This window comes from Diplocloster modestus, assembly GCF_019042245.1.
Taxonomy (GTDB): domain Bacteria; phylum Bacillota; class Clostridia; order Lachnospirales; family Lachnospiraceae; genus Diplocloster; species Diplocloster modestus.
Genome location: NZ_JAHQCX010000001.1, coordinates 402,033 through 489,458 on the forward strand (window position 1 = coordinate 402,033; position 87,426 = coordinate 489,458).

General features: G+C 49.8%; 77 protein-coding genes and 1 other annotated feature (1 of these 78 cut by a window edge). Of the genes, 49 read left to right on the top strand and 28 right to left on the bottom strand.

The genetic code is table 11. From position 1 onward, the window contains the following. On the top strand, window positions 1-759 hold the 3' portion of the coding sequence (locus KTH90_RS01865) for an NUDIX domain-containing protein (RefSeq protein WP_158352725.1). Its footprint begins 312 nt before the window's first position; 759 of the gene's 1,071 nt are visible here — the last part of the coding sequence; the start codon falls outside the window, past its left edge; the stop codon is at window positions 757-759. Window positions 760-806: 47 nt separating this feature from the next. On the opposite strand, the gene KTH90_RS01870 is transcribed toward KTH90_RS01865, so the two are convergent. From KTH90_RS01870 to KTH90_RS01915, 10 genes are all read right to left on the bottom strand, one after another. Further along, on the bottom strand, window positions 807-1,673 hold the full coding sequence (locus KTH90_RS01870) for a transporter substrate-binding domain-containing protein (protein ID WP_158352766.1): 867 nt from the start codon (window positions 1,671-1,673) through the stop codon (window positions 807-809). A gap of 162 nt (window positions 1,674-1,835) precedes the next feature. Continuing rightward, window positions 1,836-2,627, bottom strand: coding sequence for a tryptophan synthase subunit alpha (trpA, locus tag KTH90_RS01875; protein ID WP_158352724.1), 792 nt, complete (start codon window positions 2,625-2,627; stop codon window positions 1,836-1,838). Further along, a complete protein-coding gene (gene trpB / locus KTH90_RS01880) occupies window positions 2,620-3,804 on the bottom strand; it encodes a tryptophan synthase subunit beta (protein WP_158352723.1) in 1,185 nt (394 codons plus the stop codon). The genes trpA and trpB overlap by 8 nt, the downstream gene beginning before the upstream one ends. Window positions 3,805-3,881: 77 nt before the next feature. After that, complete coding sequence (locus tag KTH90_RS01885; protein WP_330655787.1) at window positions 3,882-4,499, bottom strand: phosphoribosylanthranilate isomerase; 618 nt, start codon at window positions 4,497-4,499, stop codon at window positions 3,882-3,884. Beyond that, window positions 4,492-5,286: an indole-3-glycerol phosphate synthase TrpC gene (gene trpC, locus KTH90_RS01890; RefSeq protein ID WP_238726169.1), complete on the bottom strand. Its 795-nt coding sequence runs from the start codon at window positions 5,284-5,286 to the stop codon at window positions 4,492-4,494. The genes KTH90_RS01885 and trpC overlap by 8 nt, the downstream gene beginning before the upstream one ends. A gap of 69 nt (window positions 5,287-5,355) precedes the next feature. Then, window positions 5,356-6,366, bottom strand: coding sequence for an anthranilate phosphoribosyltransferase (gene trpD, locus KTH90_RS01895; protein WP_158352722.1), 1,011 nt, complete (start codon window positions 6,364-6,366; stop codon window positions 5,356-5,358). A gap of 143 nt (window positions 6,367-6,509) precedes the next feature. Then, the gene (locus tag KTH90_RS01900) at window positions 6,510-7,100 is read right to left on the bottom strand and encodes an anthranilate synthase component II (RefSeq protein ID WP_158352721.1); all 591 of its coding nucleotides are present in this window, start codon (window positions 7,098-7,100) and stop codon (window positions 6,510-6,512) included. Further along, window positions 7,084-8,568: an anthranilate synthase component I gene (trpE, locus tag KTH90_RS01905; protein WP_330655788.1), complete on the bottom strand. Its 1,485-nt coding sequence runs from the start codon at window positions 8,566-8,568 to the stop codon at window positions 7,084-7,086. Before trpE ends, KTH90_RS01900 begins: the two co-directional genes overlap by 17 nt. Window positions 8,569-8,668: 100 nt before the next feature. Beyond that, window positions 8,669-8,920 (bottom strand) — a binding site (T-box leader). A 668-nt stretch (window positions 8,921-9,588) separates the two neighbouring features. After that, the gene (locus tag KTH90_RS01910) at window positions 9,589-10,623 is read right to left on the bottom strand and encodes an ArsR family transcriptional regulator (protein WP_238726170.1); all 1,035 of its coding nucleotides are present in this window, start codon (window positions 10,621-10,623) and stop codon (window positions 9,589-9,591) included. Between the two features lie 42 nt (window positions 10,624-10,665). Further along, on the bottom strand, window positions 10,666-11,229 hold the full coding sequence (locus KTH90_RS01915; RefSeq protein ID WP_238726171.1) for a hypothetical protein: 564 nt from the start codon (window positions 11,227-11,229) through the stop codon (window positions 10,666-10,668). 314 nt (window positions 11,230-11,543) lie between these two features. Between KTH90_RS01915 and KTH90_RS01920 the strand changes: the two genes are divergently transcribed. Then, window positions 11,544-11,963, top strand: a complete 420-nt coding sequence (locus KTH90_RS01920; protein WP_158352717.1) for a YjdF family protein — start codon at window positions 11,544-11,546, stop codon at window positions 11,961-11,963. 58 nt (window positions 11,964-12,021) lie between these two features. On the opposite strand, the gene KTH90_RS01925 is transcribed toward KTH90_RS01920, so the two are convergent. Continuing rightward, window positions 12,022-13,215 carry an amidohydrolase gene (locus KTH90_RS01925; protein ID WP_238726172.1) on the bottom strand — a complete coding sequence of 398 codons (1,194 nt, stop codon included), beginning with the start codon at window positions 13,213-13,215 and terminating at the stop codon, window positions 12,022-12,024. A 162-nt stretch (window positions 13,216-13,377) separates the two neighbouring features. On the opposite strand from KTH90_RS01925, the gene KTH90_RS01930 reads away from it, so the two are divergent. Next, window positions 13,378-14,034 carry an amino acid ABC transporter permease gene (locus KTH90_RS01930; protein ID WP_238726173.1) on the top strand — a complete coding sequence of 219 codons (657 nt, stop codon included), beginning with the start codon at window positions 13,378-13,380 and terminating at the stop codon, window positions 14,032-14,034. Further along, window positions 14,024-14,755 (top strand): amino acid ABC transporter ATP-binding protein, encoded by a 732-nt coding sequence (locus tag KTH90_RS01935; RefSeq protein WP_238726174.1) that lies wholly within the window; start codon window positions 14,024-14,026, stop codon window positions 14,753-14,755. The genes KTH90_RS01930 and KTH90_RS01935 overlap by 11 nt, the downstream gene beginning before the upstream one ends. Window positions 14,756-14,771: 16 nt before the next feature. On the opposite strand, the gene KTH90_RS01940 is transcribed toward KTH90_RS01935, so the two are convergent. Beyond that, the gene (locus KTH90_RS01940; protein WP_238726175.1) at window positions 14,772-15,569 is read right to left on the bottom strand and encodes a MerR family transcriptional regulator; all 798 of its coding nucleotides are present in this window, start codon (window positions 15,567-15,569) and stop codon (window positions 14,772-14,774) included. A 132-nt stretch (window positions 15,570-15,701) separates the two neighbouring features. Here KTH90_RS01940 and KTH90_RS01945 point away from each other — a divergent pair, with 132 nt between their 5' ends. Next, window positions 15,702-16,355: a GNAT family N-acetyltransferase gene (locus KTH90_RS01945; RefSeq protein ID WP_158352712.1), complete on the top strand. Its 654-nt coding sequence runs from the start codon at window positions 15,702-15,704 to the stop codon at window positions 16,353-16,355. A gap of 50 nt (window positions 16,356-16,405) precedes the next feature. On the opposite strand, the gene KTH90_RS01950 is transcribed toward KTH90_RS01945, so the two are convergent. Then, a complete protein-coding gene (locus KTH90_RS01950) occupies window positions 16,406-17,194 on the bottom strand; it encodes an AraC family transcriptional regulator (RefSeq protein ID WP_158352711.1) in 789 nt (262 codons plus the stop codon). 216 nt (window positions 17,195-17,410) lie between these two features. Between KTH90_RS01950 and KTH90_RS01955 the strand changes: the two genes are divergently transcribed. From KTH90_RS01955 to KTH90_RS01990, 8 genes are all read left to right on the top strand, one after another. Further along, window positions 17,411-18,397, top strand: a complete 987-nt coding sequence (locus KTH90_RS01955; protein WP_238726176.1) for an ROK family protein — start codon at window positions 17,411-17,413, stop codon at window positions 18,395-18,397. Window positions 18,398-18,435: 38 nt separating this feature from the next. Beyond that, window positions 18,436-19,005 (top strand): VOC family protein, encoded by a 570-nt coding sequence (locus KTH90_RS01960; protein WP_158352709.1) that lies wholly within the window; start codon window positions 18,436-18,438, stop codon window positions 19,003-19,005. Window positions 19,006-19,008: 3 nt separating this feature from the next. Next, window positions 19,009-19,692, top strand: coding sequence for a VOC family protein (locus tag KTH90_RS01965; protein ID WP_158352708.1), 684 nt, complete (start codon window positions 19,009-19,011; stop codon window positions 19,690-19,692). 42 nt (window positions 19,693-19,734) lie between these two features. Next, a complete protein-coding gene (locus KTH90_RS01970) occupies window positions 19,735-21,150 on the top strand; it encodes a 6-phospho-beta-glucosidase (RefSeq protein ID WP_158352707.1) in 1,416 nt (471 codons plus the stop codon). 15 nt (window positions 21,151-21,165) lie between these two features. Beyond that, complete coding sequence (locus tag KTH90_RS01975; RefSeq protein WP_238726177.1) at window positions 21,166-22,680, top strand: sugar ABC transporter ATP-binding protein; 1,515 nt, start codon at window positions 21,166-21,168, stop codon at window positions 22,678-22,680. Window positions 22,681-22,694: 14 nt separating this feature from the next. Beyond that, entirely contained in the window at window positions 22,695-23,657 is a 963-nt protein-coding gene (locus KTH90_RS01980; protein WP_158352706.1) for an ABC transporter permease, read from the top strand. A gap of 33 nt (window positions 23,658-23,690) precedes the next feature. Continuing rightward, window positions 23,691-24,869, top strand: a complete 1,179-nt coding sequence (locus tag KTH90_RS01985; protein ID WP_158352705.1) for a sugar ABC transporter substrate-binding protein — start codon at window positions 23,691-23,693, stop codon at window positions 24,867-24,869. Between the two features lie 81 nt (window positions 24,870-24,950). Beyond that, window positions 24,951-25,928: an ABC transporter permease gene (locus KTH90_RS01990; protein ID WP_158352704.1), complete on the top strand. Its 978-nt coding sequence runs from the start codon at window positions 24,951-24,953 to the stop codon at window positions 25,926-25,928. Between the two features lie 149 nt (window positions 25,929-26,077). On the opposite strand, the gene KTH90_RS01995 is transcribed toward KTH90_RS01990, so the two are convergent. The 3 genes from KTH90_RS01995 to KTH90_RS02005 are packed head-to-tail and all read right to left on the bottom strand — an operon-like array spanning window position 26,078 to window position 28,006. Continuing rightward, window positions 26,078-26,524 (bottom strand): aspartate carbamoyltransferase regulatory subunit, encoded by a 447-nt coding sequence (locus KTH90_RS01995; protein WP_158342543.1) that lies wholly within the window; start codon window positions 26,522-26,524, stop codon window positions 26,078-26,080. Window positions 26,525-26,528: 4 nt separating this feature from the next. Beyond that, complete coding sequence (gene pyrB, locus KTH90_RS02000) at window positions 26,529-27,458, bottom strand: aspartate carbamoyltransferase (protein WP_238726178.1); 930 nt, start codon at window positions 27,456-27,458, stop codon at window positions 26,529-26,531. After that, window positions 27,455-28,006: a nitroreductase family protein gene (locus tag KTH90_RS02005; RefSeq protein ID WP_238726179.1), complete on the bottom strand. Its 552-nt coding sequence runs from the start codon at window positions 28,004-28,006 to the stop codon at window positions 27,455-27,457. The genes pyrB and KTH90_RS02005 overlap by 4 nt, the downstream gene beginning before the upstream one ends. Before the next feature lie 90 nt (window positions 28,007-28,096). Here KTH90_RS02005 and KTH90_RS02010 point away from each other — a divergent pair, with 90 nt between their 5' ends. The 6 genes from KTH90_RS02010 (at window position 28,097) to KTH90_RS02035 (ending at window position 31,774) form a co-directional block, all read left to right on the top strand. Then, the gene (locus tag KTH90_RS02010) at window positions 28,097-28,441 is read left to right on the top strand and encodes a hypothetical protein (RefSeq protein ID WP_158352701.1); all 345 of its coding nucleotides are present in this window, start codon (window positions 28,097-28,099) and stop codon (window positions 28,439-28,441) included. A gap of 3 nt (window positions 28,442-28,444) precedes the next feature. Continuing rightward, window positions 28,445-28,597 carry a hypothetical protein gene (locus tag KTH90_RS02015; RefSeq protein ID WP_238726180.1) on the top strand — a complete coding sequence of 51 codons (153 nt, stop codon included), beginning with the start codon at window positions 28,445-28,447 and terminating at the stop codon, window positions 28,595-28,597. Between the two features lie 3 nt (window positions 28,598-28,600). Further along, on the top strand, window positions 28,601-29,260 hold the full coding sequence (locus KTH90_RS02020) for an ABC transporter permease (protein WP_330655791.1): 660 nt from the start codon (window positions 28,601-28,603) through the stop codon (window positions 29,258-29,260). A 42-nt stretch (window positions 29,261-29,302) separates the two neighbouring features. Continuing rightward, entirely contained in the window at window positions 29,303-30,148 is an 846-nt protein-coding gene (locus KTH90_RS02025; protein ID WP_238726182.1) for an ABC transporter permease, read from the top strand. Window positions 30,149-30,250: 102 nt separating this feature from the next. Continuing rightward, window positions 30,251-31,306, top strand: coding sequence for a rhamnose ABC transporter substrate-binding protein (gene rhaS, locus KTH90_RS02030; protein WP_158352700.1), 1,056 nt, complete (start codon window positions 30,251-30,253; stop codon window positions 31,304-31,306). Window positions 31,307-31,399: 93 nt separating this feature from the next. Beyond that, complete coding sequence (locus tag KTH90_RS02035; protein ID WP_158352699.1) at window positions 31,400-31,774, top strand: PH domain-containing protein; 375 nt, start codon at window positions 31,400-31,402, stop codon at window positions 31,772-31,774. Between the two features lie 60 nt (window positions 31,775-31,834). On the opposite strand, the gene KTH90_RS02040 is transcribed toward KTH90_RS02035, so the two are convergent. Further along, window positions 31,835-32,227, bottom strand: a complete 393-nt coding sequence (locus KTH90_RS02040; protein ID WP_158342539.1) for a putative ABC transporter permease — start codon at window positions 32,225-32,227, stop codon at window positions 31,835-31,837. A gap of 60 nt (window positions 32,228-32,287) precedes the next feature. Between KTH90_RS02040 and KTH90_RS02045 the strand changes: the two genes are divergently transcribed. The 7 genes from KTH90_RS02045 (at window position 32,288) to KTH90_RS02075 (ending at window position 38,950) form a co-directional block, all read left to right on the top strand. Further along, window positions 32,288-33,589: a bifunctional folylpolyglutamate synthase/dihydrofolate synthase gene (locus tag KTH90_RS02045; RefSeq protein WP_158352698.1), complete on the top strand. Its 1,302-nt coding sequence runs from the start codon at window positions 32,288-32,290 to the stop codon at window positions 33,587-33,589. Then, complete coding sequence (folE, locus tag KTH90_RS02050; protein ID WP_158352697.1) at window positions 33,582-34,136, top strand: GTP cyclohydrolase I FolE; 555 nt, start codon at window positions 33,582-33,584, stop codon at window positions 34,134-34,136. The genes KTH90_RS02045 and folE overlap by 8 nt, the downstream gene beginning before the upstream one ends. Window positions 34,137-34,202: 66 nt before the next feature. Beyond that, window positions 34,203-34,694, top strand: a complete 492-nt coding sequence (locus tag KTH90_RS02055; RefSeq protein ID WP_238726183.1) for an HD domain-containing protein — start codon at window positions 34,203-34,205, stop codon at window positions 34,692-34,694. Window positions 34,695-34,728: 34 nt separating this feature from the next. Continuing rightward, window positions 34,729-35,547 carry a dihydropteroate synthase gene (folP, locus tag KTH90_RS02060; protein ID WP_158352762.1) on the top strand — a complete coding sequence of 273 codons (819 nt, stop codon included), beginning with the start codon at window positions 34,729-34,731 and terminating at the stop codon, window positions 35,545-35,547. A gap of 129 nt (window positions 35,548-35,676) precedes the next feature. Further along, window positions 35,677-36,495 carry a 2-amino-4-hydroxy-6-hydroxymethyldihydropteridine diphosphokinase gene (gene folK / locus KTH90_RS02065; RefSeq protein ID WP_158352696.1) on the top strand — a complete coding sequence of 273 codons (819 nt, stop codon included), beginning with the start codon at window positions 35,677-35,679 and terminating at the stop codon, window positions 36,493-36,495. Beyond that, window positions 36,488-37,618 (top strand): prephenate dehydratase, encoded by a 1,131-nt coding sequence (pheA, locus tag KTH90_RS02070; RefSeq protein ID WP_158352695.1) that lies wholly within the window; start codon window positions 36,488-36,490, stop codon window positions 37,616-37,618. Before folK ends, pheA begins: the two co-directional genes overlap by 8 nt. A 30-nt stretch (window positions 37,619-37,648) precedes the next feature. Continuing rightward, on the top strand, window positions 37,649-38,950 hold the full coding sequence (locus KTH90_RS02075) for an ATP-binding protein (RefSeq protein WP_158342533.1): 1,302 nt from the start codon (window positions 37,649-37,651) through the stop codon (window positions 38,948-38,950). 161 nt (window positions 38,951-39,111) lie between these two features. Here KTH90_RS02075 and KTH90_RS02080 read toward each other — a convergent pair whose 3' ends face one another. Beyond that, window positions 39,112-40,410 (bottom strand): hemolysin family protein, encoded by a 1,299-nt coding sequence (locus KTH90_RS02080; protein ID WP_158352694.1) that lies wholly within the window; start codon window positions 40,408-40,410, stop codon window positions 39,112-39,114. Between the two features lie 545 nt (window positions 40,411-40,955). Here KTH90_RS02080 and yicI point away from each other — a divergent pair. The 8 genes from yicI (at window position 40,956) to KTH90_RS02120 (ending at window position 53,542) form a co-directional block, all read left to right on the top strand. Then, a complete protein-coding gene (gene yicI, locus KTH90_RS02085; protein ID WP_158352693.1) occupies window positions 40,956-43,289 on the top strand; it encodes an alpha-xylosidase in 2,334 nt (777 codons plus the stop codon). Between the two features lie 81 nt (window positions 43,290-43,370). Next, window positions 43,371-44,261, top strand: coding sequence for a carbohydrate ABC transporter permease (locus tag KTH90_RS02090; protein ID WP_158352692.1), 891 nt, complete (start codon window positions 43,371-43,373; stop codon window positions 44,259-44,261). Then, window positions 44,251-45,087 carry a carbohydrate ABC transporter permease gene (locus KTH90_RS02095; RefSeq protein ID WP_158342529.1) on the top strand — a complete coding sequence of 279 codons (837 nt, stop codon included), beginning with the start codon at window positions 44,251-44,253 and terminating at the stop codon, window positions 45,085-45,087. The genes KTH90_RS02090 and KTH90_RS02095 overlap by 11 nt, the downstream gene beginning before the upstream one ends. Before the next feature lie 106 nt (window positions 45,088-45,193). After that, window positions 45,194-46,528 carry an ABC transporter substrate-binding protein gene (locus KTH90_RS02100; protein ID WP_158352691.1) on the top strand — a complete coding sequence of 445 codons (1,335 nt, stop codon included), beginning with the start codon at window positions 45,194-45,196 and terminating at the stop codon, window positions 46,526-46,528. Then, a complete protein-coding gene (locus tag KTH90_RS02105; RefSeq protein ID WP_238726184.1) occupies window positions 46,476-49,022 on the top strand; it encodes a GH116 family glycosyl-hydrolase in 2,547 nt (848 codons plus the stop codon). Before KTH90_RS02100 ends, KTH90_RS02105 begins: the two co-directional genes overlap by 53 nt. Before the next feature lie 230 nt (window positions 49,023-49,252). Further along, window positions 49,253-51,019, top strand: coding sequence for a sensor histidine kinase (locus tag KTH90_RS02110; RefSeq protein WP_238726185.1), 1,767 nt, complete (start codon window positions 49,253-49,255; stop codon window positions 51,017-51,019). Then, complete coding sequence (locus tag KTH90_RS02115; protein WP_238726186.1) at window positions 50,997-52,589, top strand: response regulator transcription factor; 1,593 nt, start codon at window positions 50,997-50,999, stop codon at window positions 52,587-52,589. The genes KTH90_RS02110 and KTH90_RS02115 overlap by 23 nt, the downstream gene beginning before the upstream one ends. Further along, on the top strand, window positions 52,586-53,542 hold the full coding sequence (locus KTH90_RS02120; protein WP_238726187.1) for a nucleoside hydrolase: 957 nt from the start codon (window positions 52,586-52,588) through the stop codon (window positions 53,540-53,542). Before KTH90_RS02115 ends, KTH90_RS02120 begins: the two co-directional genes overlap by 4 nt. Here KTH90_RS02120 and KTH90_RS02125 read toward each other — a convergent pair. Further along, window positions 53,487-54,851: an MATE family efflux transporter gene (locus KTH90_RS02125; protein ID WP_158352686.1), complete on the bottom strand. Its 1,365-nt coding sequence runs from the start codon at window positions 54,849-54,851 to the stop codon at window positions 53,487-53,489. The genes KTH90_RS02120 and KTH90_RS02125 overlap by 56 nt on opposite strands. A gap of 296 nt (window positions 54,852-55,147) precedes the next feature. Between KTH90_RS02125 and KTH90_RS02130 the strand changes: the two genes are divergently transcribed. The 3 genes from KTH90_RS02130 (at window position 55,148) to KTH90_RS02140 (ending at window position 58,169) form a co-directional block, all read left to right on the top strand. Next, window positions 55,148-55,606: an Lrp/AsnC family transcriptional regulator gene (locus KTH90_RS02130; protein WP_158352685.1), complete on the top strand. Its 459-nt coding sequence runs from the start codon at window positions 55,148-55,150 to the stop codon at window positions 55,604-55,606. Window positions 55,607-55,828: 222 nt separating this feature from the next. Next, a complete protein-coding gene (locus KTH90_RS02135; protein WP_330655215.1) occupies window positions 55,829-57,253 on the top strand; it encodes an NAD(P)/FAD-dependent oxidoreductase in 1,425 nt (474 codons plus the stop codon). After that, complete coding sequence (locus KTH90_RS02140) at window positions 57,237-58,169, top strand: peptidyl-prolyl cis-trans isomerase (protein WP_238726188.1); 933 nt, start codon at window positions 57,237-57,239, stop codon at window positions 58,167-58,169. The genes KTH90_RS02135 and KTH90_RS02140 overlap by 17 nt, the downstream gene beginning before the upstream one ends. A gap of 133 nt (window positions 58,170-58,302) precedes the next feature. Here KTH90_RS02140 and htpG read toward each other — a convergent pair whose 3' ends face one another. Next, window positions 58,303-60,435 carry a molecular chaperone HtpG gene (gene htpG, locus KTH90_RS02145; RefSeq protein WP_158352683.1) on the bottom strand — a complete coding sequence of 711 codons (2,133 nt, stop codon included), beginning with the start codon at window positions 60,433-60,435 and terminating at the stop codon, window positions 58,303-58,305. A 248-nt stretch (window positions 60,436-60,683) separates the two neighbouring features. Between htpG and KTH90_RS02150 the strand changes: the two genes are divergently transcribed. The 5 genes from KTH90_RS02150 to KTH90_RS02170 are packed head-to-tail and all read left to right on the top strand — an operon-like array spanning window position 60,684 to window position 65,197. After that, window positions 60,684-61,220: an RNA polymerase sigma factor gene (locus tag KTH90_RS02150; protein ID WP_158352682.1), complete on the top strand. Its 537-nt coding sequence runs from the start codon at window positions 60,684-60,686 to the stop codon at window positions 61,218-61,220. Beyond that, a complete protein-coding gene (locus tag KTH90_RS02155; RefSeq protein ID WP_158352681.1) occupies window positions 61,213-61,974 on the top strand; it encodes a hypothetical protein in 762 nt (253 codons plus the stop codon). The genes KTH90_RS02150 and KTH90_RS02155 overlap by 8 nt, the downstream gene beginning before the upstream one ends. After that, window positions 61,961-62,812, top strand: coding sequence for an ABC transporter ATP-binding protein (locus KTH90_RS02160; RefSeq protein ID WP_158352680.1), 852 nt, complete (start codon window positions 61,961-61,963; stop codon window positions 62,810-62,812). The genes KTH90_RS02155 and KTH90_RS02160 overlap by 14 nt, the downstream gene beginning before the upstream one ends. Beyond that, window positions 62,809-63,969, top strand: a complete 1,161-nt coding sequence (locus tag KTH90_RS02165; protein ID WP_158352679.1) for a hypothetical protein — start codon at window positions 62,809-62,811, stop codon at window positions 63,967-63,969. Before KTH90_RS02160 ends, KTH90_RS02165 begins: the two co-directional genes overlap by 4 nt. Window position 63,970: 1 nt before the next feature. Then, complete coding sequence (locus KTH90_RS02170) at window positions 63,971-65,197, top strand: hypothetical protein (RefSeq protein ID WP_158352678.1); 1,227 nt, start codon at window positions 63,971-63,973, stop codon at window positions 65,195-65,197. 30 nt (window positions 65,198-65,227) lie between these two features. On the opposite strand, the gene KTH90_RS02175 is transcribed toward KTH90_RS02170, so the two are convergent. The 6 genes from KTH90_RS02175 to KTH90_RS02200 form a co-directional block, all read right to left on the bottom strand. Then, window positions 65,228-65,731: a DUF5721 family protein gene (locus tag KTH90_RS02175; protein WP_158352677.1), complete on the bottom strand. Its 504-nt coding sequence runs from the start codon at window positions 65,729-65,731 to the stop codon at window positions 65,228-65,230. 112 nt (window positions 65,732-65,843) lie between these two features. After that, window positions 65,844-68,018 carry a M56 family metallopeptidase gene (locus KTH90_RS02180; RefSeq protein WP_158352676.1) on the bottom strand — a complete coding sequence of 725 codons (2,175 nt, stop codon included), beginning with the start codon at window positions 68,016-68,018 and terminating at the stop codon, window positions 65,844-65,846. Between the two features lie 2 nt (window positions 68,019-68,020). Beyond that, window positions 68,021-68,356, bottom strand: a complete 336-nt coding sequence (locus tag KTH90_RS02185) for a BlaI/MecI/CopY family transcriptional regulator (protein ID WP_158352675.1) — start codon at window positions 68,354-68,356, stop codon at window positions 68,021-68,023. Between the two features lie 33 nt (window positions 68,357-68,389). After that, window positions 68,390-68,920, bottom strand: a complete 531-nt coding sequence (locus KTH90_RS02190; protein ID WP_158352674.1) for a M50 family metallopeptidase — start codon at window positions 68,918-68,920, stop codon at window positions 68,390-68,392. A gap of 119 nt (window positions 68,921-69,039) precedes the next feature. Further along, window positions 69,040-69,435: an HI0074 family nucleotidyltransferase substrate-binding subunit gene (locus KTH90_RS02195; RefSeq protein ID WP_238726189.1), complete on the bottom strand. Its 396-nt coding sequence runs from the start codon at window positions 69,433-69,435 to the stop codon at window positions 69,040-69,042. After that, entirely contained in the window at window positions 69,422-69,724 is a 303-nt protein-coding gene (locus KTH90_RS02200) for a nucleotidyltransferase family protein (RefSeq protein ID WP_158352672.1), read from the bottom strand. Before KTH90_RS02200 ends, KTH90_RS02195 begins: the two co-directional genes overlap by 14 nt. Before the next feature lie 292 nt (window positions 69,725-70,016). On the opposite strand from KTH90_RS02200, the gene KTH90_RS02205 reads away from it, so the two are divergent. Then, window positions 70,017-70,313, top strand: a complete 297-nt coding sequence (locus KTH90_RS02205) for a hypothetical protein (protein WP_158342508.1) — start codon at window positions 70,017-70,019, stop codon at window positions 70,311-70,313. Between the two features lie 33 nt (window positions 70,314-70,346). Beyond that, window positions 70,347-71,642, top strand: a complete 1,296-nt coding sequence (locus KTH90_RS02210) for a M18 family aminopeptidase (protein WP_158352671.1) — start codon at window positions 70,347-70,349, stop codon at window positions 71,640-71,642. A gap of 231 nt (window positions 71,643-71,873) precedes the next feature. Here KTH90_RS02210 and KTH90_RS02215 read toward each other — a convergent pair whose 3' ends face one another. Both KTH90_RS02215 and KTH90_RS02220 read right to left on the bottom strand, forming a co-directional pair. After that, entirely contained in the window at window positions 71,874-72,539 is a 666-nt protein-coding gene (locus KTH90_RS02215; protein ID WP_158352670.1) for a phosphatase PAP2 family protein, read from the bottom strand. 17 nt (window positions 72,540-72,556) lie between these two features. Next, entirely contained in the window at window positions 72,557-73,480 is a 924-nt protein-coding gene (locus KTH90_RS02220; RefSeq protein WP_158352669.1) for a diacylglycerol/lipid kinase family protein, read from the bottom strand. A gap of 279 nt (window positions 73,481-73,759) precedes the next feature. On the opposite strand from KTH90_RS02220, the gene KTH90_RS02225 reads away from it, so the two are divergent. The 5 genes from KTH90_RS02225 (at window position 73,760) to KTH90_RS02245 (ending at window position 87,294) form a co-directional block, all read left to right on the top strand. Beyond that, a complete protein-coding gene (locus KTH90_RS02225; protein WP_158352668.1) occupies window positions 73,760-75,439 on the top strand; it encodes a hypothetical protein in 1,680 nt (559 codons plus the stop codon). Window positions 75,440-75,564: 125 nt separating this feature from the next. Beyond that, complete coding sequence (gene gltB, locus KTH90_RS02230; RefSeq protein ID WP_158352667.1) at window positions 75,565-80,121, top strand: glutamate synthase large subunit; 4,557 nt, start codon at window positions 75,565-75,567, stop codon at window positions 80,119-80,121. An 11-nt stretch (window positions 80,122-80,132) separates the two neighbouring features. After that, complete coding sequence (locus tag KTH90_RS02235; RefSeq protein ID WP_158352666.1) at window positions 80,133-81,656, top strand: glutamate synthase subunit beta; 1,524 nt, start codon at window positions 80,133-80,135, stop codon at window positions 81,654-81,656. A 164-nt stretch (window positions 81,657-81,820) separates the two neighbouring features. Further along, on the top strand, window positions 81,821-82,879 hold the full coding sequence (gene ispG / locus KTH90_RS02240; RefSeq protein ID WP_158352665.1) for a flavodoxin-dependent (E)-4-hydroxy-3-methylbut-2-enyl-diphosphate synthase: 1,059 nt from the start codon (window positions 81,821-81,823) through the stop codon (window positions 82,877-82,879). Then, entirely contained in the window at window positions 82,879-87,294 is a 4,416-nt protein-coding gene (locus tag KTH90_RS02245) for a PolC-type DNA polymerase III (protein WP_158352664.1), read from the top strand. The genes ispG and KTH90_RS02245 overlap by 1 nt, the downstream gene beginning before the upstream one ends. The last annotated feature ends 132 nt before the right edge of the window (window positions 87,295-87,426 follow it).

The following is an 87,426-nucleotide window of genomic DNA, read 5'->3' on the forward strand; positions in this document are numbered from 1 at the left end:
GAATGGGTGCCAAAACGGGATGTGGAGCAGCTGAATCTCTGGGAAGGGGATCATATTTTCCTGAATCTGATTCGGGAGGGGCATCCGTTCTTTTCATTGAAGCTAAGGTATGAGCGCAATGTGCTGAAAGAAGCCATTCTGGACGGACAGGCCATGGAACTGATCGATATTCGTAATCCGGATGGTACAATTACGGGAAGAGTAAGAGAGCGCACTTTGATCCACCGGGATGGGGATTTGCACGGAACATCCCATGTTTGGATTTACAGAAAGCATGCAGATCGAAGTCATGCAGGCCAGAATCACGCAGGCAAGAGTCATGCAGAGCTGAGCTTTGACCTGCTGCTGCAGAAACGGGCGCGCGGAAAAGACGCGTTTCCGGGCTGCTATGACATCTCTTCAGCCGGCCATATTCCGGCGGGAGATGATTATGCCTCGTCAGCAGTGCGGGAACTTGGTGAGGAGCTGGGGATTTATGCAGATACAATTGATCTGCATTTTCTGGGAATGTATGAGTCCAGGGTCGAGCGGGAATTCTATGGCAGGCCGTTCCGGAATCATGAAATCAGTGCGGTGTATCTGCTGGAAAAAAGCTTGGAACCGGATCAGCTCTCGCTGCAGGAAGAGGAAGTGGAGCGGGTGGTATGGATGAATATAAAGGATATACGGCAGGGGATAGAAGAGAAAACATTGGAACACTGTATCTTTACAGACGAGCTGGATATGCTGGAGAAGTATCTGGCCTCTTCAGGCAGCTGAGCATATAGGATAGAGGGTAGCCAAAATGTAAAGCTTAGACCAGTTATCTATTCTACAATATAGCGGTCCAGGATTTCCTGATAGATCCCATTTTCCTTCAGATTCCGGAGCCCTTGATTAAAGTAATTCAGCAGCTCTTCGTTCTGTCCTTTTTTTACCGCAAACCCATAGGAGTTTCCGGCCTGTTTCTCACCGACCATCTGAATTTTCATTCCCTGGCTGATGGCGTAACCGATGACCGGATAATCCTCAAAGCAGGCAGCCGAGCTGCCGGCCAGGACATCCTGGTACATACTTGCAGAGTCATCAAACACAGTTATCGTGAATCCGTAGGTATCCGCGATGGATTCCGCGTAGGCAGCGCCTTCCGTTCCATTTTTTACCGCCACAGTCTGGCCTTGCAGTTTTTCATAAGAATCCACGGATGAATCCTTAGCTGTGGCCATGACGATACCGGAGTCAAAATACGGATCGGAAAAATCAAATTTAGCCTGTCTGTCCGGTGTGATACTCATACCTGCGATCACACCGTCTGCCTGTCCGGCCTCCAGGGCGGTCACTGCTGCGTCAAACCCCAGGCTCTGCAGTTCAAAGGTAAATCCCTGATCCTCAGAGATCGCATTAAGAAGCTCTATATCGATACCGGTAAAATTCCCATCCACATCTTCAAATTCAAAAGGGGAGAAGGTAGTGTCAGTGGCAATCCGGAAAGATTTAGATTTGCTGGGAGATTCACCAGCAGATGCACTGGCAGGTCCACCGGAATCAGCATTTTCCGCGGCATCCGCATTATTTCCGGAAGGAATCTTTTCTGTGGCAGGGGGAGTCCCCTGATCTGTAATCTGATCTGATGCGCAGGCTGCCAGTGTCAGAGCAGTCAGGCAGGCGGCTGCCAGTAAAATAATTTTTTTCATCATAAGCTTTTACCTCCATATAAGAAAAGAGAACAAGGGCAGGATGCCCATGTTCTCTTTTGTGATTGATACTAATAGAAAATACGCAATTTCCATCAGTTATATTGTCGTATCGTTCGTTCTTTCATGCGGGTTAAGCTTATCACAGCAGGCAGCTCTGCGTCAACTTGTAAAATCATCCAGCCGCATCACAGCTTCTTTCATAGACCGCACATACGCACGTACGGCCTCAACGCAATCCTTTCCGTATTTAGCCACCAGTTTTACAATCGCACTTCCAACGATGGCCCCATCTGAAACCTCAGCCATCTTTGCCGCCTGTTCCGGCGTCGATATCCCGAAGCCCACAGCACAGGGAGTATCGGTAACAGACTTCACCAGCCGCACCATAGCGCCGATATCCGTCCGGATCTCCGAGCGCACACCGGTAACCCCCAGTGAGGACACACAGTAGATAAACCCTTTTGCCTCCTTTGCGATCATGGTGATCCGTTCATTGGAAGTAGGAGCGATCAGTGGAACCAGATCCACCCCAAATTCCGCACATAGTGGGGCCACCTCTTCCTTTTCCTCATACGGCAGATCCGGGATAATCACCCCGTCGATCCCGGCCTCCCGGCATTGGCTGAAAAACCGCTCTTTTCCATAGGTATAGATGGGGTTCATATAGGTCAAAAACACCAGCGGGATCTGTGTCCGCCGCCGTACCCTGGCTGCCATCTCAAAGAGCCTGTCCGTAGTACAGCCGGCTGCCAGCGCCCGTGCGTTGGCCTCCTGGATCACGATACCTTCCGCGGTCGGATCGGAGAAAGGAATTCCGATTTCGATCAAGTCCGCCCCGGCCTGATCCATGGCACAGATCAGCTCTTCCGTGGTTTCCAGATTCGGATCTCCTCCGGTGATAAATGCGATGAATGCTTTTTTGTTCTGAAATGCCTGTGATATTCTACTCATAGATCTGCACCCCCCTGTATCTGGCGATTGCCGCGACATCCTTATCCCCCCGTCCGGACAGATTGACGACAATAATCTGTTCCGGTTTCATGGCCGGTGCCAGTTTTCTGGCATATGCCACCGCATGGGCACTTTCCACCGCAGGGATGATCCCCTCGGTTCTCGAAAGATATTCGAACGCCTGCACCGCTTCCTCATCAGTGACCGGTACATACTCTGCCCGTCCGGTCTCATGCAGCATCGCGTGCTCCGGACCGATGCCGGGATAGTCCAACCCGGCCGAGATGGAATAGACCGGAGCGATCTGTCCATACTCATCCTGACAGAAGATGGATTTCATCCCATGGAAGATGCCCTTGGTCCCCTTAGCGATGGTGGCGGCGTGCTGGTCTGTATCCACACCCAGACCCGCGGCCTCACAACCGATGAGCCTAACGGATGTCTCGGGAATGAACTCATAGAATGCGCCCATGGCGTTGCTGCCGCCTCCCACACACGCCAGTACGGCGTCGGGCAGCCGGCCTTCCCGTTCCAGCAGCTGCTGCCGGATCTCCCTGCCGATGACCGACTGGAAGTCCCGAACGATCATGGGAAAGGGATGAGGCCCCATCACGGAACCTAAGACATAGAGTGTATCATCCACCCTTCTGGTCCATTCCCGCATGGTCTCATTGACCGCATCCTTTAACGTCTGTGTGCCGCTGGTTACCGCGTGCACCTTCGCACCGAGAAGTTCCATCCGGTAGACATTTAACACCTGCCGGTCCGTATCCTCCTTGCCCATGAAGATCTCACAGTCCATGCCCATCAGGGCAGCGGCGGTGGCAGTAGCCACTCCATGCTGGCCGGCTCCGGTCTCCGCGATCACACGGGTTTTTCCCATTTTTTTAGCCAGAAGCACCTGCCCTAACACATTGTTGATCTTATGAGATCCGGTATGGTTTAAATCCTCCCGTTTCAGATAGATTCGCGCGCCGCCCAGATCTTTCGTCATCTTTTCAGCATAATACAAAAGTGAGGGCCGGCCGGCATAGTTTTTCAACAGGTCATCCAGTTCCTGATTAAATTCCGGATCATTTTTGTAGTGCTCATAAGCCGTTTCCAGTTCAATTACCGCATTCATCAGCGTTTCTGGAATATATTGTCCGCCGTAATCACCATATCTTCCCTTTTTCATTTGCTATCTCCATTCTACCGTCAGTGCAGACGGTTTAAAGTCTTTATTCCCTATTTTCATCTCACCCGGCATTCTGCTCAGGTACTCTGTCTGACTGCCGCCAGGAACCGGCTGATCTTATCGAAATCTTTACAGCCGTCCGTTTCCACCCCGCTGCTCACATCTACGCCAAAGGGCCTGCACCGGCTTAGGATATCACATACATTCTGCTCATCCAGCCCACCGGCCAGAAAGTAGGGTTTTTGCAGCTGTTCCGGAATCAGGGAAGGGTCAAACTGCTTACCGCTGCCGCCGTATTGCCCTTCCACGAAAGTATCCAGAAGAAGATAATCGCAGGGCAGTTGTTCCGCTTCCAGGATCTGGTCTTTATTCTGAACCCGGACTGCCCGGATAATTGGAGCCGATGTCTTTTCTTTAAGCCTGCTTATATAAGAGGCATCTTCATCCCCGTGAAGCTGCACGATATCGATGATCCTCTGCCTGCAGAGTGCGGCTACCGTTTCTAAAGGCTCATTGACAAAGACACCTACCGCCTGGATCTGTGGGGCCAGTCTGACCCGCATCCGGATCGCCAGCAGAAGGCTGATCTGCCGTTTGCCGGGGGCGAATACGAATCCGGCGTAATCCGGTTTTAATTGATTTACATAACCGATATCATCTGGTGTGCGCAGTCCGCAGATTTTCACTTTAGTCATAAGCATTCCCCCGAAGCGTGTGTAACATCTTCTGTTTGTCAGGACTTCGCATCAGGGTTTCCCCGATCAGTACCGCGTGGACTCCGGCATCCCTTAAAGCCTGCACGTCGTCAGCGGTACGAATCCCGCTCTCCGCCACAAAGATAATGGATTCCGGGACCAGAGTCCGCAGCTTCCTGCTGTTTTGGATATCCACGTCAAAGGTCTTCAGATTCCGGTTGTTGACTCCGATGATGCGGGCGCCGGCATCAGCTGCGGTTTCAATTTCCTGTTCGTCATGGGCTTCCACCAGAGCGGACAGGCCTAATTGCTGACAGATATCCAGGTATTCCTTAAGAACCGGCTGTTCCAGAAGGGAACAGATCAGCAGTACCGCAGAGGCTCCCAGGAGTTTGGACTGGTAGATCTGGTACGGATCAATGGTAAAATCCTTTCTGAGAACAGGTATCTTGACCGCGTTTACGATTTCTTCCAGATATTCATCTTTTCCCAAAAAGAACTGGGGCTCCGTCAATACGGAGACGGCTGCCGCCCCTGCCTGCTCATATTCCCGGGCTATCTGAACATAAGGGAAATCTTCTGCGATGATCCCTTTTGACGGGGAAGCTTTTTTTACCTCACAGATAAAGTTGATATCCCACTGCCTTAAGGCCTGTTCAAATGGAAAGCAGTGGTGCTGCGCCTTCGCTGTCCGAATGGCAGCCTCCTCCAGCTCTTTCGGTGGTATTTGCTTTTTCTGCTGCGTCACCCGCAGGGCTGTTGCTTCTGCGATTGTATCTAATATCATGCCTGTATTCTCCTGCTTCTTATTCTGAATTTGATTGCCATCCGGGCGATTTGATTGCCATCCGGGCGCTTAGATGGTATTGGATAACTCCACGAAACGATTGAGCTGTTCCAGCGCTTTTCCGCTGTCTATGATATCGGCAGCCATGGCTACCGCCTGGTCCATGGTGACATCATTCTGTGTCATATAAATGCAGGCGGCTGAGTTTAACAGTACGGCATCCCTTTTCGGTCCCTTTTCCCCGCTTAGAATATTGCGGGCGATCCGGGCGTTCTCCTGAGGGTTGCCGCCGACCATATCCTGTTTCTCACACATGGTAAAACCGTATTGCTCAGGCTTTATCATATAACATTTTACCACGCCGTCCCTCAGCTCACAACAGGTAGTCGGCGCGCTCAATGAAATTTCATCCAGACCGTCCTGGCCGTATACCACCATGGCCCGTTTGACACCCAGTTTCAGCAGTACCTGGGCTAACGGCTCCACCAGGGATTCCTCATAGACACCCAGAAGTTCGAAGTTCGCGCCAGCCGGATTGGCCAGGGGACCCAGGATGTTAAATACGGTGCGGATGCCCAGCTCTTTGCGGACCGGCGCTACGAAACGCATAGCCGAGTGGTATTTCTGGGCAAACATAAAGCACAGGTTGATTTCTTTTAAAATTTCAGCGCTTTGGGCCGGACTGATCTCAATATTCACCCCCAGCGCTTCCAGCACGTCAGCGGCGCCGCATTTACTGGATACGCTGCGGTTCCCATGCTTGGCGACCGGAATGCCGGCGGCGGATACCACCAGGGAGGAGACGGTGGAAATGTTAAAGGTATTGGCTTCGTCTCCGCCGGTTCCCACAATCTCCAATACATCCATATCGTGGAGCAGGCGGGTACAGTGCTTGCGCATTCCGGCCGCGCAGGCGGTAATCTCGTCGATGGTTTCCCCTTTCATGCGCAGAGCGGTCAGGAACGCGCCCATATGGATCTGGGAAGCTTCCCCATCCATGATTTCGTCCATCACCTGTTCCGCCATTTCATAGGATAAATCTTCATTGTTTACCAGTTTGTAGATTGCTTCTTTGATCATTTTTTCTTCCTCCGATTTTTATTATTTTCTACGTACACCATTAGTGATTTAGTTTTACGCAGTGATTATTCAGTAATTTTTCAGTATAAAACTCGGTATTCATCTCAGAGATTATAGTATTTAACTCAGAGATTACATCGCTTTTAACTCAGCAATGATTCCGCATGCAAGTTTAGAAAATTTTTCATAATAGAGGCTCCGTCCGGCGTAAGGACAGATTCCGGATGAAATTGCAGGCCGTAGACGGGGTATTCCCTGTGACAGACTGCCATAATATCCTGCTCCTGGGTCCGGGCGATGATCTGAAGCTCTTCCGGAAGGGTGTCCGGATCCGCGACCAGAGAGTGGTACCGGGCCACCCGGATTTCTTCCGGAAGACCCGAGAACAACGGATTCTGTGTGTCGATCCGGATCACGCTCTGCTTTCCATGCATCAGTTTGGGGGCATAGGTGATACGTGCGCCCAGCGCTTCGCAGATCCCCTGATGACCCAGACAGACACCCAGTATGGGAATCCTGCCTTTTAATCTGCGCACGGTTTCCTCGCAGATACCGGCGTCCTTCGGCCTCCCGGGGCCGGGGGACAGAAGAATGTGGGAGGGGGCTGCGTTTTGTATTTCCTCTACCGTCCACGCATCGTTCCGGATCACCCGGATTTCCTCAGTTATCAGACTTCCCACCAGCTGAACCAGGTTATAAGAAAAGCTGTCATAGTTATCAATGAGCAAAATCATATTCCGTCACCTCCCCGGCCCTTCGAAGAGCCTCCATCACAGCCTGGGCCTTATTGGCACATTCCTCATACTCCAGCTGCGGAACACTGTCCGCCACGATACCGGCCCCGGCCTGCACATACACTTTACCGTCTTTTTTTACCGCGGTCCGGATCGCGATGCATACATCCAGGTTGCCGGAAAAATCTATGTATCCAATGGCGCCGCCGTAGATCCCTCTGGCCTCAGGCTCCAGTTCATCGATGATTTCACAGGCCCGGAATTTTGGCGCACCGGAGAGGGTCCCGGCCGGAAGGAGGGCTTCTATGGTATCACATCCATCCATCCTCTCATCCAGCGTGCCGCTGACCACCGATGCGATATGCATGACCCTGGAGAAACGGTGTATCTTCATGTAATCCTCCACATGGACACTTCCGAATGCAGCTACCTTTCCTACGTCATTTCGGGCCAGATCCACCAGCATATTGTGCTCAGAACGTTCTTTTTCATCGGCCAACAGTTCTCTTTCCAGCCGTTCATCCTCCTCCCTGGTCCTGCCTCTGGGTCTGGTACCTGCCACAGGGAAGGTGGTGAGTTTGTTATCTACCAGTTTGATCAGAGTTTCCGGAGAGGCACCTGCGATCTGCAGGGAACCGCTCTGTATAAAATACATATAGGGGGATGGATTCGTAGTGCGCAGCACCCGGTACATATTCAGCAGGCTTCCCCTGTAATCCGCCGTGAATTTTCTGGAGATCACACCCTGAAAGATATCTCCCTCCCGAATGTAATGCTTCGTCTTTTCCACCATTTGCAGATAGTCATTCCGGGATGTATTGCAGATGAACCGGGGGATGTCAGGCTCCGGTTCTTTTGGTTTTTCCGCCGGCATGGGACCGCAGATCATGTGAATCAGCTGATCGATCTCCAGCGCAGCCCTGCGGTACCCCTGTTCCTGATCTTTTAGCTTTGCATTGACGATTACACAGATCTTCTGGCGGAGATGATCAAAGGCGATCACTTTATCAAACAGCATCAGATCCAGATCCTGAAATCCGCTGTCCTTGATCTTGAGTTTGGGTTCCGCATAGGCGATCATCTCATAAGAGAAATAACCCACGAAGCCCCCGGTAAAAGTCGGCAGGCCTTCGATGCGGGGCGCCCGGTATCCGGACAATAGTTCCCGCAGGATTTCCATGGGTCGGCCCGTTTTCCTCCGTTCGGTTTCCCCGCTTTTGATCCGGGTTTCGCCGCTCTTGCAGGTGATATGCATCAGCGGCTGGTAACCCAGAAAGGAGTACCGCCCCCATTGTTCCCCGCCCTCCACGCTTTCCAACAGGAAAAAGTTCTGATCCAGCATAGAAAGCTTTTTCAGCAGATTGATGGGAGTAATGACATCTGCATAGATTTCCCTGCACAGCGGCACCAGGTCATATTCTGTCTGAAAAGTTTTGGTTTCTTCATAGGTGAGATTCATTTTATCCATAGATCATTCACTCCTTTACCATGGGTGATCCCCATTCCATCTCATAAAAAAACAAATGTTACTATTTATACCAATAAAAAAAGCCTCCATCCCTCTAAAAGAAAGGGACAAAAGCTGCGCTTCTGCGATACCACCCTGATTGATGTCTTTTTGTGACACCCGCTCTGTTACATACTATCATATGCACCCCGTTGATAACGGATGGGGAACCCGTCCAAAGCTACTCGCGCCACCGCTTTCGCTTAAGCCCTCCCAGGCCCATTCGAATCTCTTCCGGCATACCGCGTTCTCAGCCCCTGCGGTTCTCTGGAATGCCTTTCCAAGTTCTACTCTTCCCGGTCAATGGTTTTTTACTCTAATTGCTTAAAGTATACGGACCTGCGTAGTATTTGTCAATCTTTTTTTAACTTTTCCTTTTATACTGTTTATTATGGGGCCGGGCCTGACGGAACCAGGAGGCGGGAACGTCCCTTAAGCCGGCTTCCCTTTCCCCGGGCGCCGCTGCAATTCGGATCCCTGAAAAAGCAACCTCATAAACAGCTGCGGGAGCCTCTGAAAACAGTGAGGATGTCGGCGTGTGAGCCTCCATCCTCACTTGAGTCTCCCTCCGCTATTCGGCCATGCTTTTTCAGGGATCTGAATTGCAGCGGCGCCCGGGGAAAGGGAAGCCAGGCTCAAGGGACGCTCCCGCCTCCTGGTTCCGTCAGGCCCTGCTTTAAAACAGGCGGAGGGTAACGCGAAATACTATTTTGGTTTTGTGATTTTGTCACTTTTCCAGTAATTTATTGACAGCATCAATTCCGGACCTTATTATGGATAGAATGGGAAAATTATAACTGTAATAAAACTTTGAAAAAGTAAGGATTGGGGAGGTAAGGATTGAGGAAGTCAGCATTGGATAAATAAAGGTTTGGAAAGTTAGTATTGGGAATGAACGCTTTAGGAAGATGGGTTCGATACAATAAAATCCATCTGCATATAGAGAGTTTATGCAGATGGATAAACAGTGAAAAATCAAAATCAGGATAACAACATATGCTCCAGTATAGACAGGAACCGGGCAATGTTTTCTTTTTCCAGACAGTAATATACTTTCCCCTCCTTTTTTTCAACCGTCACAAACCCACAGGTGAGCAGGGCATTCATGTGATGGGAGGTGGTGGAGGGCGACAGTCCGAGGGCCTCCGCCAATTCCAGATTATACATACTGGTATTTTTCAGAATACACAGGATATCCAGCTTACTCTTATCGCTTAAAGATTTTGCCTGTCGAATGACGGTTTCACTGGAATATTTGCCGGAGGCATCCTCTGACCTGAGGGTTTCAAGCAGGATTCCCTGGTAACCATGGGTATACAGGACTAACAGAACCATGGGGGCTGCAAGTGAGATATAGATGATGGGAGTGTCTGCGCAGGTTCCGGCAATCTTTAAAAATGGGGGGTCTTCGTATACGGCGGTGCGTTTCAAGAGTTTTTCCAGAGGTTTTTTGACAGCGGCTATGGCCCTGTCATACGCATCTGTGTTAGCCCTGACGGTGTCAAAAAGGCAGGTGATCCAGTAATCAGGCTTTCTTAAAAGCTCTAGTGTGTGCCATTTCTCTTCGGTCTTGATATCTGCGGAATCCAGAAATTGCAGAATCGCTAGTTCGTCCGGTAATCGGGGCAGATCTTTTTCATCCGGAAGATGAGGATGATCCTGGGGATCCTCTATGAGATACGCCAGACATCCCCGCAGCCGGCTACAGTCTATTTCAGCGGGATGATCATAGTAATAACGGTTTTCTATGGCCATGGCGATCAGAAGATGAAAGGAATCATCGGAAACCTGTTCAAAAAAGAAAGAATCTTGTGGCCCGTCTGTCTTATATTTTTTAAATGTATCTACGTAAGTCTCCAATATTTTCATATGAGCCTGGAAAAACTCATCCCCTTTGAGTCCATACTCATCCAGTGATTTGATGGTCTCTTCTTTCCAGTCGGGATTATGACACAGATATAACAAACCCAGTATTTCAAAAAGAGGGTCCAGCTCATTTTTCAGTATGATGTCCATAGAATTCCTCCGTTCACTATTTCTCACCTTTTGGCATCCCACTCATGTATGCCCTTCAAAATCTTTCTCCACAGTAAGCGCACGGATCGTTCCTGTCTGGCTGTTGATGGAGAAGGTATAATTTACATCCCCCACACGATAATGGAGGTTCGAATCCTCTACCAGATCCGGCTTGCCGAACAGCCTGATCATTTCATCGTGATCCAGCTCAAACAGATTCACATCATTTATCGTTATATCCACGGGCTCGTGCTCCGGATTCTGTTTGTCAGAACCTTCCAGCTGTATGGTGATTCCGTAGATCTCACAATCTTCAATTGGACATTTTTCCTCTGTGTGATTGATGAGAGTGGCGGTACCATAAGAAATATCCCCCTTCCCGATGGGAAGCAGGTTCACATACTGCATTCCACCCAATTCCGGGACACGCCTGCAGACCGGGGAATCGATCAGTTCCACATGGTCTTTTAGTTCACGCATGGTGATCCGGCCCGGTATAAAGGTTGTGCCGCCGATCTTGATTACCGGCGGTTTGGGGCTGCTGCAACCGTACACAAATACTGTAGCCAGCACCAGGAGTGCCGCTACACACACACGTTTTATCATATGCAATTCCTCCTCATAAATCTTCCCTGCTTTTATCTTAGTCAAAAATTTGCTCCGTGTAAATATATTTGTGCAATTCATTGAAAAAAATGCATCCAATATTTGAGGCAGATTTGAGCCAAAAAAAGTGATGAAACGAGCCAATGGTAGAATAATAAGTATCCATATGTTACAATTTAACTGCGAAGATAAAAACACAGTCCCGGTAGGTAGTCCGGGCGCAGCGGAAGAGATCAGTGAGACCGCTGTCAGTAACCTTCCTCCTTAGGTCGTCCGTTCTTTGCGATTCAAAATTTATGTAAGGAGGAGTCGTGATGGACAAAACGGAAACCAGATTCACGGTGTTTTTCGAGGACCCGTTCTGGGTAGCGTTATATGAGCGGATCAGCAGCGGCAGATATGAGGTGTGTAAGATCACCTTTGGGGCGGAACCAAAAGATTATGAGGTATACGCGTTTCTGCTCCAGAACTTTAGAAGCCTGCGGTTCAGCCCATCCCTGCCGTCGGACGGTTTTAAGCAGATGCCCCGGAATCCCAAACGGGTGAAGCGCACGATCTCAAAAGAGCAAAGATCGGCAGGTACCGGCACCAAAGCCCAGCAGGCGCTGGCTCTTATGAGAGAGCAAAATAAGCTGGAACGCAGGGCGGTAACACGCAGCCGGAAAGAGGAGGAAAAAGACCGCCGTTTTGAAGAGCATCGCACAAAGCAGAAAGAAAAACATAAAGGGCATTGAAAGAATGCCTGATGAAGAAACGGGGTATGCCCGATTCCAAAAGCCGGGCCTGAGTGATTCAGGTTACCGGCTTTTGAGCTGCTGGGAGATCTTCCGGATTGTCTTTTTGGTAAACGATTCTGCCGTTGATCAGGGTGTACAGGCAGGAGGTAAACACTTCCAGGGGATTGCCGTCAAAGATGGCGATATCGGCGTCCTTTCCAGGCTCCAGGCTGCCCATGCGGTCCTCCACACCACAGATTCTGGCCGCGTTGATCGTAATGGCTTTTAATCCTTCCTCCATGGGAAGGCCTTTTTTTACGGCAAGACCCGCGCAGAGGGGAAGGTACTGGATCAGGGAGACGGGATGGTCGGTGGTGATGGCCGTCAGCACACCATGCTCCTGAAGGCAGCCGATGGTTTTAAAGTCCATATATTGTACCTCGATCTTGGAGCGGGTAGTAAGCTCCGGGCCCACGATGGCAGGAAAGCCGGATTCTTTTATTTCCTCAGCGATCAGGTGGCCTTCTGTGCAGTGATCCAGAGTAAGGTCCAGATCAAATTCCTCTGCGATGCGGATCGCGGTCAGAATATCATCTACCCGGTGAACATGGGCTTTCAGCGGTATCTCCTTTCGCAGTACCGGAAGCCAGCACTCCATACGGAAGTTTTCCTTCTCAAGATCACCGTCCTCTTTTTCGTGCTGATATTGGCGGGCATTGAATAGTTCCTCCCTGAGAAGTCCGGCGATCGCCATACGGGTGGAGGGGATCTGGCTCATATCACCGTAGCAGACTTTCGGATTCTCTCCAAAGGCTATTTTCATAGCCGAGGGACTTTTGACGACCAGATCATCTATTCTGCGGCTGCCCTTGGTTTTCATGACCAAAAATTGGCCGCCAACCACATTGGCGCTCCCGGGACCGACCTGTACCGCGGTGATGCCGGCTGCTGCGGTGTCGTCAAAAGCCGCATCCATCGGATTGACAGCGTCAATGGCCCTCAGCCATGGAGTAACCGGGGTGGTGGCCTCGTTGCAGTCATCGCCCTCAGCGCCTTTTTTTTCTTCTATAATGCCGATATGGCAGTGAGCCTCTATCATGCCGGGCATTACGATCGCGCCGGCCGCGTCAATAACCGCAAGATCCGGATTATCGGGAGGCTCGATCCACTTAGCGATTTCTTTAATTTTTCCATTCTCGATCAGAACACATCCGCAATCGTAATTTTTACCTGCCATTGTCCAGATATTTCCATTTTGTATCAACAGCATAGATTTTTCCTCGCTTTCTATCCATCAGCTTTATTATTACTGCAGTAAGGGAATTTATGCATGAGCGCGCCGGGATAGCAATTCTTGTATCATTTCCGGTAAAAATGAGAAGAATTGTATCAAAAGCCTTTATATTTACGAAGAGAGGAAAGGGAACAAGAAATGACGATTCTGGAATTGATTACGGAAAATTACGCCCGGCTGCTGGAAGGAATGGGGCGGACCCTGCTGCTTACCTTCTGGTCCCTGATCCTGGCGACGGTGCTGGGACTTATCTTTGGGATGATGAAGGTGGCAAGAGGAAAGGTATGGCATATTCTGTCCTCTGTCTACGTTGATGTAATTCGGGGAATTCCTGTTTTAGTGCTGGCGTTCTTCGTATATTTCGGTATACCCCAGGGATTCGGAGTGAATATCTCCATCTTTCAGGCCAGCCTGATCGTTCTGAGCCTGAACGCAGGAGCTTATATGGCGGAGATCGTCCGGGGAGGAATCCAGTCGGTGGACCAAGGACAGATGGAGGCCGCCAGGAGTCTGGGGCTGCCATACGGCAGGGCTATGCGCAAAGTGGTACTCCCCCAGGCCATCCGCACCATGATCCCGTCTATTATCAATCAATTCATTATCACGCTGAAGGACACGTCGATCCTGTCTGTCATCGGCTATGCGGACCTGATTAAAGTAGCCAAGGCGATTATCGCACGGAATTTTGAAGCTTTCCGCATGTGGCTGATTGTGGCGCTCATGTACCTGATCGTCATTACGGTTCTGTCAAAGATCGCGAAAGCCATAGAGAGGAGGATGACCTATGCAAAATAAAGTATCGGTGAAAGGACTGGTCAAGTCTTTCGGGGATCTGGAAGTGTTAAAGGGCATGGACGTGGAGATCGAAGAGGGGGAAGTGGTGTGCCTGATCGGCCCGTCCGGTTCAGGAAAATCCACTTTCTTAAGATGTCTGAACCGGCTGGAACAGATAACGGCCGGGACGGTAGTCATCGACGGCTTCCCCATCACAGATCCGCAGACGGATATCAATACGGTACGGGAAAATATCGGGATGGTTTTTCAGCATTTTAACCTGTTTCCCCATAAGACTGTATTGGAAAATATCATGCTGGCGCCTGTGGAGCTCAGAAGGAAAACCAAAGAGGAAGCAGAAATGAGGGGCGCGCAGCTTCTGGAAATGGTAGGCTTGGCGGATAAAGCCGATGTCTATCCTGCACAGCTCTCCGGCGGACAGAAACAGAGGGTCGCCATCGCCCGGGCCCTGGCCATGGATCCGGATATCATGCTGTTTGACGAGCCCACCAGTGCCCTGGACCCGGAAATGGTGGGAGAGGTGCTTCAGGTGATGAAACAACTGGCAGCCGACGGTATGACCATGGTGGTGGTCACCCATGAGATGGGCTTTGCCAGAGAAGTATCCGACCGGGTGATCTTCATGGATGGCGGATATATCGTGGAAGAAGGTTCGCCGGAACAGATTTTCGAACATCCGCAGAATCCCAGGACCATAGATTTCCTGAACAAGATATTATAAGCGTGAATGTCCAATCTTACCCACAGAGGATTGAGATCTGAGTGATATATTCCCCCATGTCGCGCAGCACCATTTCATTCATGCCTTCTTCATAAGAATAACCTTTTAATTGGATTCCCTCCCGAAGGGAATACTGCTCCATTCGTATATAGGTATCCGGTATCCTGTCCCATTCTCCGATACAGAACGCGCGGAGATATTTTCCGGCTGGTTTCCGATGACAGTCCACCTTGGGAGAAGAGCCGGGTAACCGGACAAAGAAATAATCGTCTGTCTCAAATTCATGAGCCAGTATCTTTCGGACAGATAACATGGTTCCGCAGCCATTTCCAAATATCCGGCCCGGCAGTTCCTTCACTTGTTCCATCATAGTCAACGTTTCCGATTCCCCGGGGATACAGGGATCGATCAGCAGGAGTTCCTCAGGACAGTCCACGATGGTTATTGCCTCCAAATCGCAATCTCTGCAGTAGGCCAGCTGGTCTTTGCGCTGCGTCAGCAGATTCCTTATTTCCTGCAATTTCCGTATTGTGTCGTCGATATCAGTTATCTTTGTACTGAGGATATGGTCCAGCAGTTCCGGTGAGCTCTGGGAACGGTAACGGAGGATTTCTTCAATCGACATACCCAGGTCACGGAAAGTCAGAATCATTTCCAACTCCGGGCTCTGATGGTAAGTATAATAGCGGTAATGATTATCTCCTTTATAAGCCGGAGAAAACAGGCCGATCTGATCATAATAGTGGAGGGTCCGTTTGTTAATGTGATGGAGCCGGGCAAACTGTCCGACGGTAAATAGATTTTGGGTGAACATGGTATTTCCCCTCTTTTTTAGCCTTATAATCAAGAATTAGCTCTTACATTTTTTTATAGTGGCACTTGACTTTACAGTTACTGTATAGATTACCATACCTATCAGAGTAAGAAAAGTCAAGGAGGAAATAAAATGGATCTTAATCAAAACATAAAAAACAACATGCATAACAAAGTCACATACAGGCCGATTCAAAAATCTGATTACCCGGTACTGGCCGATCTGATCAGCAATACCTGGGGATACAAAAAGTTCAGTTCTCCCCGAACCGCTTTCCGTATGGGGATGCTATATCTGAGGGGATGCCTGGCGGATCAGACCTATTCCTGTGTCGCCGAGAAGCGCGGCACTCCGGTAGGACTTATCCTGGGCCGTGGTAAAAAGCCGGGAATTAAGACTCTGCATCACCGCCTGGCTCAGCTGCCATGGATTCTGGCTCTTCTGCTGTCCAGAGAAGGACGTTCTATTGCAAGAATGTTTGGGGGATTTTCGGATATAGACAGCAACCTTCTGATAGACAGCGGAAAGCAATTTGACGGTGAACTGACCCTGTTCGTAATCCGCAGCGATCAGAGAGGAGCGGGGATCGGTAATAAACTGTTCGGGAATTTTATGAATTATCTGAAATCACAATGCGTTAAAAATTTCTATTTATTTACTGACACCACCTGTAATTACGGTTTCTATGAACACAAGGGCTTGTCACGGATCGGGGAAAAAAGTGTGAAAGTACCGATTCAGCCCGATAAAGAAATGCAGTTCTTTTTATACGAGTACAGCGCATAGTAACTGCGGATAGAAAATTGTCCAATTATGCGGAAACCGTCGCGTCTGGTTTACCGATCCGCGGGCTTATCAGATGAATTCTTTCCGGTTTTATCCCCGGCGTTGAAGCCGGAGCGGAAAAACCGTTTCCGGTACTCGTTAGGGGTAAAGCCGTAGATATTGCGAAACAGCTTGGTAAAATAACTCTGAGAGCTGAAAGCCAGGATGGATGAGATCTCAGCGCAGCTGGTGTCGGAATATAAAAGCATGTTCTTGGCCGCCTGCATCCGCCGGCCTGCGATGTAATCCGATATAGTCTGACCGGTTTCGCGTTTAAACAGGCCGGACAGATAATTGGGATGAAGATTCACATGCTCGGCCAGCAGCACCACGGTTATCTTTTCGTGCAGATGATAATAGATATAATCCATGCATTGAATCACAGGCTTGGAAAATACGCTTTTTTTCCTTAGCAGATTCATGGAGTTGGTAAAATAAGTGAGCATATCCCGGTACAATATTACGATGCTTTTCACATCCTCACAGGAATCCATGCGCTGGATATACAGATCACTGGCCGTGTAGGCTTCCTCCTCATCCATGCCGCCCTCGATGGAAAACCGTGTGGTCAGTGTGGTAGAGGCCACAAACATATATTTATAATTCCGAATAGGATCATCGGAGAGATGCCCGGGCAGGTCGGAGGTGAACATCCTGACGCTGCTCTCGATCTCCTCCATATTCCCGGATTTTACCCGGTCATAAAGAATCAGTTCTTCATCATATCTGTGATGTCTGGTATTATTTTCCCGTCTCAAAAAATCCTGATAATAAAGCTTCTGTTTATCTACATATGGCATATCTCATTCCTCGTCTATTGTAATATTTGCACAAAAAAATCCCTAAAATTTGTCTGGTTCGTCAAATAAACAATCATGTGAGAATTATAACATAAATATGAGTAAAATGATATATAAGTTTGGAGCTTTTTGTTAGTCTGTATCCAAGTTAAGAAAAAGCGTTTCGTTCAGGCAGAAAATGATAACTGTTGGAATGGGAACGGGGAGTGAATGATGATGAAATGTTTGGCTTGTGATTTTGGCGGAAGCTCAGTAAAATATGCACTGGTAGACGACCAGGCACAGATGGAAGAATCCGGGAAGCTTCCGGCGCCGTTAGACTCTGCGGAACAATACGTGGACACCGTGGGCCGGCTGTATGATGAGTACCGGAACAGGATAGAAGGCATCGCCATCAGTATGCCTGGTTATATTAACCCGGAAAACGGCTACCTGTCAGACGCGGGTGCGTATATGCAGTTATATGGAAACAGCATTATAGATCTGCTTAAGAACCGGTGTCCCATTCCCATTGCCGTGGAAAATGATGGAAAGTGTGCTGCGCTGGCGGAAGCGTGGAAGGGCTCTTTGGCAGGATGCAAAAATGCAGTAGCCCTGGTGCTGGGCTCCGGTATAGCCGGAGGGATTATCAAGGACGGGAAGATACACAGCGGCCGGGACTTTGCGGCCGGGGAGCTGTCGTACCTGATTACGGATCCCACTAAGCATAACGAGCTGGGGTGCGCATATATGTCCGCCGCCATGCACGGTCTCACCTACCGTGTGTGCAAGGCTAAGAATATCGACTTGGCAGTCCAGGACGCGGCGTCCATATTGAAATGGCTGGATGAGAATATACGGATGCCTTATGTAGAGCCTGATAGAGAATTGAAGAAGATCAAGGCCGACGGCATCAGCATATTTCAGTGGCTGTCGGAGGGGGATACCGATATATTGAGCATATACCGCAATTTTATCAGAACCCTGGCTCAGGTAGTACACAGCGTTCAACTCTGTTTTGCTCCGGAGAAGATCTCCATTGGCGGAGGCTTAAGCCTGCAGAAGAGGATTTTCAGGGATCTGGAGGATGAGCTCCAAAGCTACTATCAGGGAATGCGCTTAGGCAGGCAGCTGCATGCTACAATTGTGAAGAGCCGGTACCTGAACGAATGCAACCTTGTCGGAGCTATGTATAACTATCTGCTTCATTTTGGTTACTCTTAAATTTACATATAAAATATTTAAAAGAGAGGATGAACACAATGGAAAAAGGAAAAATCACTTACCCTAATCCCGGCCGGCGGCCCAAAAAGTTCACAGCTAAGAGCCTGCATGGCAGAACCAGACTGTATGTCATTACCTACAAGGATCTGCGTCGGTTCCAGAACTTCTATATCAATGTATTTGGCTGGGACATGATCGAGATGCCGGTAGCTGCCAGCGGCGTTCCTGCCGGTGACGAGCATCCGTCGCTGCTCATGGCCACCGGGCCCGCGCAGTATGATTATGAGGGCTGCACCCCGGGGCACATGAATATGTTTGTACACTGGGCTCCCGGAGAGATTGAGAAACCCGGTCCCTTCATGGAGATCCATATGGACAGACCCCTGGAGGAAACCATCCAGAAGATCATCGATCACGGCGGCAAGCTGATTCTGGATAAAACAAAATCTGCACTGGCCAAGCCTCTGGACGATAGCAAGCAGAGCTGGGAAATCCATGCGGTCATAGAGGATCCGGCAGGTAATTATCTGTATCTGTGGAAATGCCCGTCCTCCCGTACCTGGGATGAGTTGGAGGCGGAGTACGATATTGAGGATGAGGAGGAATAAGCTATGAAGAAAATATATACCTGTTTTGCATGCGGTTTTCCCATTGCGTTTGAGGAAACAGAGGTTCCCGCACATTGCCCCGGCTGCGGCGCGCCCAGAAGCCAGTTCCTGGAGGAACCCTGGTGCGGCAGCATAGAGAAGAGAAGAATCCATGTAGATCCGCCGGAAGTGGACCCGAACCGGGATCCTTTCGATATCTCCTTCCATCCGGCCAAGGACTTCGCTCCCCAGAAGGGAGACGGCCGTAACAGAAGATGGGTGATGGGATATGAGGAAGGACAGGCAGATGAGATGCGTTCCTTCTACACCGACCTCTTTGGCTGGGATATCATCGATACGGAAGAATCGGACCCGGAGAATCCTGCCATGTACTGCGCTACCGGCCCAGGCACGCCGGACTGGGAGCCCCGGGTGGCCTCCTTTGGCTATGGCTTCCTGAAGCCAAACAAGAAGGACAGCGAGATCACGCCCGCTCCTAGCTTTATCGTGGAAGTGAAAGATATTGAGGATACCCTGAAGAAGGTAAAGGAGTTCGGCGGCAAGGTGCTGCGGGAGCGGTATACGGAAGAAGGAAACGATTATGCAGTTGTCCAGGATACAGAAGGAAACCAGATGTATATCTGGGAGCAGAAGGATCTGGTGCCTGAGTATTGCACCAATCCGGTGATCAGAACCGGCGCTCAATAAAAGCTTGGATCTGTCAGGGATTGGCCTAAGATGAGGTGAAATATGTTAAGAGATGATTTTATGTGGGGAGGCGCCCTGGCAGCCCATCAGTTTGAAGGAGGTCTGCATGGGACTTCTAAGGGCTTAAGTGTGGCGGATGTGATGACATCCGGCGCTGCGGACCGCCCCAGAAGGATTACAGAAGGCGTGCTGGAAGGGGAATACTATCCAAACCACGAGGGTGTGGATTTTTACCATCATTATAAGGAAGATATTGCGCTGTTTGCCCAGATGGGGTTCCGGTCTTTCCGCACTTCAATCGCATGGAGCAGGATCTTTCCGAACGGCGATGAGGAGGTGCCCAACGAGGAAGGACTGGACTTCTACGACCGTGTGTTTGACGAACTGTTGAAATACGGTATAGAGCCGGTGGTAACCCTGTCTCATTTTGAAATGCCTTACCACCTGGCGAAGGAGTACGGAGGATTTACGAACCGTAAGACGATAGACTGCTTCCTGCGGTTCGCCGAGGCCTGCTTTTGCAGATACCGGGGAAAGGTTACCTACTGGCTCACTTTCAACGAGATCAATAACCAGATGAACTATAAGGCGGATATATTCGGCTGGGTCAGCGCCGGAGCACACTATCTGAGGTATGAGGATCCGGAGCTTGCCATGTACCAGAGTGTGCATTATCAATTAGTGGCCAGCGCTTTGGCAGTAAAATTAGGACATGAGATTGATCCGAACTATAAGATCGGAAATATGATCGCCATGACGCCGTTATATCCGCTGAACTGCAAGCCGGATAATCAGCTTCTCACGATAAAGAGGATGCACGAAAAATGGCTGTTCTGTGACGTGCAGTGCCGTGGGCATTACCCTGCTTATGCGGAAAAGCTGTTTGCGCACAAAGGCTTCCATTTGGATATTACGCCAGAGGACAGACAGGCGCTTGCGGCAGGGACTGTAGATTATATAGGGTTTTCCTACTATATGTCCAATACGGTGGATATAGATGCGGCAGAGCAGGAGGGGGCCATGCTCTCGTCTGTAAAAAATCCTTACGTTCCCACAACGGACTGGGGGTGGACCATTGACGCCAAGGGGCTGCGTTACGCGTTAAACTTGCTCTATGAGCGTTATGAAAAGCCGCTGTTCATCGTAGAGAACGGCCTGGGGGCGGAGGATGTAAAGGAACCGGATGGTTCCTGCCATGACTTTTACCGTATTGAATACCTGAAGGCGCATATTCAGCAGATGAAGACGGCTGTGGAGGAAGACGGCGTAGATGTCATGGGCTATACGCCCTGGGGATGTCTGGACTGTGTTTCCTTTACAACCGGCGAGATGAAGAAGCGTTACGGATTCATCTATGTAGACCGGGATGATGATGGAAATGGAACCATGGAGAGAAGCAGGAAGGATTCCTTCTACTGGTATCAGCAGGTAATCGCTTCCAATGGAGAGAACCTATAGTATGGGAAAGAAGGTGTGAATACAGTGGAGGGAAAGGTAGTCCTGAAGGTAGAAGGGCTGAACAAATCCTTCGGCCCGACAAAAGCGGTGGTGGACATGCATCTGGAAATCCATCCCGGCGAGATTCACGGACTGATCGGAGAAAACGGAAGCGGCAAATCAACAGTCACTTCCATGATCGCAGGCTGCCTGAAGCCGGACAGCGGCGTCATGATCATGAATGGGAAGAGGCATGAACCGAAAAGTATGCTGGAGGGCCGTGCCAGCGGTATCTGTATGCTGCTTCAGGAAAAGGGGACGATCAATCATCTGACTATCTCAGAAAATATATATTTGGGTGAGGAGAACCAATTCAGCAAAGGCGGCATTGTCAACCGCCGCAGGATGAACCAGGCAGCCAGAAAAGTGCTAGAGAGCATTGATCTGGGGCATGTGGAGCCATCCCATCTGATTGATGAATTGAGCTTCGAGGACCGGAAACTGGTGGAGGCCGGTATGGCCATGAAAGAGGATCCCAAGATTCTCATTGTGGATGAAACGACCACGGCATTGTCTCAAAAAGGGCGGGAGGTACTTTACCGCATCATGAGTCAGATGAAGGAGAAAGAAAAATCCGTGATCTTTATTTCCCATGACCTGGATGAATTAAAGCAGGTGTGTGACCGGGTGACGGTTATGCGCGACGGTGCCTATATCACGACCCTGTCGGGTGAGGAGATCACTGTGGACGCCATGCGGCATCATATGATAGGCAGGGATTTCAGCGATGGTTATTACCGCGTGGATTATGAGGACAATTATGACCATGACACGGTGATGCTGGAAGTGGATCACGTGAACCTGGGCAAAGCGCTCAAGGATGTGTCCCTCCAGCTTCACAAGGGCGAAATACTGGGCATCGGCGGCCTGACCGACTGCGGTATGCATGACCTGTGCAAGGTGATATACGGGCTGGTAAAGCCGGATTCCGGCGAAGTCAGACTCCCTCAAAAAGAGATTACGATACGAAATTCTACGCAGGCAGCGGAGAACGGCATGGGATACGTGCCTAAGGACCGGGAACTGGAGGGTCTGATGATGGCCGCCAGCATCAGGGATAACATTAACCTGATGTCCATGGACAAGGTGAAGAAGGGATTCCTGATCACTTCCGGCTCGACCCGGAAGCTGGCGGAGGAACAGGTGGATATGCTCCGCATTAAGATTGGGGGTCTGGAGCTACCTGTGTCCAGCTTAAGCGGCGGTAATAAGCAGAAGGTTTCTATCGCTAAATGCATGGCCAATGATGTGCAGATCTTTATCATGGATTGTCCCACCAGAGGCATTGACATCGGAGTCAAGGCAGCCATTTATTGTTTGCTGGAACAGTTTAAGGCACAGGGCAGAGCCATTCTTATGATATCCGAGGAACTGCCGGAGCTGCTGGGGATGGCGGACAATCTGTTAATTATGAAAGACGGCGAAATCACGGCACACATTCGGCGAAGCCCCGAAGTATCGGAGCATGATGTCATCGTCAAGATGATATAAGGGAGGTAGAGGTGATGAAGGAAAAGAAAGAAACAAAGAATAAATGGATTACCAAGGATTTGGTGAGAACCTATCTTCCCATATTGGCACTGGTATTCGTGGTTGCGCTGTTTGCCGCCTTAAGCGGGGGAACAACCCTGAAAATGACTAATATTAAGCAGATTATGCTTCAGTCCTGCACCTATATTGTGGCGGGCCTGGGAATTATATTTACCATGTCGCTGGGAAATATGGATATGTCCCTGGATGGAATTGTATGTCTGGGGGGCTGTCTGGGTCTGTTGGCGGCAGAGAGCCTGGGATCCTGGGTGGTAATCCCCGTGATATTTTTGGTTACGATTCTCTGCGAGATGGCGATCGGAAGCCTGAATATACTGCTGGGAATCAATAGTGTGATCGTGTCCTTTGCCGTATCCTTCTTTGGAAAGGGTGTGGCGGGATATATTATCGGCAGCCGAACGAAGAGCTTAAGCCTGCCGGGATCCTTAAGCTTTTTGTATAACCGGTCCCTTTATTTTGCAGTGACTATTGTGGCGATTATTGTGCTGTCCATACTGTTCCATTACACGAAGCTTGGAAAACGGGCCATGGCTATAGGATCAAACGCCAGCGCGGCAAAAGCGTCTGGTATTCACGTGGTGAAGTATAAGCTGCTGGCTTACCTGGTGGCAGGCGTTATGATGGGACTGGCGGTAACGCTGGTGGTGCTGCGGGCAGGATCTGCGGGAGCGACCTCCGGGTCCGGATTCCATGTGACGGTGCTGCTTATGATGGTTATCGGTGGAGCTTCCCTGACAGGCGGTACGAAAGAGAAGGTTTACAGTGTAGTAGTAGGCGTATTATTATTTTTGTGCCTGGAGAACGGACTGACAGTTCTGGGCGTGGATCCGAATATGATCGGCTTGATCGAAGGAATCATCTTTCTGGGGTCGGTGACCTTAACCTTCGACAGAGACGGTGTGCCATATATTTTATAAAATTATAAGTGAGAGAAAAAGGAGAAGAAGATTATGAAATCAAAAGGTGTGAAGAAGATGCTGGCGCTTGTATTGGCATTGTCAATGTCCATGGCGCTGCTGGCCGGCTGTGGAAATAACAAAGACAGCGAGGCGGCTGACAGCCAGACGAAGGACGGCGGCGCGGGGACTGTTTCGGAAAGCGGGAGCGGGGAAGAGGATTCGAAAGCTGCTGACAGTGATATCAGCATTGGTGTGGTTATCTGGTCTACGGATGACGGCCTGGGAGCGGACTCCAAGACTGCCCTGGACGCAGTGGCTGAGGATCTGAATGTAAGCCTGGTTTACCGGACCGGCAGCTATGACGCGGAGTCTCAGACAACGGACTATGAGAATCTGCTGGCGGCCGGCGTCGATGGTATCTTGTGCTGTGTAATCAATGACACCTCTACGGATGACTTGTTAAAGATATGTGAGGAAGCAGGAATTCCTATGCAGATTTTCTTCCGTAATATTATGGATGAGGATGCGTACAATTACTGCATGGCCAGTGACCTGTTTGCCGGATATATCTGTGAAGATGAGGGCGGCGCGGGCGTAGATATGGTAGACGAGCTGCTGGCTTCGGGCTGCACCACCTTCGGGCTGCTGAACCGCGAGGCTGGCAATGGCGTTATCGACCGCCGGCAGGCAGGCGTAATGGAATATCTGGATGAAAAAGGACTGACCTACTATGTATCCACCAGCAGCAATACCGCAACTGCTACCGATATGGTGGACGCTACCGACCAGCTGCTGGCTGCGCATTCCGATATTAACGGACTCATCTGTTCCTCTGGTTCTAACGGAGCGATCGACGCTATTATAACAGATCTCCAGGGCTCCGATATCAAGATTACCTCCTTTGACACACCTGTGGATATCCCTGGTTCCTTCGAAGCCGGTAACCTGGTAATGCTGACCACCGGCGCTCAGATTGACCCGGTATATGCGCTGATCAACTTGTACTGTAAGATTACCGGTAAGGCCAAGTCAGATACGCCTGCTGAGTACGGTTCCAATTATATCTACATGAAGTCTGCAGAGGATGCGGCAACCTATGAGCAGTATTTCAGCGAATTTAATACCTACACGGCAGAAGAGGTGCAGGGTTTAGTAGAGATGGATCTGGATTCCTTCGTAGCGGAGATGGGAAATTACAGCCTGGAAATGGTAGCGGAGAAGATGAAATAGGTATCTGCCCTGCAGTTGTAATTAGCAATACCAGCTGGGACTGCGTCAGCGCTGCGGTACCGGCCAGAGGAGAAGATTGGTATGAGTAAAAAAATCGCCTATAAGGCAAAAAATATTTTGATAGCAGTGGCAATCCCGCTAATTTTATATATTGTTTTGCTGTTGGCAGCGCCGCAGGCCATGGGAGACACACAGATCTTTGGAATTCTGCGTCAGGCCATGCTGCCCGCGATTCTGGCATGGGGTGTTGCATTTGCCTGTAAGCTGGGACTGTGGCATTTTGCGGCAGGGGCAAATGTGATTACGGGGATTATACTGGGTGCGGGAATCGCAAACCGGCTGGGAGGCGGTAATGCGCTGATAGCGATCAGCATTATCCTCATGTGTACTCTGATAGGACTCCTTTGCGGCCTTATCTATGTGTGGATAAAAGTCCCTTCAATCATTTCAACGGTGGGATGCATGCTGATTCTGGAGAGCGTGTCTGCACTGGCCTGGGGCGGCGGAGGCGTCAGCGTAGATAAGTCCTACGGTATATTTAACGGAAACGTGGTAGTGATTGCATGTACGGTAATTTGCTGCCTGATCGCATATTTCGTCTATTCCAGAACCAAGTACGGATTCAACTTGAAGGCTGTGGCCAGCGATATTAAAGTGGCGGAGCAGCAGGGTATCGACGTAAGGAAGGTGAAAGTGATATCCTTTGTTCTGGTCGGCCTGTTCAGCGGATTCTACGGTGTGCTGACCCTGGGCAGATCCTTTGTTCAGAATCCGACCACAAACATGGGAAGTATGGATATGGTATTCAACGCTATAATGTGCTTCTTCGTGGCGGCCGCTATCGAGAAGAGAATCAACCTGATTGCTGGCGTATTTATCGGCGCTGTGACCGTACAGCTTATAAAGTTCGGTATTGTAGCTATAGGCATTTCAGGTCAGTTCAACAACGCGGCAGTGGCAATCGCCCTGTTGGTATTCTGTGCCATCAGCAGCGAGAGCGGGCCCATGCTGAAGCTCCGGTCGAAGCTGCGGGTGTCCTTTGACAGAAGCCGGGCTTAAAATAAGTATGCTATAACCGAATAAAAGAGAAACCCTGAATGCGGAAGTTACGCCGGCGCAGGGGTTTCTCTTTCAATTTAAGCTCTGTTCATAATTTTGGGCTTTTGTAATCCGTTTTTTATTCCTCGGCTGTCCGCTCTTACGTCAGCTTACAGCCATTTCTTTTCCTGTCTCTTATCATATTTCTCTTCGCAGTATTTACAGCGGTAGACTTCTTTTTCCGGGTCTGTCAATACAAAGACCTGATCCAGTTCCTGTTCGATCGAGGAAATACAGCGGGGATTGTTGCACTTTATCACATTGCGGATCTCAGAGGGCATCTCCAGCGCTTTTTTGGCCACGATCTCACTGTCCTTGATGATGTTGACCGTGATATTGTGATCGATAAAGCCCAGGATATCCAGATCCAGCATATCGATGGGGCATTCCACCTTGATGATATCTTTCTTTCCCATCAGTTCGCTGCGGGCGTTCTTGATGATCGCCACACAGCAGTCCAGTTTGTCCAGATGCAGATAATGATAAATGGCCATGCTCTTTCCGGCCTGAATATGATCCAGTACGAAGCCTTCCTGTATACGTCCTACATTTAACATCAGTTTATTCTCCTTCCTCTACGTGGATGTCCAAAAGGGTCAGAATCAACGCCATTCTGGCGTAAACGCCGTACTGCACCTGCTTAAAATACGCAGCACGGGGATCATCATCCACTTCCACGGCTATCTCATTGACTCTGGGAAGGGGATGCAGGACCAGCATGTCCTCTCTGGCCAGGGCCATTTTTGCTTTGTCCAGGATGTAGAAATCTTTTAAGCGGACATAGTCTTCTTCATTGAAGAAACGTTCCTTCTGGACTCTGGTCATATAGAGGAGATCCAGTTCCGGCATGGCGTCTTCCAGACGTTCCACCTCTTTGTATTCGATATGGTTATTATTTAACACATCCTCCCGGATATAACTGGGAATCCGCAGCTCGTCGGGAGAGATGAAGACAAATTTTACATTTTCATAGCGGACCAGGGCATTGATCAGGGAATGAACGGTACGGCCGAATTTCAGATCGCCGCAAAGGCCGATGGTCAGGCTGCCTAACCGCCCCTTCAGGGAACGGATCGTATGCAGGTCGGTCAGCGTCTGAGTCGGATGCTGATGGCCGCCGTCACCGGCGTTAATCACCGGGATGGAAGATTTCGTGGCGGCTACCATGGGGGCACCTTCTTTTGGGTGACGCATGGCGCAGATATCCGCGTAGCAGGAGATCATGCGGATCGTATCGGATACGCTCTCTCCTTTGGCGGCGGAACTGGAACTGGCGGATGCGAAACCGATGACGTTACCGCCCAGATTCAGCATAGCTGTCTCGAAACTTAAACGGGTTCTGGTGCTGGGTTCGTAGAACAGGGTTGCGATTTTTTTACCGTCGCAGGCGTGGGCATATTTGGCCGGGTGCTTTTCAATGTCTGTGGCCAGATCTAACAGCTGATCTAATTCTTCCACTGAAAAATCCAAAGGGCTCATTAAGTGTCTCATTTGTTTTCCTCCTGTAGATATGTGAGTAATTGTTCTGTAGATTTTCGTCTGGGCGCATCCGTGGCATCGTCTGGGTAACCGACCGCAATCAGAGCCGCCAATTCCTGCGTATCCGGCAGGTGCAGCAGCCGGCTGATTCCCTCTATGTCAAACACGCCCATTATGACACTGCCAAGGCCTGCTTCGTGAGCGGCCAGACAGAATGTCTGGGCGGCGATTCCGGCATCGAACATCTGCCATTCCCCGTTTTTGGGCGTAGAAAAAGAACCGTCTCTTTCAAAACCGCTGCGGTTTTTCAAAAAGGTAAGCGCAATTAATAAAGGCGCGGAAGAAACAGTTTTGGAATTGAAAGCGGGTAAGTGGTCAGAAGCGATTGTCTGAAGAACCGACGAATCATCGATGGCGATGTATCGGGCGATTTGAGTGTTTTTCCAAGAGGGTGCGTAGGATGCGATAGAAATAATATGTTCCAACAGAGAATGTTCGATTTTATCTGGTTTAAATTGCCTTATGCTTCGTCTGGTACGAATACAGTCGAACGTGTTCATGTGATCCTCCTTGTAACATTTCTTTATATCATATACTAAATGTTTCGGAATTTCAACACAATTCTGACGGAAGTTTTTTCGGACGGTTTTGTGAAGTTTCGGAAGGCCGGGGACTTGGGACAAATCCGCCATAGGGAGGCCCGGACAGCGTCCCGGGCCGTGAGAAAGATACACAGGCCGGCTTCCCGGGAGCGCAGCCGGGCCAATAAACTTTTCCGGGAACTGAATATCAAAGCAACCGGGATTGATGACCTGGCGGACCAGGGGTTCGGAATTCTCCTGGTTTCTTCCGAGATGCAGGAAGTACTGTCCCTGTGTGACCGGATTCTCGTAATGAAAGAGGGGAGGATCCGGGGAGAATTAAGCGGACAAGAGGCGACTCAGGAAAAGATATTGGCATTGGCAATGGCGAGTGCGGCGGAAGGAAGTGAGTAGATCATGAAAAAAAGTAATCGAAACCCGGCGCTTTTCCGTGAAATGGGGATGATCGGAGCGATTCTGCTGCTGTGCCTGTTCGTGCAGATAAGAAATTCCAACTTCTTTACATGGGAAAATGTAGATGACGTGCTGACCAATACGGCTATATTGTGAATTTTGTCCGTAGGGATGATGATGGTGATTATCACCCGCGGAATTGACTTGTCCCTGGGATCAACACTGGCATTGGCGGGTATGGTAACGACAAAGGTGATGATTGTGTATCCCGGCCTTCCGATCCCGCTGGCTTTTTTGATGGGCATTGGGATTGGTACCCTATGCGGTTTTATTGTAGGCGCGATGGTGTCATGGGGAAGCGTTCCGCCGATTATCGCTTCGATGGGAATGATGAACGCCTACCGCGGGATCACTTTTTTGGTCAGTGACGGCCAATGGGTCAGTGCGCATCAGATGACCAATCCGTTTAAGGCGATTGCGACGGGACGGTTCCTGGGAATCAACAATCTGGTATTGATTGCGGTGCTTATCTTTATTGCCGCGTATGTGTTTTTGCAGCACACGAACCCGGGGAGACGAGTCTATGCAGTCGGGAGCAATCCGGAGGCGGCGGATGTAAGCGGGATACCGGTCAAAAAAATATTGTGCATGGTCTATATGATCATGGGAGCCCTTTCCGGGCTGTGCGGTATCCTCTGGGTATCCAAATATGCGTCCGCCCAGGGAAATACAGCCGCGGGTTACGAGATGAGCGTCATTGCCGCTTGTGTGCTCGGCGGTGATCATATTAATGGCGATTATCCTGAATGTATTGATTAAGCGCCGGATGGATTTCATGAATGCGAAAAGGAGGAAGATCTGATGAAAATCAAGCCTGGAAATTTGAAGCTTAAAAAATTTTTCCTTCAGTGGGAATGGATGCTGATTCTTATTTTCCTCATCATTAATATTGTCAATGCGTCAATCTCCGAATACTATCTGAATCTGTCTGCGCTGGTGGGGATAACGCAATCTTTTTTGGACAAGGCGTTTATTGTACTTCCCATGACCTTCGTATTATTATTGGGAGAAATCGATATCTCTCCGGCATCCACAGTCGCATTGTCCTCTGTGATTATGGCGGTATCCTATAATTATCTGGGAGTCCCCATGGGTGTGGCTGTTCTCATCTGCCTTGGGGCAGGGCTTTTGTGCGGAATGTTCAACGGGCTGGTCCTGGTCAAGTTTCCGGAACTCCCTCCCATGATTGTCACCCTGGCGACGCAGCTGCTGTACCGCGGAATTGCGCTGCTGATCCTGGAAGATCAGGCCTGCGGCGGATTCCCGGATTGGTTTCTGGAGCTGGGCTGGGGAGAGATCGCCGGAATTCCGCTGGTGCTGTTCCTGTTTGTCCTCTGCGCGGTGATTTTTACCCTGCTGCTTCATAAGACGAACTTTGGAAGATATGTCTACGCCATCGATGGACAGCACCAGGCCGAACGTGGCTACCGGATACGAGCTGGATGTCATAGCGATGGTGGTGTTAGGAGGAGTCAGCAGCCTGGGCGGAAAGGGCAGAATGGGGGGGCCGCTGATCGCTATTTTTATCATCGGGTTCCTGCGCTATGGGTTAGGGCTTATCAACCTGCAGTCGGAAGTGATCTTAATCGTGATAGGATGTCTGCTGGCAATCTCGGTATTGATTCCGAACATACACACAAGGCGTAGCAAAAAGCCGTCCCACACGGATGGAAGCCGGTAAATGAAAAAATACTTATGAAAATGTGATAGAACCTGGGAAAATAACCGGATCATACAAGGAGGATAAGTATGAGAAAGATAAGAAGATGGCTGGCTATATTAGTAACGGTAACTTTAAGTATGGGAATGCTCTATGGATGCGGTTCCGCTAAGGATACCCCGGCACAGGGGGAGAGTGATGCAGCGGGCGGTAAGAATATGAAATTCGCCATGATCAGCCGGATCACAGGAAATCCTTATGAGGAAAAACAGCTGAGCGGTTTCGCTGATGCAATCGAAGAACTGGGTTATGAAGCAATCACGAAAGCACCGGAAGCGCCTACGGCGGAAGCCCAGATCCAGATGATCGAAGACCTGATCAACCAGAAGGTGGACGGCATTGCCGTGGTGTGCAATGACCCGGAAGCGCTTTCCCCGGTCCTGAAAAAAGCCATAAAGAAAGGAATCAAAGTGATCTCCATCGATGGTCCGGCTCCCGTGGATGCCAGAATGATACATGTAAACCAGGCGGACTCTGAAGGAGTCGGCAGGATGCTGGTAAAAGCGGTGTCGGAGATGATGGAAGGGGAAGGACAGTTTGCCATATTAAGCGCCACCGCCCAGTCAGCCGAACAAAACGTGTGGATCGATTGGATGAAGGAAGAGTTAAAGGACCCCAAATACGATAAGATCGAGCTGGTGAAAACAGTATACGGCGATGACCTGCGCGATAAGAGTATCTCCGAGATGGAAGGCCTGCTCAAAAGTTATCCGGATCTGAAAGCAGTCGTGGCTCCCACTACGGTGGGAATGGCAGCCTGCGGTAAAGTAATTACGGATAAAGACCTAATCGGAAAAATAAAACTGACCGGGCTGGGTCTTCCCAGTGAGATGGCAGAATACATTACCAACGGCGCATGTCCCTACATGTATCTGTGGAATCCCATCGACAACGGCTACCTGGCGGGACAGACCGCTTATGCTCTGGCAGCAGGCCAGATTACGGGAGCTGAGGGGGATACGTTTACGGCTGGCAGGCTGGGCGAGAAATCTGTAATTACCATAGGAGACGGGACAGAGGTAACCTTGGGAGAACCCTTCGAATTCAATCCTGAGAATATCGAAGAGTGGAAGGATGTCTATTAAGGGATAGCTATTAAATATCATTAGTATTGCATTCATATTTCCTTTTGCGTATAATGTAGATAGTTTGACAAAGTGAAAAGCGGAGGAATGTGTATGGAATATAAGGAGAGGAAACGTGTGTTGTTTTTCGGACTGCCGTGGACCTTTACCAAATATATGGTGACGGAAGATCTGATTACGATCGACGAAGGTATCCTGAAAAAAGTGGAAAATGACTGCTATATGTATAAGATCCAGGATGTTACGCTGAACAATAGCCTTCTGGAGCGGATCTTTGGGCTGGGAACCGTCGTCTGTCATACCGGTGACACGACGCATCCGAAGCTGGAGCTTGTGCATATTAAGAACGCCAGGGAGATCAAGGATTATATACTGGTGGCTTCTGAGCAGGCGCGGATGAAGCGCAGGACGATGAACATGCTGGATATCGGAGCCGGAGATGAGTTCGATCTGCCCGACGACAGATAGCGGATGGATCAGCAGGCCGGACAGTTAAAGAAAAGATTACAACAAGGACGTGAAAGTCTCTCAGGATTTCACGTCCTTGCATAATACCTTCTCGTATAAAAGACCGGTTAAAAACCAGAGGGGCAGATAGTCCAGACGGACCAGCCCTTTATAATTGAGCTTTGCCTTGCTGTAATCCCAGGGACAGAGGTTGTATTTTTTCAGGAAGCTTCCGGTGAAAAACTCTGTCAGATAGATGCATACGGTGTAGATCATACCCCGCAGCCAGATGCTTTTGCTGCGGATACGCCGGTAGACGGGAGCCAGCAAAGCGGCGCTGCCGTAGATGGGGAACATCCAGATGGAGGTCTTGCCCATCAATTTTAATTCACGGCGGCGGAAGGAATTGAACGCCGTCCAGAAGATTTCCATGCACCAGCCAATGGTGCCGCATAAGATAAATTTGTGTTTCATAAACAATAGTATGAACACAGGAAATGAGAATTATTCGGAAATTAAAAGAAGGACCAGAAAATGGATTATAATGAGACCAGAAAATATATACAGAAGATAAGTTCTTATGGCAGTGTGCTGGGACTTGAGAGTATCCGGGAGCTGCTTAGAAGGCTGGGGAATCCGCAGGACCAGCTTAAATTTATTCATATTGCGGGTACCAACGGCAAGGGTTCCACGCTTGCTTTTTTATCTACGATACTCCTGGAAAGCGGTTATCGGGTCGGTAGATATCTGTCGCCGACTGTTTTTTGTTATGAGGAAAGGTTCCAGGTGGATGGAGCGCAGATATCGGAGGAGGAACTGGCCGCTTGTATGACGGTTGCGGCAGATGCGGCGGCAGAGATGGTTTTGGACGGCTGGGATCATCCGACGGTATTTGAAGTGGAGACCGCAGTTGCTTTTCTCTATTTTCTGCGGAAGAAATGCGACATTGTGGTGCTGGAAACCGGTATGGGCGGGAGCACGGACGCCACGAACATCGTGACTACCACGCAGTTAGCGGTGATCACTTCCATCAGTATGGATCACGCCCAGTGGCTTGGAAATACCCTGGAGGAGATCGCGCGCAAGAAAGCCGGAATTATGAAAAAGGGGATACCGGTTGTCTCAGCGGATCAGCCGGCCGGCGTGCTGGAGGTATTACAGGAAGAAGCCGGGAAACGAAACTGCCCGTTTACGAGAGTGGATATGCCATCTGTGAAAATTGCGTACAGCAGTTATCATATACAGACGTTTCAATATAAGAAATATAAGGAGCTTAACATTTTTCTGCCGGGATTATATCAGATTCCGAATGCGGCGCTGGCTGTGGAGGTGGTAGAGGTGCTCAGACAGCTGGGCTGGCGGATTACGGACAGGCAGTTGAAAGAGGGGCTTATGAATACCAGGTGGCCGGGACGGTTTACCGTGCTGTCAGAGAATCCGGTTATGATCATGGATGGGGCGCATAATCCGGATGCGGTCCTTATTTTAAAAAAATCCCTGCAATACTATTTTACAAATGCAAAATTTATTTATATAATGGGAGTGTTTGCAGATAAAGAATATGATAAAATGGCTGAAATCATCGCTCCCATGGCGGACAGAATCTTTACGGTGACGCCTCCGGATTCGGCGAGAGGCCTGCCGGCGGAAGAGCTGGCGCAGGCGGTACGAAGATATCAGCCGCGGACAGAAGCGGCGGGAAGCCTTGAGGAGGCTGTGGAACTGAGTATAAAAGCGGCGGGAGAGAGCGATGTGATCGCAGCGTTTGGTTCCCTGTCCTATCTTGGGGAACTGGCCGGTATTGTGAAGCGCAGGAAGGAAGAGATCCATGATTGATAAAGAAAAAGTAGAGGCGGCCGTACGCCTTTTGTTGGAAGGGATCGGGGAAGACATCCACCGGGAAGGCCTGGTGGAAACGCCGGCCAGAATAGCCCGGATGTATGAGGAAATCTACGGGGGAATGGATGAGGATGCGGCTTTGCATTTGTCCAAGACCTTTCAGGTGGACAGCCACGAGATGGTTCTGGAAAAAGATATCACATTCTACTCCACCTGTGAGCATCATCTGATGCCGTTCTACGGAAAGGCGCATGTGGCTTACATTCCGGACGGCCGGGTCCTGGGACTTAGCAAGCTGGCCAGAACGGTGGAGACGTTTGCCAGACGCCTGCAGATCCAGGAACAGCTGACCGTGCAGATCGCGGATGCTTTGATGGAACATCTGGCTCCCAGAGGCGTGATGGTAATGATGGAGGCGGAGCACATGTGCATGACTATGCGGGGGATCAAGAAGCCCGGCAGCCGTACGGTATCCATCGCAACCAGGGGTGTTTTTGAGGGGGATATGCAGCTTCAGAATACATTTTTCCAGATGATCAGGTAGCGGTGGGATACGAAGGCCGTGCAGTTGGCAGGATGTACGCCCACGTTTGGAGGACAAATGCGGTATATGGAAGAGATGAAGCGGGTCAACCGGATTCTGGCGCATCCGCGATTTCAGATATATAAGGAAGAGATCAAGAAATGGGAAGAGGAGAGGCCTTATTGCGGCCATGATGTCAGCCATTTGCTGGATGTGGCAAGGATCGCATGCATACTGTCGTTGGAGGAAGAATGTGAGGTAAGTAAGGAATTTATCTACACGGCTGCCCTCCTGCATGATATCGGCAGGCCGGAACAGTATGCCCATGGAACCCCACACCAACAGGCCAGCGTCAAAATCGCAGCCGGGATTCTTAAGGACTGTGGATATGATGAGGAAGAGAACGCCGCGGTTCTGTCGGCTGTCGGGAATCACCGGGACGCGGCCCGGGCGTCGCAGACACCGCTTGACTGGCTGATTTACCGAGCCGATAAGTTATCCAGAGGCTGCTATGTCTGTGAGGTGGAAGAGATCTGCGACTGGGCTGCCGCGAAAAAGAATCAGGTTCTTACCTATTAAAAGGGCAGCTGGACTGAAAGGAAGGACAAAGATGATGAAAATCGGAAACCGTGAATTTGATACAAAAAATGAGACTTATATCATGGGGATTTTGAATGTTACTCCGGATTCCTTTTCGGATGGAGGAAAATATAATTCGCTGGATGCAGCGCTGGTTCATGCGGAGCAGATGATTCAGGACGGTGCAGACATCCTGGATATAGGCGGAGAGTCCACCCGGCCCGGCTATGTAATGGGACTGCCGGAGGAGGAAGAAATGAAGCGGGTGATCCCGGTTATCCGGGCGGTCAGGGAGCGTTTTGATGTACCGATATCCGTGGACACCCATAAGAGCAGAGTAGCGCAGGCCGCTATAGAGGCAGGAGCTGATCTGATTAACGATATCTGGGGCCTTAAATATGACGATAAGATGGCGGATGTGATTGCTGAAAGCGGCGCTTCCTGCTGTCTGATGCACAACCGGAAAGAAGCGGTCTACGATCATTTTCTGGAAGAAATGTGTGAGGATCTGCGACAGACCCTGAAGATCGCGGCCCGGGCGGGAATATCGGAGCGGCAGATTATCCTGGACCCGGGAGTGGGATTCGGCAAGACCTATGAGCAGAATCTGGAAGTGATCCATCATCTGGAAATCCTGCATACGCTTAGCTGCCCGATCCTTCTTGGCACTTCCCGCAAATCCGTTATCGGCCTGACCTTGGACCTGCCGGTGGATCAGCGGATCGAAGGAACGCTGGTCACTACGGTGATGGCGGTTATGAAGGGCTGCGCGTTTATCCGGGTGCATGATATCAAAGAAAATAAAAGGGCGGTGCAGATGGCCAGAGCTATACTGGCACAGGAGGCCTGTTGAGATAGGACAACACATGGTAACAGATGGGGACATGTCCAAACTGAAACGGACATGTCCCAAACTGGAATGGACATGTCCTAAACCGAAATGGACATGTCCCCAACCGTGGGGTAGAGGAGGTAATGTACCTTGGACAAAATTCATATCCATAATCTGGAGATATTCTGCAATCACGGAGTATATCCGGAAGAGAATACGCTGGGACAGAAATTTCTCGTATCGGCGTCTCTTTACACAGATACCAGGCAGGCCGGTCTCACAGACGATTTGAAGAAGTCGATCCATTACGGGGAAGTCTGCCACATGATAAAGAAATTTATGAAAGAGCACACCTTTAAGCTGATCGAATCGGCTGCGGAACAGCTGGCGGCTTATCTGCTGATCCATACGGCGAACCTACAGAAGATCCGGCTGGAAGTCAAGAAGCCGTGGGCTCCCATTGGCCTGCCGTTAGAGACGGTTTCCGTGGAGATCGAGCGGGCATGGCATACGGCCTATATTGCTCTTGGTTCCAATATGGGGGATCGGGAAGGGTATCTGCGACAGGCGGTTACCTCTTTAGATGAAACCACCGGCTGTCAGGTAGAACGTGTATCGGAGTTTGTGGTAACGGCTCCTTACGGAGGTGTGGAGCAGGAAGATTTCCTGAACGGATGTCTTCTCCTTAAGACGTTGCTGCCGCCGGTAGAGCTGCTGCACAGGCTTCAGGAGCTTGAGCAGGCGGCGGGGCGCGAGCGCCTCGTGCACTGGGGGCCCAGGACACTGGATCTGGATCTGTTGTTCTATGATGATGAGATATGGGATACGCAGGAGCTGACGATCCCCCACCCGGATATGCAGAACCGGGATTTTGTATTGGCGCCGCTGGAGCAGATCGCTCCGTTGAAACGGCATCCGCTGTTAAATAAGACGATACGGCAGTTAAAGGGAGAATTGAGCGATGGATGATTTATTAGAGTTAAGACAGGGAATTGATGAGATCGACCGGCAGATCGTAGAGCTGTTTGAGAAGCGGATGGAGATCAGCAGCCGGGTTGCCGGTTATAAGATTCAGACTGGCAAGAAGATTCTGGACAAAGGACGGGAAGAGGAAAAGATCCGCGCGTTAAAACAGATGACGGATGACGATTTCAACCGGCATGGCATCGAAGAGCTGTTCAAACAGATCATGTCCATGAGCCGTAAGCTGCAGTACAGGCTGTTGGCAGAGAAGGGCGTGACCGGCCGCTTAGCGTTTACCCAGGTGGAAAACATGGGATTTGACCATGCGCGGGTGGTATTCCAGGGAACGGACGGAGCGTACAGCCAGCGGGCCATGGAAACCTTCTTTGGCGAAGGAGTCAGCAGTTTTCACGTGGATACCTGGCGGGACGCCATGGTGGCGATCCAGGAGGGAATGGCGGATTTTGCAGTTTTGCCGATCGAGAATTCCACGGCCGGTATCGTAAGCGAGGTATATGATCTGCTGGTAGAATTTGATAATTATATTGTGGGGGAGCAGATTATCCGAATCGAAAATGCATTGATGGGACTTAAGGGAGCCGAACTTGCCGATATCCGCACCGTTTATTCCCATCCCCAGGCGCTGATGCAGTCGTCCAGATTCCTGGCGGAGCACCGTGACTGGCAGATCATGAGTATCCGCAATACGGCAGTGGCTGCCAAGAAGGTTGTGGATGAGCAGGATAAGACCCAGGCTGCCATAGCCGGAAAGCATGCGGCAAAATATTATGGGCTTCATATTTTAAAGGACAGCTTGAATGATGATAAATCCAACTCTACCCGGTTCATTGTGGTTACCAACCAGAAAATCTACCGAAAGGAAGCGAAGAAGGTCAGCATCTGCTTTGAGCTGCCTCACGAGAGCGGAAGCCTGTTTAATATTCTTTCCCACTTTATCTATAACAATCTAAACATGACTAAGATCGAATCCCGGCCGCTGGAGGGAAGAAACTGGGAATACCGGTTCTTCGTGGACTTCGAAGGAAACCTGTCGGGGAGTTCTGAGAAAAATGCGCTGCGGGGAATCGCCGAAGAGGCGATCAATATGCGGATTCTGGGTAATTATTAAGCCGCAGTAAATGCGGCACTGGAGGAAACTATGAGATATGATGAATTGATTTTGTATAGAAATCTGGAGCACGGGGAGATCCTGGAGCAGATGTCGGAGATTATGGAAAACGTCCGCCTGGAGTTTAAGGAGGACGGAATCCGGAAGGAGCTGCGTACTAAGCTGTACTGCTGTATGAACGGCCTGGTAGAATTGGCGGGGAAATATGGTTTCCAGGGAAATCTGTGGCACAACTACCTGGCGCTGCTGCTGGTGAACAACGAAAACGCATTCAGCACAGCCAGTGAAATCATTGGTTCCATCGAGGGAAGCATCAATGAAGTGGCGCGGCATGACTTTGCGATTTTCAAAGAATATTTTGATTATCCTCTGATGGATCTGGCAGATTCCCTTGGAGTAGATACGCTGAGTGTATTTTTAAACTATCATGTGGAAAATGAAAACAGCAAAATGTACAACCAAAGAATCCGCGAACGCATCTGTGAATTAGGGGTAAAGCTTGCAGAAGCGCAGGATGACAATGATTTCCTGCATATTATGACCTCTTTTTATCAAGACTTTGGAGTCGGCAAATTGGGTTTACATAAAGCATTTCGCGTGATTCATCACAGCGAAGGTGCTGAAATCGTCCCGATCACAAAAATAGCCCATGTCCATCTGGACGACCTGGTTGGATATGAACTGGCTAAAAAGAAGCTGATCGACAATACCGAAGCCTTTGTGGAAGGCCGCCGTGCCAACAACTGTCTGCTCTTCGGCGACGCCGGCACCGGAAAGTCCTCCAGTATCAAAGCGATTCTGAACCAGTACTACGACAAAGGCCTGCGAATGATCGAGATCTACAAGCATCAGTTCCAGGACCTGAACGATGTCATCGCCCAGGTCAAAGACCGGAACTACAAATTCATCATCTATATGGACGATCTCTCCTTCGAAGAATTTGAGATTGAATACAAATACCTGAAGGCGGTGATCGAAGGCGGCCTGGAGCGAAAGCCCGACAATATCCTCATCTACGCTACCTCCAACCGCCGTCATCTGGTCCGGGAAGAGTTCGCCGACAAGCAGGGCAGGCGGGATGACCTGCATGCCTCCGACACCGTGCAGGAGAAGCTCTCCCTGGTGGCCCGGTTCGGAGTACAGATCTTCTTCTGCGGACCCAGTCAGAAAGAATACATGGGTATCGTGTCCGAGCTGGCAAAGCGTAATAAAATACTCATGTCCGAGGACGAACTCCATCTGAAAGCCAACCAATGGGCCCTCAATCACGGCGGTCCGTCCGGACGTACCGCCCAACAATTTATAGATTATCTGCTGGGCACCGAAAACTAAACAAAATGATCAAAAGGGGACATGTCTATTACAGTTTGGGACATGTCCATTCCGGTTTGGGACATGTCCATTTCAATTTGGACATGGCCCCCCATGGCCCCATGGTATCTTCCGAAAGTAACAGAACCGGCTCGGCTTTAGTACAGATTCCCGGAGCCCTTTTATTCAGATTTCAGCCGGACCAGCGTTCGTTCGATCCGGTGATTGATCACTTCTTCAACCTGGATTGAGAGCCTGCAGTAGTCACAGGTGAAAGTCTCTCCATTATCCGGAATCCTGCCGATAGTACCGCAGATAAATCCACTGAAGGTGTCATACTTTTCTGTTGGAAGAGAGATTTTAAGCTCTTCCGCCACCTCATCCAGTTCCGCAGAACCGCGGATCGCCCATTCATTATCCCTGAGCTTAACGATTTCTTCCACGGGCGGCTCGTCATCGCTCTCGTTTAAATCTCCCACTAATACTTCCATTAAATCATGCAGTGTAACGATACCGGTTAGCCCCCCATATTCATCAATGGCAACTGCGAAGTATACCCCCGATTTCTGCATATTCTGAAACAGAGTACTGGCCTTCATGCCTTCTGGAATGAAATACGGTTCATCCATTGCGTGTTCCACGAGATAGTTTTTGGATTTATCCGGGGAACGGAAATAATCCCGCGCGTCCAGGATGCCGATGATATTATCCGGATTATCCTGACAAACCGGATAATAGGTATGTCTGTTGGTGTAAATGACCTGTTCCCACTCCTCAATGGAATCTTCCATACTGAGAAGAACGATGTCCACCCGGTGCGTACAGAGCTGTTCCACGGAGATATCATCAAATTCAAACACGTTTTGGATCATTTCGGTTTCCCGTGAATCAATGGTACCCTGCTCATTTCCCGCGGCCAGCATCATACGGATCTCTTCCTCGGAAACCTTTTCCTCTTCTTCCTCGGGATTCATGCGCATCAGCCGAAGGATCGCATTGGTGGAGACCGTCAATAAAAATACCAGCGGCGCAAAGAGCTTGGATACAAAGTACAGCATACCGGACATGCCAAGCGCCATGGATTCGGCCTTTTTCATAGCGATTCGTTTTGGCACCAGTTCTCCGAACACCAGGCTGAAATAAGCCAGGATCAGCGTGATCAGAAAGACGGAGATGGAATTCAGGATATTTTCCGGGATAGGGACGCCGGCGTTTATCATAATATCAACCAAGGGACCAGCAAAGTTGTCTGCGGCGTAGGCGCTGCCTAAGAGGCCGGCCAATGTAATCGCGACCTGTATGGTGGCCAGAAAACGGGCGGGCTGCTCGGTAAGCGACCACAGCTTGGCGGCGCGTTTATCCCCGTCGGCGGTTAATTTTTTGAGTTTTGTGTCATTCATGGAGATTACGGCGATCTCCGCGCTTGCAAATGTAGCGTTTAAGAAAATTAAAACAATCTGTAAAAGTATGGGTCCAACCATAATAAGATTCCTCCTGAATCAAAAAGTCATTGGTCTCTAAAAGTAAGCTGCGAATTTGCCCGAAGGGCATGTATTAATGGGATATAGAAAACCACAAAAAGGTATAGTCTGCCGCGGATTCCCTTTCGGGCAGACTATACCTTATCTATTTTTGGCTCTGCATAGAAAAAATGGTCCCTATGTTCGGCTGCAGTATCTCCGTCACTGCTGTCGTCCATGTGCGAAATCACATCCTTACCTGATAATAAACTGGTTTATAAATTAACATATCACCTACCGGCTGTCAATCATTATTAGGAAAAATTAACGAATTCTTAATAACCTCTTTTCCGGAATCTAAACGGATACCCAATATTAGGAAAGGAGACGGAACGGTCTTGGGATATTATTGTAGTTTTATGGATAGCGGCTGCCGTCCAAAACTGTAAAATAAGGATTACGGATAAGAAAAAAGGCAGCAGACAGGAGAACGGGAAAAGTAATGACAGGAAAAGGAAACAACTATCAAAACCAAATAACCCGAAGAAGGTAAGAGGAGGAAGCGTATGAAATTCACGGAAGGATACTGGGAAAAAAATGAGCGGGCTCATATGATATATGCAGCCCAAGCATTTCAGATTGAAGAAATTCCATTCGGCATTAAAATTACAGCTCCCACGAAAAGAATCGAAAGTAGGGCGGATGCCCTGGATACGCCGGTAATTACGACGCTGATCACCAGTGCTGGAGAGAATATCCTCTCTGTTTGCAGTTATCACTATCAAGGTTACCAGAGAAAAGATCCGCGTTTCCCAAAATGCTTAAAATCCATACAGACAAAGGTCGAAGATTTTGAAAAGGAAACCGTTCTTACTTCCGGACGTTTCCGGGTGCACGTTGATAAAAAAGAATGGAATCTAAGCTTTGAGGCAGACGGGCGTCATTTGACTTCCTGCGGGTACCATGGCTTGGGTTATGCTCAATATGACAGAGAGCCAGCTACGATGTTTCCGGAGCAAGAGTATATGAAGGCGGAATACCGACCTTATATGACGGCCAGCCTGTCGTTGAATCCAGGAGCATGTGTTTACGGTCTGGGTGAACGATTTACTGCTTTTGTGAAAAATGGTCAAGTGGTAGACTGCTGGAATGAAGATGGCGGAACCTCGTCTCAGATCGCTTACAAAAACATCCCGTTTTATATGACAAATCAGGGATATGGTGTTTTTGCAGACCATGCAGACCCGGTTTCCTTTGAGGTGGCCAGTGAAAAAGTGGAGGAGGTGGGATTTTCCGTTCCGGGTGAGGAGATCCGTTATTATCTGATCTGCGGAAAAGATATGAAGGAGATCCTGGAAGGTTATACTGGGATAACCGGGCGAGCCGCATTGCCTCCGGCCTGGTCCTTTGGTCTATGGCTGAGCACCTCTTTTACCACTAACTATGATGAAGAAACCGCGAATTCCTTCTTAAAGGGGATGAAAGACTGCGGTGTTCCAGTTCGGGTATTTCATTTTGACTGTTATTGGATGCGCGCTTTGCACTGGTGTGATTTTGTATGGGATCCAGAGACATTTCCGGATGTACCGGCCATGCTGAAACGTTATAAAAATCAGGGACTGAAGATCTGTGTGTGGATCAATCCCTATGTGGCACAGGGAACAAAATTGTTCCAGGAAGGGATGGAGCGGGGATATTTTCTACAGCGAGCGGATGGCCGGGGAGTCAAACAGTTGGACAATTGGCAGCCGGGTATGGGGCTGGTGGACTTTACCAATCCGGATGCAGCAGCCTGGTATGCGGATCAATTAAAAGGATTACTGCAGCTGGGAGTGGACTGCTTTAAGACAGATTTTGGAGAGAGAATCCCCATCGATGTCCGCTATGCAGACGGCTCCGACCCGATGGCGATGCATAATTACTATACCTATCTCTATAACCGGTGTGTCTATAAACTGCTGGTAAAAGAAAAAGGGGAGCAGGAGGCTGTACTATTTGCCCGAAGTGCCACAGCCGGCTGCCAGCAATTCCCGGTACACTGGGGCGGAGACTGCTGTGCAACCTACGCATCGATGGCTGAAACCCTGCGGGGCGGGCTTTCCTTTATGATGTCCGGGTTTTCTTTTTGGAGTCATGATATGGGTGGATTTGAGATGACATCCTCCCCTGATCTGTACAAACGCTGGGTTCAGTTTGGACTGTTGTCCACTCACAGCCGGCTGCATGGCTCAAAGAGCTATCGTGTCCCATGGCTGTATGATCAAGAGGCTTGTGAGGTGTGCAGGGAGTTTACACAGCTAAAATACTCTTTGATGCCTTATCTCTATGATTGCGCTGCATATGCGCATGAGACGGGAATCCCGGTAATGCGCCCGATGGTTTTGGAATTTGAGGAGGATCCGGCCACTGCATATCTGGATATGCAGTACATGCTTGGTAATAAGCTGCTGGTAGCGCCTATATTCCGGGAGAACCAGCAGGCGCTCTATTATCTGCCGGAAGGGACATGGACACACCTGCTGTCGAACGAGCGCAAAAATGGCGGCCGTTGGTATCAGGAAACCTATGATTTTCATTCTCTGCCTCTGTATGTTCGGCCGAATTCCATCCTGCCTATCGGCGGCCGTATAGACCGACCGGATTATTCATATCTGGAAGGACTGAGTCTGCACTTTTATCAGATCGAAAATGAGAAGAGCGCATGTTGCAGGATTACGGATACAGACGGCAAGTCCGTATTTTTTGTACAGGCGGTATATCATGCGGGATGCCTGAAAATAACGATGTCGGAGCTTTTAAAGGATCTGCGTCTGATAATCCATGGAATTGCAGGGCCAAAGGAGCAGATCTGCCTGGTGCCAGAGGAGAAGGAAGTAACCGTAAGGTGTACATTTTTGTAGTTTTGTGGATATGGATCGTATTTTCAAACGATTATAATAAGGATAGAAAAGATAAAAATCTGGAAAGAGAAGTGATCTGATATGCGGAAACGGAAAAAAAGGACGAGACTTTTACTGGCCGTTGGGTTTATGCTGCCTGGCTATGCATTCATTCTGTTTGGGTTTCTTATCCCAGGCGCCTGGAATATTGTACTATCTTTTCAGGAGTGGGATGGCTTTAATGAAAAAAAGTTTGTGCTTTTTCAAAACTACGTCAAAGCATTTCACGACAGTCTTTTTCTTAAGAGCATCTCAAATTCTGTAATAATTGCAGTGGTTACCATGATTGGGGCCGTGATATTGGGTCTTCTGCTGGCAATGATGCTTTACTGGTTGGGAAAGAGAGAGGGAGCTTTATATCGGTTGATTATATTTATGCCGGCTATGATCCCGGTATCGATTATCGGTTTACTGTTCACCTTTATCTACAATTCAGATATGGGCCTTCTGAATCAGTTACTGCGTCTGATCGGACTGACCGGCCTTACCAATGCCTGGCTGGAAAATTCTGCCACAGTTCTGCCCTGTGTGATCGCTGTGGGAATCTGGAGACTTTTGGGAATGCCGATGATGCTGTGCTTTGTGGCATTGCAGGCGGTACCGCCCACATTGCTGGAGGCCGGAAGAATTGATGGAGCCTCTTACAGACAGCAGATGATTCATATCCTTCTGCCGTTAATCAGACCGACCATCGCGCTGTCCATGGTATTTGTACTGCTAAACGCCTTCAAGACCTATGACCTGGTCTATGTACTGACCAAGGGAGGCCCGGCTAACGCCTCGATGACGGTTCCGATCTATATGCAGAAAACCGCATTCACTTACAGCAAATTCAGCTATTCCTCCACCATGGGAGTATTGACGGCGATAATTATCATCGTAATTGTGCTGCTTACGCAAAGGATAATGAAAGGGGAGACCTATGAATTTTAAAAAATTGAACCACACCAATCTGGTCTGCAGAGGTGTGGCGCTGTTATCCGTTCTCATTACACTGTATCCAATTGTTTTTGTCGGTCTTACATCGCTTAAGGCCACGTCCGAATTCTACAATAATATCTGGGGGATTCCCAGGGAATTTAAATGGTCGAACTACTACAGCGCCTGGGTAACCAGCAGAATCGGTCGATATTTTAAAGCCAGTGTGATCGTAGTGGGGATATCGGTAGTAGCTGTTCTTATTTTTAGCGCGCTGGCAGGCTATGCACTCTCCAGGTTAAAGGTTCGTTATGTGAGCGCTGCAGCCATCGGAATTATCGTAATTACGCAGCTAATGCCGTTAGAATCCGTTATTATGCCCCTGTATCTCATCATGAGCCGCCTGAGGCTGCTGAACGGATATGTGACGCTGATTTTGCCCTATATAGGCTGGGGAATGCCACTGACGATTCTGATTTATAAGAACTACTTTGATACAATTCCGCAGGAACTGATGGAAGCGGCCAGGATCGACGGCTGTTCTGAATTACAGTGTTTTTGCCGTATTGCGGTGCCGGTTATGAAGCCGGCTACAGCAACCAACGCGATCTTTAATTTTGTGGGGCTTTGGGGGGAACTTTTATGGGCATCGGTTTCCACGGCAACTTCTCAGTTTGGAACTCTGCCGGTGGGGATTATTAGCTTTAAACAACAGTTTTCAACAGACTGGGGGCCGATGTCTGCGGCGATCTGTATCGTTATTTTGCCGCTGATTCTGATCTTTAGTTTCCTGCAGAAGTATTTTGTACAGGGCTTATCAAATGGTGCGTTAAAAGGGTGATCCTGTTCCCGGAAAAATGGGGATTTATATAAAAGATATACAGCAAAACTAATGCTGCCGGACACAGGAAACGGCAGCGCCAGAAGGGATTGAAAGGAGAAAGGTTATGGGAAAAAAGTTATTGGCAGTATTACTATCGGTGGTTATGACTCTGGGGATGATGACAGGGTGCGGCAGCGGGACACAGGAGAACAGCGGGAACGACAGTGAGTCAGGTAATCAGCAAGGGAGCCAAACGGAGGAAAATGGGAAAGAAGCAACAGGAAAGGAAGAATCCGGGAAAAAGACGAAGGTGGTCTGTTATGTGGTAAATACTGCTACAACTTCACAAGAACCTATCTGGAATTCCATAAAGGAAAAACTGTCCGACCGATATGAGATTGAATTGCTGGAGGTTGATACTGAAAATCTGGATACAGTGATTAAGACCGGAATCGCATCCGGAGAACCGGCGGATATTTATTTCAAACAGGGACAATATCTGAAACCCTATGTGGATGCAGGACAAGCGTTGGATCTCACGCCGTATCTTACGGAAAATAACGGTGAATGGCTGAATTCCCTGGACCAGAGCCTGGTGGATGTGGGAAAATATGATGGAAAATACTATTCGGTGCCTATGACAGGCGTCTATGCTAATTTTTATTACAATGCCGATCTACTGAAAGAAGCGGGAATCGAGATTCCTTCGGAGTGGACCTGGGATCAGTTCATGGAAACCTGCGCCCAGATTGATGAGAAGACCGAGGCCTATCCCTATGCCATCTGCGGCCTGTGCAACGATTTTATGGCCAGAAATGCGTTGTTGAGTAAATCCAATGACGCAGGGACTATGGAGGCATGGGGGAATGCAGAAGTGGCTGTGACCGACCCGCTTCTTCAGGAATGCCTGGAACAGACTAAGGAGTTGTATGACAAGGGCTACTGGTATCCTAAGGACGGCGCCATGATTACCACCAGGGATGAAGTGATCGCTGCATTCCATCAGGGAAAAGTGGCAATCATCGGGGATGTAAACGCGGTATCCGGTATGGTAGCGGAAGGCTGTGATTTTAATGTCGGAATTGCCGCGTGGCCGAAAGCCGGAAAGGAAAATATCAGTCTGGGCGGAGCTGATGCGTATTTTATTCCCTCGAATGCACAGCATCCGGACGCTGCTATTGAAATTTTGAAGGAATTTACAAGTGAAGAGATGCAGCAGATTCACGCAGACTATGGTTTTGCCCCGGTTAACGTTAATGTTACCTCTGAAGATCCGCTGGTACAGCAGTTTGCGGACCTGAAAACCAGGATTTATGGATCGGAGCTGATGTATATTTCCACGGAAATGACAGCATTCTGGCAGGATGTTTTGATTGAGGATTACTGTCTGGAGACAAATGGCCTGGATGAATTACTCAACCAGATGGAGAAAATGCGCCAGGAAGCAGTGCAGAAATAACGGGAGAGAGATGACGATGGAAGAAAAGGAACGCTTATATCCGTTGACGGATCTATATGCGGATAACACACAAAAAACCTACGGGCGGGAGGCAGAGTCCTGCGCTTTCCTGCTTGGAGGGATCGGCACGGGAAATATATCGGTCGGTGCCAGAGGGGAGCTTAAGAGTTGGCAGATCTTCAACCAGCCAGCGGTGGAAAATATAAACCCTTATACATTCTTTGCCATTCGTACGCAGGAGGAAGACGGTACAATTACAGCCAAGGTCCTGGAATCCGAATATACGCCGCCTTTTGCAAAACCACAGGGATTTCTGCGGTGCGAAACTGCCGGATGGCCCAGATTGAGCGATTCCAGACTATCCTCCAGGTATCCTTTTGTGCAGGTGGAGTTTCAGGATAAAGATCTGCCGGTCCAGGTTAGCTTGGAAGCTTATACTCCTTTTATACCGCTGAATGCGGATGACTCCGGTATTCCCGGCGCCTGCCTTCGGTATCGGGTGAAAAATCCAACGAACCGACCCGTTACGGTATCGGTAGCGGGTTCCCTAAATAATGCGGTGGGATTTACCGGTTATGATATGTTTGATATTATGACATTTCAGGGTGAACGTCGGAATGAGAAGAGGGAAAGCGGAAGGTTAAAAGGCGTGTTCATGCGGGGAGATAAGTTGCCGGACAACCTGCTTTCCAACGGAACGATGGCACTTGCAGTCACAGATGAGAAGGCTACGGTCCGGCCATACTGGCTGCTGGGACAGTGGACGGACGGTGCGGAGGACTTTTGGGAGGATTTTACATCGGATGGAGAGCTGGATGAGTCCTCTTCGGTAGAGGCAAGAGGATGCCGGATGGCGGAATTATTTGATTATACATATCTGCACTTCTTTTTCCGGGTGGGAGCAGTATGCAGCAAACGGGTGGTGAAACCTGGCGGAGAAGAGTTATTTGAGTTCATGATTACCTGGAGTTTTCCCAATAGGGTAAAGGGATGGCCTGATTCGATAGGGGCACTTGAAGCTGTTAAAAATGGCGAATACGAGACGATCCGTAACTATTATGCAGCCCGTTTTCCGGATGCGTGGAGTGCGGCGGAGTATCTGGATCAGCAGAAAGAGCGACTTGAAGCGGGATCCAGGATGTTTTCCAATGCTTTTTATCAGACCACACTGCCTGGATATGTACTGGAAGCGGCTGCGGATAACATAACGGTGTTAAGAAGCCCCACCTGCTTTCGGATCGAGAACGGTGATTTCCTGGGTTGGGAAGGGGTGGATCGGACTGCTGGCTGTGGTTCCGGAACCTGCACCCATGTATGGAATTACGCGCAGACTGTGGCTTTCTTATTCCCCGAACTGGAGCGCTCCATGCGCAGAATCGAATTTTTGAAGGAGACCCGGGAAAATGGACATATGGCTTACCGGACCTACCGGGGCTTGGGTCTCGAACAGTGGGATATGCTTCCATCAGCCGATGGCCAGTTGGGAACGGTTGTGCGTTTCTACCGGGAATGGAAGTTAAGTGGTGACGATGAATTCTTGAGGGAAAGCTGGGAAAAAATAGTAAGCTGTATGGAATTCGCGGAGAACACATGGGATCAGGACCAGGACGGCGTATTGGAACAGGCACAGCATGTCACCTATGATACGGAGCTTTATGGAATCACCAGTATGGTAAGCACGATCTATTTGGCCGCACTGAAAGCGTCTGCTGAAATGGCCGGCTATCTGAAGGATGAGAAGCGGGCAGAAAAGTTCAGAGACAGGTTCGAAGCCGGCAGCAAAAAACTGGATGAGATCAGCTTTAACGGAGAATATTATATACAGATTCTTGACCGCCTGGAGAATTACCGTTACCAATATGGGGAAGGCTGTCTGTCGGACCAGTTGCTAGGACAATTTATGGCACACTGCGCCGGATTAGGGTATGTACTCCCGAAGGAACATGTAAAAAAAGCATCGGAATCTATCTTCAAGTATAATTTTATCCGTCATGCGCGGGATTATGTTCACGGTGAGCGGGCGTTTATCCTGAACGATGAGTCCGGGCTTACTCCGTGTACCTGGCCAAAAGGCGGTAAACCCAGATTTCCCTTTACCTACTACGGAGAGGTCTGGACCGGAATTGAATATGAGGCGGCCACGCTTTTACTGTATTCGGGGCTGATCGATGAGGGCCTTACCGTGGTAAAGGCAGTCAGAGACCGACATGATGGATATAGACGGAATCCGTGGTCCGAGGTGGAATCTGGCAATTATTATACGCGTTCCATGGCAAGTTACGGTGTCCTGCTGGCGTTAACCGGATTTGCGTTTGATCACAGGACGGGCACAATCTCCTTTAAGCCGCAGATCAACGGAGATGATTTCAGCAGTTTCTGGTGTAACGGAAAGGCCTGGGGAATCTACCATCAGAAAAAGGATGCACAGACGGGAGAACTGCATAAGGAAATGGAAGTGCTGTACGGACAGGGAGACGATATTCGGGTTATATAGATTTTGCCTTATAGGAAATACCTGGAGGGAGGGGATGGTATCCATGCAGATGCCATCCCCAGATGTATTTCTCTTCGGATTAGTTGAGATGGGAAAATATGGAATATCTGCAGAGGCCGACTTTAAAAGTCTGAGCCATGTTATAATGACGGTAGACATTATAACAGCGGATTAGCCAGTACAACGGGGGAATGTGCGTGAGAAAATCTATTGGTCAAAGATTCAGGGATATGTCGATAATAAAAAAGTTCCGGCTCAGTGTTCTGATAATTATCGTCGTCCCTATGATCCTTATCTTTTCCGTTATATTCTACCGGTCTTACTCGGAGTTAAAGAGTAAAATGATCGAGAATTCTAGAATATCTATGAAACAGGCGGAGCGCAGCATAAAAAGTATTGTAGAAGAAACACAGTATCTCTCCTTATCCATGCTAATTGACGACAATATCCAGAAACTGTGCAAACAATATACACTAAAAAACAGTACAATGGATTCGGCCAAACGACAGCTATATGTTTCCATGCAAGATGCAGTAAATTCCAAATCCTACATCGATTCTATCAGTATTAGTTATAATAGCGAGGTGCTGTTCCAGTATGGTAATAAGGTGGAGAAGGAAGACGGGATGTTCGAAAAACAGGCCATGGAAATTGGAGGACGGGCATTCTGGACCCGGGCATACCGCCTGCAGTACCGGGAAAAGACTGCAGACCCCCATTATGTCATATCCTATATACGCGCATTTATGGATGTCTCCAGGTTCAATCAGCCGATTGGACTACAGAGGATCAGTATCAACGAGAAAGAATTAAGCCAGACTTACGCATCGTTAGCTCCGGATGATCAGTCAGAAGCTTTCCTGGTAGGTCCGGATGGCTGTATACTCTCTGCGCTGAATGAAACGTTGATCGGGCGGGACCTTAGGGCGGCTTTCCCCGGATTTGAACAGGTACTCAATGACGATAACGGATATTTTGGAACTAAGGTCAACCAGGTAGGAGTGCTGGTGATCTATCAGGATGTGGAAGGGACAGACTGGAAACTGGTGCAGGCGGTGCCGCGGAGAACACTTCTGAATTCTTCTGGTTCTCTGTTTTTGTTCATGCTTTTGGCACTGCTGCTGCTGATCATCTTCAGCGTGATTTTTTCCGCTATCCAGAACCATACCATCATTCATCCGATTTATAGACTTTCGAAGGAACTATCCCAGGTTAAGGACGGCAATTTTGACATACAGGTTAACAGTAACTGCCGGGACGAGATCGGCTGTCTCACGGAAGCATTTGAAGAGATGCTGAAACGTACGAAAGAGCTGATTAACCGGGTTTATCTAAGCCGGATTCAGGAAAAGGAATCGGCCTTTAAGGCGTTGGAGGCGCAGATCAACCCCCATTTTCTCTATAATGTACTGGATTCTATTCATTGGGCTGCGATAAAACAGAAGGACTGGGAGGTCAGCGACCGGATCGAAGCGCTCTCGGAGCTGTTTCGGCATGTACTGAACAAAGGCGATTCCATTACAACGATGCGAGCGGAAGTCAATTATCTTCAAAATTATTTGTTTCTGCAAAAAAACAAATTCGCCGGGAAAATCTGCGTATGTATCGATGTAGAGGAAGAGCTGATGGAGTGCCAAACCTTGAAGCTGATCTTGCAGCCTCTGGTGGAGAATGCGATCCAGCATGGACTGGCGGAGAAAGACGGAACAGGGAACATCAGTGTCTGGATCGAACGTAAAGACGGGAGCCTCTTTCTGCATGTGGAGGATGACGGTTGCGGTGCTGATGAAGATGCTGTCCGCAGTATGATCTATGCTGAGCAGGAAACGGGAGGGGCCTTTGCCCTGAAGAATATCCACGACCGGGTGCGGATGCGGTACGGAGAGCCATATGGACTCACTTTTGAGAGCCTGGAGCAGGTAGGGACTGTCGTAACTGTTAGAATTCCTGAATTGCGGGAAGGAGCGGATGAAAATGAAACTGATGATTGTGGATGATGAACCGGATATCCGGGAGGGGATCCAGGATGGAATTGAGTGGGAAGAACTGGGAATCCATAAAACACTGACAGCCGCTGATGCTTTTGAAGCACAAAGGATCTATAAAAGAGAACAGCCGGAGATTGTCATTACTGATATCAGTATGCCGCGCATGTCCGGAATCGACCTGATCGGGAAGCTGAAGGAGTGGAATCCTCATGTCCGATGTATCCTGCTGAGCGGATATTCAGAATTTGAATATGCGAAAAAGGCCATCCGCCTGGGCGTGACCGCTTATGAATTAAAACCGATCAAGGTCGCCCGTTTAAAAGAATTGATCACACAGCTGATGGGTGAAATTGAGGCCGAATCCAGCAAAGAAAGTGCGCTTAAACTTAATGTTTATACAGACGGACAGTATTTTATCAAAAGATTGGTGAAATCAAAGGGTGTTGTCGGAAGAGATGAATATGCTGACGGGATGAAGGATCTCGGATTAAATGATGAGGATCGGGTCCAGTGTCTGTATTTGCAGACCGACCGGTATTTTCACGAACAGGAACTGCCTTTTGATAATAAAGGACATATGGAGAAATTCATGGGTATCTGTGGTAAATGGTTTGGGGAAAAGGCTTTTCATTTCGTAAAGCTTCATTCTGATGAAGGACTGATCCTTTTACAGACCGAGCATTCATGCAAAGAGATTCCGCAGCTGTTTCATGAGTTAAATGAAATGACGACGGCAGATTACCAGATTACATTTTCGATGGGAGCCAGCTGTGAAGGCGGTATGCAGGATTTTTATATACTGTACACACAGAGCAAAACTGCTGTACGCAATAAGATCTATACAGGCCGGGAGTCCTTGCTATATTATTCGGATGAGAGCAATAATAAGAAGATCAGCAATCATTATCTGGTAGATACGAAAATGTATGAGGACATTAAACAAAATTACCTGGATGGAGATTTAAAGAACGTATATGGGATTTTGGATGCAAAATTTGAGGAAATACAGAAGCAAAGATCCTATACCTATTCGGCTCTCCGGGATTTCTGCGTGGATCTTATCAACCTGTTGTACCGGATCTGCCAGGATTACGCGTTACATCAATGCAGAAGTCGGGAGGCTGTAATCGAACGTATGGATGATACCTGCGATACAATTGCAGAATTCGGTGCTTGTATTCGGACGGCCTACGAGGAGCTCTATCAGCGGATTAAAGAGCAGCATTATCCTACGGGCAACAAAGTAGTAAAGGAAATGTTGGATTATATGAAGAAACATTACACGGAGGATCTCATGATTGAGGAGATTGCAGGGAATATGGGAGTGACACCGAATTATTTAAGCCATTTATTTAATAAGGAAATAAAACTGACCTTCCGGGAATTTCTAAATCAGTACCGGGTCTGCAAGGCGAAATGGTATTTGGAAAATACCAACGATAAAGCCTATGAGATTGCGGAAAAAGTGGGATTCCACGAGTATAAGCATTTTGCTCAGATTTTTAAAAAATATGAGGGATGTTCCACACTACAGTACCGGAATCAGATCGGAAGAAGAGGAAAGGAAGGAAAAGGATGAGACAGGAAAAGATTTTGTTGGATACGGATATGGGAACGGATGTGGACGATGCGCTTGCACTGATCTATTTGCTGAAGCACCCTGCATGCCGCATGATGGGTATTACCACGGTTGCCGGAGAAGCCGGAGTGCGGGCGGAGCTGGCTCAGACATTGTGCGGAGAATGTAATGTGCAGGTTCCGGTCTATCCCGGATGCGAACAATGCATGATAATTCCTCAGCGGGAGGTTTCGGCCCCACATGGCAGACTACTTCCCCACTCCGGATCGTCCCGGCGATATCCGGCCGGACAGGCGCTTTCCTTTATGCAGCAGGTTATCCGGGAGAATGAGGGGGAAATTACGCTGATCGGTATCGGTCCATTTACGAATATTGCCATGCTGTTTCGGATGGACCCGGAACTACCGGGTATGCTCAAGAAGCTGGTATTGATGGGCGGCAGATTCTTTCCGGATTGCCAATCATTCCAAACGCCGCAAGAACGGCATACGCCCGACCGAAATCCGGCATTTGCAGATGTATCGATAGCCTCCATGTTAAGAGGGGGAATGCTGGAAGCCAATATGGCGACCGATCCTCATGCGGCTGCCGTAATAGCCGGCGCAGCGTCGTCACGCACCAGAATCATCAGCTTGGATGTGACACGTCAGGTAGTTATGAAGGAAGAGAGTTTTCGTCAGAAATTTGCGGCGAAAGAATACACGCTACTGATGAAAATGGCCCAAATGTGGCTTCAGGTAGACGGACAGATTACCTTCCATGATCCGCTGGCTGCTGTCAGTGTCTTTTGTCCGCAGGTGTGTACTTATCTAAATGGTAATCTGGAGATAGAGCTTTCCGGAGGAAAGATGGATGGTTGTACCTATCTGGAGGAAAATCCTGGAGGACGGTTTGAAGTCAGCAGCCAGGTGTATCCTGAGACATTTTTTCGGGAGTATTTTTCCGTGATATAGTATGATAAAAAATTAGTCCAACGGCGTCAGCCAGAACCCACCCAATCGGAATCGCCCACCAGACAGCATTCAGCCCAAACGCAGGCAGCGGCGCCAGCAGATAGGCAAGCCCCACCCGGGTACCCAGGGAAATGACAGTGAGAATAACGGAAATACCGGGCCGGCCCAGCCCGCGGTATAGCCCGTACAGCAGAGAAAGACAGCCGATCCCACAGTAGCAGGCGCCCTCTATCCGCAGGTAGCCGGTTCCGATCCTTATAATTTCCGTTTCTTCCGGACGGATGAAGAGCGTCATCAGACCCGGAGCGAAGGTAAACACCACAAAGGAGATTAGTGCGCAGAATACGACCACGATAAGGATCGAGGATTTCAATCCTTTTTGGATACGGCCGGCTTTCTCCGCCCCGCTGTTCTGGGCGATATAGGTGGCAAACGCATTGCCAAAATCTTGTACCGGCATGTAGGCGAAGGAATCGATCTTTACCGCGGCGGCAAAGGCGGCCATAACGGAAACGCCGAAGCTGTTCACCAGTCCCTGTATCATAAGAATGCCAAAATTCATAACTGACTGCTGTACGCAGGTCAGCAGGGAATACTGGGCGATCTGCCCGGCGATCCCATGGTCAAAATACATATCCTCTTTGGTCCAGAATAAATGCGCAGCGCGGAACCGGCAATAAAGAAAGAGCCCGCCGGCCGAGATACCCTGGGCGGTAACCGTAGCCACGGCGGCCCCGGCCACTCCCATGTGGAAGACAAGAATAAATAAAAGATCCAGCACGATATTGATCAGGGCCGACGCGGCCAGGAACATGAGGGGCACGGATGAATTCCCCACAGAACGGAGAAGCGCCGCGAAATAGTTGAAAAAAAACGTGAAAACAATACCCAGAAAAATGATAAAAAGATAGTCCCTGGTCAGCGAGAAAATATCCGCCGGAATCTGCAGAGCCCGAAGCAGCGGATCGATCAGAAGCAGCGCGGCAGCCTCCAGGATCAGTGTAATTCCCCCAATAAAAAGGAAGGAGACAAAAAAGCTCTTCTTCATATCGCGTTCCTGATGAGCACCGTAAAGCATGGAGAACAGTACCCCGCTTCCCATGCATAAGCCTAAAATAATCGAAGTCAAAAAAACCATGACGCTGTAAGAAGATCCAACAGCCGCTAATGCGTCGGCTCCCAGAAAGCGTCCGACGATCAAAGTGTCGGCGATATTATAAAATAACTGCAACAGGTTACCGGCGATAATCGGCGCGGCAAACAATAAAATTGACCGTGTAACAGATCCCCGGGTCAAATCTCTTTCCATAAGAACACTTCCGATACGTAAGTTTTGTATTTCGTTTAGTAATCAAATCATAGAATAAGATCCGCATAAAGTCAATAACAAAGTCGGGGATGAAGCAGATTAAATGCGATGCCGAGCTTTCGGTATAAAAATCATTAACGATTTCGATAATTACTTCTATAATTCCTAAGACGCATTTCTATAATAAATGATACATGCATATCCTGCTATTTGACAGCGACTTAAGACTTGCCTTTTGAAACAGACCGGGCTATTATGAGAACAGAAAATACCGGAAAGAAAGCGGGGAAGTTCAAATGTTTTTAGACGGCCTGGACGAAATCGATCAGAAAATACTGGAATTGCTGATCCACAATGCCCGGATGTCCTACTCCGACATCGGCACAGAGGTAGGCCTGTCCAGAGTGGCGGTGAAAAGCAGAATCACAGCGCTTGAAGAGCGTGGGATCATTGAGGAATATACCACAGTCATCAACCCCCAAAAGATAAACGGGGCGGTATCCTGTTATTTTGAGCTGGAAACAAAGCCTTCTGCTTATCAAGAGGTGATCCGTATCCTGGAAGAGAACGACACGGTTACCCAGATCTATCAGGTATCCGGGAAATGCCGGCTGCATGTACATGCGGTGGCCGCGGACCAGGAGGAACTGGAAGCATTTCTTGAAAATGTAATGCATTCCCTCCCGGGCCTGACAGATTTAAGCTGCAATATAATTCTCGCCCGGATCAAGGACATCAAGGGACTTCGTCTGTAGGCGGACGATAGAGGGGCCCGAAAATAAAACCAGGCCGCCCAATATAGACAAAAACCGCCTGAAATCCCTTGATTTCGGAATGATTTCACGAATTTTTCACTATACATTCCGCAAAAGGGCATGCTATAATAAAAAATAGCGGCGCTCGAAAAAACCCGGCGCTGCAGCCGGCCGAAAGGGCAGGGCTGATACAATAGAATTACCCATTAGGGAGTGATGATGATGAAAAAAGAATACGATGTAATTATTGTGGGGGCGGGGCCTTCCGGAATCTTCTGCGCATATGAGCTGATCCGGCAGAAGAAAGATATGAAGGTGCTGATGATTGAAAAGGGCAGGCCGATCGAGAAACGGCAGTGCCCGAAGCGGATAACAAAAAAGTGTGTAGGATGCCAGCCGTGTTCCATCACGACTGGTTTTGCAGGAGCGGGAGCGTTTTCCGACGGGAAGCTGTCCCTGTCTCCGGACGTGGGAGGAAATCTTCCCGAAATCCTTGGTTACGATAAAACGGTAGAGCTGTTAAAAGAATCCGATGATATTTATTTGAAATTCGGTGCGGATACGAACGTATACGGCATCGATAAGGCAAAAGAAATCCAGGAAATCCGCAGAAAAGCCATCACGGCCAACTTAAAGCTGATCGAATGTCCGATCCGCCATCTGGGTACGGAAGAGGGATATAAGATCTATACAAAGCTCCAGACACATCTGCTGGACGAAGGAATTGACATGCTGTTCAATACCATGGTGGATGACATCCTGGTGGAGAATAATAAAGTGACCGGTGTGGTAACCGATGCCGGGGATACCTTTACGGCACCGGAGATCGTCTCCGCAGTGGGCCGGGAAGGCGCGGACTGGTTCAGTCATATCTGCCAGAGCCACGGGATAGAGACGAAAGTCGGTACGGTGGACGTGGGAGTTCGTGTGGAAGTCCGGGATGAAGTTATGGAGTTCCTGAATAAGAACCTGTATGAAGCGAAGCTTGTCTATTATACGCCTACCTTTGACGATAAGGTGCGGACCTTCTGTACGAATCCGTCGGGAGAGGTGGCCACCGAATATTATGAAAATGGACTGGCGGTTGTCAACGGACATGCCTATAAGTCCCAGGAATATAAGACCAATAATACGAATTTTGCCATTCTGGTGTCCAAGAATTTTACGAAACCCTTTAAGACCCCGATTGAGTATGGCAAACAGATCGCACAGCTGAGCAATATGCTCTGCGATGGTAAGATCCTGGTACAGACCTTCGGTGATTTTCAGAGAGGAAGGCGTACCACGGAAGAGCGCCTGTGCCGGAATAATCTGATCCCCACATTAAAGGATGCGGTACCCGGAGACCTGTCCCTGGTATTCCCGCACCGGATTATGGTGGATATCGAAGAGATGTTGCTGGCCCTGGATAAAGTAACTCCCGGTATTGCCAGCGATGAAACGCTGCTGTACGGCGTGGAAGTGAAGTTCTATTCCAACAAAGTCGTGGTAAATCAGGATTTTGAGACCAGCGTGGACGGTTTGCGGGCGATCGGAGACGGCGCGTCTGTGACCAGGGGCCTTCAGCAGGCTTCCGCCAATGGAATCAGTGTAGCCAGAAGTATTTTAACGAAGTTATATGGAGTCGGCAATGAAGTTGAGGCATAAAAAAGCGGCGGCCGTCCTGGCCTGCCTTTGTATATTATTTACTATGGCCGGCTGCGGTAAGGGGAAAGCGATCGTCCTTACCACCGGTCTTGGGAAAAACGACGTGTTTCAAATAGGCGAGGCTGTCTGCACGCTGCCGGAGGCCAAATACCTGCTGATGCAGATGCAGCAGGGGTACGATCAGGTATATGGCAAAGAGCTGTGGAAGCAGACGGTCAATGGAAATACCATCGAAGAGTATGCGAAGGACCGGGTGATCGACAGGCTGGTGGAAGTCAAATGCATGAATCTTCTGGCAAAAGACCGCCAGATCGAACTGACCGAAGAAGAGAAGAAGACGGCCTCCGATACCGCGGATCAGCAGTACGCTACCCTGGATGAGGAGACCATAAAGAGCCTGGGCGTGGACCAGGAGTCTTTGAGGAGCTTTTACCAGGAGTTCGCACTGGCAGATAAGGTCTATCAGGAACTGACCAAAGATGTGAATACCGAAGTCAGCGACGATGAAGCCAGAGCCGTGTTAGTACAGCAGATCTTCACCAAATCCGAATCCGTGGCAAATGAAGTGGTTCAAAAAGCCCAGGCCGGAGAGGATTTTGCCGCCCTCGCGGAAAGTTATAACGAGAGCGATGAGATGCAGAAGGCTTACGGCAGAGGAGAAGTGGACAGCAAGCTGGAGGAAGCGGTCTTTGCCTTGGCCAACGATGAGATCAGCGATGTGGTAGCCACGGACGACGGCTATTACATCCTTAAATGTATGAATAATTATGATGTAGACGCGACCGATGCCAATAAAGTGGTCATCGCAAACCAGCGGAAGGAAGATGCTTTCCGGAAGGTTTACGATCCCTTTGTGGCGGGCCTTGATTCTGAGTTCAATCAGGAGCTTTGGGATTCGGTGGGGAATGCGCAGTAGATTCTTTAGGGAGGGCCGGGCCTGATGGAGCCGGGAGGTGGGAACGCCCCTGTCTCCGGCTGCGGTAACCGGGGCATCTGCGGCCGGAGACAGGGGCATTCCCACCTCCCGGCTCCTTCAGGCCTGGGCTTTTTTATTTTGTTAATAGCATCATGATGTCGTTGCTGCGTTTTACGAATTTGGTCATTTCCTCGGGGGTGAGGGGCTTGTGGGCAAGCATGGCCAGATCGTAGAGCTGCTGGCAGATTACAGGAGCGTTTTCTGAATCTTTCTGGTTCAGGACGAACTGGACTAACGGGTGGTTGGCGTTGAGCACCAGGGTGGAGTCGTTGCCGAACATTCCGGGATCCATGCCGTACATGTTGTACATTTTCATCATATCCTGCATTCTGCGGGTTTCTTCGGAAAGTGTGATCAGGGAAGCGATATTTTCGTCCTTTAATTTTTCAACTTTCACATTCAGTTTGTCATTGTTTAATGATTTGCGGAAGATTTCGGTGAGGGCGTCGGTGGTCTCTTTCAGCTCTTCCTCGGATACCTCTTCCTTGAAGTTGTCGGTTACATCAGAGTCGATGCGCTGGAATTTCAGTTCTTCGTGCTGGCGCTCCAGCTGGCTGATGAACGGGGAGTCGATGTTGTGGGACAGGATGAAAGCATCCATGCCTTCGTTTTTAAACATGTTGATATATTGGCTCTGCTGTACCTCGTCGGTGACATAGTGGATGATTGTTTTGGGCTTTTCCTCTTCCTGGGAGGATTCGGAGTCGGCGGGTTCGGAGCTGTCGGCTTCCGAATTGGTTTCTTTGGGCTCTTCGTCTGCGTTGGAAGTGTCCTCGGAGGTAGCGTCGGCGCCGTCGGCGGATGAGGTTTCTTCTTCCTCCTCTTTTTGGGCATCCAGATATTCTTTCAGGGTCAGGTACTTGTGATCCAGGTTTTTGAACAGGATGTAATCGCCCATCTTTTCACAGAATTTTTCATCCTTGATGCAGCCGAATTTTATGAACGGATTGATGTCATCCCAGTATTTTTCGTAGTTCTCGCGGTCTGTTTTGCACATGCCGGTGAGTTTGTCGGCTACTTTCTTGGTGATGTAGTCGGAGATCTTCTTCACGAAGCCGTCGTTTTGCAGCGCACTTCGGGATACGTTCAGCGGAAGATCCGGACAGTCGATGACGCCTTTTAACAGCATCAGGAACTCGGGGATGACTTCTTTTATGTTGTCGGCGATAAATACCTGGTTGTTATAGAGTTTGATCGTTCCCTCGATCGAATCGTACTCTGTGTTGATCTTCGGGAAATAAAGGATTCCTTTTAAATTAAACGGATAGTCCATGTTCAGATGGATCCAGAACAACGGCTCCTTGTAATCCATGAATACTTTACGGTAGAATTCCAGATATTCCTCCCTGGTGCACTCGTTGGGATGCTTGGTCCAAAGCGGAGTGGTGTCACTGATGGAAACCGGGCGTTTCTGGATTTTTACGCGTTCTCTGGCCGGGGAAATCTCTACGATTTCTTTTTCGCCGTTTTCATTTTCCTGCTCCTCGGTTTTGGCTTCCTCGTGGATATGTTCCACGATGACATCGTCTTCCCTTAAATCGGCTTCGTCGATAGTCTCATACTGAGGCTCGGCGTTTTCTTTGGAAAGGAAGATCTCGACGGGCATAAAGGAGCAGTATTTCTCCAGAACTTCCCGCATCCGGTACTCGTTGGAAAATTCCACACTTTCCTCGTTAAGGAAGAGTGTAATCTCTGTTCCCACGGTGGCCTTGCTGCCGTCGGTCATGGTGTACTCGGTGCCGCCGTCACATTCCCAGTGTACGGGCATTGCACCCTCCTTGTAGGAGAGGGTATCGATATGGACATTGTCGGAAACCATAAAAGCAGAATAAAAGCCCAGGCCGAAATGTCCGATGATCTGATCATCGGTGGTCTTGTCCTTGTATTTCTCGAGAAATTCGGTAGCACCGGAGAAGGCGATCTGTGTGATGTATTCCTCCACCTCGTCCGCGGTCATACCGATACCGGTATCGATGAATTTCAGTGTTTTTTCTTCGGGGTTGACGATGATCTGAATGCTGTTTTTGAAGTTGTCCGGGTAGGTGTATTCTCCCATCAGTGACAGCTTTTTCAGCTTGGTGATGGCGTCACATCCGTTGGATACCATCTCACGGACAAAGATATCGTGATCGGAATAGAGCCACTTCTTGATAATGGGGAATATGTTTTCACTGTTGATGGACAGGCTTCCTGTCTTGTTGCTCATGCGTTATTCACTCCTTTTATGTTTTTGTATCAATTATTTTTCTTCTATATCAGTTATATTAATACCCCGCATATCAAAAGTCAAGAAAAAATTAGCACTCAATGAAAAAGAGTGCTAATAATGAGCCTGTACAATGAGTATATTGATAGAATGTGCCGGCCCCCTTAAATATGTTAAAATAATATGCAACGATTCTTACACATTTTACGAATATATAAATGACAGGGATAAAGAGAAGGAGGCCGGGAATGGAACAGGAACAAAAGTGGATCCGCTCTATTTTACACAGGGGAAGCAGAAAAGCCGCGGATCAGCTGGTACGGGCTCATTACGATAAGCTATATGCATTTATTTACCGGCAGGTCGGGTGCAAAGAGGATGCGCTGGATCTGACACAGGACAGTTTTATCGCAGCTTTACACTCCCTTGCCTCCTACGATCCGTCGAAAGCGGGGTTCGGCACCTGGCTGTGCCACATTGCGGCGCATAAGGTGATAGATGCCAGAAGGAAGTACAGGCCTGTGACTGTTTTGCTGGAAGAGGAGGATATCCCGATACAGGAAGACTTTACCGACAGTCTGGCAGACCGGGAACTGGTCCGGCAGATGGAGGAGTATGTGTGCCGGCTGGGCCCACAGCTGCAGGAGATTTTCCGATTGCGGATATACGCGGATCTCTCCTTTCCGAAGATCGCCTCCGTGACCTTGCAGCCGGAGGCAAAGATCAAAGCACAGTATTACAGGTTAATTAAACGGTTGAGAAAGGAGTTTGAAGATCATGAATGATTTTGAAAAGATCCAATTCCCTTCCGGGGAAGAAAAAAACAGAAGTATCCGGATGATACTGGACCGGGGAATCCCGAAACCGAATCGGATGTTGGCGGATCTGTGGGAGACCGCATGCAGGATCGGGGTAAAGGGGCTTTTCTTCGGCGTGGGAGACTGCATGTTTCTGGCCCTTTTGCTGGGAGGATTACTCTGGGCGGGGTGCTTTTTCGCCATGGCTGCCGGCCGGGGCCAGTTCAGTGTACTGCTGTTCCTGGTATCACCGTTTCTGTATGCGCTTCTGCATCTTTTGAGTATATGGAAAGAAATCATGACAGGAACTTATGAGACGATGATGGTCTGCCGGTGCTCCCTTCGCCAGCTGATGGTCCTGCGGATGCTGGTATTCGGGGGCTTCGCGGTCATCCTGCTGACCGGGGTAAGCGCAGGGATCGGGTGGCTGCTGGAAGGAAGCCCCTCCATCCTGAACCTGATGGGCATCTCATTTTCCGCCCTGTTTTTGTTCGCGGCCGCATCTGCGGCGGCGGAATGGAAATGGAGGGCGCCGGGAGCATATCTGGTGGTACCGGCCTTTTGGGTCATATTCAGCCTGATCCTTCTGGTGCTGGGGGAACGTGCGGAGGCTTTTTTGCGGGATATCCCGGCCCTGGTATTCTGGATAGCCGCAGCCTGCAGTGCCGTTTTATATGGTAAAACCCTGAAGCATTACTATTTTGATCCGAAGGAAGGAGCGATTGCGCATGCTGACCGTTGAACATGTGACGAAAAAATATGGAAATTTTACGGCCCTTGAGGATATCAATCTGGATTTTGAGAGCGGTGTCTATGGCCTGCTGGCTCCAAACGGCGCCGGAAAGACCACATTGATCAAGATGCTGACCACCCTGCTGTTTCCGACGAAGGGCAGGATTTTGTGGGACGGACAGGATATATTGTCCATGGGCGGCGAATACCGGGGGCTTGTGGGCTATCTGCCGCAGGAATTCGGTTATTATAAGAATTATTCACCCAGGCAGTTTTTAAGATATATGGCTGCATTGCAGTGTATGGAGCGAAAAGCGGCAGAGGAGCGGATCGGCAGCCTGCTTAAGCTGGTGGCGCTTTCCCACGTCGAAGATAAAAAAATGAAGCAGTTTTCCGGCGGAATGATCCAGCGGGTAGGAATCGCCCAGGCCATGTTAAATGATCCGAAACTGCTGATTCTGGATGAGCCGACAGCGGGTCTGGATCCTAAGGAACGGGTCCGTTTCCGGAATCTGATCCACAGCCTGGCGAAGCAGCGCATCGTCATTCTGTCCACACACATCGTATCTGATATCGAAACCATCGCCGGTAAGATCATTATGCTGCGGGATCATGCCCTGTATTGCTGCGACAGCCCGGCCCGGATCTGTGGGAACCTGAATGGAAAACTCTATGAGGTACCGGCGGATACGGAATTGACAGAGCAGGAGCTGCTGCTCAGTGAACGTCAGGGGGGAGAGAATACTGTGCTGCGGATCGCAGCCGATTTCCCTGTAGCGGGCGCTGTGCCGGTGAGCCCGAATCTGGAAGATGCGTTTCTATATATCTACAGGGAAGATACGCTATGAAGAGAACATGGATTTGCTGGGAAGTGCGCAAACTGTGGGAAATGCCCATGATTCCCATATTTCTGCTGTTCTGCCTGGGATTTAACACCCTGATCATCGTGGGAAACCGGTCTGGCAGTGACGCAGATTCCTACGTAAGCTATGTATCCGGGATAACACAAATAATCGGAGGGCAGATGGGAGAAGGGTTCAGCAGGGCGCTGGCGCAGCTTCCCGAGGAGAATAAATACAAAGACCAACTGATATCCGAGACACTGGGAAGGGAAGATACCCTGGATCAGTTCGACACCAGCCGGTTAAGTGGCCTGTATATCGGTAAATTCCGCATCCAGGGTCTTGCCGCCGGTTTTCTGGAACAAAAATACCGGATATTGGATACGAAAGTAAAAAAACTGGCAGATGAGGACGCGTCCATGAGCCTGGCCGCAGCCGGAAAGACCAAGGAGCTGATGGATGCGCTCTTCCTGAAAATGTGCCGGGCTGTAATCACAGAAGGAATCCTGCTGGCTGTGCTGCTGGCCTTGTATTCCAGCGGGTGCGATGGATTAAGCCGCACAGCCCCGGTCCTTTATTCCAGCAGGGCCGGCCGGCGTATCCAGCTGTCCAAAGCAGCCGCCAGCGGCCTGTCGGCAGCAGCAGCTTATGCGGTCCTGGCTGCCTGCGCGGTTCTGGTATTTGCATGTGTATGGAGACTGGGATCTATATGGGATGCTAATATGTCCAGCCAGTTCAACTATATAACGGCCTTTGGGATGAGACTGCCATTTCTCACCTGGACCTCCTTCTCTGTGGCCGGTTACCTGTGGGCAACGCTGGCACTGGGGCTGGCGGTGGTGATAATCTTTCACGGCCTGGGCTTTGCGGCGGGTCTGATCGCCAACAGTGCTTACAGAGGTTTTTTGCTGTTGCTTGTACCGGCAGCCCTTAATTTTGAAATTATGATGCTGGCCGGAGACAACAGCCTCTGGCTCCTGTACCAGCTCATCCAGTGGTCTCCGGTCACCCTGTGGTGGTTCCAGCCATTGTGGTTCACGGATCTTGGGACGGTTACGGCCCTGCCCTGGCAGGAATGCATGGAAGCGGTGTTCTGCATGGCGGCAGGGGCTGGTATACTCTGGGCGTCCTATCGCCATTATCTGAAAAGGGATGTGATATGAAATGTTAAAAGAAGAGATGAAAAAAATCTGGCGGCCGGGAATCCTGGCAGTACTGATACTGTTAGGATTCGTCTACTACACCATGTATCTGGAATTCTATATTCAGTATTTTCCGAACGGCCCGGAATACAAAGGGATCTACCAGGTAGCCGCCGATTGGGTAAAACGATTCGGAACTACGCTGGAACCGGAAGAGGAGGCGGAAGCAGCCCGGGAGATACCGGCTTTGGAATCCGAGGCTTCCGGATACCTGTCCGTAAACCCTGTCGCCCGGCAGTACGGACTGGCCTCTTATGAAGAATATGAACAATTTTATAACCGGTCGGTACAGAGGATGCAGGGTGAAATGACCACACAGGAACGGGACCGGTACGCAGACGCTATGATTCTGTCTAATTATCTGACCGGAGAAGAAACGGATAATATAGATGGCCGGATCTATGCCACGAGACTCTTTACCCAGATGTATGAACTGTGGGAACAGGAGGGGGTCAACTTCAGGAATAAGGAGTTTATGGACGGATATACGCAGAGGGAATATACTCACGCTGCGGACAGCTTCTTTGGGGAGGATCACGCCTGGAGGAATATTTTGCCGGCTGAATTGCCGGAGGCCTTCTCGACCTATCTGGGCTATGTGCTGATCTGGGTCTGTGTCTCCTGCTGCCTGCTCCTGTCGCCCATGCCGGTTCGGGATCGGATGCGTTCCATGAGACCCCTGCAGTGGAGTTCCAGACACGGCCGGGATATACTTCGGACTCAATTCGCAGCCTCCATGCTGTCCGGCGCAGCATTGACCGCCATCAACCTGCTGGTATTCGGCGGCCTGTTTATGACACACGGGATCCATACCTTCTTTGGGTGCAGGATGTTTTCTTTTATGCACACAGGTTTTTCCTGGATCAATCCCACTTTCGGTGCCTGGTGCCTGCTGCTGGTCTTTCTGATCTATCTGACCGGCATGGGAATAACCGCCATAGCTTTCTTCCTGTCCCTGCACAGCACAAACTATGTGGCCATGCTGCTGAAGCTGATTCCCCTGGTAATCCTAACGGCGCTGCTCTGTCCGCGCCTGTTAATCCGGCTGTTCTATTACGGTAACAGCCTGTATCAGCTGACATCCATCCCGGGGATAGAAGGGTACACGGCCCTGTTAATATTGGCAACGGGCCTGATCCTGTTCATGATCACCAGCCATCGCCAGAAAAGGCAGGAGCTGCTCTTATAATTCTGACCGGCCTTTACGCGTTCTCATCGGTCATTCCCCATCGAAATCTATTTCCTGTTTCCGGAAAAACTTCTGCACCATCTGATCCCAGCTATGATCCAAAGACTTATCCAGGGTGAACACTTTCAAAGATGTCCCGGTGGTACAGCTGACGTTCGTCCCATTATATTTAAAATTAAGAAACAGCCCATTCACATCGTCCGCCGAATAGGGAAGCTGCGTCTGCTCCAGCAGCTTCCCTATATTCGCGGGTGCCAGCAAGAACACAAATTTAAAATTAAGCGGAGTTTTCTTCCCCTTGATCAATTCCAGACAGAAAGGCCGGATCTCCTGCCAATATGAATAGAAACGATCTGTATACTCCGGCGCCTCCAACTCTTCCTTCGTAAAAAAATCCCGTTGCAGCCTGCCATCCACAGTAAAAGTATTAAAAGTAGTTACAACAGCCTCTGACACCAAAAAATGATCAAAGGTGTCCTTCAGCAATAATTTATTCATAAACTTTTTTGTATCTTTTATCTGTAAAGCTATCAAAATCCCACCTCCAGCGCCATAACTCCCATCATTATACAATGGAACTCAGCCGCAGGCAATTTCTTTTTGCACTGGTGTTATACGATGGATCCCTGCCATAAAAGCCTCTGCATTAAAGTTCCCCAAGCATCTGCAGCAGCAGAGAGGATTTGGGAGCTTCTTCTTCCAACTGTTCCGCTCCTTCCTCTATAAGCCGGACCTGAACGGAAGATTTCCAGGCATCAAAGTATTCCTGGCCGGTAGCGGCTTTCAGATCCAGGGCTTCCCCGCCAATGAGGGCATCCATCACATAACGCATGAGATGGCCTTTTAAACCGGTCTGTCCACCGGTTAAAAATTCTGAAAAGATGTAGCGTAACGTAGCGTCCCCGTAATACTTAAGCTCACGGAATTCGAGCGGATGCTCGTCAATATAGCTGGCGGGGGTAGAGGCTGCGGCAGGGGAGGATAGGATCGTGTCAAAAAGCTGTCCGATAAAGGCGTCTGTATCCATCTGCCAGTACTCTGCCGCCTGGGCATAGCATCGCTGGGTCTGGGCAAGGATATGCATTTGTGAATCTATGGCCCCGGCGATGGCTGTGGCAGCGGTCTTTGATGGAAGCCGGCCGAAACGTTTTTCAATATCGGGCCCATAATAACTGCCGTCACGGGGCTCCCAGTAATTTGTCAGATTATAATTTCCATTTTCATCCAGATCAAAGGAAAGAACACAGGGAATATGACTGCCGCCCGTATCGGTGATAGAGGTTCCGTCGTATTGGAACTCCATATAAAGAGCCATGGCATAAACCTCCATCGTCGAAACAGAGGTGTCTGCTTCTTCGGAATAGCGTTCACCCGGCTGTGTCGCCAGTGTCACATGACTTTCGCAGGAATATTCCCCGCCGGCGTGGCTGTCTTTGTTATGCTCCAGAATGGCGGCGGATACGCTCTCATCCAGAGTGGGAAAAGCGTTGTTTTCCGGTGCTTTTGGTTTTTCCATCTGTTCCGTATTCCCAGGATCTTCCTGTAGCGTGTCCTGACCGGCGCAAAGGCTGTTTACATATGCTGAAAAACCGGAATCGGTTATGATATAGCGTTTATCCCGGAAGATAACGTCCGACTTGCCGCTGTCAGGCGCGTAACCGTTTATACGGATCAGGGATCCATCCGCAAGCTTTGCCTCAATGTAGTAAAACGGCGTAAGATCTCTGTATTCATCGCTTTGCGGGGCACCGGATATCCCCATAAGACGTGAGGATAGCTCCTCTAACTCCCCGGATTTCAATTCTCCGATGGAAGGGCCGGAGGATTTCCGCAGATCGCAGGCTGAAGCAGATATCATACCGTTTTCCTTAAAATCGAACCGTAAGCCGGGAGGGTCCGTTAAAAAACATACAGCCAAAACCACACAAGACAAAAGCGCCGCAAGAATCAGCCAAAAGGTGGGTTTCTTGTAATTCAATACATTTTTTATCCTTTGCTTAACCCCGGCTTCCCCAAACGCCAGCGGGCAGGCAGCTATGGTATGGCGGGGGACACTTAAGGACAGCAGGGCCTCTGAATATTCTTTTTTATTCTCCTGGTCCATTTCTTTTACTACCCGCTCATCACAGGCCAGCTCTATATCCCGGCATAACAGGATATACGCCAGCCAGATAAGGGGATTGAACCAATATACAGCCAGGATCAGAAAAGCAATTGGCTTGACCCAGTGATCGTGTCTTTGGATATGAGCCTGTTCATGGGCTACCACATGGGAAATCCCAGGTTCGCAAAGATGGTAAGGCAGATAGATACGCGGCCGGAACAGGCCCAGAACGAAAGGCGAGGCCGCCTTTTCGCTCTGCCAGATATTGTCCCGCAGCCGAATCGCATCAAATAAACGGCGGCGCAGCCGGAGATAGCTGATCGCGCTGTATAGCAGCAGGACCGCAATCCCAAATACCCAGACCATAGCGGCCATATAGGTGAGGATCTGCACAGGATTGGCACTGGCATATGGATCCGGTGCCAGGGACTCGGATAGAACCGGATTGACTGCCTGGTTGAGCATACCTATCCCGCTGTGTATCGACGGTGTTTCGGAATAAAGAATATCGGTGCGGATCACATCGGAACTGGGAATCAGGCTCCAGACACTTTCCCATGAAATCGGGATGACCAGACGTATGCCCACAAGCAGCCAGAGGAAGCAGCGGATGGCTTTCGGCGCTTTCCTTAATAAGAAGCGCAGCAGGATCACGGCCAGAATCATCCAGCCGGCTGTAATACTCATGTTTAGCAGTTTGATAAATAAGATTTCCATCTTCAGCCCTCCCCGTAGGAATCGATCATATGCCGGATAGCCGCGATCTCCTCCGGTGACAGGTCTTTGCGTTTTGAAAAAGAAGCGACAAAGGCCGGTAGTGAACCTCCGAACGTTTTTTCCACCAGTTCATCGATTTCGGCAGCCTGCACCTCTTCCTGAGTGACAAGGGAGGTGACGACGGCATTTTCATTTTTGACCACGCCGCGCATGGACAGACGTTTGATGACCGTATAGGTCGTGGCCTTGCTCCATCCCAGCTTTTCCCGGCACAGCCGTACCAGCTCCGTGCTGTTCACGGGCTCATCCTCCTGCACTATAGAAGGGGCAACTTCCATGGTCGATTGTTTTTGGTGTTTAGATGTTATAGTCTAGTTTTTCCGGGTGATGGTTAACCAATAGTTTTGTATTATTTTTTTGTGCCATGCCAGGATGAGGTTCAGGAGAAATAGTAAGAGCGCTGTTAGTATGACAAGGAGGGGAGAAAGACCGGAGGCATCCAGAAACTGTGTTGCATCATCGCCTACAGGAGCTCTGCCGTTTAAATAAAGCAATGGAACTAGTATCCAGGCAAGGATCGAAAACGTAGGCAGCGCCATAAACAGAAAGGAGAAGAGACGATAGAATACCCCTGCTCTTTCCTTCTGGTAGCATAGCATATACAGGACGGATACCAGAACCGGCAGGAGAAGTCCCGCTGAATAATGCAGCGATGATGTAAATGAAGTATAAACACCGCCAACTGAACTCACATGGGCTCCGAGAATACTGAAACTTGTGATTTTTGCTCCGCATAAAAGGGCGACCAGTGCGTGGCCTCCTTCGTGGAGAACAATATACAGCGGTACCATGATGAATGCACTTAATAACAAGAAGCTGACGGTTTTGACTTTGCTATTCATTGCTGCCTCCTGATTATTAGGGGTGGTTTCTTTTTTGTTCTCTGGGTAGCTGCAGCGTTTAATTGGAGTTAGCTATGGCGGTAAATTGAGTGTGCAGCGCGGTGAACAATTCTTATTTGTTATATTGGTGAATTTATAAGTTTTTCAACCTGTTTTTTTAATGCCAGGAATTCTTCCAAATAGTTCCCAATGATCCGGACGCAATGTTCCTTTACGATCAGGCCATCATAATCATGTACCAGACTGTTTCGCACTTTTAACATTTCCATCCAGATATCATCCTGGATCAAACCTGCCTGAAAGGCACTCCTTAGTACTTCCCTGGGGGATTCGGCCACAAAATCCGTGATCATGTAATACTGGACCAATAGATCCTTCATCACCTTCCATGCCAGATCAAAGGTTATGCTGAACTTCGCGCTGGTTCCGCTGAGTACAAAAGAATCCGACAGGTCACGTTCCCTGGCCTCTGCCAAAGAATTTAAGGAATTTTGATAACTCTCAACCCTTTTCATAAATTTTGCATCCATACAGTTCTATATCCTCCTTCAGCAAAACGTTCCGGCAATTGTCCAGATTCACCAGATCTATGGTATATAGGGTTTCAATATTTTCAATCTTTTCCTTCAGCTCATCGAATTCCGATACCCCGCTTACCGCGATATCGATATCGCTTCTCTCCCTTGCGGTATCCTTCGCACGGGACCCGAATAACACCACTTCCTTGGCATCATACAGGCGGCAGAGCTCCACTACTTTTCCTATTATCTGTTCTACCCGTTTATCATATTTACGATTGTTCATGAACACCCGCCTTTCTGCCATAGAGCTGCCTGTCACTGCGGAATGCTGCTAATATAGGTATTCTGTCAATTGCAGTTCCCGCTTATGTATCAGAGCAATTTTTATTTAAAACTTTTACGGCTTATAACAAAGTATAGACGATTTTTTTGTCTTAGACAACATAAAAAACAGGATCACAGCATCCAAAATAACCGTTGACATAATCTATAGTGCATTATATGATGAACATATAACAGAATATAGGCTAATCCAGAACTTGTACTACAATATCTTGTGAGAAGGATGTGGTCGTATGAACCAGGTTTACAGCAAACAGGCATACAACATTTATCAGGCATCGGATGGTTACATTGTTCACAACACTTTAAAAGATTTTCAGTCGGGGCACACCCATCTGAACAGTTTCAAGTCTGCCAAATATCTGATCGATCTGGCACTACATCGAAGTATTCCGTATCATCTCGACCGTTATCGGTTAATCAGCCTTTCCCGAATTACAGAAGATGAATCCTATAGAGAAAAAATTCTGGAATTAATTCAGAACAAACGTGAGAAAATGTCCTATATCAACTGTAGGAAATGTTGTTAAATTATGTTTGGAAAAATGCAGGAGGAAATACCAATGAGTACAATGGAACATGCGGAAAAATTATTACAGCTGACGGAGACGGCCACCTCATCATTTCATACCGTGGAGGCCGCGGTGCGCCAGCTGAAGGATGCGGGGTTTACGGAACTGGACAGCCGGGATGACTGGGGGCTGACGAGCCAGGGAAAATATTATGTCGTTCATCATGGTTCCAGCCTGGCCGCCTTTACGGTGGGATCTGAATTTTCATTTCGGGAAGGATTCCGGATCGCGGCGGCCCATACGGATTTTCCGGGACTTCGGTTAAAGCCCCATCCGGAGATGGATGACGAGGGTTACGGCCGGGTGAATGTGGAAGTCTACGGAGGCGCGATTTTAAATACGTGGCTGGACCGGCCCCTTTCCATGGCCGGACGCGTGGCCTTAAGAGGGGAGGATGCTTTCCATCCGGTGGTTAGGCTCATGGATGTGAAGCGGCCGGTTCTTACGATCCCGAACCTGGCGATTCATTTGAATAAGGAGATCAACAAGGGGATCGAGCTGAATAAGCAGACGGATATGCTTCCGGTGGCCGGTATGATCGGGGAAAAGCTGAATAAAGAAGATTTCCTCATCCGATTCCTGGCGAATGAGCTGCATACCAAACCGGAGAATATACTGGATTATGAGATCGGAATTTATAACGCGGATGCGGGCGATGTGATCGGTATGGACGGGGAGTTTATCTCGGCTCCAAGGCTTGATAACCTGACCAGTGTGCAGGCGCTGCTGACCGGTTTGATGGAAGGGGAGCGCAGGCAGGGAATCAATGTGATCGCGCTGTTTGACCACGAGGAAATCGGCAGCAGGACGAAGCAGGGAGCGGGTTCCCTGTGGCTGAACACGGTTCTGGAGAAGATCATGGCTGGTTTCGGAAGAGACCGGAATAAGTATCTGGGCACATTGGAAGAAAGTTTTCTGCTGTCTGTGGATGTGGGGCATGCCATCCATCCGGGCAGCCCCGCGAAGAGCGATCCGACCAATAAAAATAAGCTGAATGGAGGCGTGTGTATCAAGGAAGCCAGCGCCCAGTCTTATGCCACAGACTGTGAGGCCATCGCAATCGTGCAGCAGATCTGTGAGCAGGAGGGTATTCTATATCAGAAGTTTGCCAATCGGTCGGATGGGACATCAGGAGGAACCCTGGGTTCCATAGCCTCCAGCGTGCTGCCGGTGCGTACCGTGGATGTGGGCGTACCGCTTCTGGCGATGCATTCCAGCAGAGAGCTGATGGGGACGGAGGATCAGGAGAGCCTGGTCCGGCTGGTACGCGCATATTTTGGCCTTTGAGGAACATTAGTAACACAGAAAAATAGCCCCTATGCGGTGTTGGCCCTGTTTAAAAGGGCAAACCCGCAGAGGGGCTTTTTTATTTCATAGGAAAGTGCTCCTATGAAATAAAAAACGCTTCGCGGGATCGCACTGCGGCGGAAAGGAAGATGCCGCTTACGCGGCCCGCCGCAGGCGGAGAGTTTCGCAAGCGAAACTCTTTTTTATTTTCTTCTTTGTTTTCGGACTATATTACGAATAGCGTTTTACTTTGCTTTTCCTTTTCGCCCGGGCAGCAGCGTAATCCACTTGATAGATAAAATAATAGAGAACCCAGGCCATCCCGATTCCGAAGATCACATCCCAGACAGAATGCTGTTTTAAAAACATCGTGCTGAGAATAATCAATATCGAAAGGATCGGAGCGCCGATGCGAATCAAACGGTACTTTTTCAGTGCGTCACACCGCAGAATGGCAATGCAGGCCCCGATGGAGTTATAAACATGGATGCTGGGAAGAATGTTGGTCGGGGTATCACTTTTATATAAGACCCGAACCATATCGGTGAAAATATTCTCCCTGGGGAATACCTGGGGACGCAGCAGCTGTCCATTGGGATAGAGCGCGGAAACGATCAGGAATATGGTCATTCCGATAAACAAAAAGGCGGTTAGTTTATAATACGCCCGGACGTCGGTAAAGAAAAAATACAGAATCGTTCCGGCGATATAAGCGAACCAGAGTGTATAGGGAATGATAAAAATTTCAAGAAAAGGTATGTAGTCATCAAGCGGCATGTGGATGACATTAAAATCTTTTGTTATATGCTTTTCCAGGTAAATAAAGCATGGAAAATAGAGGAAAGCGTACAGCAGCACCCAGGCATGCTTGTATTTCTGTAACAGGTTTATCTTCATTTTTATTCAGACCTTTCTTAGCATCCGGCAATGATACGCAGTGTTTCTTTTGAGCACTCGATGTCCAGGTCCGTCTGGAAGCCGCAGGATTCGCCGTCTATATGAACGGCCAGGGGAGTATCCACGTGAATCCGGGCTTTTCGGCATCGAAGGGTATCCACTCCTTTAAAACGGGTGTGATGGCCCTTCTTGGCAGCCAGAAGAGGAATCGGCACCTCCCATTTATGAAGTCCGTGTACGATACAGAAGTCCAAAGCCTCCCGTTCGGGGCTGGCCTTCGGGCAGAAGCGGTAGCCTCCCCCCTCGTAACTGCAGTTCATGGCAGCCAGGAACAGGGTGCGGGGAAACTGGAAGGTTTTACAACCGTCGATATGCAGCGTCAACAGCTCCGGTTTGCACAGTACAATTTGGTGAAAAGCGATACCCATGTAGGTCAGCTTTCCCAGTTTTATCCGGTTGAGAAAATTTTTCAACCTGGATTTCAGTGCTTCGTGGCAGATTGCGGCGTCAAATCCAATACCGGAGCTGACCGCGAAGCGCCTGCGGGTGTCCGCATAAATGATCTGCCCCAGATGGATATTTTTATAATATTTTGGATGCAGGATGTTGTGCAGCGCTTCCACGGGATTCACAGGTAAATGCAGATCCCGGATAAAGTCGTTGCTGGAGCCGGCAGGAATGTATCCGAACGTGATCTGCTCCAGACGGACGACACCGTTTAAGACCTCGTTAACGGTACCGTCACCGCCGATGGCGACCAGTGTCAGGTAGTCTCCGCCTTCGGTTACCACGCGGGCCAGATCGGTGGCGTGATGGGGATATTCGGTAAAATAGACCTCGTAAGAGACCTGTTCTTTTTTCAGTTCTTTTTCAACTACGTCCCAGATGCGCATTCCGCGATTCGATCTTGCTTTGGGATTCACAATGAAATAGTACATCATTGGTACGTCCTGCCTTTTTCTTTCTATTTTAAATTGGAAGGCACAATAATGCAATAGCAGATTTTGGACAGGGGGATGATTTGGAAAATCTGAGAGGGAGTAAGGGACACCCGGTTCCGGGGCTCTTCCCAGCTCTTACCAAATATAAAATATTTAAAGCATAATCCCTAAAGGAAAAAGGTGGTGTATCGTAAGTGGCTGTGTTACAGTCCAGTTAATGGAATTTGGAATGTGGGTGCACCGGGCGGTAAGTATATATGGAAAATGGGGGATGCGTTTGTGGAGACGAGAAAGTATACGAGAATACGGTTGGAAGGTACGGATTTACTGAATAGGCTTGGAGTGATTTATTCGCAGATTGTCAATGATCTGCTGATGAAAGTGGATGATGGGAATGGTAATTATCCACGGGGATTTTTGCATACCTCTACGACGCCTTTGTCTACGCCGAATTATTATGATCAGATGTGGTCCAGAGACGTGGGGAGGGGGATCCAGGAGCTGGTGGAATGCGGCCTGATCGATGATGCCAGGAGCGTGGCGGAGTGTGTGCTTGGTTACGATAAAAGTTTTGGAAATCATTTTGGCCGGGTGGTGAATCAGGATTTTGGCTGTTATGAGGTGGATGGGAACGTCAGCCTGCTGATGGGAGTTTACCGGGTGTGGAAATATTCGGGGAAAAACCGGGGAATGGGAATAAGATATTTGGAACGGTGTGCGGAGGTTTTTGGATGGTTTGAAGAATTGGCGGAGGAATCCCCTTATGGCGGTTTGCTGAAAAGTAAAAGCGAGCTGTCGGGTAATCCGGATACGGATTATTTTATTTTTGCGCTGTTTGGGACTTACGGGGCGATGATCGCAGCGCTGGCGTTTCGGGAGATGGCTGATGACTGCGATGACCAGGAACGAAGCCTTTGGCTTACCGGATTGGCTGACAGATTTAAGGAATCACTGCTTCAGTGGCTGCTGTCCCGGGGGAGCAAGGGGGATCAAAAAACGAAGACGCCTACAGGGGTGTGGCTGAACGGGATCGATGAGCGGACCGGACTGGCGGCTGAGACCGGCGATTTTGGTCCGGAATTTGATATTTCGAAATGGACAAGGCAACTGCCGTTTATACTGGATTATGACTGGGCGGACGGGCTTTGGGATGAGATAAGGCTTGCGGAGGTGAACCGGAGTTCTTATGAGTATATCAAGCGGGAAATGTGCAAAGGGTACTTCTTTAGGAAATATGGATTTGTCAGTAATACCTGCTTTGTAGGGATGGGGGGAAGACATGATGATACCATGGCGGGTTATGGGCAGAATTATTTTACCCAGGCGGCTCTGCTGCAGGGGGATGTGAATGTGTATACCAAATGCCTGGACGGGATCGCCAGGCTGGCCTATGATGGTGATATCGTAGAGCCTTTGACCTTGGACCTGAATCCATGGGTGATGCATGAATGCTTTACTTATGAGAATTATGAGACGGGGTTCGATCATACCTTCGGGAAAAATGGGGTGCCGGAAAAATGTATTATGCATAATCCGGGAGATGAGGGGAATCTGGTACAGTCGGCGGAGACTGTGAAAACCATGTCTTTAGTTGCGGGTATATTCGTGAAGGGGAATGTGCTGCACGTGGAACCGAGGCTTCCATGGGAATGTACCCGGGCCCGGGTTAAGGATTACCCTGTGGTAAAGAACGATGGGAGCGTACACAGAATTTCTTATGTATTTTGTCTGGACAGATGGAAAAACAGTTACCGGCTGCAGGTGTCCGGCGCAGCGGATTTTGAAGCGGTTGTTTTTCGGATCGGACCGCTTCCAAACGTGTTGTGCAATGAGCGCGAACTGAGCGGGGAGTGGCGGATCGATAGGAAGTATTCGGCTTGTTTCGCGTCGAAGCGTGTGAAACATTCGGGAAATGACCGTTTGGAGGTGACACTTGTAAATGAGATAAAAATAGTCTGAAAATTTTTATAATAGTTGAAAATAGTCAGATAAACTGACAATTCTTCAAAAATTTCCTATTTACAATCAAAAAAAATTGTTGTATAGTGGGGACAAATTAAAAAGGGATAGCCGGAAAGGGGTATATGATGCGGTACGAGCAAGCGGAGGGATACACAGCGAACAGCCTGTACGATCCCAAATACGAACATGACAACTGCGGAATCGGCGCGGTGGTGAACATTAAGGGGGCCAGGAGCCACGGGACAGTGGAACAGGCGCTGAAGATTGTAGAAAATTTAGAACATAGAGCGGGCAAAGATGCCGAAGGTAAGACAGGCGACGGAGTTGGAATTCTTTTACAGATTTCCCACAAATTCTTCGTAAAAGCGGTCAAACCTTTCGGCATCTTTTTAAATGGGGAAAAAGAGTACGGGATCGGTATGTTTTTCTTCCCTCAGGATGAACGGAAACGCAATCAGGCGAAGAAGATGTTTGAGATTATAGTGGAAAAGGAATGCATGGAATTCCTTGGCTGGAGGGAGGTTCCCACCAGCCCGCAGGTTCTGGGACATAAGGCGGTGGAGTGCATGCCCTGCATCTTGCAGGGATTTGTGAAAAAGCCGGAGAATGTGGATAAGGGTCTGGATTTTGACAGACGCCTCTACGTGGTACGCCGGGTTTTTGAACAGAGCAATGAGGATACGTATGTGGTATCTCTCTCCAGCCGTACCATCGTATATAAGGGAATGTTCCTGGTGGGGCAGCTGCGGCTGTTCTTCGAGGATCTGCAGTGTGAGGATTATGAATCCGCCATCGCCATTGTTCATTCCAGGTTCAGTACGAACACGAATCCCAGTTGGGAGAGAGCGCATCCGAATCGTTATATTGTGCACAACGGGGAGATCAATACCATAAAGGGGAACGCGGATAAAATGCTGGCCAGGGAAGAAACCATGGAATCCGGCTATCTGAAAAGCGAGCTGCACAAGGTACTGCCGGTGGTGAATACGGCGGGATCTGACTCGGCCATGTTGGATAATACACTGGAATTTCTGGTTATGAGCGGCATGGAACTGCCGCTGGCTGTTATGATCACGATCCCGGAACCCTGGGCGAATAATAAGGCCATGAGCCAGAACAAAAGAGATTTTTATCAGTATTACGCGACTATGATGGAACCCTGGGATGGGCCGGCCTCGATCCTGTTCTCGGATGGGGATATGATGGGAGCGGTGCTGGACCGGAACGGCCTGCGTCCTTCCAGATACTATATCTGCGATGATGACACGCTGATCCTGTCCTCCGAGGTGGGGGTGCTGGATCTGGACCCGTCGCATATTCTGGTTAAGGAACGCCTGCATCCGGGGAAAATGCTTCTGGTGGATACGGTGGCCCAAAAAGTGATATCGGACGATGAGCTGAAGGAGCGGTATGCGAACCGGCAGCCTTACGGAGAATGGCTGGACGGGAATCTGGTGGAGCTTAAAAATCTGAAAATACCGAACCAGAGAGTGCCGGAATATACGCAGGAGGAACGTTCCAGATTACAGAAAGCTTTTGGCTATAGCTACGAGGAGCTGAAGACCTCGATTCTGCAGATGGCCCGCAATGGGGCGGAAGGGATCGCCGCTATGGGTGCCGACACACCGCTGTCGGTCCTGTCGAACCAGCATCAGCCTCTGTTTCACTATTTTAAACAGCTGTTTGCCCAGGTGACGAATCCTCCCATCGACGCGATCCGGGAGAAGATCGTTACCAGCACTACGGTTTATATCGGAGAAGATGGAAATCTGCTGGAAGAAAAGGCAGCCAACTGCCATGTGCTGAAAGTAAACAATCCGATTCTGACCAACACGGATCTGCTGAAAATCAAGAATATGCAGGTGGAAGGCTTCCGGGTCGAAGTGATTCCGATCACCTACTATACCAATACCAGGCTGGAGCGGGCGATCGAGCGCCTGTTCGTGGAAGTGGACCGGGCATACCGGGACGGAGCGAACATCCTGATCCTTTCCGACCGGGGCCTGGACGAAAATCATGTGGCGATCCCATCCCTGCTGGCGGTGTCCGCGCTCCAGCAGCATCTGGTCAAGACGAAAAAGCGTACGTCGGTGGCTATGATCCTGGAGAGCGGCGAACCCAGGGAGGTTCATCACTTCGCAACACTTCTGGGCTATGGCGCATGTGCCATCAACCCGTATCTGGCCCAGGAAAGCGTCCGGCAGCTGATCGATGAAAAGATGCTGGATAAAGACTATTACGCGGCCGTTACGGATTATAATAATGCAGTCCTGCACGGGATTGTGAAGATCGCTTCGAAGATGGGAATTTCCACGATTCAGTCCTACCAGGGATCACAGATCTTTGAGGCCGTCGGTATCGACGGAAGCGTGATTGAAAAATATTTTACCGGTACAACCAGCCGGATCGGGGGAATCACCCTGGAAGACATCCAAAGAGAAGTAGTAGAGCTTCATGACTCCGCCTTTGATCCGCTGGGGCTGTCTGTGGATTTGACGCTGGACAGCATCGGGCGCCATAAAGCCAGAAGCGGCGGGGAGGAGCATCTGTACAATCCTAAGACCATCCATCTTCTGCAGGAAGCCGCGAAACGGGAAGATTACGGTATGTTTAAAGAATACACTTCGCTGATTAACGCCCAGTCCAATACCGGCACGCTGCGGGGACTGATGGACTTTCACTATCCGAAAAAGGGCGTGCCCATCGAAGAGGTGGAGCCTGTGGATTCCATCGTGCGCCGGTTCAAGACAGGAGCCATGAGCTACGGCTCTATTTCCCAGGAAGCCCATGAGACACTGGCTGTCGCCATGAACCGCCTGCATGGAAAGTCAAACAGCGGAGAAGGCGGAGAGAGCCTGGAGCGTCTGACCATCGGCCCGGACGGCGAAAACCGCTGTTCAGCCATTAAACAGGTGGCATCCGGACGCTTCGGCGTCACCAGCCGCTATCTGGTCAGCGCCAAAGAGATCCAGATTAAGATGGCGCAGGGGGCGAAGCCCGGTGAGGGCGGGCATCTGCCCGGGGCTAAGGTGTATCCGTGGGTGGCGAAGACCAGACATTCCACGCCCGGCGTCGGCCTGATCTCACCGCCGCCCCACCATGATATCTATTCCATCGAGGATCTGGCCCAGCTGATCTATGACTTAAAGAACGCCAACAGGGACGCCAGAATCTCCGTGAAGCTGGTATCTGAGGCGGGAGTCGGAACCGTGGCGGCCGGTGTGGCCAAAGCGGGCGCGCAGGTAATTCTGGTATCAGGGTATGACGGCGGCACGGGCGCTGCTCCCAGAAGTTCCATACACAATGCGGGACTGCCCTGGGAGCTGGGTGTGGCGGAGACACACCAGACCCTGATCCTGAACGGTCTTCGGAACAAAGTCGTGATCGAGACCGACGGTAAGCTGATGAGCGGCCGGGATGTGGCCATAGCCGCCATGCTGGGAGCTGAGGAGTTCGGTTTTGCCACCGCTGCGTTGGTAACCATGGGCTGCGTGATGATGCGTGTCTGTAATCTGGACACCTGCCCGGTGGGCATCGCCACCCAGAATCCGGAACTGCGCAAGCGCTTCAGGGGCAAACCGGAATACGTGATCAATTTTATGCGCTTTATTGCCCAGGAACTCAGGGAATACATGGCGAAGCTGGGTGTGCGGACGGTGGATGAGCTGGTAGGCCGAAGTGATCTTCTCTGTAAAAAAGAAGGGCTGCTTTCCGAAAAGGCCTCTAAAGTAGACCTGTCCAGGATTCTGAATAATCCTTTTGCAAGGGACGGCCAAAAGCACGCCTTTGATCCCGAGCAGGTCTATGACTTCCATCTGGAAGATACGGCAGATGAAAAAATATTAATTAAGAAATTAAAACCGGCGCTGGCAAACAGGCAAAAAAGAAGCATCGAGGTGGATGTCACCAACATCAACCGGACCTTTGGAACGATGTTCGGCGCCGAGATTACCAGAATGTACCAGGATACCCTCGAGGAGGATACCTTTACGGTTAAATGCAAAGGGTCCGGGGGACAGAGCTTCGGCGCCTTCATTCCCAAGGGCCTGACCCTGGAACTCATCGGCGACAGCAACGACTATTTTGGGAAAGGGCTGTCCGGCGGAAAGCTGATCGTCTACCCTCCCCGGGGAGCCAAATTTGCCCAGGATGAGAATATCATCATCGGAAATGTGGCCCTCTACGGAGCAACCAGCGGAAAAGCCTATATCAACGGCGTAGCGGGCGAGCGGTTCTGTGTCCGGAATTCCGGAGCCAGCGCGGTAGTGGAAGGCGTGGGCGACCACGGCTGTGAATACATGACCGGAGGCCGGGCCGTAGTCCTTGGCAAGACCGGGAAAAACTTCGCGGCCGGTATGAGCGGCGGCATCGCCTATGTATTGGATGAGGACAGTGATCTCTATAAAAAGCTGAACAAGGAAATGGTATCCGTAAGCGAGATCACATCCAAATACGACGTACTGGAATTAAAGGATATGATCCGGGAACATGTGGCATACACCAATTCAGAAAAAGGCAAGAAGATACTGGCCGATTTTGGAACCTATCTGCCCAAATTCAAAAAGATCATCCCTTACGACTACAACCGGATGCTGCTCACCATCGTACAGATGGAAGAAAAAGGCCTGAGCAGTGAACAGGCATCCATTGAAGCATTTTATGCAAATCAGAACAAATAGGAGGACGGATCATGGGAAAACCTACCGGTTTTATGGAATATAAAAGAGAAGTGAGCGGCGTGCAGGACCCCAAAAGCCGTATCGGGAATTTCGATGAATTCCACACACCGCTCTCTGAGGAGAAACAGCGGCAGCAGGGGGCCAGATGTATGGCCTGCGGCGTACCCTTCTGTCAGTCAGGCGTGGTCTTAAACGGAATGGTAACCGGATGTCCCCTGCACAACCTGATCCCCGAGTGGAACGATCTGGTCTACACCGGAAACTGGGAGCAGGCATACAGACGTCTCAAGAAAACCAACAATTTCCCGGAATTCACAGCCCGGGTCTGCCCGGCTCCCTGCGAGGCCGCCTGCACCTGCGGTCTGAATGACAGCCCGGTGACCGTCAAGGAAAACGAATACGGGATCGTGGAACACGCCTACACAGCCGGCTATGCCGCCGCCAATCCACCCAGGGTGCGGACCGGGAAAAAGGTAGCCGTCATCGGCAGCGGACCCGCCGGGCTGGCAGCAGCGGACCAGCTAAACAAAAGAGGCCATCTGGTAACCGTATTCGAACGCAGCGACCGTGTGGGAGGCCTGCTGATGTACGGCATCCCCAATATGAAGCTGGATAAAAAGATCATCGAGCGCAAAATCAAGATTATGCAGGAAGAAGGTGTGGAATTCATAGTGAATGCCAATGTCGGAGCCGGTCACGGATCAGCGGATACGAAAACTGCCAAAATCAAAGCTTCCGACATACGAAGGGAATTTGACCGGGTCATCCTGGCCTGCGGCGCCGCAAACCCCAGGGACTTAAAAGTACCCGGCCGGGACGCTAAAGGTATCCACTTTGCCGTAGACTACCTGAAATCCACCACAAAAAGCCTGTTGGATTCCGGACTGTCCGACGGACAATACATCTCAGCCAGAGATAAAAAAGTCATGGTCATCGGCGGCGGGGACACCGGCAACGACTGTGTGGGCACAGCCATCCGCCACGGTGCCCGCTCCGTAATCCAGTTGGAAATGATGCCCAAACTTCCGGATGAGCGGTCCGAGGACAACACCTGGCCCGAGTGGCCGAAGATCTGCAAAACCGATTACGGCCAGGAAGAGGCCATCGCCCGGTTCGGCCATGACCCCAGAATCTACCAGACCACAGTAAAAGAATTCCTGAAAGACAAGAGCGGAAACGTCTGTAAAGCCAGACTAATCAGCCTGGAACCCAAGAAAGACGAGAATACCGGCCGCACAATCATGGCAGAAATCCCGGGAAGCGAGACACTCCAGGATGTAGACCTGGTCCTCATCGCGGCGGGCTTCCTGGGGGCCCAGAAATCCATCGCGGACGCCTTCCAGGTAAAACTAAACGACCGCGCCAACGTAGATACCGCCCCCGGAAAATACCAAACCAACATAGAAAACGTCTTTACCGCCGGCGACATGCACCGAGGCCAGTCCCTGGTAGTCTGGGCGATACGGGAAGGCCGCGAGGCAGCCCGGGAAGTTGACGAAAGCCTCATGGGCTATACAAACCTCTACGTTCAATAGTATTCTGACCCGATAAGCGTTTCCATAATTTGGCGGAGATTTCTCCGCCTTTTTATATTAGGAAAGAATTGCCGTTCAAGGCCACTCAAGGAAAATACATTGCACTGAACCCGGGAAGTGAGTATAATGGATGGGTAAGTGGATGACGATAAAGGAGTGACCTTATGCATAGAGAACATACGAAAGTGATACGGATCGGAGACCGGGTGATCGGCGGCGGGAATCCAGTGCTGATCCAGTCCATGACGAATACGAGGACAGAAGATGTGGCGGCCACGGTGGAGCAGATTCAGAGGCTTGCGGAGGCGGGCTGTGAGATTATACGGTGCGCGGTGCCTACGATGGAGGCTGCGCGGGCTTTTAAGGAGATTAAGAAGCAGATCGGGATTCCGCTGGTGGCGGATATTCATTTTGACTACAGGCTGGCGATCGCGGCTATGGAAAACGGGGCGGATAAGATCCGGATTAATCCGGGGAACATCGGCAGCCAGGAGCGGTTGAAGGCTGTGGTTCAGGAGGCAAAGAGCCGGGATATTCCGATCCGGGTGGGTGTGAACAGCGGGTCCCTGGAAAAAGAACTGGTGGAGAAATATCATGGGGTGACCGCAGAGGGAATCGTTAAGAGCGCTCTGGATAAGGTGCACCGGATCGAGGATATGGGGTATGACAATCTGGTGATCAGTATTAAGTCCTCGGATGTACTGATGTGCGCTAAGGCCCATGAGCGGATCGCCCGGGAGACCAATTATCCGCTGCATGTGGGGATTACGGAGTCCGGGACGGTGCTGTCCGGAAATATTAAGTCGGCGGCGGGACTTGGGATTATTCTGTATCAGGGGATCGGGGATACGATCCGGGTGTCGCTTACCGGTGATCCGGTGGAGGAGATTAAGTCGGCCAGGCTGATCCTTCGGACGCTGGGGCTTCGCAAGGGCGGGATTGAGGTGGTTTCGTGCCCGACCTGCGGCAGGACCCAGATCGATCTGATCGGGCTGGCGCACCAGGTGGAGACGCTGGTGTCCGGTATGCCGCTGGATCTCAAAGTGGCGGTCATGGGCTGCGTGGTAAATGGCCCCGGTGAGGCGAAGGAAGCGGATATCGGGATCGCCGGAGGCAGGGGAGAAGGCCTGCTGATCAAAAAAGGTGAAGTGGTAAAGAAGGTTCCGGAGGACCAGCTTTTGCAGGTGCTGAAGGATGAGCTGGAGCATTGGAGTGAAGTGTAATGGCTAAACCGTTTTTTGAAGTATTTCCGACTCTTGAGTTAAAGGAAGATCTGCGGGACATGATGGAATGCACGCAGATCAGCAAGGTGTCTACAAACCCGAAACGGGATGCGATTCGAATTCATATAAATAGTAAAATCCTCATACAGAAGGATCATATTTTCCGGCTGGAACGCTCGATCAAAGATCAGTTGTTTCCCAATGTGCCGATGCTGATTAAGATCTATGAAAAATATGAGCTGTCGGATCAGTATACGCCCAGAAAACTGATGGAAATATACCATAACAGTATCCTGGATGAGCTGCGGGAATACAGCATGGTGGAATATAATCTGTTTCGGAAAGCGAAATGGGAGTTTGTAGAAGAACAGATCATGGTGCTGCATCTGGAGCAGACGGTGGTGGCTGCCAGCAAGACAGATGAACTGGTGCGTATCCTGGAGAAGATTTTTCATGAACGCTGCGGCTTTCCGGTCCAGGTACGGGTCGAATTCGAAGAGGTGAAGCCCAGCAAGTACCGGGAACAGAGCGATCAGAAGATTAGGCAGGAAGTCGCAAATATCGCATCGGTGATCCAGGGTGCCAAGGGGCCGGAGAAGGATCCCGGCGTGCAGGAGCAGCAAGGGCATCAGGGCCAGCAGGGGAGAAAAGGACGGGAAGACAGACAGGACACCTCATTTCGGAGGGCGCCCCGCGGTTTCAAGCGGTCGGACAACCCGGATGTGCTCTACGGCCGGGATTTCGAGGAGGATGCGATGCCCATCGAACAGCTGGTGGGTGAGATCGGCGAAGTGGTACTGCGTGGCCAGATCATGACCCTGGATACCAGGGAGATCCGGAACGAAAAGACGATTATTATTTTCAGCATCACAGATTTTACCGACAGCATCAATGTAAAGATGTTTGTGAAAAATGATGAGCTTTCGGATATCCTGGAAGGAATCAAAAAGGGCGCATTTATCAAGATTAAAGGGGTCAGCAATATCGACCGGTTCGACGGCGAGCTTTCGATTGCCTCTGTGGTCGGGATCAAGTCCATCGCGGATTTCAGAACCGGTCGGATGGACGTAAGCCCTGTGAAAAGGGTGGAATTGCACTGCCATACGAAGATGAGCGATATGGATGGAGTCTCCGATGTGGGGGATATTATTAAGCAGGCCGTCAAATGGGGACATAAGGCGGTGGCGATTACGGACCACGGTGTCGTTCAGTCTTTCCCGGAAGCCAACCACGCTATCCCCAAAGACTCAGATTTTAAGATTATCTATGGAATGGAAGCTTATCTGGTCGATGATTTGAAAGAGATCGTCACGGATTCCCGGAATCAGAGCCTGGATGATACCTATGTGGTGTTTGACCTGGAGACGACCGGTTTCAGTCCGGTGAATAACCGGATCATTGAAATCGGCGCGGTAAAAGTGGTGGAAGGAAGGATCACGGACCGCTTCAGCACCTTTGTGAATCCGGATGTGCCGATTCCCTTCGATATCGAGAAGCTGACCGGGATCAATGACCATATGGTGCTGGATGCCCCGATGATCGATCAGGTGCTGCCGGAGTTCCTGGCGTTCTGCGAGGGCGCTGTTATGGTTGCGCACAACGCTGGTTTTGATATGAGTTTCGTGCTGCGAAACGCGAAGCGCATGGGGATTTCTTTACATAAAACGGTGGTCGATACGGTCTCCCTGGCCAGAGTGCTGCTGCCGCAGTTAAACCGGTTCAAGCTGGATACGGTGGCCAAGGCGCTGAATATTTCTCTGGATAATCACCACCGGGCAGTGGATGACGCCGCCTGTACGGCGGAGATTTTTCTGAAATTCGTGGAGATGTTAAAGAACAGGGATGTGACGACGTTAGACGGCGTGAACAGCATCAGTACGTTGGATCATACCGCGATTAAGAAACTGCCCACCTATCATGCCATTATACTGGCGAGAAATGATGTGGGCCGTGTGAATTTGTACCGCCTGGTATCCATGTCCCATATCGATTATTATGCGAAGCGGCCCAGAGTGCCGAAAAGCCTATTTATGAAATACCGGGAGGGGCTTCTGATCGGATCAGCCTGTGAGGCCGGTGAGCTTTATCAGGCGCTGCTGCGGGAATCACCCCAGGAGGAGATCGCGAGGCTGGCCCAATTCTATGACTATCTGGAGATACAGCCCCTGGGAAATAACGAATTCATGCTCCGGGATGAAAAGTCCACGGTGAATTCCAGGCAGGATCTGATCAATCTGAATAAACGGATTGTGGAGCTGGGTGAACAGTTCCGTAAGCCTGTGGTCGCTACCTGTGACGTTCATTTCCTGAATCCGGAGGATGAGGTATACCGAAGGATTATCATGGCGGGAAAAGGATTCAAGGACGCGGATATGCAGGCGCCGCTGTTTTACAGGACGACGGAGGAGATGCTGGAAGAGTTCAGCTATCTGGGCAGTGAAAAAGCGGAAGAGGTAGTGATTACCAACACAAATAAGATTACGAATATGATCGAGCGGATCTCTCCGGTACGGCCGGATAAATGTCCGCCTGTGATTGAGGATTCGGATAAGACACTGCGGAATATCTGCTATAACACCGCTCATGAGATGTACGGGGATGAACTGCCTCAGGTGGTAGTGGAACGGCTTGAGAGAGAACTGAATTCCATTATTTCCAACGGATTCGCCGTGATGTATATTATCGCTCAGAAACTGGTATGGAAATCCAATGAGGACGGGTATCTGGTAGGTTCCCGTGGTTCCGTAGGTTCTTCTTTCGTGGCTACCATGGCCGGAATTACGGAGGTTAATCCGCTGGCTCCTCATTATTATTGTAAAAAATGCCACTACAGCGACTTTGATTCGGATCTGGTGAAGTCCTTCAGCGGCGGCTCCGGCTGCGACATGCCCGACCGGAATTGCCCGGAATGCGGGGAGCCTTTGGTGAAGGCGGGTTTTGATATCCCCTTTGAGACTTTTCTGGGATTCAAGGGGAACAAAGAGCCGGATATCGACCTGAACTTCTCCGGTGATTACCAGGGAAATGCGCATCGGTACACGGAGGTTATCTTTGGAGAAGGACAGACCTTCCGTGCGGGAACCATCGGTACTCTGGCGGATAAGACGGCGTTTGGTTATGTAAAAAATTATTATGAAGAGCGCGGGGTGCGCAAGCGGAACTGTGAGATCACCCGGATCGTGGACGGCTGTGTCGGCGTGCGCCGTACCACCGGCCAGCACCCGGGCGGTATTATTGTACTGCCCCACGGGGAGGAGATCTATTCCTTCACGCCGGTTCAGCGGCCTGCCAACGATATGACGACGGATATTATCACCACCCACTTTGATTACCATTCCATCGACCACAACCTGTTAAAGCTCGATATTCTGGGCCATGATGATCCCACCATGATCCGTATGCTGGAAGACCTGACGGGCCTGGATGCCAAGACGATACCGCTGGATAATAAAGAGGTTATGTCGTTGTTCCTGAATACGGAGGCGCTGGGGATCAAGCCCGAGGATATCGGGGGCTGTAAGCTGGGATCATTGGGTATCCCGGAGTTCGGTACGGAGTTCGTCATCCAGATGCTTCAGGATACGAAGCCCAAGACCTTTTCCGATCTGGTCCGTATCTCCGGCCTGTCCCATGGTACCGACGTGTGGCTGGGGAATGCGCAGACGCTGATCGAAGAGGGGAAAGCGACGATTTCCACCGCTATCTGTACCCGTGACGATATCATGATCTATCTGATCCATATGGGCATGGACAGTGAGCTTTCTTTTACCATTATGGAGAGCGTCCGTAAGGGGAAAGGCTTAAAGCCCGAATGGGAAGAAGCGATGCTTAAGGCGAATGTACCGGACTGGTATATCTGGTCCTGCAAGAAAATCAAATACATGTTCCCGAAGGCCCATGCGGCCGCCTATGTTATGATGGCCTTTCGGATCGCCTATTTCAAGGTGTTTTATCCGCTGGCTTATTACGCGGCGTTTTTCAGTATCCGGGCCTCCTCGTTTAACTACGAGATCATGTGTCTGGGACGGGATAAGCTGGAATATTTTCTGGATGATTACAAGAGGCGCAGCGATACCCTGTCCAAGAAGGAGCAGGATACCCTGAAGGATATGAAGATCGTTCAGGAAATGTATGCCAGAGGATTTGACTTTATGCCCATTGACATTTACAGGGCACAGGCTTCCAAGTTCCAGATTATCGATGGGAAGCTGATGCCGTCCTTCTCATCCATCGACGGACTGGGGGATAAAGCGGCGGATGCCATCGTGGATGCCGCCAAGGATGGGAAATTTCTATCAAAGGACGATTTCCGGACCAGAACCAAGGTTAGTAAGACGGTTACAGACTTGATGGATGATCTGCACCTGATGGGTGATCTGCCGGAATCAAATCAGTTGTCCTTATTTGATTTGTAATATAGCCGCAGTAAATGCGGCACTGGAGGAAACGGTTACACCATACCTGAATTTAAGCCGCAGTAAATGCGGCACTGGAGGAAACGGTTACACCATACCTGAATTTAAGCCGCAGTAAATGCGGCACTGGAG

Coding starts and splice junctions, on each gene's coding strand:
- KTH90_RS02100 (WP_158352691.1), top strand. CDS start 45,194: ATGGGAAAAAAGTTATTGGCAGTATTACTATCGGTGGTTATGACTCTG.
- KTH90_RS02150 (WP_158352682.1), top strand. CDS start 60,684: ATGGAACAGGAACAAAAGTGGATCCGCTCTATTTTACACAGGGGAAGC.
- KTH90_RS02125 (WP_158352686.1), bottom strand. CDS start 54,851: ATGGAAAGAGATTTGACCCGGGGATCTGTTACACGGTCAATTTTATTG.
- KTH90_RS01995 (WP_158342543.1), bottom strand. CDS start 26,524: ATGTTAAATGTAGGACGTATACAGGAAGGCTTCGTACTGGATCATATT.
- KTH90_RS02130 (WP_158352685.1), top strand. CDS start 55,148: ATGTTTTTAGACGGCCTGGACGAAATCGATCAGAAAATACTGGAATTG.
- htpG (WP_158352683.1), bottom strand. CDS start 60,435: ATGAGCAACAAGACAGGAAGCCTGTCCATCAACAGTGAAAACATATTC.
- KTH90_RS02025 (WP_238726182.1), top strand. CDS start 29,303: ATGAAAATCAAGCCTGGAAATTTGAAGCTTAAAAAATTTTTCCTTCAG.
- KTH90_RS02160 (WP_158352680.1), top strand. CDS start 61,961: ATGCTGACCGTTGAACATGTGACGAAAAAATATGGAAATTTTACGGCC.
- KTH90_RS02140 (WP_238726188.1), top strand. CDS start 57,237: ATGAAGTTGAGGCATAAAAAAGCGGCGGCCGTCCTGGCCTGCCTTTGT.
- KTH90_RS01940 (WP_238726175.1), bottom strand. CDS start 15,569: ATGTTCACCCAAAATCTATTTACCGTCGGACAGTTTGCCCGGCTCCAT.
- KTH90_RS02090 (WP_158352692.1), top strand. CDS start 43,371: ATGCGGAAACGGAAAAAAAGGACGAGACTTTTACTGGCCGTTGGGTTT.
- KTH90_RS02180 (WP_158352676.1), bottom strand. CDS start 68,018: ATGGAAATCTTATTTATCAAACTGCTAAACATGAGTATTACAGCCGGC.
- KTH90_RS01870 (WP_158352766.1), bottom strand. CDS start 1,673: ATGAAAAAAATTATTTTACTGGCAGCCGCCTGCCTGACTGCTCTGACA.
- trpA (WP_158352724.1), bottom strand. CDS start 2,627: ATGAGTAGAATATCACAGGCATTTCAGAACAAAAAAGCATTCATCGCA.
- KTH90_RS02015 (WP_238726180.1), top strand. CDS start 28,445: ATGAAAAAAAGTAATCGAAACCCGGCGCTTTTCCGTGAAATGGGGATG.
- yicI (WP_158352693.1), top strand. CDS start 40,956: ATGAAATTCACGGAAGGATACTGGGAAAAAAATGAGCGGGCTCATATG.
- KTH90_RS01955 (WP_238726176.1), top strand. CDS start 17,411: ATGAAATGTTTGGCTTGTGATTTTGGCGGAAGCTCAGTAAAATATGCA.
- KTH90_RS02215 (WP_158352670.1), bottom strand. CDS start 72,539: ATGAAGATAAACCTGTTACAGAAATACAAGCATGCCTGGGTGCTGCTG.
- KTH90_RS02190 (WP_158352674.1), bottom strand. CDS start 68,920: ATGAATAGCAAAGTCAAAACCGTCAGCTTCTTGTTATTAAGTGCATTC.
- KTH90_RS01900 (WP_158352721.1), bottom strand. CDS start 7,100: ATGATTTTGCTCATTGATAACTATGACAGCTTTTCTTATAACCTGGTT.
- gltB (WP_158352667.1), top strand. CDS start 75,565: ATGATGCGGTACGAGCAAGCGGAGGGATACACAGCGAACAGCCTGTAC.
- KTH90_RS02245 (WP_158352664.1), top strand. CDS start 82,879: ATGGCTAAACCGTTTTTTGAAGTATTTCCGACTCTTGAGTTAAAGGAA.
- KTH90_RS02110 (WP_238726185.1), top strand. CDS start 49,253: ATGTCGATAATAAAAAAGTTCCGGCTCAGTGTTCTGATAATTATCGTC.
- KTH90_RS02170 (WP_158352678.1), top strand. CDS start 63,971: ATGTTAAAAGAAGAGATGAAAAAAATCTGGCGGCCGGGAATCCTGGCA.
- KTH90_RS02200 (WP_158352672.1), bottom strand. CDS start 69,724: ATGAACAATCGTAAATATGATAAACGGGTAGAACAGATAATAGGAAAA.
- KTH90_RS02115 (WP_238726186.1), top strand. CDS start 50,997: ATGAAACTGATGATTGTGGATGATGAACCGGATATCCGGGAGGGGATC.
- KTH90_RS01920 (WP_158352717.1), top strand. CDS start 11,544: ATGGACAAAACGGAAACCAGATTCACGGTGTTTTTCGAGGACCCGTTC.
- trpD (WP_158352722.1), bottom strand. CDS start 6,366: ATGATCAAAGAAGCAATCTACAAACTGGTAAACAATGAAGATTTATCC.
- KTH90_RS02095 (WP_158342529.1), top strand. CDS start 44,251: ATGAATTTTAAAAAATTGAACCACACCAATCTGGTCTGCAGAGGTGTG.
- KTH90_RS02105 (WP_238726184.1), top strand. CDS start 46,476: ATGAATTACTCAACCAGATGGAGAAAATGCGCCAGGAAGCAGTGCAGA.
- KTH90_RS02035 (WP_158352699.1), top strand. CDS start 31,400: ATGGAATATAAGGAGAGGAAACGTGTGTTGTTTTTCGGACTGCCGTGG.
- KTH90_RS01990 (WP_158352704.1), top strand. CDS start 24,951: ATGAGTAAAAAAATCGCCTATAAGGCAAAAAATATTTTGATAGCAGTG.
- KTH90_RS01980 (WP_158352706.1), top strand. CDS start 22,695: ATGAAGGAAAAGAAAGAAACAAAGAATAAATGGATTACCAAGGATTTG.
- KTH90_RS02135 (WP_330655215.1), top strand. CDS start 55,829: ATGAAAAAAGAATACGATGTAATTATTGTGGGGGCGGGGCCTTCCGGA.
- KTH90_RS01960 (WP_158352709.1), top strand. CDS start 18,436: ATGGAAAAAGGAAAAATCACTTACCCTAATCCCGGCCGGCGGCCCAAA.
- KTH90_RS02235 (WP_158352666.1), top strand. CDS start 80,133: ATGGGAAAACCTACCGGTTTTATGGAATATAAAAGAGAAGTGAGCGGC.
- folE (WP_158352697.1), top strand. CDS start 33,582: ATGATTGATAAAGAAAAAGTAGAGGCGGCCGTACGCCTTTTGTTGGAA.
- KTH90_RS01965 (WP_158352708.1), top strand. CDS start 19,009: ATGAAGAAAATATATACCTGTTTTGCATGCGGTTTTCCCATTGCGTTT.
- KTH90_RS02195 (WP_238726189.1), bottom strand. CDS start 69,435: ATGAAAAGGGTTGAGAGTTATCAAAATTCCTTAAATTCTTTGGCAGAG.
- KTH90_RS02075 (WP_158342533.1), top strand. CDS start 37,649: ATGAGATATGATGAATTGATTTTGTATAGAAATCTGGAGCACGGGGAG.
- KTH90_RS02040 (WP_158342539.1), bottom strand. CDS start 32,227: ATGAAACACAAATTTATCTTATGCGGCACCATTGGCTGGTGCATGGAA.
- KTH90_RS01970 (WP_158352707.1), top strand. CDS start 19,735: ATGTTAAGAGATGATTTTATGTGGGGAGGCGCCCTGGCAGCCCATCAG.
- KTH90_RS01935 (WP_238726174.1), top strand. CDS start 14,024: ATGCAAAATAAAGTATCGGTGAAAGGACTGGTCAAGTCTTTCGGGGAT.
- KTH90_RS01910 (WP_238726170.1), bottom strand. CDS start 10,623: ATGGACATCATACTGAAAAATGAGCTGGACCCTCTTTTTGAAATACTG.
- KTH90_RS01945 (WP_158352712.1), top strand. CDS start 15,702: ATGGATCTTAATCAAAACATAAAAAACAACATGCATAACAAAGTCACA.
- KTH90_RS01950 (WP_158352711.1), bottom strand. CDS start 17,194: ATGCCATATGTAGATAAACAGAAGCTTTATTATCAGGATTTTTTGAGA.
- KTH90_RS02220 (WP_158352669.1), bottom strand. CDS start 73,480: ATGATGTACTATTTCATTGTGAATCCCAAAGCAAGATCGAATCGCGGA.
- ispG (WP_158352665.1), top strand. CDS start 81,821: ATGCATAGAGAACATACGAAAGTGATACGGATCGGAGACCGGGTGATC.
- KTH90_RS02205 (WP_158342508.1), top strand. CDS start 70,017: ATGAACCAGGTTTACAGCAAACAGGCATACAACATTTATCAGGCATCG.
- rhaS (WP_158352700.1), top strand. CDS start 30,251: ATGAGAAAGATAAGAAGATGGCTGGCTATATTAGTAACGGTAACTTTA.
- folP (WP_158352762.1), top strand. CDS start 34,729: ATGAAAATCGGAAACCGTGAATTTGATACAAAAAATGAGACTTATATC.
- KTH90_RS02210 (WP_158352671.1), top strand. CDS start 70,347: ATGAGTACAATGGAACATGCGGAAAAATTATTACAGCTGACGGAGACG.
- trpE (WP_330655788.1), bottom strand. CDS start 8,568: ATGGATAAAATGAATCTCACCTATGAAGAAACCAAAACTTTTCAGACA.
- trpB (WP_158352723.1), bottom strand. CDS start 3,804: ATGAAAAAGGGAAGATATGGTGATTACGGCGGACAATATATTCCAGAA.
- KTH90_RS02045 (WP_158352698.1), top strand. CDS start 32,288: ATGGATTATAATGAGACCAGAAAATATATACAGAAGATAAGTTCTTAT.
- KTH90_RS02055 (WP_238726183.1), top strand. CDS start 34,203: ATGGAAGAGATGAAGCGGGTCAACCGGATTCTGGCGCATCCGCGATTT.
- KTH90_RS02185 (WP_158352675.1), bottom strand. CDS start 68,356: ATGGAAGTTGCCCCTTCTATAGTGCAGGAGGATGAGCCCGTGAACAGC.
- KTH90_RS01930 (WP_238726173.1), top strand. CDS start 13,378: ATGACGATTCTGGAATTGATTACGGAAAATTACGCCCGGCTGCTGGAA.
- trpC (WP_238726169.1), bottom strand. CDS start 5,286: ATGATATTAGATACAATCGCAGAAGCAACAGCCCTGCGGGTGACGCAG.
- KTH90_RS02005 (WP_238726179.1), bottom strand. CDS start 28,006: ATGAACACGTTCGACTGTATTCGTACCAGACGAAGCATAAGGCAATTT.
- pyrB (WP_238726178.1), bottom strand. CDS start 27,458: ATGAGACACTTAATGAGCCCTTTGGATTTTTCAGTGGAAGAATTAGAT.
- pheA (WP_158352695.1), top strand. CDS start 36,488: ATGGATGATTTATTAGAGTTAAGACAGGGAATTGATGAGATCGACCGG.
- KTH90_RS02120 (WP_238726187.1), top strand. CDS start 52,586: ATGAGACAGGAAAAGATTTTGTTGGATACGGATATGGGAACGGATGTG.
- KTH90_RS02080 (WP_158352694.1), bottom strand. CDS start 40,410: ATGGTTGGACCCATACTTTTACAGATTGTTTTAATTTTCTTAAACGCT.
- KTH90_RS02165 (WP_158352679.1), top strand. CDS start 62,809: ATGAAGAGAACATGGATTTGCTGGGAAGTGCGCAAACTGTGGGAAATG.
- KTH90_RS01985 (WP_158352705.1), top strand. CDS start 23,691: ATGAAATCAAAAGGTGTGAAGAAGATGCTGGCGCTTGTATTGGCATTG.
- KTH90_RS01925 (WP_238726172.1), bottom strand. CDS start 13,215: ATGCTGTTGATACAAAATGGAAATATCTGGACAATGGCAGGTAAAAAT.
- KTH90_RS01915 (WP_238726171.1), bottom strand. CDS start 11,229: ATGATAAAACGTGTGTGTGTAGCGGCACTCCTGGTGCTGGCTACAGTA.
- KTH90_RS01885 (WP_330655787.1), bottom strand. CDS start 4,499: ATGACTAAAGTGAAAATCTGCGGACTGCGCACACCAGATGATATCGGT.
- KTH90_RS02155 (WP_158352681.1), top strand. CDS start 61,213: ATGAATGATTTTGAAAAGATCCAATTCCCTTCCGGGGAAGAAAAAAAC.